This window comes from Marinobacter sp. V34, from assembly GCF_055524115.1.
In genome coordinates this window covers 1-103,369 of record NZ_JBUPZY010000013.1, presented here as the reverse complement: position 1 = coordinate 103,369, position 103,369 = coordinate 1, and the positions used below count along the sequence as shown (strand labels likewise).

105 protein-coding genes, 5 tRNA genes, 1 pseudogene and 1 riboswitch are annotated in these 103,369 nt (G+C 55.7%); of the genes and pseudogenes, 20 read left to right on the top strand and 91 right to left on the bottom strand.

Features of this window, described 5'->3' with window-relative positions:
- From AC0B60_RS18535 to thiC, 5 genes and pseudogenes are all read right to left on the bottom strand, one after another.
- Nucleotides 1–120, bottom strand: a pseudogene (locus tag AC0B60_RS18535) (contractile injection system protein, VgrG/Pvc8 family); the annotation flags it as partial.
- A gap of 108 nt (nt 121–228) precedes the next feature.
- Nucleotides 229–1,035: a 3',5'-cyclic-AMP phosphodiesterase gene (gene cpdA, locus AC0B60_RS18530; RefSeq protein WP_465087347.1), complete on the bottom strand. Its 807-nt coding sequence runs from the start codon at nt 1,033–1,035 to the stop codon at nt 229–231.
- Nucleotides 1,036–1,230: 195 nt separating this feature from the next.
- On the bottom strand, nt 1,231–1,716 hold the full coding sequence (locus AC0B60_RS18525; RefSeq protein ID WP_007154643.1) for a DUF1249 domain-containing protein: 486 nt from the start codon (nt 1,714–1,716) through the stop codon (nt 1,231–1,233).
- 1 nt (nt 1,717) lies between these two features.
- Nucleotides 1,718–2,335, bottom strand: a complete 618-nt coding sequence (locus tag AC0B60_RS18520; RefSeq protein ID WP_465087346.1) for an NUDIX domain-containing protein — start codon at nt 2,333–2,335, stop codon at nt 1,718–1,720.
- A gap of 122 nt (nt 2,336–2,457) precedes the next feature.
- The gene (gene thiC / locus AC0B60_RS18515; protein WP_465087345.1) at nt 2,458–4,335 is read right to left on the bottom strand and encodes a phosphomethylpyrimidine synthase ThiC; all 1,878 of its coding nucleotides are present in this window, start codon (nt 4,333–4,335) and stop codon (nt 2,458–2,460) included.
- 74 nt (nt 4,336–4,409) lie between these two features.
- Nucleotides 4,410–4,524: riboswitch (TPP riboswitch) on the bottom strand.
- 158 nt (nt 4,525–4,682) lie between these two features.
- Here thiC and AC0B60_RS18510 point away from each other — a divergent pair.
- Nucleotides 4,683–6,062 (top strand): TolC family outer membrane protein, encoded by a 1,380-nt coding sequence (locus tag AC0B60_RS18510; RefSeq protein WP_465087344.1) that lies wholly within the window; start codon nt 4,683–4,685, stop codon nt 6,060–6,062.
- Between the two features lie 78 nt (nt 6,063–6,140).
- On the opposite strand, the gene waaA is transcribed toward AC0B60_RS18510, so the two are convergent.
- Nucleotides 6,141–7,409, bottom strand: coding sequence for a lipid IV(A) 3-deoxy-D-manno-octulosonic acid transferase (gene waaA / locus AC0B60_RS18505; RefSeq protein WP_465087343.1), 1,269 nt, complete (start codon nt 7,407–7,409; stop codon nt 6,141–6,143).
- 172 nt (nt 7,410–7,581) lie between these two features.
- Between waaA and lpxL the strand changes: the two genes are divergently transcribed.
- Genes lpxL through AC0B60_RS18485 form a run of 4 tightly spaced genes read left to right on the top strand, consistent with a single transcriptional unit; the run spans nt 7,582 to nt 11,647 of the window.
- Complete coding sequence (lpxL, locus tag AC0B60_RS18500; RefSeq protein WP_465087342.1) at nt 7,582–8,532, top strand: LpxL/LpxP family Kdo(2)-lipid IV(A) lauroyl/palmitoleoyl acyltransferase; 951 nt, start codon at nt 7,582–7,584, stop codon at nt 8,530–8,532.
- Complete coding sequence (locus AC0B60_RS18495) at nt 8,533–9,480, top strand: mitochondrial fission ELM1 family protein (RefSeq protein ID WP_465087341.1); 948 nt, start codon at nt 8,533–8,535, stop codon at nt 9,478–9,480. It abuts the gene before it with no gap.
- Nucleotides 9,477–10,589 carry a glycosyltransferase family 4 protein gene (locus AC0B60_RS18490; RefSeq protein ID WP_465087340.1) on the top strand — a complete coding sequence of 371 codons (1,113 nt, stop codon included), beginning with the start codon at nt 9,477–9,479 and terminating at the stop codon, nt 10,587–10,589. Before AC0B60_RS18495 ends, AC0B60_RS18490 begins: the two co-directional genes overlap by 4 nt.
- A complete protein-coding gene (locus AC0B60_RS18485; protein ID WP_465087339.1) occupies nt 10,589–11,647 on the top strand; it encodes a glycosyltransferase in 1,059 nt (352 codons plus the stop codon). Before AC0B60_RS18490 ends, AC0B60_RS18485 begins: the two co-directional genes overlap by 1 nt.
- Here the strand turns inward: AC0B60_RS18485 and AC0B60_RS18480 are convergent.
- Nucleotides 11,571–12,281 (bottom strand): SGNH/GDSL hydrolase family protein, encoded by a 711-nt coding sequence (locus tag AC0B60_RS18480; protein ID WP_465087338.1) that lies wholly within the window; start codon nt 12,279–12,281, stop codon nt 11,571–11,573. The two genes, AC0B60_RS18485 and AC0B60_RS18480, sit on opposite strands and share 77 nt — an antisense overlap.
- Before the next feature lie 60 nt (nt 12,282–12,341).
- On the opposite strand from AC0B60_RS18480, the gene AC0B60_RS18475 reads away from it, so the two are divergent.
- From AC0B60_RS18475 to AC0B60_RS18440, 8 genes are all read left to right on the top strand, one after another.
- Nucleotides 12,342–13,010, top strand: a complete 669-nt coding sequence (locus AC0B60_RS18475; protein WP_465087337.1) for a YrbL family protein — start codon at nt 12,342–12,344, stop codon at nt 13,008–13,010.
- A 91-nt stretch (nt 13,011–13,101) separates the two neighbouring features.
- On the top strand, nt 13,102–14,010 hold the full coding sequence (locus AC0B60_RS18470; protein ID WP_465087336.1) for a lysophospholipid acyltransferase family protein: 909 nt from the start codon (nt 13,102–13,104) through the stop codon (nt 14,008–14,010).
- A 109-nt stretch (nt 14,011–14,119) separates the two neighbouring features.
- Nucleotides 14,120–14,959: a glycosyltransferase family 2 protein gene (locus AC0B60_RS18465; RefSeq protein ID WP_465087335.1), complete on the top strand. Its 840-nt coding sequence runs from the start codon at nt 14,120–14,122 to the stop codon at nt 14,957–14,959.
- Between the two features lie 36 nt (nt 14,960–14,995).
- Nucleotides 14,996–15,814, top strand: a complete 819-nt coding sequence (locus AC0B60_RS18460; RefSeq protein ID WP_465087334.1) for a glycosyltransferase family A protein — start codon at nt 14,996–14,998, stop codon at nt 15,812–15,814.
- A 16-nt stretch (nt 15,815–15,830) separates the two neighbouring features.
- The gene (locus tag AC0B60_RS18455) at nt 15,831–16,643 is read left to right on the top strand and encodes a protein kinase family protein (protein ID WP_465087333.1); all 813 of its coding nucleotides are present in this window, start codon (nt 15,831–15,833) and stop codon (nt 16,641–16,643) included.
- Between the two features lie 13 nt (nt 16,644–16,656).
- On the top strand, nt 16,657–17,550 hold the full coding sequence (locus AC0B60_RS18450) for a glycosyltransferase family 2 protein (protein ID WP_465087332.1): 894 nt from the start codon (nt 16,657–16,659) through the stop codon (nt 17,548–17,550).
- Between the two features lie 333 nt (nt 17,551–17,883).
- Nucleotides 17,884–18,564, top strand: a complete 681-nt coding sequence (locus tag AC0B60_RS18445; protein WP_465087331.1) for a sulfotransferase family 2 domain-containing protein — start codon at nt 17,884–17,886, stop codon at nt 18,562–18,564.
- Between the two features lie 31 nt (nt 18,565–18,595).
- Nucleotides 18,596–19,384: a glycosyltransferase family 25 protein gene (locus AC0B60_RS18440; protein WP_465087330.1), complete on the top strand. Its 789-nt coding sequence runs from the start codon at nt 18,596–18,598 to the stop codon at nt 19,382–19,384.
- 13 nt (nt 19,385–19,397) lie between these two features.
- Here AC0B60_RS18440 and AC0B60_RS18435 read toward each other — a convergent pair whose 3' ends face one another.
- From AC0B60_RS18435 to AC0B60_RS18425, 3 genes are read right to left on the bottom strand one after another with little or no spacing between them, the layout of a single operon-like run.
- Nucleotides 19,398–20,762: an O-antigen ligase family protein gene (locus AC0B60_RS18435; RefSeq protein WP_465087329.1), complete on the bottom strand. Its 1,365-nt coding sequence runs from the start codon at nt 20,760–20,762 to the stop codon at nt 19,398–19,400.
- A 57-nt stretch (nt 20,763–20,819) separates the two neighbouring features.
- Nucleotides 20,820–21,503 (bottom strand): hypothetical protein, encoded by a 684-nt coding sequence (locus AC0B60_RS18430; protein WP_465087328.1) that lies wholly within the window; start codon nt 21,501–21,503, stop codon nt 20,820–20,822.
- Nucleotides 21,503–22,225 (bottom strand): 3-deoxy-D-manno-octulosonic acid kinase, encoded by a 723-nt coding sequence (locus tag AC0B60_RS18425; RefSeq protein ID WP_465087327.1) that lies wholly within the window; start codon nt 22,223–22,225, stop codon nt 21,503–21,505. Before AC0B60_RS18425 ends, AC0B60_RS18430 begins: the two co-directional genes overlap by 1 nt.
- A gap of 188 nt (nt 22,226–22,413) precedes the next feature.
- Here AC0B60_RS18425 and AC0B60_RS18420 point away from each other — a divergent pair, with 188 nt between their 5' ends.
- On the top strand, nt 22,414–23,442 hold the full coding sequence (locus tag AC0B60_RS18420; protein ID WP_465087348.1) for a glycosyltransferase family 9 protein: 1,029 nt from the start codon (nt 22,414–22,416) through the stop codon (nt 23,440–23,442).
- An 82-nt stretch (nt 23,443–23,524) separates the two neighbouring features.
- Here the strand turns inward: AC0B60_RS18420 and AC0B60_RS18415 are convergent, their stop codons facing one another.
- The 3 genes from AC0B60_RS18415 to glnE form a co-directional block, all read right to left on the bottom strand.
- Nucleotides 23,525–23,929 carry a DUF6165 family protein gene (locus AC0B60_RS18415; protein WP_465087326.1) on the bottom strand — a complete coding sequence of 135 codons (405 nt, stop codon included), beginning with the start codon at nt 23,927–23,929 and terminating at the stop codon, nt 23,525–23,527.
- 37 nt (nt 23,930–23,966) lie between these two features.
- Nucleotides 23,967–24,893, bottom strand: a complete 927-nt coding sequence (locus tag AC0B60_RS18410) for a branched-chain amino acid transaminase (RefSeq protein WP_465087325.1) — start codon at nt 24,891–24,893, stop codon at nt 23,967–23,969.
- A gap of 87 nt (nt 24,894–24,980) precedes the next feature.
- Nucleotides 24,981–27,887 (bottom strand): bifunctional [glutamate--ammonia ligase]-adenylyl-L-tyrosine phosphorylase/[glutamate--ammonia-ligase] adenylyltransferase, encoded by a 2,907-nt coding sequence (gene glnE / locus AC0B60_RS18405; RefSeq protein ID WP_465087324.1) that lies wholly within the window; start codon nt 27,885–27,887, stop codon nt 24,981–24,983.
- 81 nt (nt 27,888–27,968) lie between these two features.
- Between glnE and AC0B60_RS18400 the strand changes: the two genes are divergently transcribed.
- The gene (locus AC0B60_RS18400; protein ID WP_465087323.1) at nt 27,969–29,138 is read left to right on the top strand and encodes an ion channel; all 1,170 of its coding nucleotides are present in this window, start codon (nt 27,969–27,971) and stop codon (nt 29,136–29,138) included.
- Nucleotide 29,139: 1 nt separating this feature from the next.
- Here AC0B60_RS18400 and AC0B60_RS18395 read toward each other — a convergent pair whose 3' ends face one another.
- From AC0B60_RS18395 to typA, 5 genes are all read right to left on the bottom strand, one after another.
- Nucleotides 29,140–29,997 carry a CYTH domain-containing protein gene (locus AC0B60_RS18395; protein ID WP_465087322.1) on the bottom strand — a complete coding sequence of 286 codons (858 nt, stop codon included), beginning with the start codon at nt 29,995–29,997 and terminating at the stop codon, nt 29,140–29,142.
- Between the two features lie 103 nt (nt 29,998–30,100).
- Nucleotides 30,101–31,129 carry a porin gene (locus tag AC0B60_RS18390; RefSeq protein WP_465087321.1) on the bottom strand — a complete coding sequence of 343 codons (1,029 nt, stop codon included), beginning with the start codon at nt 31,127–31,129 and terminating at the stop codon, nt 30,101–30,103.
- Nucleotides 31,130–31,627: 498 nt separating this feature from the next.
- Nucleotides 31,628–32,092, bottom strand: coding sequence for a D-aminoacyl-tRNA deacylase (gene dtd / locus AC0B60_RS18385; protein ID WP_465087320.1), 465 nt, complete (start codon nt 32,090–32,092; stop codon nt 31,628–31,630).
- Between the two features lie 81 nt (nt 32,093–32,173).
- Nucleotides 32,174–33,136 carry a prolyl aminopeptidase gene (pip, locus tag AC0B60_RS18380; RefSeq protein ID WP_465087319.1) on the bottom strand — a complete coding sequence of 321 codons (963 nt, stop codon included), beginning with the start codon at nt 33,134–33,136 and terminating at the stop codon, nt 32,174–32,176.
- A 97-nt stretch (nt 33,137–33,233) separates the two neighbouring features.
- Nucleotides 33,234–35,045 carry a translational GTPase TypA gene (gene typA / locus AC0B60_RS18375; protein ID WP_465087318.1) on the bottom strand — a complete coding sequence of 604 codons (1,812 nt, stop codon included), beginning with the start codon at nt 35,043–35,045 and terminating at the stop codon, nt 33,234–33,236.
- A gap of 558 nt (nt 35,046–35,603) precedes the next feature.
- Here typA and glnA point away from each other — a divergent pair.
- From glnA to ntrC, 4 genes are all read left to right on the top strand, one after another.
- The gene (gene glnA / locus AC0B60_RS18370; RefSeq protein WP_336146212.1) at nt 35,604–37,007 is read left to right on the top strand and encodes a glutamate--ammonia ligase; all 1,404 of its coding nucleotides are present in this window, start codon (nt 35,604–35,606) and stop codon (nt 37,005–37,007) included.
- A 174-nt stretch (nt 37,008–37,181) separates the two neighbouring features.
- A complete protein-coding gene (locus tag AC0B60_RS18365; protein ID WP_465087317.1) occupies nt 37,182–37,712 on the top strand; it encodes a DUF4124 domain-containing protein in 531 nt (176 codons plus the stop codon).
- A gap of 329 nt (nt 37,713–38,041) precedes the next feature.
- The gene (glnL, locus tag AC0B60_RS18360) at nt 38,042–39,124 is read left to right on the top strand and encodes a nitrogen regulation protein NR(II) (protein ID WP_465087316.1); all 1,083 of its coding nucleotides are present in this window, start codon (nt 38,042–38,044) and stop codon (nt 39,122–39,124) included.
- The gene (gene ntrC / locus AC0B60_RS18355) at nt 39,121–40,548 is read left to right on the top strand and encodes a nitrogen regulation protein NR(I) (RefSeq protein WP_292046403.1); all 1,428 of its coding nucleotides are present in this window, start codon (nt 39,121–39,123) and stop codon (nt 40,546–40,548) included. Before glnL ends, ntrC begins: the two co-directional genes overlap by 4 nt.
- A 12-nt stretch (nt 40,549–40,560) precedes the next feature.
- On the opposite strand, the gene AC0B60_RS18350 is transcribed toward ntrC, so the two are convergent.
- The 19 genes from AC0B60_RS18350 to AC0B60_RS18260 all read right to left on the bottom strand — a co-directional run bounded on the left by AC0B60_RS18350 (nt 40,561) and on the right by AC0B60_RS18260 (nt 60,059).
- Nucleotides 40,561–44,847 carry a DUF6701 domain-containing protein gene (locus AC0B60_RS18350; RefSeq protein ID WP_465087315.1) on the bottom strand — a complete coding sequence of 1,429 codons (4,287 nt, stop codon included), beginning with the start codon at nt 44,845–44,847 and terminating at the stop codon, nt 40,561–40,563.
- A complete protein-coding gene (locus tag AC0B60_RS18345) occupies nt 44,844–45,257 on the bottom strand; it encodes a pilus assembly PilX family protein (RefSeq protein ID WP_465087314.1) in 414 nt (137 codons plus the stop codon). The genes AC0B60_RS18350 and AC0B60_RS18345 overlap by 4 nt, the downstream gene beginning before the upstream one ends.
- Nucleotides 45,247–46,029, bottom strand: a complete 783-nt coding sequence (locus AC0B60_RS18340; protein WP_465087313.1) for a PulJ/GspJ family protein — start codon at nt 46,027–46,029, stop codon at nt 45,247–45,249. Before AC0B60_RS18340 ends, AC0B60_RS18345 begins: the two co-directional genes overlap by 11 nt.
- A complete protein-coding gene (locus AC0B60_RS18335) occupies nt 46,029–46,538 on the bottom strand; it encodes a type IV pilus modification PilV family protein (RefSeq protein ID WP_465087312.1) in 510 nt (169 codons plus the stop codon). The genes AC0B60_RS18340 and AC0B60_RS18335 overlap by 1 nt, the downstream gene beginning before the upstream one ends.
- Complete coding sequence (locus AC0B60_RS18330) at nt 46,535–47,014, bottom strand: type IV pilin protein (RefSeq protein ID WP_465087311.1); 480 nt, start codon at nt 47,012–47,014, stop codon at nt 46,535–46,537. The genes AC0B60_RS18335 and AC0B60_RS18330 overlap by 4 nt, the downstream gene beginning before the upstream one ends.
- A 61-nt stretch (nt 47,015–47,075) precedes the next feature.
- On the bottom strand, nt 47,076–47,579 hold the full coding sequence (locus AC0B60_RS18325; RefSeq protein ID WP_075195662.1) for a type II secretion system protein: 504 nt from the start codon (nt 47,577–47,579) through the stop codon (nt 47,076–47,078).
- A gap of 32 nt (nt 47,580–47,611) precedes the next feature.
- Nucleotides 47,612–48,130, bottom strand: a complete 519-nt coding sequence (locus AC0B60_RS18320; protein WP_465087310.1) for a prepilin-type N-terminal cleavage/methylation domain-containing protein — start codon at nt 48,128–48,130, stop codon at nt 47,612–47,614.
- A gap of 25 nt (nt 48,131–48,155) precedes the next feature.
- On the bottom strand, nt 48,156–48,737 hold the full coding sequence (locus tag AC0B60_RS18315; RefSeq protein WP_465087309.1) for a hypothetical protein: 582 nt from the start codon (nt 48,735–48,737) through the stop codon (nt 48,156–48,158).
- Nucleotides 48,738–49,967 carry a type II secretion system F family protein gene (locus tag AC0B60_RS18310; RefSeq protein ID WP_465087308.1) on the bottom strand — a complete coding sequence of 410 codons (1,230 nt, stop codon included), beginning with the start codon at nt 49,965–49,967 and terminating at the stop codon, nt 48,738–48,740. It abuts the gene before it with no gap.
- Entirely contained in the window at nt 49,967–51,763 is a 1,797-nt protein-coding gene (locus AC0B60_RS18305; RefSeq protein ID WP_465087307.1) for a GspE/PulE family protein, read from the bottom strand. Before AC0B60_RS18305 ends, AC0B60_RS18310 begins: the two co-directional genes overlap by 1 nt.
- Nucleotides 51,764–51,766: 3 nt before the next feature.
- Nucleotides 51,767–52,846, bottom strand: a complete 1,080-nt coding sequence (locus AC0B60_RS18300; RefSeq protein WP_465087306.1) for a tetratricopeptide repeat protein — start codon at nt 52,844–52,846, stop codon at nt 51,767–51,769.
- On the bottom strand, nt 52,843–53,682 hold the full coding sequence (locus tag AC0B60_RS18295) for an ExeA family protein (protein ID WP_465087305.1): 840 nt from the start codon (nt 53,680–53,682) through the stop codon (nt 52,843–52,845). The genes AC0B60_RS18300 and AC0B60_RS18295 overlap by 4 nt, the downstream gene beginning before the upstream one ends.
- A 1-nt stretch (nt 53,683) precedes the next feature.
- Nucleotides 53,684–55,420 (bottom strand): pilus (MSHA type) biogenesis protein MshL, encoded by a 1,737-nt coding sequence (gene mshL, locus AC0B60_RS18290; protein WP_465087304.1) that lies wholly within the window; start codon nt 55,418–55,420, stop codon nt 53,684–53,686.
- Complete coding sequence (locus tag AC0B60_RS18285) at nt 55,417–55,728, bottom strand: hypothetical protein (protein ID WP_465087303.1); 312 nt, start codon at nt 55,726–55,728, stop codon at nt 55,417–55,419. Before AC0B60_RS18285 ends, mshL begins: the two co-directional genes overlap by 4 nt.
- Nucleotide 55,729: 1 nt before the next feature.
- The gene (gene gspM / locus AC0B60_RS18280) at nt 55,730–56,428 is read right to left on the bottom strand and encodes a type II secretion system protein GspM (RefSeq protein WP_465087302.1); all 699 of its coding nucleotides are present in this window, start codon (nt 56,426–56,428) and stop codon (nt 55,730–55,732) included.
- Entirely contained in the window at nt 56,425–57,033 is a 609-nt protein-coding gene (locus tag AC0B60_RS18275; RefSeq protein WP_465087301.1) for a PilN domain-containing protein, read from the bottom strand. The genes gspM and AC0B60_RS18275 overlap by 4 nt, the downstream gene beginning before the upstream one ends.
- The gene (locus AC0B60_RS18270; protein ID WP_465087300.1) at nt 57,030–57,938 is read right to left on the bottom strand and encodes a biogenesis protein MshI; all 909 of its coding nucleotides are present in this window, start codon (nt 57,936–57,938) and stop codon (nt 57,030–57,032) included. The genes AC0B60_RS18275 and AC0B60_RS18270 overlap by 4 nt, the downstream gene beginning before the upstream one ends.
- 161 nt (nt 57,939–58,099) lie before the next feature.
- A complete protein-coding gene (gene ssb / locus AC0B60_RS18265) occupies nt 58,100–58,630 on the bottom strand; it encodes a single-stranded DNA-binding protein (RefSeq protein WP_465087299.1) in 531 nt (176 codons plus the stop codon).
- Nucleotides 58,631–58,688: 58 nt separating this feature from the next.
- Entirely contained in the window at nt 58,689–60,059 is a 1,371-nt protein-coding gene (locus AC0B60_RS18260) for an MFS transporter (protein WP_465087298.1), read from the bottom strand.
- A gap of 195 nt (nt 60,060–60,254) precedes the next feature.
- Here AC0B60_RS18260 and uvrA point away from each other — a divergent pair, with 195 nt between their 5' ends.
- Complete coding sequence (gene uvrA / locus AC0B60_RS18255; protein ID WP_465087297.1) at nt 60,255–63,086, top strand: excinuclease ABC subunit UvrA; 2,832 nt, start codon at nt 60,255–60,257, stop codon at nt 63,084–63,086.
- A gap of 74 nt (nt 63,087–63,160) precedes the next feature.
- On the opposite strand, the gene rplQ is transcribed toward uvrA, so the two are convergent.
- From rplQ to AC0B60_RS17985, 54 genes are all read right to left on the bottom strand, one after another.
- On the bottom strand, nt 63,161–63,559 hold the full coding sequence (rplQ, locus tag AC0B60_RS18250) for a 50S ribosomal protein L17 (protein ID WP_007153989.1): 399 nt from the start codon (nt 63,557–63,559) through the stop codon (nt 63,161–63,163).
- A gap of 33 nt (nt 63,560–63,592) precedes the next feature.
- The gene (locus AC0B60_RS18245) at nt 63,593–64,597 is read right to left on the bottom strand and encodes a DNA-directed RNA polymerase subunit alpha (RefSeq protein ID WP_036203352.1); all 1,005 of its coding nucleotides are present in this window, start codon (nt 64,595–64,597) and stop codon (nt 63,593–63,595) included.
- Between the two features lie 35 nt (nt 64,598–64,632).
- Entirely contained in the window at nt 64,633–65,253 is a 621-nt protein-coding gene (gene rpsD, locus AC0B60_RS18240; protein ID WP_007153991.1) for a 30S ribosomal protein S4, read from the bottom strand.
- A gap of 18 nt (nt 65,254–65,271) precedes the next feature.
- Nucleotides 65,272–65,661, bottom strand: coding sequence for a 30S ribosomal protein S11 (gene rpsK / locus AC0B60_RS18235; protein ID WP_007153992.1), 390 nt, complete (start codon nt 65,659–65,661; stop codon nt 65,272–65,274).
- Nucleotides 65,662–65,674: 13 nt separating this feature from the next.
- The gene (gene rpsM, locus AC0B60_RS18230; protein ID WP_007153993.1) at nt 65,675–66,031 is read right to left on the bottom strand and encodes a 30S ribosomal protein S13; all 357 of its coding nucleotides are present in this window, start codon (nt 66,029–66,031) and stop codon (nt 65,675–65,677) included.
- 141 nt (nt 66,032–66,172) lie between these two features.
- Nucleotides 66,173–66,286: a 50S ribosomal protein L36 gene (gene rpmJ / locus AC0B60_RS18225; protein WP_008174902.1), complete on the bottom strand. Its 114-nt coding sequence runs from the start codon at nt 66,284–66,286 to the stop codon at nt 66,173–66,175.
- A gap of 30 nt (nt 66,287–66,316) precedes the next feature.
- On the bottom strand, nt 66,317–67,639 hold the full coding sequence (gene secY, locus AC0B60_RS18220) for a preprotein translocase subunit SecY (protein ID WP_007153995.1): 1,323 nt from the start codon (nt 67,637–67,639) through the stop codon (nt 66,317–66,319).
- Between the two features lie 17 nt (nt 67,640–67,656).
- Nucleotides 67,657–68,091 (bottom strand): 50S ribosomal protein L15, encoded by a 435-nt coding sequence (gene rplO, locus AC0B60_RS18215; RefSeq protein ID WP_007153996.1) that lies wholly within the window; start codon nt 68,089–68,091, stop codon nt 67,657–67,659.
- 1 nt (nt 68,092) lies between these two features.
- The gene (rpmD, locus tag AC0B60_RS18210; RefSeq protein WP_283210527.1) at nt 68,093–68,281 is read right to left on the bottom strand and encodes a 50S ribosomal protein L30; all 189 of its coding nucleotides are present in this window, start codon (nt 68,279–68,281) and stop codon (nt 68,093–68,095) included.
- Nucleotides 68,282–68,285: 4 nt separating this feature from the next.
- Nucleotides 68,286–68,786: a 30S ribosomal protein S5 gene (rpsE, locus tag AC0B60_RS18205; protein WP_007153998.1), complete on the bottom strand. Its 501-nt coding sequence runs from the start codon at nt 68,784–68,786 to the stop codon at nt 68,286–68,288.
- A 12-nt stretch (nt 68,787–68,798) separates the two neighbouring features.
- On the bottom strand, nt 68,799–69,146 hold the full coding sequence (gene rplR, locus AC0B60_RS18200) for a 50S ribosomal protein L18 (protein ID WP_007153999.1): 348 nt from the start codon (nt 69,144–69,146) through the stop codon (nt 68,799–68,801).
- A gap of 9 nt (nt 69,147–69,155) precedes the next feature.
- Nucleotides 69,156–69,689, bottom strand: a complete 534-nt coding sequence (rplF, locus tag AC0B60_RS18195; protein ID WP_465087296.1) for a 50S ribosomal protein L6 — start codon at nt 69,687–69,689, stop codon at nt 69,156–69,158.
- 9 nt (nt 69,690–69,698) lie between these two features.
- Nucleotides 69,699–70,091, bottom strand: coding sequence for a 30S ribosomal protein S8 (rpsH, locus tag AC0B60_RS18190; RefSeq protein ID WP_465087295.1), 393 nt, complete (start codon nt 70,089–70,091; stop codon nt 69,699–69,701).
- Nucleotides 70,092–70,180: 89 nt separating this feature from the next.
- On the bottom strand, nt 70,181–70,486 hold the full coding sequence (gene rpsN / locus AC0B60_RS18185; protein WP_007154002.1) for a 30S ribosomal protein S14: 306 nt from the start codon (nt 70,484–70,486) through the stop codon (nt 70,181–70,183).
- 12 nt (nt 70,487–70,498) lie between these two features.
- Nucleotides 70,499–71,038, bottom strand: coding sequence for a 50S ribosomal protein L5 (gene rplE, locus AC0B60_RS18180; protein WP_036203346.1), 540 nt, complete (start codon nt 71,036–71,038; stop codon nt 70,499–70,501).
- Nucleotides 71,039–71,053: 15 nt separating this feature from the next.
- Nucleotides 71,054–71,374 carry a 50S ribosomal protein L24 gene (gene rplX, locus AC0B60_RS18175; RefSeq protein ID WP_007154004.1) on the bottom strand — a complete coding sequence of 107 codons (321 nt, stop codon included), beginning with the start codon at nt 71,372–71,374 and terminating at the stop codon, nt 71,054–71,056.
- Nucleotides 71,375–71,390: 16 nt separating this feature from the next.
- On the bottom strand, nt 71,391–71,759 hold the full coding sequence (gene rplN, locus AC0B60_RS18170) for a 50S ribosomal protein L14 (protein ID WP_007154005.1): 369 nt from the start codon (nt 71,757–71,759) through the stop codon (nt 71,391–71,393).
- Nucleotides 71,760–71,817: 58 nt separating this feature from the next.
- On the bottom strand, nt 71,818–72,084 hold the full coding sequence (rpsQ, locus tag AC0B60_RS18165; RefSeq protein WP_007154006.1) for a 30S ribosomal protein S17: 267 nt from the start codon (nt 72,082–72,084) through the stop codon (nt 71,818–71,820).
- Nucleotide 72,085: 1 nt separating this feature from the next.
- The gene (rpmC, locus tag AC0B60_RS18160; protein WP_007154007.1) at nt 72,086–72,277 is read right to left on the bottom strand and encodes a 50S ribosomal protein L29; all 192 of its coding nucleotides are present in this window, start codon (nt 72,275–72,277) and stop codon (nt 72,086–72,088) included.
- Entirely contained in the window at nt 72,277–72,690 is a 414-nt protein-coding gene (gene rplP / locus AC0B60_RS18155) for a 50S ribosomal protein L16 (RefSeq protein WP_007154008.1), read from the bottom strand. Before rplP ends, rpmC begins: the two co-directional genes overlap by 1 nt.
- A gap of 12 nt (nt 72,691–72,702) precedes the next feature.
- Complete coding sequence (gene rpsC, locus AC0B60_RS18150; protein WP_007154009.1) at nt 72,703–73,386, bottom strand: 30S ribosomal protein S3; 684 nt, start codon at nt 73,384–73,386, stop codon at nt 72,703–72,705.
- Nucleotides 73,387–73,397: 11 nt separating this feature from the next.
- Nucleotides 73,398–73,730 carry a 50S ribosomal protein L22 gene (rplV, locus tag AC0B60_RS18145; protein ID WP_007154010.1) on the bottom strand — a complete coding sequence of 111 codons (333 nt, stop codon included), beginning with the start codon at nt 73,728–73,730 and terminating at the stop codon, nt 73,398–73,400.
- Between the two features lie 16 nt (nt 73,731–73,746).
- A complete protein-coding gene (gene rpsS, locus AC0B60_RS18140) occupies nt 73,747–74,022 on the bottom strand; it encodes a 30S ribosomal protein S19 (RefSeq protein WP_007154011.1) in 276 nt (91 codons plus the stop codon).
- Between the two features lie 23 nt (nt 74,023–74,045).
- Nucleotides 74,046–74,873: a 50S ribosomal protein L2 gene (rplB, locus tag AC0B60_RS18135; protein ID WP_007154012.1), complete on the bottom strand. Its 828-nt coding sequence runs from the start codon at nt 74,871–74,873 to the stop codon at nt 74,046–74,048.
- Nucleotides 74,874–74,890: 17 nt separating this feature from the next.
- A complete protein-coding gene (rplW, locus tag AC0B60_RS18130) occupies nt 74,891–75,184 on the bottom strand; it encodes a 50S ribosomal protein L23 (protein ID WP_465087294.1) in 294 nt (97 codons plus the stop codon).
- The gene (gene rplD, locus AC0B60_RS18125) at nt 75,181–75,786 is read right to left on the bottom strand and encodes a 50S ribosomal protein L4 (RefSeq protein ID WP_007154015.1); all 606 of its coding nucleotides are present in this window, start codon (nt 75,784–75,786) and stop codon (nt 75,181–75,183) included. The genes rplW and rplD overlap by 4 nt, the downstream gene beginning before the upstream one ends.
- Nucleotides 75,787–75,797: 11 nt before the next feature.
- On the bottom strand, nt 75,798–76,436 hold the full coding sequence (gene rplC / locus AC0B60_RS18120; RefSeq protein ID WP_465087293.1) for a 50S ribosomal protein L3: 639 nt from the start codon (nt 76,434–76,436) through the stop codon (nt 75,798–75,800).
- Between the two features lie 73 nt (nt 76,437–76,509).
- Nucleotides 76,510–76,821 (bottom strand): 30S ribosomal protein S10, encoded by a 312-nt coding sequence (gene rpsJ, locus AC0B60_RS18115; protein ID WP_004580743.1) that lies wholly within the window; start codon nt 76,819–76,821, stop codon nt 76,510–76,512.
- Nucleotides 76,822–77,010: 189 nt separating this feature from the next.
- Nucleotides 77,011–78,207: an elongation factor Tu gene (tuf, locus tag AC0B60_RS18110; RefSeq protein WP_085681648.1), complete on the bottom strand. Its 1,197-nt coding sequence runs from the start codon at nt 78,205–78,207 to the stop codon at nt 77,011–77,013.
- 35 nt (nt 78,208–78,242) lie between these two features.
- Nucleotides 78,243–80,348 carry an elongation factor G gene (fusA, locus tag AC0B60_RS18105; protein WP_465087292.1) on the bottom strand — a complete coding sequence of 702 codons (2,106 nt, stop codon included), beginning with the start codon at nt 80,346–80,348 and terminating at the stop codon, nt 78,243–78,245.
- A gap of 18 nt (nt 80,349–80,366) precedes the next feature.
- Nucleotides 80,367–80,837, bottom strand: a complete 471-nt coding sequence (gene rpsG, locus AC0B60_RS18100) for a 30S ribosomal protein S7 (protein ID WP_007154020.1) — start codon at nt 80,835–80,837, stop codon at nt 80,367–80,369.
- A gap of 113 nt (nt 80,838–80,950) precedes the next feature.
- Complete coding sequence (gene rpsL, locus AC0B60_RS18095; protein ID WP_007154021.1) at nt 80,951–81,325, bottom strand: 30S ribosomal protein S12; 375 nt, start codon at nt 81,323–81,325, stop codon at nt 80,951–80,953.
- Between the two features lie 168 nt (nt 81,326–81,493).
- Nucleotides 81,494–85,708, bottom strand: a complete 4,215-nt coding sequence (rpoC, locus tag AC0B60_RS18090) for a DNA-directed RNA polymerase subunit beta' (RefSeq protein WP_465087291.1) — start codon at nt 85,706–85,708, stop codon at nt 81,494–81,496.
- A gap of 77 nt (nt 85,709–85,785) precedes the next feature.
- Nucleotides 85,786–89,862, bottom strand: coding sequence for a DNA-directed RNA polymerase subunit beta (rpoB, locus tag AC0B60_RS18085; protein WP_465087290.1), 4,077 nt, complete (start codon nt 89,860–89,862; stop codon nt 85,786–85,788).
- A gap of 242 nt (nt 89,863–90,104) precedes the next feature.
- Complete coding sequence (gene rplL / locus AC0B60_RS18080) at nt 90,105–90,482, bottom strand: 50S ribosomal protein L7/L12 (RefSeq protein ID WP_286221774.1); 378 nt, start codon at nt 90,480–90,482, stop codon at nt 90,105–90,107.
- Nucleotides 90,483–90,521: 39 nt separating this feature from the next.
- Nucleotides 90,522–91,052 carry a 50S ribosomal protein L10 gene (rplJ, locus tag AC0B60_RS18075; protein WP_007154025.1) on the bottom strand — a complete coding sequence of 177 codons (531 nt, stop codon included), beginning with the start codon at nt 91,050–91,052 and terminating at the stop codon, nt 90,522–90,524.
- Nucleotides 91,053–91,275: 223 nt separating this feature from the next.
- Nucleotides 91,276–91,974 (bottom strand): 50S ribosomal protein L1, encoded by a 699-nt coding sequence (gene rplA / locus AC0B60_RS18070; RefSeq protein WP_465087289.1) that lies wholly within the window; start codon nt 91,972–91,974, stop codon nt 91,276–91,278.
- 1 nt (nt 91,975) lies between these two features.
- Nucleotides 91,976–92,407 (bottom strand): 50S ribosomal protein L11, encoded by a 432-nt coding sequence (gene rplK / locus AC0B60_RS18065; protein ID WP_007154027.1) that lies wholly within the window; start codon nt 92,405–92,407, stop codon nt 91,976–91,978.
- Nucleotides 92,408–92,526: 119 nt separating this feature from the next.
- Nucleotides 92,527–93,060, bottom strand: coding sequence for a transcription termination/antitermination protein NusG (gene nusG, locus AC0B60_RS18060; RefSeq protein WP_465087288.1), 534 nt, complete (start codon nt 93,058–93,060; stop codon nt 92,527–92,529).
- Nucleotides 93,061–93,072: 12 nt separating this feature from the next.
- A complete protein-coding gene (gene secE / locus AC0B60_RS18055) occupies nt 93,073–93,441 on the bottom strand; it encodes a preprotein translocase subunit SecE (RefSeq protein WP_007154029.1) in 369 nt (122 codons plus the stop codon).
- 33 nt (nt 93,442–93,474) lie between these two features.
- A tRNA-Trp gene (locus tag AC0B60_RS18050) sits at nt 93,475–93,550 on the bottom strand.
- Between the two features lie 52 nt (nt 93,551–93,602).
- A complete protein-coding gene (tuf, locus tag AC0B60_RS18045) occupies nt 93,603–94,799 on the bottom strand; it encodes an elongation factor Tu (RefSeq protein ID WP_085681648.1) in 1,197 nt (398 codons plus the stop codon).
- Nucleotides 94,800–94,849: 50 nt separating this feature from the next.
- Nucleotides 94,850–94,925: transfer RNA gene (locus tag AC0B60_RS18040), tRNA-Thr, on the bottom strand.
- Between the two features lie 17 nt (nt 94,926–94,942).
- Nucleotides 94,943–95,017 (bottom strand) — tRNA-Gly (locus tag AC0B60_RS18035).
- Between the two features lie 10 nt (nt 95,018–95,027).
- Nucleotides 95,028–95,111 (bottom strand) — tRNA-Tyr (locus AC0B60_RS18030).
- A 40-nt stretch (nt 95,112–95,151) separates the two neighbouring features.
- Nucleotides 95,152–95,227 (bottom strand) — tRNA-Thr (locus AC0B60_RS18025).
- 31 nt (nt 95,228–95,258) lie between these two features.
- The gene (locus AC0B60_RS18020; RefSeq protein WP_465087287.1) at nt 95,259–95,993 is read right to left on the bottom strand and encodes a hypothetical protein; all 735 of its coding nucleotides are present in this window, start codon (nt 95,991–95,993) and stop codon (nt 95,259–95,261) included.
- Entirely contained in the window at nt 95,990–96,724 is a 735-nt protein-coding gene (locus AC0B60_RS18015; RefSeq protein WP_465087286.1) for a type III pantothenate kinase, read from the bottom strand. Before AC0B60_RS18015 ends, AC0B60_RS18020 begins: the two co-directional genes overlap by 4 nt.
- The gene (locus AC0B60_RS18010; RefSeq protein WP_465087285.1) at nt 96,721–97,689 is read right to left on the bottom strand and encodes a biotin--[acetyl-CoA-carboxylase] ligase; all 969 of its coding nucleotides are present in this window, start codon (nt 97,687–97,689) and stop codon (nt 96,721–96,723) included. The genes AC0B60_RS18015 and AC0B60_RS18010 overlap by 4 nt, the downstream gene beginning before the upstream one ends.
- Before the next feature lie 109 nt (nt 97,690–97,798).
- The gene (locus tag AC0B60_RS18005) at nt 97,799–100,198 is read right to left on the bottom strand and encodes a DUF6160 family protein (RefSeq protein WP_465087284.1); all 2,400 of its coding nucleotides are present in this window, start codon (nt 100,196–100,198) and stop codon (nt 97,799–97,801) included.
- A gap of 9 nt (nt 100,199–100,207) precedes the next feature.
- Nucleotides 100,208–100,756: a hypothetical protein gene (locus AC0B60_RS18000; RefSeq protein WP_465087283.1), complete on the bottom strand. Its 549-nt coding sequence runs from the start codon at nt 100,754–100,756 to the stop codon at nt 100,208–100,210.
- Nucleotides 100,753–101,844 carry a hypothetical protein gene (locus tag AC0B60_RS17995; protein ID WP_465087282.1) on the bottom strand — a complete coding sequence of 364 codons (1,092 nt, stop codon included), beginning with the start codon at nt 101,842–101,844 and terminating at the stop codon, nt 100,753–100,755. Before AC0B60_RS17995 ends, AC0B60_RS18000 begins: the two co-directional genes overlap by 4 nt.
- Nucleotides 101,844–103,043 carry a DUF6160 family protein gene (locus tag AC0B60_RS17990; protein WP_465087281.1) on the bottom strand — a complete coding sequence of 400 codons (1,200 nt, stop codon included), beginning with the start codon at nt 103,041–103,043 and terminating at the stop codon, nt 101,844–101,846. Before AC0B60_RS17990 ends, AC0B60_RS17995 begins: the two co-directional genes overlap by 1 nt.
- Nucleotides 103,044–103,175: 132 nt before the next feature.
- On the bottom strand, nt 103,176–103,369 hold a 194-nt coding region (locus AC0B60_RS17985; protein ID WP_465087280.1), incomplete at its 5' end, for a hypothetical protein.

Genomic DNA, 103,369 nt, shown 5'->3' with positions numbered 1-103,369 from the left:
CAGCTTGCAGTAGCAGAGCCTGGAAAGGTACTCGGTCAGTTCAAAGCGGGCGACCACGAACAGGTCTTTGGGGAGTTGGCCAAGGGTGGCCGTGAACTGCAGTCCGGTTGCCTGGGGCATGTCTTCGGTCCCTGAAGAAGTAAATGTCTCTTGCTCGTCCTGAGCGAAGACTGAATTATATACGCAATAAGGCAGTCATTAACAGGCCGCCTGCCGATCTGTAACCAGCTAATATCCGGTGCTGTTGCTATCCAGCTCGAACACAAAATCCGTCGCGCGGGCGACTTCGGTGGTAAATTCGCCCGACGGCAGCAATTCAAACCATCGATACCCCGGGGCCTTATCCTCCACCGAAAATTCCACGGAGCCGGCTGTAAACTGTATGCAGGTCGACGGCGTCGCCAGCAGGCGGGCCCCCTTACGGGTCTGATCCAATTCCTGGTGGATGTGCCCCCAGAGGACGATTTTCACCTGTGGGAAACGATCCATCACTTCCCAGAACGCGTCACGATTGCAAAGACCGATCGGTGACATCCAGCGGGTATCGATTTCAACCGGATGGTGGTGAAGAGCGACCAATGCTGGCAGGTCGGGATGCTCACTCAGCGTCCTCTCCAGGAACGCCAGCTCTGACTCCGCCAGTTCGCCAAATACTTTTCCGGGAACCGAGGTATCCAGCAACACAAACTGCCACCCACCCTGGATAATATGGCGCTGATTGGCCTGCCGCTCGGCGGCGATACGGGATAGCAGTGGCGAGTCGTCATGATTGCCAGCCATCCAGGACGAGTCACACCGGAAGACCTTCAATTTGTCGCCAAACAGGCGGTAGGCTTCTTCGCTGGCATCCTGAGCGATATCACCCGTGGCGAGGATAAGATCCGGCTGACCATGTTCCTGGAGTACCTGAGCGATAACCGCGTCGAGGCTGTCTCTAGTATTGACGCCCAACAGCTCACCCGCCGGATCAGCCATCAGGTGCGGGTCAGTCAGTTGTAGCACCCGGAGGGCACGCTGGTTGTCGTTCTCTGTCATGGCACTCGTGGTTCTTGCGTTTGCGCAACACACACCGGTGAAGCAGACCTACTGGCAGGTTATTGAGTTTTTCCGCCGGCATCCAGAATATTCATCACATTCTGTTCAGGCTTTCCCAGACAATTGCCTGTTTTGACAACTCTCGCACAGTCTACGCGCACTTTATGCCATTGGGTGCAGGGCAAACATACAACCTTAGTCCACGCCCTCTCCGGCGGACCAAGCGGCATGTTCCATCGGCAGGTGGCCAAAACGCAGACAGTAATCCAGCCAGTCGGCCAGGAAGCTGTTAACCTGAACTTTCTCGTCCGGGTGGTGCATGAAGCGGTTCGGGTAATCGTTCACCGGCGCAATCTGTCGGTCGCGGTAACAGCTGATGACCTCTGCCATGGTGGCATCGTGGTAGACCCGAACCGTCAACTGAGGGTTATTCAGCCAGCGACCGGAGTTGTGCACCTGTTCAAGCAGCAGGGTTTCCGTAAATTTCGTGGTTTGCAGCACTTCAATGCGAACACGGCCCAGGTACTGGTCCTCACGATGAAGCTCGAATTCACAAACGGGGCGCCCCTTGGCCTCAAGCCTCCGCAGGCGGTGAAGTCGCATGTAATTGCCATCACACAGCGCGCCGAAACGTCTTAGATCCGGTACGTAGCGCCGGGGTTTCATGACCCACTCTGTCATATCAGCTCCAACCTTCCCGCAATCGCGGGCGATTCAACTGCAACCACTGCAGCGCGATGATCGCGGCAGCGTTATTGATACGTCCATCATAAATCATTGCGATGGCTTCGTCGGCGCTAAATACGTGAGCACGGATATCCTCGTGTTCATGTTCCATGCCGTAGAGACCACCAGCGGACTCGGTGCTGATGCGACCACAGTACAAGTGGATTAGTTCCGTGCTTCCACCAGGAGACACGAGGTAGTCGCAGATCTTGTCCAACGGCTTGAACGTCAGGCCGGCCTCTTCCTGGCCTTCTCGCTGGGCAACGTCTTCAGGTGCCTCACCTTCCTCGTTCATGCCTGCTACGAGCTCCAGTAACCAGGGCGACTGCTTTCGGCCAAGAGCGCCGAGGCGGAATTGTTCGAGAAGAACGACTTCGTCGCGATCGGGATCGTAGGGTAGTACGCAGGTGGCGTCGCCACGGATGAAGAGTTCGCGGGTAAAGGTGGGCATTTGCCCGCCGTCAAAGCGCGGGTGCGTCAGCCAGAGCTTGTCCATGCGGAAGAAGCCATGGAATACGGTTTCGCGTTTTTCGATTTTTACGTCGCGGTCTTTAAACTGGAACGGTTCGGTCATTTGAGATCTGTTTTTGAGAACGATTCTGAACGATAGCCGGAATATCGGGGCTACTGCAAGCTTGGGCCGGGGTGGTGGCCCCGGCTCAAACTCCAGTCAATCCAGGCTAAAGCTCAACTAGACTAAACCTTGTCATAAAGCTTGGACCCAGACTCCACAAACTCCCGAGACTTCTCCTTCATTCCGGCATCCACCGCCGACACCTCGTCGAGGCCATTTTCCTTGGCATACTCCCGAACTTCCTGGGAAATCTGCATGGAACAGAACTTCGGGCCGCACATGGAGCAGAAGTGTGCCACCTTGGCCGAGTCCTTGGGCAAGGTTTCGTCGTGGAAGGCGCGAGCGGTGTCCGGATCCAGGCCGAGGTTGAACTGATCTTCCCAGCGGAACTCGAAGCGGGCTTTGGACAGCGCGTTGTCGCGGATCTGGGCACCGGGGTGGCCTTTTGCCAGATCAGCGGCATGGGCTGCGATTTTGTAGGTGATGATGCCGGTTTTCACGTCATCCTTGTTGGGCAGGCCCAGGTGCTCCTTTGGGGTGACGTAGCAAAGCATGGCGCAACCGTACCAACCGATCATCGCCGCACCGATGCCCGACGTGATGTGATCATAGCCAGGGGCAATGTCGGTGGTCAGAGGCCCGAGGGTGTAGAATGGTGCCTCGTCACAGCATTCCAACTGCTTGTCCATGTTTTCCTTGATCAGCTGCATTGGCACGTGGCCCGGACCTTCAATCATGCACTGGACGTCGTGCTTCCAGGCAATTTTGGTGAGTTCTCCCAGGGTTTCCAGTTCGCCAAACTGGGCTTCGTCGTTGGCATCTGCAATGGAGCCGGGGCGCAGGCCGTCACCGAGACTGAAGGCCACATCGTAGGCTTTCATGATTTCGCAGATGTCTTCGAAGTGCTCGTACAGGAAGCTTTCCTGGTGGTGAGCCAGACACCACTTGGCCATGATGGAGCCGCCGCGAGACACAATGCCGGTAGTACGCTTCGCCGTCATAGGTACGTGGTGCAGGCGCACGCCAGCGTGGATGGTGAAGTAATCCACGCCCTGCTCTGCCTGTTCAACCAATGTGTCGCGGAAGATTTCCCAGGTCAGGTCTTCGGCCGCACCGCCGACTTTTTCCAATGCTTGGTAGATCGGCACGGTGCCGATGGGAACCGGCGAGTTGCGGATGATCCATTCGCGGGTTTCATGGATATTCTTGCCGGTGGACAGATCCATGATGGTGTCAGAGCCCCAACGGGTGCCCCAGGTGAGCTTTTCGACTTCTTCCTCAATGGAAGAACTGACCGCCGAGTTGCCGATGTTGCCGTTGATTTTCACCAGGAAGTTGCGGCCGATGATCATCGGTTCTGTTTCCGGGTGGTTGATGTTGTTGGGAATGATCGCCCGGCCGCATGCAACTTCGTCCCGTACAAACTCAGGGGTGATTTCCTGGGGCAGAGACGCTCCAAATGATTCGCCTGGATGCTGATCTTTCAGGAGCCCCTGATCCCGGGCCTCCTGCAGTTTCATATTCTCGCGAATGGCGATGAATTCCATTTCCGGCGTGATGATCCCCTGTCGGGCATAGTGCATCTGACTGACGTTCTTGCCGGGCTTGGCCTTCAGCGGCTTACGCTCGTCCATAAAACGCAGTGGGTCCAGCAGTGGGTCTTTCATACGGCGACGCGTGAATTCAGAGGTGTAACTGGATAGCTGCTCAACGTCTCCACGCTCCTCGATCCAGGCGGAGCGTATGGGTTTGAGCCCTTTACGCAGGTCAATGGTTGCTTCCGGGTCGCTATATGGGCCGGAAGTGTCATAAACGGCCACCGGCGCATTTTTTTCGCCGCCCATGTCCGTCGGCGTGTCGCCCACCGTAATTTCCCTCATGGGCACCTGAATATCAGGTCGGCTACCCTGTACGTAGATCTTTCGGGACTGGGGCAGCGGCTTGGTGGCTGCAGAATCGACTTTTGCTGAATCGCTGAGATAGGAAGGTATTGTTGTCATAGTGCGTCCCCGGGTTGATTAGGTATACGGGTCGCGCATGACGGGCAGTGATCACAGAGCGGTTCTGTGTCGTTGCAGCATATTGTCTCAAATCCCTACGCCGGTATTATCCGGATCAGGTTGCGGGTTCTGCCTGGCAATCTCAGCCGGCGGTCAGATGTTCTGACGCCAGCACCCCGTCAAGACGCGAAATCAATGTAATTGACACTTACAATCAGTGCCGACTGCAAGTGTAGAGCTCAGGCCGATTATTGTCCATAATGGCGAGCCTGAAACGCTCAATGGTTATCTGAACATATGTGGCCAGGTATTCCAACACGCCGGGTGATTCACTAACAGGAGACATCATGAAGAAACGACTGCTTTCTGGGCTGATTGGACTGCTCGCAGCCCAGCCTGCACTATCCATGGATCTGGTTGAGACGTACGAGAAAGCACTCTCCTATGATTCCGGCATTGCAACCGCCCGCGCCACTTTTGAAGCTCAGCAGGCAGCAAGCGACGTCAGTCGTAGTAACCTGCTGCCTCAAATCGGTGCCTTTGGTGAAGCCAGCCACACCGATGTGGACGGCCCCAGCCAGGACGCTGCCTACAAAACCTACGCCTACGGCGTCGAGCTGACCCAACCATTGTTCCGCGCCGACACCTGGTTTAATTACGACGCCAGCAAGTTCCAGACCGAAGCCGCTCAGGCCGAATACAACCTGGCGCAGCAACAACTGATACTTGATGTCGCGACCGCCTATTTCAATGTTCTCAGGGCAGCAGACACCCTAACCACGGCCCTCGCTACCGAGGCGGCCATTCAGCGCCAGTACGAGCAAGCACAGGAGCGCTTCGATGTCGGGCTGATTGCCATTACCGAAGTGTACGAAGCCCGTGCCAGCTATGACGACAGCAAGAGCCAGCGTATCGCTGCGGAGAGCGACCTGGATATCGCCCGCGAACAACTGGCCCGACTGACCGGCGAATACACCGAAGAACTGAATAACCTCCGCCGAAATTTTCCCCTCGGCCGCCCGGACCCCATGGACCCTTCAGCTTGGGAAAACACCGCCCTGGGCCAGAACTGGCAGATCCAGTCAGCCCTTTATGACCTGAACACCAGCGAGGCGAACCTGAAAAGTGCGAAAGCCGGTCACCTACCTACACTGGATTTGAATGCGTCCTACGGCAACACGGAGATCGACGGGCTGGAGCAGCCAACCCTGACACAAGGCCAGCGCGACGGCACAACCACCGAGGGCCGTATCGCCCTTACCCTCAACGTTCCCCTGTATATGGGCGGCGGAACCCAGGCCGGTGTGCGACAGCAGCGCTCCCAAGTGACTGTGGCAGAGCAGTCGCTGGAAACTGTGCGACGGGATGTCCGGGTAAACACGCGCAGCCTGTTCCGTACCGTGAATACCAACATTGAGTCTGCCTCTGCGCTGGAACAAACCATCATTTCCCGCCGCAGCGCACTGGACGCCACCCGCGCCGGTTACGAAGTGGGTACACGGAACATCGTGGAAGTATTGGATGCGGAACGGAACTATTACGTGGCGCTGCGTGACTTTGCCAATGCCCGTTACGACTACGTGATTAACACCCTGAACCTGAAACAGGCGGCCGGCACTCTCAGCCCTCAGGATCTCGTGGACTTGAACAATTGGTTGAGCGCATCAGCGCCTGGGATTGAAGCCATGGCCAACGAGCAGGAAACTATAGACAATCCTTCCCAGTAGTTTAACTCAAACCAAACCGGGCTGGGGCAAGCTGCGATTGCAGTGTCCCAGCCCCATCTATAACGTCACAATCACACTTTAGACCCGCTCAACAATCCCATCGACCACTTTCTCGAGCGCACCACGGTTGGCATTCACAACCGCCAGCGCATTGTGACCCGCCTTTTGCGCAGAAGATTTGTCCGAAAAGAGATTAACGACGCACTGGGCAAGAGACTCCGCCGAATCCGTAATATACAGCCCTGCCCCTGCATTAAGGCGGTCATATATGGTTTCAAAATTGAATATGTGCGGGCCGGAAAGCACGGGTATACCCCAAGCGGCTGGCTCCAGCGGGTTGTGTCCGCCACGCTCAATCAGCGAGCCGCCCACAAAGGCCACATCGGAGGCGCCGTAAAGCATTAGCAATTCACCCATGGTGTCACCGAGATACACCTTGCTCCCTACCTTTCCGCCCCCGACACTTCCTGACTGGGACCGACGGACAAGAGAGAGCCCCATGGAGTCAGTGAGTCTGGCCACATCATCAAAACGCTCTGGATGCCGCGGCACGATCATCAACAATGCACTCGGGAAATGCTGGAGGATTTTCTGGTGGGCTTCCAGTATCTGGCGATCCTCACCTTCATGGGTACTGGCCGCAATCCATACCGGGCGGTCAGCGCCCAACGCCTGCCTTAAGCCCGAAGACTCCGTACGGACGTCGTCTGAGACCTCAACATCAAACTTGATGCTGCCGGTCACCGACACCGATTTCGGCGTGGCCCCAATGCGCAGGAACCGACCAGCGTCTTCCTCCGCCTGCGCGGCTATCCAGCTGATACTGCGGAGCAGTGGACGAACCAGTGAGGCCACCCGCTCATATCCCCGCGCGGAGCGGCTGGAGAGGCGCGCATTAATCAAAAAAATGGGCACTTGGCGTTGGCGGCTAAGAGCAATCATATTAGGCCAAAGCTCGGTTTCCATAATCACAAGAGCCCGGGGCCTTACCCGGTCAACGAAACGGCGCACCGCACCCGGCGTATCATAAGGCGAGAACGCATAGCGCACCCGGTCACCGAACAAAGCCCTGGCACGGGCCGAACCGGTGGGAGTCATCGCAGTCATCAATATGGGAATATCAGGGTTACGCCTCAGCAAGGATTTCACCAGGGGTGCGGCAGCAATGGTCTCACCCACCGAAACGGCATGAACCCATATGACCGGCTCGTCGAAGTCCTCCACGTACCCCAGACGCTCCTGCCAACGTACGAATGCTTCAGGATTGGTACGCCCGATCCACCACAATCGCAGCAGCACAAACGGCAGCGCAATGCGGAAAAAAAGGGAGTAAAGAGAATGAAGCATGGTAACTCCGGCCGGGTCGATGCGGCGGTCATTCTACATAAAGCGGTGGCCGGCGTCTGCGACCCGGAATTCATGATTTTCCGCAACTTGCGGATATTGCGGCTTTAGCCAGGGATAATGGCCCTGCTAAACTGCGGTTCTTGCCGTTAAAAATCATCAGGGACGGACACGAGTGAAGACATCTAAACAGAGAACTCGCGACACCCGCTACGCCAGCTACCTTCATCCGCGCTGGTGGCCGACCTGGATAGGGGTAGCCACCATGTGGCTGGGGGCCCAATTGCCACTGAGGTTCCAATGGTGGCTGGGCAAACGGATTGGTGACCTCGCCTATCGCTTTGCCCACCGTCGCAAGCAAATCACCGACGTGAACATTCGACTTTGCTTTCCAGAATTATCCGAAACGGAAAAGCAGGCATTGGTGAAGGCGTCTTTTCGCGCCAACGGCATCGGTGTAATGGAGATCGGGCTGGCCTGGTTCCGCAACCCCACCAGCTTCATGTCCATTACGCAGGTGCACGGCCTCGAACACGTCGATGCAGCCCTTGCCAGAGGCAAGGGTATCCTGTTGCTGGGCGGCCATTACAGCACCCTGGACCTGGGGGGCGCCCTGGTCACCGAATACATTGAAGCCGACGTAATGCAGCGCGACCATAATAACCCATTGATGAACGCGGTGATGACCCGCGCCAGGGAAGGTCGTTACGGTATGGCACTGGACAGCCGGAACCTGCGAGGCCTGCTCAAACAACTCAAGAGCAATCGTATCGTCTGGTACGCCACGGATCAGGACTACGGCCGCAAAGGCATCGTTTTTGCCCCCTTTTTCGGGGTGCGTGCGGGGTCCATTACCGCCACCTCACGCATTGCGGATCGTAGCGACTGTGCAGTGGTGCCGTTTAGCCATTTCCGGCGGGAACACTCGCCAGGGTACGATATTTATTTCCACCCTCCGCTGGAGAACTTTCCTTCCGGAGACGACATGGCGGACGCAACACTGGTGAACAAAGCCATCGAGAACGAAATCCGCAAACACCCGGACCAGTACCTGTGGATGCATCGCCGCTTCAAGACCCGCCCCTCCAGGCAAGATCCGGACCTGTATGGCAAGGACGCAAACTGAATGCACTCCCGCACCGGCTCACACGCCCCGGTTGTCTGGCTACTGACCGACAAAAAGCCCGGCCACCGCAACCAGTTGAAAGGGCTGGGCAACCGGCTTCGGGTGCTGGCCGGCGCCAGCGTGAATGAGATTGATGCAACCGAATTTCCGCTGCCCCTGTGGAGGGCACTGGTTGGGGTTGCCCCGGCTATGGAAAAAGACCTTGGTACGCCAAGCCTGATTATCGCAGCCGGTAGCGGCACCCACCGCCTGTTGCTATCCCTGCGCCGGCTCCGGAAAGTAAAGACGGTGGTTTTAATGAGACCGGGCTTCCCCCTCAACTGGGTCGACGCGGCCATTATCCCGAAACACGATGGGGTCGCTTCCGCGAAACGCGTCCTCACAACCGAAGGCGTGGTCAACGCGATCACACCGTTGGCGCGAATAACCGATAAGCCCGAAGGCCTTATTCTCATCGGTGGCCCTTCCAACCATTTTGACTGGGACGACGACGTGGTTCTGGGGCAAGTATCCCAACTGATGGGCCACTATCCGGAGTGGCGCTGGACGATCAGTGGCTCGCGTCGCACGCCCAACAGCCTGTTATTGCAGCTGGACGAGCTGACAGGCCCGAAAGTCACGGTTGACGACCCAGAGCGGACCCACGCCAGCTGGCTCCCCCACCAACTCGCCGCCTCCCGGGCGGTGTGGGTCACACCAGACAGCGCATCCATGGCCTGCGAGGCCGCCACCTCAGGCGTTCCCACTGGCCTGTTCGAACTGACGCCCAAAACCAACAGCCGCGTTGCCAGGGGCATGGCCAGCTTGGTGGATAACGGGTACGTTGCACGCTGGAGCGACCATGCCTCGGTGATGGCAGGCACCCTGCGCGGTGCAAAGGTGTTATGGGAGGCCGACAGGGCTGCACGGTGGCTGATCGACCATTTTCTCAGAGGAGGCAAGCGTTGAGGATTCTGCAGGCGTTACCGGCGTTATACAGCGGCGGTGTTGAACGAGGCACCGTGGAATTCGCCGCCGACCTGGTGAAACGTGGGCACGAGTCCTATGTGGTTTCGAAAGGCGGGCCCATGGCGGAGCAGCTCCGTGGGCAAGGTTCGGAACACATATTCATGCCAATACACCGGAAGAACCCGGCGTCGTTCGGGCAAATCCTCCCCATGCGAAAACTGCTGCTGGAGCTGAAACCGGACATCGTGCATGTTCGCTCCCGCATGCCAGCCTGGATCATTTTCCTGGCACAAAAAACCATCCCGAAAAATCAGCGGCCGGTCGTTGTCTCGACGTTTCATGGCATGTATTCCGTCACTCCCTACAGCGCCATCATGACCCGGGCTGACCACATCATTGCCGTGTCTGGATGTGTTAGAGACTATGTTCTGAACAACTATCCTGTGCCGGAAGAAAAACTGACGGTCATCCAGCGCGGTGTGGACGTAGAGGCATTCCGTCAGCGGGAGCTCAGCCCACAATGGCTTGACCGCTGGTTCAGGCAGTACCCTCAGTTAGCCGGTAAGAAAATCATCATGATGCCCGGGCGCATTTCACGCTGGAAAGGCCAGCTGGATTTCCTGGCCATGATGTCGCGACTGGTGCAGGAACGGCCAGACTGCCACGGCGTCATCGCGGGCGGCGCCGAACCCGGCAAGGAGAAATTTCTGGAAGAACTGGAAAAAGAACGCGCCCGCCTGAACCTGGTCGACAAGGTGAGCTTCCTCGGCCAACGCAATGACATGACTACCTTGTACCTGCTGGCGAATGTGGTATGCCATATGTCCACCAAGCCCGAGCCATTCGGGCGCACAGTCACGGAAGCGCTCGCCTCTGGCACGCCGGTCGCCGCTTTCGACCGCGGCGGAGCCGCTGAAACGCTGCGAGCCTGCTTTTCCGAAGGGCTGGTGCCCCCCGACAACATCGAAGCATTCGCCGCGACAACGCTGAACCTCATCGCGAATCCCACACCAACCATTGAGATTCCCTGGCGGTTCCGGCTGGAGGCACAGACCGAATCCTCGCTTCAGGTCTATGACAGCCTTCTCGCACACAAACAGGCACCGTAATGAATGCTCAAGGCCGGCTAACTGTTGCACTGGTCATCGCCACTCCCGGCACAGGCTGGGGCGGCATGGAAACGCACACGGCTGACTTGGCCAGCGCTCTATCGGAAAAGGGCCACACAGTACACGTTCTGGCACACGACGCTTACAGGGAGCGTTTTGTGGAACCCGTTCATTTTCATCCACTGCCCTTCCAGCTCGGGCGCCGCAATCTCTGGTTAAAGTACCGCCTACGCCGTTTACTTCGCTCTATCCAACCCGACATCCTTCACGCTCAGGGCAATAAGGCCGCGAGCCTGATCAGCACCACCCTTCAAATGGCAGGCGCAACGTTGGGCACGCTTCATGGCACCAAACGCTCCCACGGCGCGTTCGCGCGACTGGACGGTGTGATTGGTGTCAGCCGCAACATGACCAACTCGATAGTTCACCCCAATACACGGCTGATCCACAATGGATTGCAACCTGCGGATACCTACAGCGATGGCAACGCAAGCGCCACCATCGTCCCGATTCCCGAGGAACGCCCACTCTTGCTGGCAGCTGGCCGCCTGGAACCCGTCAAGCAATTCGACCGGCTTATCCACGCCTGGGCAGCCGCTGACTGCGGTGGCAGGCTGGTCATCCTTGGAGAAGGCAGCCAGCGCCCTCAACTCAACGCATTGATTCGGGAGTTGGAAGTCACAGATCGCGTTCTGCTTCCGGGGCATGAATCCGGAGTGATGCCCTGGCTTCAGGCCGCGACTGCCTGCAGCATCACCTCTAGTCGGGAGGGTTTCCCCTATATCATGGTAGAAGCCCTGATGGCCGGATGCCCGGTCCTGTCGACGCCGGTTAGCGGTGTAGGGGAATTCCTGCCAGAACAGAGCATTGCGGCGTCTGACAGCGTTGAGGATATCACCACACTGATTCGCACTAATCTGAGCAACCCTGAGGCGCTAAGGGACTCCCAAAGCTGCAGTTTTCGTCAGGCCCAAGAGCAACTCAGCCTTGAGGCGATGGTGTCGAAAACAGAGACTTTCTATCGGGACCTGTTGACCCGTGTTTCGACAGCGCGCTGATCACCGTATCCGCCAGCAGTCGATGCCCGGTTTCGGTCAGGTGTGTTCCATCCGCCATCAGAGACTGGGTTTTTTGCCGCCATAGCAGACCGTAGGCATCGGCCATGACCGTATTGGGCACACGCTTGGCCAACCCGCTTAGCCCCTCATTGTAGCGTTCAATGCGGGGATTTCTGGGCTCATCGAGGTTCGGTGGCGTAGCCACCAACACAAACACGGTGTCAGGCGCCGAGCTCACCACCCGTTCAATATTGCGAAGATACTCGTCCAGCGGCACTTGCTCCACCGCGCCCAAACGGTCCTGCAAATGGAAACGCCGGGCCCATTTCTTCAGCTTCTTGACCAGCTTTCGGGCAAACTTCCTGCTGGGACTGTCCGGGTAATAAAGCACATAGGGGGCACCGCGAAAGGTGAGCCAGGAATCAACGAGTCCGTACTGAATAAACACCAGTTTATAATTCCTGGGCGGGAAGGCCTCAGCATACTGAAGCAGCTCACGTGTAGTGCTCATGGTGTGGCCGCAATTGGTAAGCGAAAGCCCCAATTGCTGAGCGACGATCTGCGACCAGACCGGTTCGTGGTAGTCTTTCAGGCCTTCGGTATTACAATCACCGTAGGCAATACAACCGTTCATAGCGTAGCTTCCCGAGGCTTCCGTTGCACAAAGCAATAAAACGAGATCCGGATACGATCCATGATTGACCTGTCAGGCATTGAACCATTCGCCTCTGGCTACAACCGACACTGCTACCGACATCCGGATGATCCGGCATTGTGTCTCAAAGTACTGCGGCCTGAAAACATCGAAGCACGCTTCCAGAGACAAGCCTGGCCAAAGAAGGTACTCGGCAGAACGAGGATTGATGACAACCGCCAGGAACTCAGGGCTCATCAACAGCAAGCCATCCGGAGGCTGATCGCAGACGGCGACAGCGAATTGGTCTGGGCCCATCTGCCGCATTTTCTCGGTGCAGTGGACACCTCACTCGGCCTGGCAAATATGAGCGAGCTTCTCGTAGGAAACGACGGCGTACCGGGCGAAACGTTCGAGCACTACCTGAAAGACCATGGATTTGATCGACCAATGCGGGATGCCGCAGACCGCTTCTGCAACTGGTTACTCGACACCGGCATCCTCACCAGGAACCTGCTGCCTCACAACCTTGTGATTGCCGACAGGAACGGGCAACCGGAGCTGTTCCTGGTGGACGGGCTCGGCGCTCCCACCATACCCGACAAGCTGGCCAGATTCCCCGCATGGCGACAGCGGTACATTGGCCGTCGTATTCGGCGCTTTTACCTGAGAATTGGCTGGGAAACCGGCGACCGAAGCACAAGCTGGGAAGCCTCACAAAAGCTGTAATCGCCAACGGGAACATTCATCAACCTTGCCGCCCAAGCCGGATGGTGGTAGCTTCCGCTCATCCTGTTTCCTGTTGATAGTCCTCCGGATTATGGCGCTTTCCAAAGCAACGTTTCTGATTACTGCTCTCCGGCTTGCCGGCAAACTGCCTCTGCGTGGCGCCCAGCTTGTCGGCCGATTCCTCGGGATGCTCAGTTGGATGTCCAAATCCCAGTACCGCAAAGTCACTGACATCAACCTGAAAATCTGCCTGCCAGAGCTAACCGATGAACAGCATGACCGCATGGTACGTTCCAGCCTGCGGCACACTGGCCAGACAATGATGGAAATCCCCCTGATGTGGGAGTGGCCTGTAGAACGCTGCCTGGACCTGATTCGCGAAATTGAAGGCGAGGAACTATTGGCTGAGGCCAAAAAAGATGGCCGTGGGCTTTTGTTGCTGGCCCCACACCTTGGCAACTGGGAACTCACTGGCCTTTATTTTTCCTCGCGATACCGCATGGCCGCCCTTTACAGCCCACCCCATATCCAGGAGTTCGAGGATTACATGATCCAGGTTCGCGGGCGCATGGGCTCAGAGCTGGTTCGTGGTGACCGTCGTGGGCTGGCAAGGCTGATTACGCTGCTTAGGGAAGGAGAAGTCGCCGGCATCCTCCCGGACCAGAGCCCAAGGGGCAAAGGCAATGCCTACGCGCCCTTCTTCGGCATGGAGGTGCGCACCATGACTCTGGTCTCGAAGCTGCTACAGAAATCCGGTGCCAAGCCCCTGGTCACCTACTCCGAGCGCCTGAAAGACGGCGAAGGCTTCAGGCTGGTGATTCGCGAATGCGAGCCAGGCATCGCCGACCCGGACCCGGTAACCGCCACAACCGCCCTGAACAAATCCATTGAGGATGTGGTGCGCGAAGTGCCGGAACAGTACCAGTGGGAGTACAAGCGCTTTCGCCACCGCCCAACCGGCCTACCTCACCCTTACCGACCTGGGCGAGTGTGTAAGTAAATCCCCCGTACACAGCCGGTGCCCGCCGGAGCCTAAAACTGTATAATCCGCGTACCGAAGCAGTTTCCACGACTGCCTGTTTTCCCTGAATAAAGGCCAGGCCGGATCCATGTCACCAGAACGCATTGGTGTTGTCATCACCACCTACAATTCCCCGCTATGGCTGAGCAAGGTTCTGACGGGTTATGAAAACCAGAGCCAGCCGGACTTTCGGGTGATCATTGCTGATGACGGGTCAACCGACGAGACCCGCACCCTGATCGACCAATTCCGCGAGCGCGGCATTCTGCGGATCGACCATGTTTGGCACGAGGACGAAGGCTTCCGAAAATGCCAGATCCTTAACAAGGCCATTCGGGAAACCGACTGCGACTACCTGATCTTCACGGACGGCGATTGCATCCCGGAACCGGACTTCATCGCCACCCATCAACGGCTGGCCGAGCCCGGCGTTTTCCTATCCGGTGGCTATATCAAGCTCACCATGCCGGTCTCAGAAGCGATTTCCGACGACGATATCCGCAGCGGCATCATCTTTGATCCACAGTGGCTCGTCAGCAAGGGCCAACCGAAGAACCACAAGCTCTGGAAGCTGTCCAACTCGTCCCTGAAGAAGACACTCCTGAATGCCGTCACGCCCGCTGCAGCCAGCTGGAACGGTATGAACAGCTCCACCTGGACCAAAGACCTGATTGCGGTCAATGGCTTCAACGAAGACATGCAATACGGTGGCCTGGACCGGGAACTCGGAGAGCGCCTCTGGAACTTCGGCCACAAGTCCCGGCAGATTCGCTACAGCACCGTGTGCCTGCATCTGGATCATGCCCGCGGCTACTCGAAGCCAGAAATCTGGGCGAAGAACCGCGCTATTCGCAAAGACGTGAAACAGAATGGAACCTTCTGGGCAGTAAAGGGCATCGATAAGGGCGAGAACACCCAGTCGTCCTAACGTGTTGAACTCTCAGTACTGCTTAAGGAGCGGACCATGAAAGTCAAAGAGTATCCACCGTCGCTAGCGCGCATGATATATCTGAACTCCCTGAAGGCCACTGGACTACACGATCCCTCCAGAGGGAGCGAGCTTCCCGTCATTATTTCACTCACTTCCATTGAGTCACGACTCAAGTGTGTGCATCTGGCCGTTCGCAGTGTTCTGAGACAATCACAACCGCCGAAGAAGATCATTCTCTGGCTCGGGCACGAATGCGAAAACAAGATTCCGGGAAAGCTGCATCGTCTGCAAGGACCGCGCTTTGAAATAAGATTCAGGCCCGATGTTGGTCCACACACTAAACTGATTTACTGCCTCAAAGAGCATCCGTCAGAAATAATAGTGACGTGTGACGACGACCTCATGTACCCACAGGGATGGCTGCAATCCCTCTATCATGCTCACACAAAAAATCCAGATGAGATCATAGGCCACCAGTGCAGAAGAATTCGCTACTCGGAAACCAGATCTCCGGCGCCGTACCGTCAATGGACCTATGAGGCCCCTGACAGCTCTGACCCATACACTATGCCACTAGGTTACGGTGGGGTGCTCTATCCGCCGGGATCATTGTCAGAGATGTCTACGTCGAGTGACTTGTTCTTGAAGCTGTCCCCCAAAGCAGATGATCTTTGGTTCAAAGCAATGAGCCTCCTGGCGGGAACGTCATCTCGAAATACGATGAAGGCGGAACGCAAACCCTACCCGATTCCGTTCTCTCAAGGCGTTGCCCTTAAGAAGTCAAATGTTCGAGAAGACGCAAACCGAGATCAGTGGATGGAGCTCGCGGAACACTTTGACCTGCACCCTTAACGCCGGCTAAAAACTGATGAAATATTTGCGCCATCCAGACTATCAAGCACTCGCCCTCTCGAACCGGACAACCCTGTTCGCAAAAGACACGGTTAGTGCAGCTCCAGCGTCGGAAAAATCCTGGCAACAGGAAATTTGTCGAATGCTCGACTCTGAAGAGCCAAAACTGACTAGCTCAATGGCCAGCTATACCCCCCCGCTGCTGCTAAAAACCAATACGCTTAAATATTTCAGCCAAAAACTTCGAGCACGCTTTGGCATTCAGCGCCACGGGCGCTTCGAATGGGCGACCGCGGAACTCGACACTGCCCTTCGTATGCAGGGCAAGCCCTATATACCAGAGATTTACGCCTACGGTTGGCGGGTTGATGGCTTTGGTCTTCCTGAGCAGACATTTTCGGTGACGGAGAACCTGTCTAGCGCCATCACGCTGGAAGATTACGCCCTGCAACAACCGCAACGCGCCGCAGACGCAATGAAACTGGCATTCGATACACTCCTGGATGCACTGAAAGATGGCTTGTTGCATCTTGACCCCTGGGCCGGCAATTTTTTACTTTGTCCGGACCTCACGCAGTGCTGGCTTATTGATCTTGAATTTTCGAAAATCGACTCCCCGGTCCCGCTGGAGAAACAGTTAGGGTTTTCATTTGGTTTTTTCTACCGCAGCAAGTTCGAGAAGCACTGGTCACGCGAAAGGTATTTGTCGTTCGTTGAAAGCTGGTTTAGGGCGTCTGCTCCTGAACTCAGTTTCGGGGCTTTTCAAGAGCATTTTGGTTTTTATCTAGATAACCACGTGAAGCGCAAGAAACGTTTTTCAGCTTTCTGAGTATATTTTCACTATGCCATCATCAATCGACGTCATCATTACCACGAAAAACCGCCCCATCTATGTTGCGGAGGCTATTGAATCTGTCGTCAATCAGACAAAGCCGGCAAATTCGATCATTATCGTCGATGACGGAAGCAACACTCCTATTGCAGACCAGCTCGACCCAAGGCTTTCGGAGTTATGCACCGTAATTCGAAATGAACATAGCGCCGGTGTATCTGCCGCTCGTAATCAAGGGGTTAATGCCACTACTGCGGACTGGATAGTATTTCTCGATGACGACGACTGGATTGACCGGGAGTTTATCGAATCAATTGATGCCACCATTAACGATCAACGCCTTGCAAAAATCTTCTGGCCTTCCCGCTTGATAGTCAACGAGACATCAGGCGAAACCAAGCCCCGGAAAACACCGGCAGTAGCTCCGGGCACGGACACACTCAGCGTAGAGTTAATGGCCAGCCTGATGGAAACCGGCTGCTCTGGCACAACCGTTCACAAATCTGCCTTCGGCAAGGTAGAAGGTTTCGACGAGTCACTGATTGTTTCCGAAGATCGCGATCTGACGTTCCGGCTGCTAGCAGCTGGTTTTCTTGCGCTTCCTGCTCAGCAGGCAGTGATCAACATACGGGTGCATGACGCCCCCCGTCTCAGCAGTAGCGAAAAATCTGAACTACAGGCCAAGTCAGACCTCAAGGCAATTGAAAAGAATCTGGACTTCTTGACCAAGCACCCCGTTCTTGCGGAAAAGTTCATGGGGAGGGCTGCTAAGCGCTTATGGGACCGTAGTCACCAAAGCGAAGCACTATACGTCATTAAACTGTTGGCGCGAATCTGCCCTTACTCCATTCGCGTGCGTCAAAGGCAATTGAAGTGGTTGCTCGCTTCAGCCTTTTCCAAGTAACTGAGGAGCGTGCCAGATACCGTATATTTGCCGGAGGGCTTGGCACCCCTGCGGCAATTTGTAGTAGTGACCTGCACCCAACTTTCTAATCCATCGTGATCTTAGTAATGTTCATCACCAGAATGGCCGAAACCCGAGATACAGAGAACAAGATGATCACCGGGAGATGTCCATAATTATGACCCAAGCCACAAATCCACGGCTCAACAGTTGGACGCGCTTGCTGAGACGTCGCATGACTTGCGCTGGGTTGTTGATTTTGAGTCAGCTTGTTGTTTTGAAGCTCAACGGCTGGGATCATAACGCGAAGTTACCAAAGCAACGAGAGCGCCCATGCCACGACAACAGAGCAAATTCTCACTCCGGGTCAAGCACCTACTGAAACTGAAATATCACAAAGAACTACAGGGCTCATATCGTCTTGAAAAATTCAATGAATACAACATGATATTCATACATATACCGAAGGCGGCGGGGACCGCCATCAATCAGGGCCTTTTTGGGCGACTGGCCGGATTGGGGCATGCGCCTTGCCAGAAATACCTGCAGATATATGGAAGTGCCAAGTTCAACTCAATGTTCAAGTTCACCTTCACACGCAATCCCTACGATCGTTTCGTTTCGGCCTACGAATATCTACGAACCGGGGGGAACAACTCCCACGACCTCCTTTTCAAGAGAGAGGTCATTGATAAATACAAGAACTTTGATGACTTCGTGTTAAACGGATTCTCTAGTAATGAAAAAATACAGAAGCATATTCATTTCAAAAGGCAAACCGATTTTCTCTATATTGACAACAAACTTGTAGTTGATTTTGTTGGCCGCCACGAAAACATCCAGAAGGACTACCAGTACATTGCAAGTATGATCCACGACGCTAAAGATCTGGAAACCAAGAATACGAGTGCTCGAGAAAAAGACTTCGAAGGGTACTTCCTGAACGGCTCGGTCAAAGACGTCATTTATAATTTCTACGAGCCCGACTTCAGGTTATTGAAGTACGATTTTTAATACATTTATGATATTAACCCGAGATAACTGAATGAACCCTGGAACATACCCAATCTACCTCGTTTCTTTGGATCAGGATTCAGAGAAGAGAAGAACACTCGAAGATCGCTTTCCTCGTCATTTCCCAACAATGATAAGGATTAATGCTGTTGACGGCAGAAGGCTCAGCGCAAAAGAGTTTTTCGAACATATTGCCACGCCGATGGCACAAGGCCATCGACTGATGCTACCTGGCGAGGTTGGGTGCAGCTTAAGCCATGTGCACGCTCTGGAGTCCTTCCTTAGCTCAGGGGCTGACGTTGCCCTGATTCTGGAGGACGATGTTATTGGCAATGATGGCGACATTGACGCCATCATGGAATTGGGCGCAGCACTTCCATCCGAATCATTGCTCATATGCGGAGGACAGCAAGGGATGCCCGCACGAAAATACATTTTCGGAAAATCAGCGAGCACCAACGGTTTATTTCGTCTTGCGCCCTACTCTAACAGCCATATTTTTCGCACCTGTTGTTACGTGGTAACGCCGGTAAGCGCAAAACAGATTCTCGACATTCAGAAACGATCTTTAAGATTGGCTGATGCGTGGGGAACATTCTTTCGTGGATCTGAAACGAACATATATTATGCAGATCAACTCGCACACCCCAAAGAACTATCTGGCAGTCACCTTGAGCAAGAACGCTCCCAGCTGGAGTACAAATCAACTATTGGTGCCCGAAAGATTGTTGCTCTCGTAAAACGCCGCATTTCCCATATAGCTCGTAAACTGGGAGCTTTGATATGCCTGTTGAAAGGCTACAGGCGGGTTGTCAAGTGACACCCGCTTTCCTTTAGCATTCCACGGATGAGGCTCGTGTATTCTCAGATCTTTTTGCCAGGAGATCTTTATAGATAAAGGAAACAGGAATCCCTAACAAGAGGGTCATTATGTGCAGACCGTATACGTCATCGAAGAAAAGACCATAGAAGTTAGCTGCGAGCATAAATAGGGCGATGGAAGTAAAGGTGAAGTTCCTTAGTTCTGTCGACATATTCCCTCGTCTGCAAGCCTGTTGGGATCGATACAATACCCAGACAAACAGAGAAAGAATGATAATAAGCCCTCCGACGCCATAGCGAACAGTCAACTCAAGATAGGAGTTGTGTAACTGACGATAGTACTTAAACTTTTCATTAGTCTTCGACTCCTGCTCCAGCACATACCGCCCAGCTCGGTAGCCCCAGCCAGAAAACGGTCGCTCAGCTATCCATTTTGCACCGACTATCCAGAACTGTGCTCGCAACCCCCAACTGCTATTGGGAAAAGAATCAAAGTCACCCTCGAAGATTGTTCGGACCGTCGATAGCTCTCCACCATACTTTTCATAATTCTTACCCGCCAGCTCAGTCTGAGCGCCCGCCAATAAAAGCAGAAGAAACGACAACAGAGCTATCCCGGTATAGCGCTTGTTTCGCAGAAGCACCTTTCGCTTCTTCAACACACTATGTAAACCGAAGACGAGGAGAACCAATAGCAGGCACGCCAACACCCCGCGCGTTTGCGTCATAAGAAGCGTGCCGATACATAAAAGCAATAGAGTCACCCAAACCAATGCGCCTAGCGATACAATGGAGTGAACTCCAAAAAACCTTTTCCTAAAAGCAAGCAGCCCAAGCACGACGAGAGAAAGATACAATGCTGTCCTGATCGGGTTAAGCCCCAGACCTTCCCGCCCCCCCCGCAAACCATGAAAGAAATCATCCAGGCCGTCCCCTAAAACCCAAGGGATCATAAATATCAATACGGCCATCAGGAAGACTAATGTCCTGAGATTACTGGTACGCCCCCCAAGAGCAATAGCCACGATCAGAAAGGCAAACTTATCCAGGTAGTCTTCAATCGAAGGGCCACTTCGAGCAATCTCAGGATGGTCAATCAACAAAGAAATCCACGTAAAAGTCATTTGTACTACAACTAACAGCATCAACCAAACCGGGTAGGATGACCTGGCAACAGCAGAATAACGAAATAGAACAAACGCACCGAACAGATAGAACGGAATCTTGACTGAGTCAAACCACTCGACCGAAAGCAATGGGGTTGCTAGGAAAGCCGCTGCGAAAATTAGCACAAGCCACCGATAAAATATGGGGGATTCTATTAATGGATTATCACCAGCTTTACTTAGCTGCATGACTCCTTCTGGTGGCTTCATTCATGCTCCTAAAATCGGGAATTCGACATTGTCTGTTTGAACGTGATCGGTATCTCTTCAGTCAAACTGGCGGGGCTGAATATTCCGACTGGCCCTCTTAGCATCCAGCACGGCCCGACAGTCCTTAACGCGCGCCCAAAAAGCGCTGTCATCCCACCCAGAAGTTTTCCCAACAAAGGCGACGTCCAAATAAGCAGTCAGTAGGCTCTCCACTAACTCCTCATCCGGCAAACGGGCCGCAACATTGGCAAGGTTCGATACGGCAACGCCGAGCGGAAGCATCCGTGGGTAAATTCGAATGTCATCCTCGTCAACCATGAAAATCGTTCCACTCTCTTCCATCAAGAAATTGGTCAGGTTACCGTCCGGCTGTTCAATACCCCGTTTATGAACACCGGCTATGGTCTTGCCCAAGAGGCGAATAATATCGATCTGTCTTGAGCGGGAGGATTCCTCCATCAGCACCGCTCTGAGCGGTCGAAAACCCTCCAGAAACTCGGTGCCATAACCAAAGCATCTTTCCGATGTAATCCAGCCGGCGAACACTATAGGCGGCACGGGCCCACCCACTCGCCGGATTTTCTTACCACGACGCAGCGCCCGGATCCAATGAATCAGCCCAAACAATGGTTTGCGGTAGCACTTAATCGCAGCCGGCTGCCCGTCCACCAATCCCCGATAGGTAATCCGGGTTCTGCGGATATTGGAATGGAGCTCTTCTTCGAGTTTAACGATGGTCATTAAAGTGATTCAGGCCTAGTATGGGGAGTATAAACTTGCGATTGGCGATGGTAGGCCTGCAGCAGGCGCTTCCAGGAACGCTCTTGCTGCGAATAGGATAAAGCAAGGCATCGTTTGCGCACGGAACGCTGAAGCCGTTCCAGATTTCGCCGCTTCCATGCTGAATCTGTTTTATTCTGGCTCTCAGGTACCAGTTTGCATCGGTCAAAATCGATCAGATAGAGCTGATTCCCCGCCACGAGTATGTTGTCGCAGTTCAGATCAACATGGTTGAGCCCGTTGTCGTGAAAGCTGCGAATGAGCTGCCCCAGTTGCATCCACAGCGTTTCATCGCTCAAACGATCGCTGCCAGGAAACGTGACGGAATTCGGAATTCGCTTTACCAGTATAGCGGCCCGATACCAGAAAAACCGGTACTTCCAGGCAATGGCGGCAACAGGTTCAGGAACTGGCAGTCCCAGCGAGCGTAGCCGCCGCAGTAATCGGAACTCCGCCAAAGACCGGGTCTGCTCAAAGCCGGTAAACAAATACGTCTTTTCCGCGAACTTGGCCATCATGCCGCCGCGTCTGTAATGACGAAGCACCATGCCAGGCGGCTCCATATCAATAAACCAGGCTCCGCCACGTCCACCAGAGGTGACCGGAGTCGCCCGTCCCTCCCAGAATTCAGGGAGCAGCCAGGAAGCTGCAACACCTTCATACTCCGGTGAGACCAGCAGCAATGACGTTCCGGAATCTGAGTGAGTGCCCGTTGCCAATGTCAAAAGATCGTTTCCCTCAGCCCTGCAAACCCATGGTGTGCAGGTAAAGACGTTAAAAGCCCAGTAGGCTAGAATGGCGCTCAGTTTACCAACGAGCCCCGCCCGGCTCCACATCCGGCAGTGAAAGATTGGAAACGGACCGTAACTTGATTAACTCCATCTGTATATTACGCCTCTCCGCCATTGGCGACGTCACCCATGTCATTCCCGTGGTATTAAGCCTTCAGGAACAGTTACCAGGCATTAAAATCACCTGGGTGATCGGCAAGATTGAAGCCAAACTGATTGGTGACCTGCCCGGCGTGGAGTTTGTTGTCTTCGACAAGAAAGCCGGCCGAAAAGGATATGCTGATTTACGCAACACACTGAAAGACAGAAAGTTTGATGCCTTGCTTCATATGCAGGTGGCATTCAGGGCCAATCTGGCGGCGGCGATTATTCCGGCAAAGGTGAAAGTAGGGTACGACAACGCCCGTAGCAAGGACCTTCACAGCCTGTTTATAAACCGCAAGATTGCTCCTGCAACACAACAGCACGTGCGGGACTGCCTGGCAAGCTTTCTGGTGCCACTTGGCCTGGAACCCGCCGCACCTAATTGGGTCATTCCGTTGGCTTCCGAAGACCATGAGTTCGCAGGGCAACACCTCGCGACGGACCGTAGGAACCTCGTGATCAGCCCCTGTGCCAGCCACACCCTCCGCAATTGGCCCGCGGAGCGTTATGCGCGCCTGGCGGATCACGCCATCCACACTCACGGCATGAAGGTAATCCTGGTGGGTAGCCCTGCGCCTTTTGAGGCGGAATTTTGCACGGAAATTGAAAACGCTATGAAGGAACAGGCGCACAATATCTGTGGCAAGGATACGCTGAAACAGCTTACGGCGTTGTTGGGCAGTGCCGACCTGGTGGTCGCACCGGATACAGGACCAGCCCACATTGCAAGCTCAATGAACACGGATGTATTGGGCATTTTTGCAGCCAGCAACCCCTATCGTTCTGGCCCCTACAATTCGCTGCAATGGTGCGTGAATCGATATCCGGAAGCGTTGGCACGGTTTACCGGCAAAACAGTTGAGCAGGCTCGCTGGGGTGCCAAAGCGGAATTCGAAGGGGCGATGGAAATGGTAACGGTAGAGGACGTGACTGGGATGCTGGATCAGTGGGTTGCTCAGCGCTGATCCTGCCATACCCTTACCGCCCCGCCCTCTCTCCCGGGAGGGGAAAGAGGGCGCTTGGACTCCAGCATCAGAGTATGCCGGCTTACTTGCGGGCTGTGTAATCCTGGTAGGACTTTTCTTCCACGAAACGGGAGCCAAGGGCCAGGTTCACGTCCTTCTTGATGGCGGCGCGCTTGTCGTTGGTGACATAGACGGCACGAGCCAGTTCGATGAACTTGGAACCAAAATCCTGAGCGGCTTCCTGATCACGAATGTCGTCTTCGATTTCCCAGAGCGCCTCGTTCACTTCTTTTAGCTGCTCGCGCAGATCCGCTATAGCCGCCTGATCCTGAACCGCCTCGTTCCAGGTGGCACTCAGTTCGTCCAGCTCGAGCCGAACATTCTTAACCTTTTCCGCGTCTGCAATGCGTTCGGACTTGATCTCCAGAATAGTGATCTTGTCCAGCACTTCGCCGAAGGAGACCGGCACTTTGATAACGTCTGCCATTTGCTCTTCCTGCAGGTGTTGTTAGTGGAACACGGCGTTAACCGTTAACCGCCGTCAGCCAGTGTGAATGCGCGGCACTCTTGCCCTTCACTGCGTCGAAATACATACCTTGCAGCTTCTCAGTCAGCGGGCCGCGCTTGCCAGCGCCAATCATACGGCCGTCCAGTTCACGGATCGGCAGTACTTCGGCGGCGGTACCGGTGAAGAAGGCCTCATCCGCGATATAGACCTCATCCCGGGTGATACGACGCTCTTTCACCGGAATATTCAGCTCTTTCGCGAAATCCAGGATGGTCTGACGGGTGATACCTTCCAGGCAGGACGTCAGCTCCGGCGTATGGAGCACGCCGTCACGCATAATGAAGATGTTTTCGCCGGAACCCTCAGCCACGTAGCCTTCGTTATCCAGCAACAGGGCTTCTTCACAGCCACTGGCAATGGCTTCGTTCAGGGCCAGCATGGAGTTAATGTAGTTACCGTTGGCCTTGGCCTTACACATCGTGATGTTGACGTGATGCCGCGTGTAGGAGGAGGTCCGGACCTTGATACCCAGCTCCTTCGCTTCCGGTGACATGTAGGATGGCCAGCTCCAGGCGGCGACCATGACATGAACCTTGAGGTTGTCGGCGCGTAGCCCCATGCCTTCGGAGCCGAGAAACACCATCGGGCGCAGGTAGGCTTCGTCCAGGTTGTTTTCCCGCACTGCAGCGGTCTGCGCCGCATTCAACTCGTCCTTGCTGAACGGCATGGTCATGTTCAGGATATGGGCCGAGCGGAAAAGACGATTTGTGTGATCTTCCAGCCGAAAAATCGCAGCGCCCCTTTCGGTGCTGTAAGCGCGGACACCCTCGAAACAGCCCAGGCCGTAGTGCAGAGTGTGGGTCAGCACGTGAGTTTTGGCTTCCCGCCAGGGAACCATTTCACCATCCAGCCAGATCAGGCCATCGCGATCAGCCATCGACATTGTTTCTGCTCCTAAAGCGCTCTATTCGGGAAACCGGCATTCTAGCAGGAAAACTCGGGCTTACGAAGAGGCGCCATCCCCCTTCCATCAACCCAACATAACTCGATTCCACATACTTTGGATGTAATCACGTTCTTCGGGAAACGCGTCACCCGCCACCTGGCTGTTCAGGTTCTGCAGTGCCCGCCGGTGTATGGTGGAGCGCAGGGTGATAAACGTTTCCCTGAGTTTCTCAGTATCTTCCACCGGCAATATCCCCGCTCGGCCCAACTCCTCCATCTGGCGAATATTATCGGACCACTGCGTCAGTTCCGGATGCTCGGAACACCACGCCAGCATCAGATACTGCACCATAAACTCGATATCGATAATGCCGCCATAATCGTGTTTGATATGGAAAACCTCAGGCACCTTGCCTTCGACTTTCGGGGTGCCCAGAGCGGTGCGCATTTTCTCGCGCATGCTGACCACTTCTTCCCTCAGTTCGGCACGATCCCTTTGCTGACAAAGGATGTCAGCGCGCAGCTTTTCGAAAGCTTCCAACGTTTCCCGGCAGCCTGCCACACCACGGGCACGGGCCAGCGCTTGATGCTCCCAGGTCCAGGCATCGTTACGCTGGTACTTATCGAAGGCAGACAGGGTACTGACCAGCAACCCCGAACTCCCCGAGGGTCGCAGGCGCATATCCACTTCGTAGAGTTGCCCGGACGGCGTCTGGGTGTTGAGAATGTGCACAATGCGCTGTCCGAGCCGAGTGTAGAAAACGGCGTTATCGATGGGCTTGTCACCATCTGTTGACTGCTCCGGATCGGCATCGTGGATAAAGACCAGATCGAGGTCCGAGGTGTAGCCAAGTTCGATACCGCCCAGCTTGCCATAGCCGACAACCGCGAAATCGGTGTCACAGGCTGAGCCATCCTCACGCCGGGGGTAGCCATGGCGGCTAACCAGATTAGCGAACGCCACGTCTACCACATGGTCCAGCACCACTTCGGCAATCCACGTCAGATAGTCACTGACCTTCATTAAAGGCAGGGTTTCCCGCAGTTCCGAGGCAGCCACCCGCAATATGTGGGCTTTCTTGAAGTGCCGCAGAGTCTCCATCTGTTCCTCGAGATCTTCGTAGGGTATCCGCAGCATTTGCTGGCGCAGGTCATCCTGGAGCTCGGTTTTGGCTGGAGGGCTGTACAGGCTCTCTGCATTCAATAGCTCGTCGAGCAGCAAGGGCGTTTCCGCCAGCTGGCTTGCAATCCAGGGACTCTCACTGCATAGGCGGACCAGCTGGGTCCTGGCACCGGGGTTCTCCAATAGCAGCACCATGTAAGCGGTTCTGCGCAGGATCGCCTCAACCAACTGAAGAACCCGTACCAGCGTCTGGGAGGGCCCCTCCACGTGAGTAAGCGCTTCCAACAATACCGGTATGAATTTGTTCAATCGCTGCCGCCCTTGGGTCTGCAGCGTCTGCAACGTGCGGTTCCCACGCAGATCGCTGAGGGCAGAATAGCTGCCTTCGGCGTCCTCGAAACCATGTTCACCGAGCCAGGCGGTCGCCACCGCCTCGTCCATTTCACCCAACCAAAGCTCCTGCCAGCCTTCATCAAGCGTCGCCGTTTCGTGTTCTTCGTCCTCGATGGCAATGATATCCGCGAAATGCGTGGCTACCCGTTTGCGATGCTTTTCCAGTTCTGTGAGGCAGGCTGCCCAGTCATCAAACCCCATGATCAGCGCTACACGGGCTTGTGACAGATCGTCGTCCGGCAGCAGCTGGGTCTGCTTGTCTTCCATGCCCTGAAGGGCATGTTCAAGATTGCGAAGGAAGACATAGGCCTCCTTCAGCTCCTTCACCACCGGTGACGGCAGCAGCTCCAGCTCTTCCAGCTCCTTCAGGATTACCAGCAATTCCCGCTGCTGTAATTCCCGGTCACGGCCGCCCCGGATCAACTGGAAGGCCTGCACCACGAATTCAATCTCGCGGATGCCGCCATTGCCAAGTTTGATGTTATTTTCCAGGCCCTTGCGGCGCACTTCCCGGCTGATCATGGATTTCATTGCCCGCAAGGATTCGAAGGCACTGAAATCAATATACTTGCGATAGACAAAGGGCTTCAGGCTGTCCATCAGCACCTGCCCCGCCTGCTGGTCACCGGCCACAACCCGGGCCTTTACCATGGCATAGCGTTCCCAGTCCCGCCCCTGGTCCTGGTAATAGGTTTCCAATGCAGCAAAACTCAATGCCAGCGCACCACTCTGGCCATAGGGGCGCAGGCGCATGTCCACGCGGAACACAAAGCCATCGGCGGTGATCTGATCCAGCGCCTGGATCAACCTTTGGCCCAGACGGATGAAAAACTGTTGGTTATCAATGGATCGGCGTCCGCCACGGGTTTCGCCCTTCCCCGGGAACGCGAAGATGAGGTCAATATCAGAAGAAACGTTGAGCTCGTGCCCACCCAGTTTCCCCATACCCAGAACAATCAGGGGTTGCGGGCCCTCCTCACCCGTCGCCGGATTTATTCCCCACGGCGTTCCTGATTGCTCACAGGTGTCTTCGTACAACCAGTCCAGGGCTCCCTGGATACAGATATCGGCGAAATCACTGGTGGCCGCCATGGTTTCGGCAAGGTCTGCCCAGCGCATCAAATCCCGCCAGATAATCCGGAACTGTATTTCCGTCCGGAATCGTCGCAACGCCGTATGGAGCCCTCCTTCATCAACCACCTCTGACAGGAACTCCTGCCAGCGCTGGCGCAGGTAATCCGGCGTTGTGGGCTCAGCCAGGGGACGGGACTGGCATAGCGCCGCGACCTGCTCCGGATGGCGCTCAAGAGTGCGCCTGACAAACAGGCTGCGCGCGACGGCCTGGGCCACATCCTCATCGGAAACACTGCCCTGAGCGCCCAAAAAACTGGGCACTCCCTCAGGAAACACCGAAGACCAGGCACCGCCAACCTCTTCTGCCAGACTCTTCGGTAAGGAGCGCCAAGGCTCGGACATAATGCAAACCCCTGTGTCTCTGTTATATTTCCCGTACTGTATAACGAACGCTCCCCCGACTGAACCGTTGTAAGGACACCGATGCAGAGGAATCGCCGGCCGCTAAACCCGGAACATCAGCTTTCTCACTTGCCCATGTCCGGCATTATCCGGTCACGCATCAAGCGGCTTTTTACCATTCTTGGCGGACTGCTGGTCACCCAGGTGGTGATCATCTGGGCGGCCGAGGACCTCACGCTGTTCGAGTCTGCGTGGATGACCATGACAACGCTGGTTACCGTGGGCTACGGTGATTTTGCGCCGGAAACCGCCATCGGACGGCTCAGCACCGTTTTGCTGATGTTCATTGCCGCCATCACGCTGCTGACGCTTATTGTCAGTGATTATATCGAATACCGGTTCTACCGCCGGGAACGCATCTTAACCGGACGCTGGATATACGCCATGAAAGACCACATCGTTATCATCAACACACCGCAGACAGGCGGAGAACAGTACTTTTCTCGCTTTGCCTCCCAGATGCGGGCCGTACCCGGCTATGAAACCGTCCCCATCATTATACTGACCAGCCAGTTTCCGAACGGGCTTCCGCCCGAACTGGCGGACAACGGACTGGTTCACTTTCATGGCTCCGGTAGCGACCCGGAAGCTCTCAAGGCGGTGCACGCCGGTGCTGCCCGACACATTATCGTGTTGGCCGCCGACGAATCCGACCCGACCTCCGACAGCCTGACTTTTGATATTGCCCACAGGCTGAGTGAGTCCAACCTTGGCCAGAAAGTCACGGCGGAGTGCGTACGGGATGAGAATCGCGATCGCTTTACATCTGTTGGTGTCCGTACCGTTATTCGGCCGGTTCGAACCTACCCAGAAATCATGGTGCGCTCGGTCATCGCACCGGGGTCAGAGAAAGTCCTTGAGGATTTGTTTAACTATCAACACGACCACCCCCACCGGTACGAAATTGAACTGGACGACCTGAACTGGGCCGACATCGTCAGTGCACTCATTCGGCACGGCATCGGCACCGCTCTCGCCTATATTGACAACAACAACGAAGTCGTTTGCCACCCGCCGACCGATAAGGAAATTGAAGGTAAGGGCCTGATCGTTCTGGTGAAATCCAGTGAGACGCCGGACGTGGAAGTGGTGAAAGAAGCCCTGTCCCATTACCGCGACTTTATTAATAAGTGGCACAACCTGCAGAAACAGGCTTCCCAAGAGGATAGTAGCGCGGCCGATCTGCCGTAAGCTATGCAGCCGCGATGGCCAGTTGTAGCTGGCCGAGCTCCTTACTGGTTACCATATATCCAATGGTATCCCCCTCTGCCAGCGCACGGAACACGTGCTGGTAGAGATCCTCGACGCCGCGCTCACCCGCCATCCGACCTATCGCTCCAAAATCGTCTCCATCCGCGGGAACGGGCTGACCTGTAAGCCATGACACGCTCAGAAGAAACAGGAATTCATTCACCGACAGCTCGGTACTCAGCGCTGCTTGCGGAACCGGGTGATAGAGCTCCGCCAGGTGATACCCTTGCTCCGCCTTGCTCACAAGATTCAGAAACACCGGTACTTCATCCGCCAGACGTCGCGCCCACGCGAGCAACAGAGAGGCGTCTCCGGCCTTGAGCTCAAATTCAATTTCACTGAGCGGGCGGGACTGCTCACCTGCCACAATCTCTCCGGAATCAATAGCCACTTCGATCAGACTATCCCCTTGCTCGATCATGACCACGCGGCGCTGAAAGTTGGTCTCAAATACCGGCTGCAGTTTGGCAAGGTTCACGCTCTGTCCCACCGGGGTGTCCGCGATTAGCCCCATATTGAGGGTGGTACCTATCAGCGGCCATTCCCACTCCTGACGACGATGAGCTCCGTCGACAAATTCACCACGGGTTTTCAGGGTCTGAATGTGTTTGTCACCCACTTTACGGATTCGCAGGGCAATCTTCTGGCTGTTGAGATCCCCATCGGGCGTGTCGTAGTAGGTGTTCCCCAATTGCAGAGTCTCGGACTCGCTAGTGCTGGGTTGACTCAACAGCCAGTCAACGGCTCGATCCAGATCAGGCTGCGCCACGCTGAGTTTGATTTCCAGTTCCTGAGCCATCCGCCCTCCTGCTGTGGGAAATTTGTTATCAGCATACATAAAAAAACCGACAGCCCGAAGGCTGCCGGTTTTCGACTACTTGATAGATTAGCTGGTTAGCTGATCAGAAGTAGTAAACAGCACCAACAGAAGCAATGGAACGCTCGTCGGTAACAGCTTGGTTGCCCATGCTGTCTTCGTACTCATACACTTCGTCACCACCACCCAGGTAGCCTTCGAAATAAACATACATGTGGTCAGACAGGTTGTGCAGCGCCTGCAGGGTCACAGTAGAGCGCTCAGTGTCGTCTGCATCGTCCGCTACGTTCATTTCGTAGGACAGCGCGAATTGGTTGGCACCCATGGTGTAGTAACCGATCACACCGTAGGTGTCAGACGCGTCTTTGGTGGTGTGGTATTCACCAGTAACACGCAGGGCACCAGCGTTGTAGCTGCCACGCAGACCATAGGTGTTCTCGTTGCTTGGAGAACCACCGTCGTTGGAATCCATAGCGACAGCCAGTTCCAGCGCGTCCATTTCATAGACGGCTGCCAGCTGATATGGATAAGACTTGTCACCGCCCTTATCGCCCAGTGAAGCGTCGTCGCCATCACCGTTGATCTGAACAGCACCCCACAGGCTCAGGCCACCGAAGGACGGAGACATGTACTGAACCAGGTCGCCTTCGCCAGTAGTGTAGTCTGCACCGATGTTCAGGATAGCAACTTCATAAAACTGTGCGATTTCGTCAACCGCGCGCTCGTAGGTGGAGTCGTCTGAACCAACCCAAACCTGGCCAAAGCTGTCGCCTTTAACACCGATGTAGGCTTCGTCCAGATCTTCGAGACCGGATTCCCGATCTTTGTCGTCTGCAGCCAGGCCTTCCAGCTCAAGCTTGAAGAAACCAGTGATGCCCGGAGCGATTTCATGGTCGTGTTTGACGCCCAGAGTGGAGCCATTGTCGAAGTGGCTCAGCTCAGAGCGACCGCCATCAAAGTTGTCATGAGCGATAGCGTACTGGATGTTACCGTAAATAGTCGGCATGGAGTCCATGCGTGCCGCCAGCTCGGAAGCAGAAGCAGTAGTCTGTGCCAGCGCGCTGCCGGAGAAAGTTGCGGCTGCAATAGCAGATGCGATGAGCGTTTTTTTCATTTTGCGTCTTCCTTTTGAGTTAACTCAGGTTTTAGCGTCGGGTTAGTTTCCCGCTCTTTAGACTTCACCAGTCGGGCTGGTTGAGCCCTATTCTGTTTATTAACCATGTCAGTTTTGTGACAAGGCCATAACAATTCGTTTTTCTTCTTGTCAGCAAAGAGCCCATCAGGCTCTTTACAGCTCAGTCACTTACACTGCTTTATTAAAGCACTGAGTGATGAACCTGTTTTAATACAATGATGTCGCATTTGCAAATTTTTAACCGGGCCTTTTTAGCTCAATTAAGCTTAAAAGGGAAACTATTTATGCCATGAACGGCCACCTGCTTTCGCGGAACTTCCTTTTCAAATCCGGGGCCAAAAACCATTAATTTATTTAAAATCATAAAATTAATGGCCAAAAAACGCTTCATGGACGAATCGAAAGCCCAACCTCCTGGCCAGCACCGCACCAGAAAAGACCAACGACCGCTGCAATGCGTCGTCATAGGGCGACCGATCAACTCCGCCCAGACACTCCTCCGACCTCCAGAAGAAACGTGACTGGTCCATCGTTTACCAAGGCCACCTTCATGTCCGCGCCGAACTGCCCCTGACCAATCCGGTCAGCGCCCAGTTGCGCCTCACACGATGCCACGAACTCATGAAACAGTGCTTCTGCAGATTCCGGGCCCGCAGCCACCGAAAATCCAGGACGGGACCCGGACCGGGTATCAGCAGCAAGCGTAAACTGGGGAACAACGAGGAGGGAGCCGCCCATATCGAGCAGGCTGCGATTCATCCGTCCCTGGTCGTCGGGAAATACCCGGTAGGCGAGTAGTTTTCGACACAGTTCCCGCACCGTGCTGGAGTCGTCTGACTTCTCCACACCGAGCAACAACAACAGCCCCGAACCAATCTCGGAGATGACCTCATTATCGACGGTGACACTGGCGTGGGTAACCCGCTGTAACAGCCCTTTCATTAAGCTCCCTGCGCAAGGACTCAAAGTTCGGAACGAAGTTTATCCACGCACCAGGCTCGCCGCAACCTTCTTCATGTGACTTTACGTATCCCTACCTTCAAGCTTTGCGGCGACCTCATCAACACCACGCATCAGGGCATCGATAATGGCAGGCTCGGATGCCGAATGCCCGGCGTCCCGTATGATCCTGAGGTCGGCTTCCGGCCAGGCCCGACTTAATGCAAGGGCGTTGTCCAGCGGGCACACCATGTCGTAGCGGCCATGGACAATAATGCCCGGAATGTCCTTGAGTACTGCCGCGTCACGAACTATCTGATTATCTTCAAGAAACGCATTATTCATGAAGTAATGGCATTCGATTCGTGCCAGAGCAATGGCCACATGGGGGTGCCCGAAATGCTCAACCACACGCGGGTTCGGATGCAGGGTCGCACACCGACCTTCCCAGATTGACCACGCCTTGGCGGCCTGTATCTGTTCCAACTCATTACTGCTCGTCAGACGACGATAATAAGCCTTGACGAGATCACCACGCTCCTCCTCCGGAACAGGCGCCAGGAAATCCTGCCAGTAATCAGGAAACACGCGGCTCGCGCCGTCCTGGTAGAACCAGTGGATATCCCTGGGCCGGCACAGGAAAATCCCCCTCAACACCAGACCAAGAACCCTGCCTGGATAGGATTGGGCATACACCAGGCTCAGCGTAGAGCCCCAGCTTCCACCAAACAGGATCCACCGGTCCACCCCAAGAAAGGTCCTCACCGTTTCCATATCACCCACCAGATTTTGCGTGGTATTTCCATCAAACTCCGCCAGCGGCCTCGAACGGCCAGCGCCACGCTGATCCATCAGAATGATCCGGTAGCGTTCAGCATCAAAAAAACGGCGATGGTAGTCCTCGCACCCGCCGCCGGGCCCGCCATGGACGACCAGAACAGGGATACCATTCGGATTGCCGCTTTCTTCAATATAGAGTTCATGGGGTGGATCAACCGCAATGCGGTGCTGGGCATTGGGCTTGATGTCAGGGAACAGGGTGAGCATGAGGCGCTCCGGAAAAAGGATTTAACCGGAGTTTAGCTGAAGTGAATAAAAAAGGGGTGGGCCACTTGGACCCACCCCTGATATCGAGCGCTGAAGATTACTTCTTATGGGCGCGCTTACGCTCATTCTCGGTAAGAAGCTTCTTGCGCAGACGGATCGACTTGGGCGTCACTTCCACCAATTCATCCTCATCGATGAACTCCAGAGCCTGCTCAAGGGTATGCTTGATCGGCGGCACCAAACCAATGACTTCATCCTTGCCGGACGCGCGCATGTTGTCCAGCTTCTTGCCTTTGGTGGGGTTGATCACCAGGTCGTTATCACGGCTATGAATGCCACACAATTGGCCTTCATAGACTTCCTGACCCGGATCCAGGAACAGCTTGCCTCGACTCTGCAGTGTTTCCAGCGAGTAAGTCAGCGCCGCACCCGTAGCCATTGACACCAGCACCCCGTTTTGGCGGCTGGTGACATCACCGCTTTTGATCGGACCGTAATGGCTGAAGGTTGACGTCAGGATGCCCGAGCCGGATGTCATGGTCAGGAAAGCGTTACGGAAACCGATCAGCCCCCGCGCCGGAATCGTATACTCAAGACGCATACGGCCCTTTCCGTCCGGCACCATGTTGGTCATCTCGCCCTTGCGAAGCCCCATCTGATCCATAAGCGCACCCTGGTGCTGCTCTTCGATGTCGATGATGACGTTCTCATACGGCTCCTGCTTAACACCGTCGATCTCACGGATGACCACTTCCGGACGACCCACGGCGAGTTCAAAGTTCTCCCGGCGCATATTCTCTATCAGCACCGACAGATGCAGCTCACCACGACCAGAGACCTTAAATTTGTCTGCGGACTCGCCCTCTTCCACGCGCAAGGCAACGTTGTGCAGCAGTTCCTTTTCCAGTCGCTCCTTGATGTTGCGACTGGTGACGAATTTGCCTTCCTTGCCGCAGAACGGCGAATCATTGACCTGGAAAGTCATGGAAACCGTTGGCTCGTCGACCGTCAGCGGTGGCAGAGCCTCAACAGCGGACTGATCGCACAAGGTGTCAGAGATAAACAGCTCATCCATGCCGCTCACACAGATAATATCACCTGCCTGCGCCTCATCGACTTCAACACGCTGCAAGCCGGAGTGGCCCATGATCTTGAGTATACGGCCCTGGCGCTTCTTGCCATTGGCACCGATAGCGGTAACCGGGGAATTGGTTTTGACCTTGCCACGCATAATGCGGCCAATTCCGATCACACCCAGGAAACTGTTGTAGTCGAGCTGGGAAATCTGCATCTGGAACGGACCGTCACGATCGACATTGGGGGCAGGCACGTGGTCAACGATGGCCTGAAAAACCGCGTCCATGTTGTCGTCCAGTTTCTCGTGATCCATTCCGGCGATGCCGTTCAGGGCACTGGCATAAACAATCGGAAAGTCCAGCTGCTCATCGCTGGCGCCCAGGTTGTCGAACAGATCGAACACCTGATCCACCACCCAGTCCGGGCGAGCTCCGGGGCGGTCAATCTTGTTGACCACTACGATCGGATGCAAGCCGGCATCGAACGCTTTCTGGGTCACGAATCGGGTTTGCGGCATCGGGCCATCAATAGAGTCAACCACCAACAATACGCAATCAACCATGCTCATGACACGCTCGACTTCGCCCCCGAAATCGGCGTGCCCCGGAGTATCCACGATGTTGATGTCGTAGTCGTGCCACTTCAGCGCCGTATTCTTGGCCAGAATGGTAATGCCACGTTCTTTTTCCTGGTCATTGGAATCCATGACGCGCTCGTTTTCGAGCTCTTTGCGATCCAGCGTGCCGGACTGACGAAGAAGTTGGTCAACCAGCGTGGTCTTGCCGTGGTCAACGTGGGCGATGATGGCGATATTACGAAGTTTATCAATCACAACTATAATCCTGCAGCATGCACTGAATGACCTGAGAGGTCTTCAGCAGGCGCATAGCCCCTTACATGCCGTCTCAAATCCGTAAAATGAATTTCATTTGCCAGGCCGGGCAGCCAGGGTGCACCCTGACGAAACTCAGCGTTTTCACTGAATCTCCGGGGCGAAAATGAAGTGGCGCGCAGTATATAGCAAACTCACTTGCGTTTATATGACGAAAAACGCTTATCGGAGTAACGACGCGAACGCATCAATTTGGTGCATTATTTCGGTTCGCGCACCGTTTTAATGCACCACAAGAGGGCGACAGGGCCAGCCCAAATGCTCTTGTCGCTCCAAAACAGCCCGAATGCCTTGGTATTGTGCACTTGTGGCGCACGCATCAAAAACTGGCAAGGCTATTGCTAAACCTTAAGCAGCCGATTTTGCAGGTAACTCACAACAGCTTTTGTTAAGCTGCCGTACCTGAAAGAAAGATCGGGAGTCAGCACTGCTGAACGATCCGGCAACAACGCACACAGAAATCGCCCGCACTGCGGGATAACTGACGGAGCTTGCACAATGTCCAAGACGATTGATCTGATCAAGGAACACGAAGTCAAATGGGTCGACATGCGATTCACTGACAGCCGCGGTAAAGAGCAGCACGTGACCCTGCCCGCAACCGAGGTAAACGAAGATTTCTTCGCCGACGGTAAAATGTTCGACGGGTCTTCTATCTCTGGCTGGAAGGGCATCAACGAATCCGACATGATTTTGATGCCAGTCGACGAAACGTCTGTCCTTGATCCTTTCACTGAAGAAACGACGGTTAACATTACCTGTGACATCGTGGAGCCATCCACTATGCAGGGGTACGAGCGTGACCCACGCTCTGTTGCCAAGCGTGCCGAAGAATACCTGAAGTCAACCGGCATTGCCGATGGCGCCCTGTTTGGCCCAGAGCCCGAGTTCTTCGTATTCGACTCCGCCAAGTGGAAGGTCGACATGCAGGGCTCAATGTACGAACTGTACTCCGAAGAAGCAGCTTGGGTTTCCGGCGAAGACTTCGATCGCAATAACATCGGTCACCGTCCAGGCGTAAAAGGTGGCTACTTCCCCGTACCGCCGGTCGATAGCCTCCACGATCTGCGTGGTGCGATGTGTGCGGCCATGGAGTCCATGGGCCTGGAAATTGAAGTACACCACCACGAAGTGGGCACTGCAGGCCAGTGTGAAATTGGTGTTGGCGCCAACACCCTGACCCGCAAGGCTGATGAAGTTCAGATTCTCAAGTACTGCGTACACAACGTCGCGCACGCCTATGGCAAAACGGCGACCTTCATGCCCAAGCCTGTGGTCGGCGACAATGGTTCCGGCATGCACGTACACATGTCGCTGAACAAAGACGGCAAGAACCTGTTCGCTGGCGACGGCTATGCAGGCCTGAGCGAGATGGCCCTGTACTACATTGGCGGTGTCATCAAGCACTCCAAGGCCATCAACGCCTTCACCAACGCTTCCACCAACAGTTACAAGCGTCTGGTCCCGGGCTTCGAAGCACCGGTTATGCTGGCCTACTCCGCCCGTAACCGTTCTGCGTCCATCCGTATTCCTTACGTGAACAGCCCGAAGGGTCGTCGAATCGAAGTGCGCTTCCCCGACGCATCCGCCAACCCGTACCTGGCATTCGCAGCACTGATGATGGCCGGCCTCGACGGCATCCAGAACAAGATCCACCCGGGCGACGCCATGGACAAGGATCTGTACGACCTGCCGAAGGAAGAAGCCCTGAACATTCCGACCGTTGCCGAGACCTTCCAGGAAGCTCTGGATAGCCTCGAGGCAGACCACGAGTTCCTGACCCGTGGCGGCGTGTTTACCGAGGACATGATCGGCGGTTACATTGACCTGAAGCGTGGCGAAGTTGAAAAACTCAACATGACCACACATCCGGTCGAGTTCGAGTTGTACTACTCCTGCTAAGCTGTTAGTAAGCACAAGCAGACAGAAAAGCCCCGCCTTGCGCGGGGCTTTTTAGTGTACGACCGCACATTTCGACCAGCCTTAACGGAATGTAACCAAGCTGCGGGGTAATGGCGTTGAAATACTCAGGACTGGCGCTGATAATCGGATAAAACAATCAAACAGGTTGTCTCTATGAACGCAAGGCTCGCATTATTCTCAGGCATTGTCGCTCTCGCGGCGCTTCCAGTTTCCGCCGAGGTCTATCGTCAGGTGGATGCTCAGGGGAACGTTACTTATACCGACGAGCCCTCGGAAGGCACGCCTGCTGAGGAGATTAAGGTTAAGCCTGTCACCACGGTCACACTACCCAAACTCGAAGCGGTCCGGGAGCCAGAGCGGTTGCGGGAAAAAGTGCAGCAGGAAGGGTCCGTCTACGATAGTGTCCGTTTCCTTGCGCCGGGCAATGACCAGGCCTTCCATAGCGGCAGCGGCGACGTGGAATTCAGCGTGACCAGCTCGCCCGGCCTTCGGGACAGCCACAAGTACGAAGTGACTCTTGACGGCCAACCGGTGGGCCAGAGCGCTTCCAGAACGGTGATGGTGCGCAATGTGTTTCGCGGCACACACGATGCAGGCGTCAATATCGTCGACAGCAATGGTGTTACCGTCAAGAGCGGCGAAACCATCACCTTCACCATCCATCGACCCAGCGTCAACAACTGATGCACCCTTCCGGGGCCCCGACCGTTTCAGGCCGGGGTGCCAGACCAACGCAGACCTGTCGCGGTTAGCAAACCATCACACCATCCTTTAATGCCCCATTTTAGTGCGCCCGCACCATAAAAAAGCCATACTCTGACCACTCGCGGGGCGAATAGTCAGAGGCAGGCTTTACGCAATTATACTTCTGCACTACACCACAGCGTGCTCACAGGCCTGCAACCGCGCATGCCCGCTAAATGCGCACTTTCATCGCCACTAACAGCCAATGTGGTTCGCTTTTTGCAAAACTGCCTTAGCATACCGCAAGGCCCATCAAAAGGGACGAACGAATGGCAATGCCGGCCGGATACAAAAGCATACTGGACAGCCTGACCACAGCCGTACTGGTGCTGCGTGACGGATTACGAGTCCAATACCTGAACCCAGCCGCTGAAAGCCTGTTCGAAACCAGCGTAACCAGAAGCAAGGACGCCCCGATCAACGATATTCTGATCGACTCAGAAGATGCTCTGAAAACTCTGTATGCGGCAGCCGAGAATGGCCAGTCCTACACCCGACGCGAAGCGGAATTCATACTGACAAGCGGGTTGCGGCTAACGGTTGATTATTCGGTGTCTCCCATAAGCCTTGAGCCAACAGAACTGTTGATCGAGATCCAGCCCAGGGACCGCTTGCTACGGATCAGCCGGGAAGAGGACATTATCTCCCAGCAGGAAACCACTCGTATCCTGGTTCGGGGAATGGCCCACGAAATCAAGAATCCTTTGGGGGGCATTCGCGGGGCAGCCCAGTTGCTCGACCGGGAACTGAACAGCGAAGACCAGAAAGAGTACACCCAGGTAATCATTGCCGAGGCTGACCGCCTGCGAACCCTGGTGGACCGCATGCTCGGCCCAAACAAAGCCCCCAAGCTGGCGCCCACCAACATTCATGAGGTTCTGGAGCGCGTCAAGACTCTTCTGGAGGCGGAGAGCCGTGGCCGGCTGAACTTTCGGAGGGATTACGATCCCAGCCTGCCGGAATTCCAGGGCGACAAGGAACAGCTGATCCAGGCTTTCCTCAACATTGCGCGCAACGCCATGGAAGCCGCGTTCGAGAACCAGGCGGAGATGACCGGCGGCGAACAGCCGACCATCACCTTCCGCACACGCGCGTTGCGACAGTTCACCATCGGCCACAAACGCCATCGCCTGGTGTGCCGCGTGGATGTGATCGATAACGGCCCGGGCATACCACCGGATCTTCTGCAAAATATTTTCTACCCGATGATCAGCGGACGGGCGAGCGGTACAGGTCTCGGCCTGTCCATCACCCAAAGCATCATCGGGCAACATCATGGGCTTGTTGAATGTGAAAGCGAGCCCGGAAAAACCGACTTCATCATCTTCCTGCCCCTGGAGGAAAACCAATGAGCCAACCGGCAAACGTCTGGATAATTGACGATGACCGCAGTATACGCTGGGTGCTCGAGCGCGCCCTGAACCAGGCCGGTATGCAACCCCGCGTGTTTGAAAGTGGTGAAAGCATCATGATGAGGCTGGAACACGAACAGCCCGACGCCATCATCAGCGACATCCGCATGCCCGGCGTCGATGGCATCACCCTGCTCTCTCAGATCGTGGACGCACACCCGGACCTGCCGGTGATCATCATGACCGCCCACTCCGACCTGGAAAGCGCGGTGACCAGCTACCAGACTGGCGCCTTCGAATACCTTCCTAAACCGTTTGATGTGGACGACGCCGTTGCGCTGGCAAAGCGGGCTGTGGCTCACAGCCACGAGCGCCGGGCCACCTCGGAACCGCAAGCGGAAAGCGCCCAGCGGAATGCCGAAATCATTGGTGAAGCACCCGCGATGCAGGAAGTGTTCAGGGCCATCGGCCGACTGTCCCACTCCAACATAACCGTACTGATCAATGGCGAAAGTGGCACCGGCAAGGAGCTGGTTGCCCAGGCCCTGCACAATCACAGCCCCCGGGCGAGCCACCCCTTTATTGCACTGAACATGGCTGCGATTCCAAAGGACCTGATTGAGTCCGAACTATTTGGCCATGAGAAAGGCGCCTTCACCGGCGCGGCCGCCGCAAGACAGGGCCGCTTTGAACAGTCCAACGGCGGCACCCTGTTCCTGGACGAGATCGGTGATATGCCCGCCGACACCCAGACACGACTATTGCGGGTACTGGCCGATGGTGAATTCTATCGTGTGGGCGGCACCACCCCCATCAAGGTGGACGTCCGCATCATCGCCGCCACGCATCAGGATCTGGAAAAGCTCGTACAGGCGGGCACCTTCAGGGAAGATCTATTCCATCGCCTGAACGTCATCCGAGTACACCTGCCAAAACTTGCGGAACGCCGGGAGGATATCCCCCGGCTGATGGAACATTTCCTCAAGAGTGCAGCCCGGGAACTGGCAGTGGAAACCAAAATACTGCGCCCGGAAGCCGAAGAATACCTCACCACCCTGCCCTGGCCCGGCAACGTCCGCCAGCTTGAGAATACGTGCCGCTGGCTGACAGTGATGGCCAGTGGACGCGAAGTTCACATCGATGACCTACCGCCCGAGTTGGTGCAACAGGCCGAGGCGCCAGCCACCGGCCAGACCTGGCAGGAAGGCCTGCGCAACTGGTCGGAGCAGGAACTCAAACGCGGCCACAAAGGCATTCTGGATACCGCCGTGCCGGAATTTGAGCGCATCATGATCGAGACCGCATTGAAGCACACCGGCGGGCGCCGGCGTGATGCGTCCATCCTGCTGGGCTGGGGTCGGAACACTTTGACCCGCAAGATCAATGAACTGGGAATGGATCACCCGGAGGGGGAAGAGGACTGAGTCCCCTTCCCGCTATTTTTCCTGCCAGTAGATAACGCGGTCGTGGCCACGGTAGACGCCGAAGGTAGCCAGGGCTGAGGGATTTTCAAGCGAGCCATCGCCGTTAAAGTCATCCTGCAACCAGATAGGCACCACAAAGGTAGCGAGCACATCGCCACTGTTTGGCTCTCCTGGGGCAGTGAGTACGAGCTCGCTGCCGGGTTTCGGCCGACCCGCAGCAAGCGTATCTGAAACCCCCTCTACCGAAGTACTGCCCCCCGAGAGGCCAGACTGATCAAGAGACACATCCGCCGAGGTGTTATAAGTCCAGCAGCTATCCGCCTGATTGCGAACAAAACCGTCCATTGCCGAACTGAAATACTGTACCTCGAACGGCACTACAATATCTGATGTTTCAGGGCCGTAGGCATTGGTCAGTTCAAGGCGACCGTATCGGATGTCAAAACCAAAAACAGGTGTCACTGCCAGAGGCAACTGCGGAGATGTAACGCCATCGGCGTCTTCAAGTGACGTGAGCTTGATCTCGTAACTCGGCGTAAACGGTCGCACTATGGAGTCGACCGTTTTCTCATACGTGATACTGTCCGTGGACGCGAATCGATACTGCAAACGCCCGCGATCCACTATGTCCAGCCCCCCGGCGTCAAGCGCTGTCTGGACCGGGTATAGATCGCCTGCAGCATTCACGGTAACAAGGTCAGTGTTGTCCGCTGTGCGGCCGATATCCCCTGCGGCCAAACGCTGGAAGCTGCCTAGCGTGTAGTTGGTGGTAACCAGTCCATCCACGTTCACAGCATCAATCTGAAAAGTGGGTGCCAGCCCCGTTCGCCAGCCCAGGCTTTTGCCACTGTAGGCAAATGGCGTGGAAACTGAACAGTAGGGGCTTACCTCTCCGTCAAATTTACTGACGTCGAATCGGGCAGGAATAAAACGGCCCACATGCTCTACCGCGTTACCATCCACATCCGCTGTTCCCATGTAGCTGCCACTGGCAAGTGACGGTGTCAGCTTGATGATACCTACTTCCGGCCAGCTAAACTCTCCACAGGCCGTTCCTCCGGCACCGGCGCTTCCGTTACAGTCCTCGCCAAACGTTCCGAATAATCCGACCAGAGGGGGAATTGCACCGCCCACAGGCGCAACAAGTTCTGCCAGTAGGCTAACGGCCTCATTAGGCGACTCCTTACCGAAATTGGGAGTAACATTGCCACTGGCATTCACCGCTGCGACATTGATCTCAAAGTCCGCTCCTGCCGCGACAAAATCGTTGTCCGCAGCCACGGCTGTCGCAGCAGGGTTACCCGGAATCGTGAGATTGAAGTGATCCGGCCTGGCAACAAAGTCGCTATTGCCAATCATCACCAGTCCAGCGTCATCGCCACTGCCTTCGTACCTGGCATTCAAGCCGATGCGACCGACGTCGGCGTACCGTATCTCAACCGTCGCCTCACCATTGGCATCAAATGTCAGAGACCGGGTGGCTCCGGAACTGCCAGGCAACGCGCTGCCATCCGCAAACAGCGGCAGAGTGCCGGTAGACGGGTTGGTGTAGCCAGACCAGAGAGATACTGATTTGGTCTCATTGTCAAAGCCCGGAACGCATTGCTCGGAAGAATCGTCCTTTCGCACAGCGGCAATAGTAGCCGTCTGTTCTGTATCCGAAATGTGGTTCGGCACTGAAATATCGAAACCCGCATCATAGAACGTCAGGTCACATTTTGAAGCACTCACATTGCCAGGTGAACCATCGCTGCAAAGGGTTCTGGCAAAGGGTTTGGTAGACGGACTCGAGTTGGGCACACCCAGGGTGACCGTGGATAGGGTTGTCACTCTGAGCGTGCGCGTCGCCGTACCTCCCGTCATGGTAAAGGTGCTGCCGCCCAGCCATCCCGATGAAGGAGAAAGAGTCACATCGACGGAGTCATTGAAGGTTTGGCTGCAATCCGCGTTGTCACAAGCCCTGATGGTCACTGTTTCCGGACGGCAGGTCAGCGAACTACCGCTGTGCTCAATCTCAAAATGGTCAACCTGTTTCTGTACCGCACCAACCTTGTCAGCACACACCTGAAGGTTGTCGAGCTCGTGGATGTTGGTAGACCCGCCAGTGGAACCGGTGAGCGAAAGGTAAAGGTTCTCGGGGATCGCTGGCTGGTTCGTCAGTGTCTCCTGCACCAGGAGCTCGAAGCGGTTACCGGTTCCACTACCGTTTCGCTCCACCGTCAGAACCGGCGTCTGATTGTTCCGCGAATCGATAGTAATCCGATACCTGAAAGGATTGTTATCGTTGTTGGCATCAATGCCGGGCGATAGGCCTCCGGAATCTACAATGTACTCATAATCTGGCAGCGCACCGCGCACTGCTACTGAGTCCAGAGTTCGGCCATTATTGCCACCGACCCTACCCTCACTGTCATTCGAGAAGTTCCCGTATTCGTCCAGACCAATGCCTAGCCAACCACCGGCAAAACCACCCGTGCCATCGGGCTCCTGCGCATACCCCAATGAACCGCCATAACCGCCGGCCTGAGGTGTAACGGAAGCATCCGAGAACACAACCGCCAGCCCGTCAGCACCGGATCCGCCATAGGCGTAGTAATCAAATTCAATCTGTATAAAGTTATCGGCACCCGGAAAAACACGTTGATAAGTAGCGGCCGTTGCCTGATTGCCCGAAGCCTGAGTCATTCGCAAGCGGCCATTCACGATCTGCGGCGAGAAGTTCCCCCGTGATCGGGTGGTAACCCAGTCCGGTCCCAGGGCGGACCGGCCGAAATCATCGGGCTCGCAGATGAAGGAGGTTGTCCGAAGCACGACATCGTCAACGTGCCAGAAATCAAAGTTTCCGTTGTTGCCGCTGCTCTGCCTGAAACGAAAGCGAAACCCGGCGTGGAAGGCGTCAGACGGCAGATCGAACTCTGTTGTGCCACTTTCTCCGGGTGTGCCATTGCCCGGTAGGATCTCGATATCCTGCCACTGCCCACTATCATTCAGATACTGGGCCAGAAAGTTTTCACCGCCTTCTGGATTTTCACTGAAGGAATCCGCACCACGCCGCCACCAGTACTCGAGGCTTCCCGACGTTGAATCGGACAGATCGAACGCCCGTGAAATCACATTTACGCCGCCGCCAAACGTGAACAGGGACTGGCTACCGCTGTTGCTGGTCTGGCTGCCAATGCCCGCATTGCCGCCCCCGAAAGAATCGATGCTCCAACCATCACTGGCCAGCGTGCCTACGTCAAAATCGTCGCAAAAAAGCGCACTGATTCCCGTACAGAAAGTATCTGGCCTGGTCAGCCGGCCAGAACCATCGGCAGAAAACGCGAACACACCCACTGCTTCTTCCAAGCCGGTGCGTTCCGCATCATTGACCTGATCCTCGTCCACGTGGACATCAATACTGTTGCCGGCAATCTCTGCGCCACAATAGCGCACCCAGCTACCGTTGGTGCCAGCAACAGTGATATTACTAGCCACCACATCTGGAACCGATGAAAAGTTGAAACCGAAACCCAGCCTCTGACATGCGTCTGAATGCCTATCCACCACCTGACCGACAGCCCCGGCCACATAATCGTTGCCATTATTGGTTCCCGAACCCGACTCAATAGCCACCCAACCAATGGTTTCAGCACCATGACTACTGGTTACCTCTGCCCCCTCCAGCGCAAGGCTCATATCGGTCGCGGAGGGCACCGATCCGGTATTGTTACCACTGGCAAACGAGGTTGAGGTAATCCAGTCCGGGTCGCCAAAGCTATTGACCGAATGCAGCACCGCTGGTGGACTACTGAAAGCCTGCTGAAAAACCACCGTATCAGCCGCATTCGTGCTCCCTTGGCTAGAGCGTACCGTGGATGTGTTCAATCGTCCGGCTTCAATCAATGTTCCGTCGGGGAACTCCCAGGCCCCTTCTTCCACAACCCAGTAACGAATCGTCTCGCTGTTCCAACCACCACCCGGAGGGCAAGCAACCCCACCTGCGGAGCGACCCGCGCTCTCACAGGGGCTTTGGAAGCCAACCTCAAAACTGGTCGCCGTAACGTTGCGAACCCTGGCGCTTAACGAATTGTCGTTGTTGTGTGACACCGGACCAACGATAACCACCGGGCTGGTGTAGGTCTCCCTTAGGCTGACGGTTTCCCAGTTACTTCGATCAATGGAATCGTTGACAACCACTGAGCCGGTCTCGAAAAAAGCATCCTCGGCACTCAGAACCGGCGCCACCAGACCGGCAACCAGTAACAGCACAGTTTTGGCAGTTTGAGCTTTGAATTTTTTGATCCAGTGGCTGCTCATCGCACACGTACCTCAATCTCTCGCGTGGCCTGCTCGGAGCCAGCGCCACATTGTCCGGTGCTGACCAGGGTATAAACATTTTCTTCAGCGGCGTCGCCTTCGATATCCGCCTGCACAACAGAGCAACTGAGGCTGGCGCTACAGCCATTGAGACCACTCCCTGAAAAACTCAGAGCCCCTGGCACTGCCCCGCAGCCACTGCCATAGAGCGCCTCGGTGACTGCTGCCTGAGCTCCGCTTTCCGCCGCGTAGAACGCGCGCTGGGACAAGATCTGCTGACTAACAGCCGCACCGGTACTTTCCTGCTGCTGCGCCATGCTGGCCACAATCAGAGCCAAAACGGTGATGATAAAGAGGGCGATTGGCAACCCCGCACCACGCTGTCGATTCCAGTATCGGTCAAGGTACATTACGGATCTGGACCTCCTGGCTGACGGTTGTGGTTTCGCTGCCATCGGCGCTTACAAGATCAAACGTAAACTGAACCACTGCTGCCCGCTGCAAGGTGGCAGGCTGGAACCGGAAATTGACGGTTCCGGTTAGGCTGGCCGCCAGCACTTCCGGGGTAACTGTGGGAGGATCTGGCTGAGTGGACGTCGGCGCATACCCGCTATAGCGATACAGAAAGCGGCCGCTCTGACAGATACTCACCGGCTCGCCCACAAGGAACAGACGCTGCGCTGGCGAGGTTGTATCAAATCGATGATTGGTTGACAGACTAATGGTTGCCGGCGAGCCTGAGGAAGCCGTGTTGTTGATTCCTGAAACCGCAGAGGACACGGGGCCGGGATTAGCGCCCGTATAGATATCCCCTGTCGAGGTTCCGTAACCATAAATGACCACCCGCCTGTTATTAACAGTAGGAGACTGGGCAAACTCAGCAATCTCGATCTGGCTCACTTCAGTGACGGGTAGGTCGAGATAGTTGGTTCCCGCTTCCATAGGCAACCACTCAATGCAGGAGCCGGTACTTCGAACCGACAACGGAAAGGCCTCCCGCAAGTCTCGGGTCAGCTGTTCGCTGATCACCACGGACTGAAGCGCTCGCAACTGACGTGCGCTGGTATCCAGTGCGCCCTGGGTAGACAGGCCGACAAACCGCACCGATACCGTGGCCACGATACTCAGCAGCACAATCACCATGATCAGCTCAATCAATGTGTACCCAGACTGGCGAGGCATCAGTAGTTCGCCCTATATACTGAGAAATCGTAGCCCTGACCGCTCGGATCTGTAATCGTCAAATCGATGCGCTTGGCTTCGTCAGCCGCAAGCCCGATTTCATCGCCCGCACACTTGATGGCAACTGTCACCTTAAAACCGGCGTAATCCGCGGCCAGGCCGGTACCTTCAGCATTCTCCGGGGACGCATTGATAATCTCGTTATAGTCATCAACGTCGTCGTAGTTGGCGCGAATGTCTTCTTCAGTGTTTATGGTGCAACCCGGCTCTCTGGGAAACCCACCTACGGGTGTGTTTTCGTCATACCGTCGGCTGAGAATTTCGTCCATGTAAATCTGTGCGAGCGCGACGGCCCGGGTCTGATTCAATGGGTCCGCACTACGCCCGGAGATAAGCGCAAACGCACCCACTACTCCGGCAATAGCGACACTGATAATGACAATGGTGATCACCAGCTCGACCAGCGTGGCACCGCTATGAATGCGTCCGTACTTGCCTGGCATGGTCATGGACAGGTCCCGTCATAAACTGCACCCAGAGAACTGAGGCAGAGATTGAACGTGCTATCACCAGTAATACGGAAATCAATATTGGTTCTGGCCGTCGGGGAGGCCACACGGCCAAAGCCATCAAAGCCCACCGTCAGTCCACCTGCCGGAACATTCGTGTAAGGGGCACCCGCCACACTATAGGCCAGTGTCGAGCCACTGCGCGATAGATTGAATTGGGATGAGGCAGCTGAAAATCTGAGTTCGTCGCTGGTTTGGCGAATGGTCAGCGTGTCAGCGCTGTTCCCCGCCAATGCTGCCTGCTGGGCAAGCAGCGTGGCGGACGACAGTTGCTGGGTAATAAGAAGGGGAGAAAAGGCCGAGCGACTGGCGAACAGGCCAACACCCAGAGCGGAGAGAACCCCGATCAGGATGATGACCATGACCAGCTCGACAAGGGTGAACCCCGATGACATCGGGGCGATTCTTTTTCTCATGCCCCACTCCTGGATTTACCGTAGCCCCCAAAGCAGATCCGAGCTACGGTTCTAACGATTGTTAGCAGCCATCCACATCAGCTACAACACTCGGTGCCGCAGTGATAGGGCCTGTGTTGTCCGTATCAGCCGTTGCCGCAGTGTAAACAACTTCACAGGTACCACCGGTGTATCCAACAATCGTGAACGTAGCCGCTGTACCACCTGTATCACCAGCGCCTGCGATTGCGAAATCATTCGTGGTATCCACGTCTGCAGCGGCGACAATACCGTCGGCATCGGCAGTCGGATACCCATTCACCATAGTCACGGTTGCGCCATCAAGATTGACATCTGCTCCGAGACCATCGCCGTTTGCAACTTGGCGAGCGTGAGCAATTGAAGATGCTGACTTAAGTGCTCCGGTCAAGCCCTGGATTGATGCTGAACGCGCATCCCCACCAAAATCCGCAAACCTTGGCAACGCAAACGCCGCCAAAATACCCAAAATCACAATCACCATTACCAGTTCGATAAGGGTAAAGCCTTTCTCTTTTCTTGCGGCCATCTGGTTCATCATATTCATGGTTTTCTCCTGCTTTTGCTGCTTCAAATGGATTAATTGATAACCCGAATCACTTCGCCAGTGTCGGCGTCGTATTGAATGTTGTCCGTGCCACCATTGAGTTCGTACTCGTAGGTACACACGGACCCGCTTGCGGTTGCTGTGTAATCAGTTGTGTCCCCGGACGTTGCCACGGTCGGCGCGTTTGACTGCATCAGGGCCAGCCAGAGGTCCTGACACTCTGTGGCACTCATGGCGGCCGGGTCGGTGTTGCCACCTACGCCCGTTGGCCAACCGTCAGCACTCACGTCGACGTTTTCCTCGCCAAAGCCGGGCAGATTAGTTTGTGCGCCAGCGGCGCCACGGGCGGTCCACTGGGCACGAACCAGTGCAACAGCAGCGGCGTAGGCGCCCGAGGTGCCCTGGATGCTTGCCCGGTGGGCTTCGTCCGACAGTTCAGCAAACCTCGGCAACGCAAAGGCTGCAAGAATGGCGAGGATGGAGATCACCACCACCAGTTCAATCAGGGTAAACCCCTTTGTCTGGCGCGCTTTTATTGTCATTGCCCTCATAGCGTGGCCTCCCTGAGGCTTGTTATCAATGTTCGGCACGATCGTTTTGCGTCTCCACCGGCTGCAACCTCAGCCCGGACTGGAGATCCTGTCCATCAAGGCGTCCATTGCCGTTCCTGTCCGTGAACTCTACCGCCACAACCCAGGTCATGGGCGTGTCTCGGCTTCCCTGCCTGTCTCCAAGGGTTATCGGCTGGCGTGGTTGAAATATAACCCGTCCCTGCTCGCCTGCCGTGTCTTTTTTGTAGCCTTTATCGCCGGTTTGTAACGGCTTGAAACACCACCGGCCAGGCTCCGGCGGCCCGTCATGGCAGATGCCATCATACCGAGTCGGTTCCGATCCAAACCATTCAAAGGGGTTTCTGCCCGCCCAGGCTCTGAAGTCAGCCCCTTCCTGCAGGCGAATCTCCGCCCCTTTTACTACCAGTACACTTCTGATCTGGTTGAGCATCAGCCGTGTACCTTGCTGTTCCGCCCTGCCGGCTTCGCGTTCCACGACTCCCAGTAATACCCACCAGAGGGTAAAAAGGATGCACAGGGCGACCAGCAATTTCAGGCGATGTGAGTTGGTCAGCACCGACATTGCCGAATACTTCTGGCCGGTCATTCACCCACGCCCCATGGCAGCCGCCCCCAGGTCCCATATGGGCAGGAACACGCCCAGTGCAAGAATGAGAACCAGAATGCCCATGGCCACAATCAGTATCGGCTCGATGGATTCCGCCAGCCGCTTAAGGCCGTAGTCCACGTCTTCGTCGTAAAAATCCGCTACGTTCACCAGCATATCGTCCACCGAACCGGTTTCCTCACCAACCGCAATCATCTGCAGAATCAGTGGCGTGAACATATCGCTCTGCCGGGCCGTTCGCAGTAGGCTTTCACCGCGCTCAATACCTATCCGCATATCCTTGATGTGTTTGGATATCCAGGCGTTATCCGTGGCGTCTGCGACCACGGTCAGCGCATGGGTCACAGGAATGCCCGCTGACAGCATACTGGCGAAGTTACGGGCAAACCGGCTTAGGGTAATCAACTCCAGCAGCGGTCCGATAATAGGCATTTTCAGTTTGTAGCGGTCCCAGGTCAGGCGTCCCTGGTCGGTGTTTTTCCACTGTCGAACCAATAGCGCCGTTGCGGCAATACCAAACAGTACGATGTACCAGTAGCCCAACAGAAAGTTAGAGGTGCCGACGAGTACCTGAGTCAGGAATGGCAGGTCGGCGCCCAGTTTGTTGAAGACCGCCGAGAACTTCGGAATCACCAGGAAGTTCACCACCATCAGCGCGCCGAACAGGGCAATCACCACGAAAGTGGGATAACGCATCGCCTGCTTGAGGCGCCTTTTGGTGTCGCGCTCCAGCTCGAGGATCTCAGACAGCCGCTTGAAGGCATCGTCCAGTTGCCCGGTGTTCTCCCCCACGTGGATCATGGCGATGAACAGATCCGGAAACACCTTGGGATGTGCCTGCATGGCGGTAGCCATCGTGGAGCCGGCCTCGAGGCGATCCGTTACGTCGTCCAGCACTTCGCTGAGCGCGGGTGAGCGCGTGGTGTCCGCCAGGCCGCGCATGGTTCGTATCAATGGGATGCCCGCCTTGGTCAGCGCATGCATCTGGCGGCAGAACACAATCAGTTCGTCCAGGGTGATTTTCTTGCGGAACAGCGGCAAGTTATTCAGCCGGTCGCCGATGGAATCGTTTTGTGCCTGCTCACGGATCGCCAGCGGTGTGATGCCCCGCCGCATGAGTTCGGACGCTGCCGCCTCGGGGCTCGGCGCTGCCAGCGCTCCCTGTTGTACGGTTCCCCTGCTGTCCTTACCCCGGTACGTAAACTGCATCAGGTACTTCCCTCATTGGGAGCAGGGTTGTCGGCATCGCTATTACCAGAGGCTTGAGAGAGCACCGGCACCTCTTCCAGAGACACGTCGCCCTCAGACGTCGCCGCCACCCGAGCAACCTCTTCCAGAGTGGTAACGCCCTGGAGTGCAAAATCCATGGCACACAGGCCAAGCGGCCGGTAAAGGTGGCTCCTGCGGGCCTCCCGGGTGAAACCGGCGATATCCTGGCGGCGAAGTGCGTCCAGCATCCCCTCGTTCATTTCCAGCATTTCGTAGACGCCCAGGCGTCCCCGGTAGCCACTATTACTGCACTGGTAACAACCACGGCCATGTACGAACCCGGCCTCCAGGTCGAGCGGATCAAGATCGAACTGATTCAGCCAGACCTTTTCCTGACTGGTGGGCTCGTAGGCCTCGCGACAGTTTTCACAGACCTTGCGCACCAGCCGCTGGGCAACAACGCCAAGCAGGGAACTGGCCACCAGGAAAGGTTCCACGCCCATGTCGATCAGTCGCATGGCGCTGCTGATGGAGTCGTTGGTGTGCAGGGTGGACAGCACCAGGTGGCCGGTCATCGCGGCACGTAGGCCAATTTCGGCGGTTTCATGGTCGCGCATCTCGCCCACTAGGATCACGTCCGGATCCTGGCGCAGCGCGGCGCGCAGTACACTGGCGAATTCCAGGCCGATTTTCGGGTTTACCTGCACCTGGGTAATACGCGGCAGCCGGTATTCCACCGGGTCTTCTGCCGTGATGATTTTGACTTCCGGGCGATTCAGTTCAGTAAGCGCGCCATAAAGGGTTGTGGTCTTACCGCTACCGGTCGGGCCGGTGACCAGGATCATGCCATGGGGCTTCTTGATCATCCGGCGGAAGTTTTCCAATAGCGTTTCCGGCATGCCGGTGACGTCCAGGTTCAGCATGCCCTGGCTCTGGTCCAGCAAACGCATGACCACCGACTCACCGTACTGAACCGGCATGGTAGAAACCCGCACATCGATGCTGCGGCCTTTCACGCGAATATTGAAGCGGCCATCCTGGGGGATGCGCTTCTCGGAGATGTTCAGGCCGGCCATTAGTTTAAGGCGCAGCACCAGCGCGGAATTGACCCGCTTTTCCTTCATCACCTGTTCCTGCAGCACGCCGTCCACTCGCTGACGAATACGTACCACGGTTTCGTCAGGTTCAATGTGAATGTCGGAGCTGCGAGCTTGCACAGCATCCTCAAACAGCGTCTGCAGAAGCTTCACCACCGGCGCTTCCGCGCTTTCTGATTCGGCGCTGAGGTCCGCCAGGTCAAAGGCGTCGTCGCCCAGCTCGTCTTCCAGCTCTTCCGCCAGCGAGGCAATTTCGTCGGTACGGCGGTACACCAGATCGAGCGTGTTCAGCAGTTCGCTTTCCCGAACAACGGCCTGCTTGATCGGCTGTTTCAGCACCCGTACCAATTCGTCGTAGGCGAAGATGTCGAGCGGGTCGGCCATGCCTACCAGCAGTTCACCACTCTGTTCCGCCAATACGATACTGCGGAAACGTCGGGCCATGGCTTCCGGCAGTTTCTTCACCAGTTCGTTGTTGAACTGGAAGTGGCGCAGTTGAACGAATGGCACATCCAACTGGCGCGACAGGATGTTGAGGAGATTGTCCTCTTCCACATAGCCCAGGTCGATCAGGGTACGGCCCAGCTTGCGCCCGGTGCTTTTCTGTTCGCGCAAGGCGGTCATCAACTGTTGCTCAGTGATAACTTCGTTCTGGACCAGCAGGTCGCCTATGCGGATTTTTTTCTTTGCTTCAGCCATGGATCATCCTGCCCGCAATGCCTGCAGACGTTGTTGTACATAGTCGGCCAATGACCGGGGCAGCCCCGGAAGTTTGGCTGCCTGCCTGTAGGCCCTCGCCGCTCCAGCGAGCTCCCCCTGCGTCTCCAGAGAAATCGCCAGTCCCACCCACCAGGGAGCCTGACTGTCATCCCAGGCAATCAGTGCCGCCCAGTGCCGGGCTGCTTCTGCACTGTCACCCTGTTGTTGCAGCAACGTTGCGAGCGTAACGCGGTATTCGGCATGCCCCTCCACGGGCGGAATGCTTGACGTCAGAGTGTTGAGGGCCGCACCCAAATCATTGTCGGCGTGCAGAGCCCGTGCTCTCAGCAAACGCAACGCCGGGTTTTGCGCGGTGACCTCGGCGGGCAGCCAGCCAAGGGCCTGATCCTGTTTGCCATCAACCAGCAGTGCCCTGGCAACAACATAGCGGCTGCGGGGAGCCCCCTGCTCCCGGGTCAGGGCCACAAGACGGCGCTCTGCGTCGGTAACACGGCCCTGCGCCACCAGCCGCTCCAGTTCCCTTGCGGTACTGCGATCAATCGCAGCCGGTGTTTCCGGCACCTGTTTCACATCTGCCGTGGCGGCCGGCTCGGGTTGCGGCTCCTTGGTCTCTGGTTGTGAGGGCTCAATCTCTTCCCTTTTTGACACCGAGGCGGGGGGTGATTGGGCCGGCTCTTGTTCCGCAGTGTCGGGTTCCGCAGTGTCTGGTTCTGGGGTGTCGGGTGCTGTGGTTTCCGGCGACAACGGCTCTGGCGCCGGGTTCTGTGCCGCAAGTGTTTGCGGGATGGCTTCCTGTATTTGAACCGGTTCTGGCTCAACCATCGCTGGTGACGGCACGGGCTTTGCGGCGTCTGCTGGCTCTGCGGGGGCAGAAGAAGAGTCAACCGAGAACAACCAGTAGCCGCCAAGGCCAGCGACTACGATCGCCAAAACCACCAACACAATTAAAAACACGGGCCTGCGATGGCTGGCCGGCGACTGACCGCCGGCATAGACCCCGGGTGCCGCAGGCCGGTCCTGGCGCTGCTCGGCTGCCCGCAGTGCATCATTAAGCAAACTCATAGCCACCTCACCAGAAGGTTAGGGACACGGGCGCTGTCGGTGTCCCTGACCGCCTGCATTACGTGCCAACGGCTCACTTGCCGGTCGCCTCGACCCCACGCGGACAACAGGGACTTATGGGCGATAATGTTGACCAACCGCGGAATGCCGCCGGATGAGCGGGAAATCAAACGCAATGCTGAGGGCGCAAACAGATCACCGCCGTTGTACCCCGCCTGGGACAGGCGGTGCCTGAGGTATTGTGCTACCGACACTTTATCCAACGGTGCCAGACGGTACTGAAAAGTAATTCGTTGCCGTAGCTGCCTCATGCTGTCCTGCTGGAGTATCTGGTCCAGTTCCGGTTGTCCGAACAACACCACTTGCAGAAGCCGGGTACTTTCGGTTTCCAGATTGGTCAACAGACGCAGTGCCTCGATAGTGTCCTCGGGCATGGCCTGAGCTTCGTCGATCACCAGCACCACCTGCCGTTGTTCCATAGCGAGCGCAATCAGGCGTTCGTTCAGAGCTTTTAGTATCTGGTGGGTGTTGGCGCAACGCGCAACATCTACACCCAGCTCCTCGGCCACCGCCTCGTACAGGGTATCTGGAGTCAGGTGCGGGTTGGGAATGTAAGCCGTATGGGCGCCCTGCTCCAGCTCATTGAGTAACAACCGGCACAGCAGGGTTTTACCGGTACCAACCTCGCCGGTGATTTTTATAAAACCTTCCCGCTCACGCAAGGCCACCAACAGCAGCTCCAGCGCATCGCTGTGGCTGCGCGCCCGGAGGAAATACCGGGTGTTGGGCGTCAATGCAAACGGTGCTTCCTGCAGTCCGAAATGAGCTTCGTACATGCTAGCGCCTGGCTTTCTCCGGTTGGGGCTTAACAGACTCGGACGACTCCAGCAGTTCCCGCAGAACCTGCATCCGGTCGCGACTGGCCGATACATCCGCATTCATCTGTTGGCTGCCGGCAACCACGGGACGCAACAGGATGACCAGCTCGCTCTTGCGAGACTGGAACCGGCGCTGTTTAAACAATTCTCCCAACAGGGGAATTTCACTGAAGAAGGGCACTGCTGAGTTGTTGTCCTCACTGGTGTTCTGGATCAGCCCGCCAATCACCACAATCTGTCCGCTTTCAGCGCGGATCACGCTGTCGGTCTCACGAACCGTGCTGAGTGCCAGCGGCAGGGTGACGTCCCGGTCCCCCACCGTAATCACCTTCTTCTGGTCGTTCACCTCACTCACGGAGGGATGCACGTGCAGGGTAATGGCGCCGTCTTCTGAAATCTGTGGGGTAACATCCAGCGATATCCCGGAGAAAAACGGGGTCAGTTCCACTGAGGTGGAGGTCCGGTCAGTGGCTGTCACCGCCGAGTTGTTGTCATCGAAGTCGATGTCCGTTACGAAAAACTCGTCAGTGCCCACCTTGATCACCGCCTTTTGATTGTTCACGGTGGAAATTCGGGGGCTGGAGAGAATTTGCACGTTGCCCTGCTCGCCAAGCAATTCGATCAACCCAGTAAAGTCGCCCGCCCGGACGCTCGCCGAGAACAATCCTCCAATATCTGAGGTAGTAATCACCTGCCCTGCCAAGGCCTGTGCGGTGAAGTCCTCCGGCAAGCCATCCGATGCAGTCACGCTTGACGCACTCTGGATATCCGCCCAGTTAATGCCTTGCTGATAGCCTTCGTTCAGTCCAATCTCCAGAATCTTGGCTTCCAGTACCACCTGCCGCTGCATGATCAACTGAGTTCGGCGAAGGTACTCCTCCACCTGCGCCAAGGACTTTCCATCGGAGCGCACCATCACCAATCCGGCGCCAGGGTTAATGATCACCTGATTACCATTCTCCGACCCTACGATCATTTGCAGCGCGCGCTGAATATCGGTCCAGAAGTCGGACTCGGTCTCTGTGGAGATGCGAGTGCCGACGAGGTTCGCGGTGTCGGCGTTGTCGGAATCACTCTGTGACGTGCCCGCACCGGTTGAATTGTCACGTGAACTGCTGACCTGTCCTGAACTGACACGGGTTTCAGAGCCGCCACTGCGCTTGAAGTGCAGGTAGTCGATCGGGAACATCCGAGTCTGGACGCTTTCAGCCTTTACCTGAAACAGTCGCCCGTTGCGCTGAATATCCAAGCCATAGAGGTCACTGGCGATATCCATAACTTCGGGAACAGTCACGTCCCGGAGCCTCAGATCAACAACCGCGTCAACACCGGGGTGAACCACCACGTTATACCGGCTACCCTCCACCAGCGCTTCGAAGAACGGGCCGGCGGCAAGGCCACGGGCATCGACATCGAACCGTTCCTCGTCATCCGTGTCAGCAGACAGCGACGGCATCAGGGCCGCACTGACTTCTTCCGGAACACCTGCCCGTGCGGCCTGTTCCCGCTCGGCACGCTGCAACGCGGATTTAGCTTCGGCCTCCGCCAGTGCGTCATCAATCGACTGGGCAGCGTCCGTCGAGGTGGCCTGACTGGTGCGCATCAGCGGGTTATTGCTGCAGGCAGCCAGTGACGTTGCCAGCAGCACGGTCAAAAACGTTCGATTCAGTGTCATAGCAACTCGTTTGTCTGTCATTGCGAACTCCGCACTTGCGGAAGGGGTTCAAGGCGTAGAACGCGCACTCTTCCCTGATCAACCAGCTCAACCCGGTCGGGGTATATCCGCCGAATGCGAACCCCGTCAAACGCCTGCCCTTCCCTGCGGGCCTCTCCATCGATAACCGCCAACCTGCGATTATTGCCAATAAATATCGACGCCAGCGAAAACTCCCTCGCCGACTCTGACTGCGGTGCACTGGCTGAAAAGCCGCTCGGCCGGGTTGGATCCTCAAGGGCAAACGCATACCCGGTGGCCAACATCAACATGATCAGCAACACCCTCATTTCAGACTCCCAACCATGCACGGTCCAGGCTCAATGTCCTAACCCGAACCCGGATCTCGTTGTCCGGATACTCACTGACATCATAGTCAAGCAGCACCCAACCGAGGCGGGCGTCCATGGCTTCAAGGGTCTCGAGGTAAGACAGCACGTCCATATAGCCTCCACGAATGGCAATTTCCGCATCGTGTGCGAACAGCAGCGGCTCACGGGTTTCATTGTCGTCATTGCTGTTAGTGTCTTCTGGCGTGCCAGGACCGTCCTCAAATACGGGCACAGGCGGCATCAATTCAACACCCAGCAGCTCAAGTTCTTCCTGGGCCGCCAGGATGTCCCGCAATAATCCCACCATGGCCCTCGGCGCGATCAGCCGTCCGGTGGTTTCGGCCAGTTCCTCATCGAGTTGGTCAAGACGCTGCTGGCGCGCCGCGAGCCTGTCCCGAATTTGTTGGGACGGGTCGGAGGACAAGCGCGCAGTCAACACCTGTTGTTGCTCAAGCAACGACGCCTGAGTGTTGGCCAAAGAATCCAGGCGGGACTGGAGCTGGTCGTTGCGGCCCATCACAGGCGCTACACACAATTCCCAGCCAACAAAAAGAACCAGGACCACGGCGGTTACAGTAATCATTGCCCGCTCGCGAACAGGACGGTCATCGAACCAGGCTATGCCTCTATCAAACTGCTGACGAAAAGCCTGATTCATTCAGCACCCTCCCAGTTCCTGTCCGTGGCAACCTGAAACTCAATCCAGCGCCCGTCTTCCTCTCGGTCAAGCCGAAAGCTGCCGAAGGTCTTGCCCACGAAGGCGGGCTCCCCGCTAAGCTTTTCGAGGTATATCGGCACAAGCCGTCCAGACTGCGACCTGCCTGCCAAAGCAACATTCCCCTGATGACCGTCCAGACGGATGTGCGTCAGCCAGAGTCCTTGCGGCACCTGTCGAGCTAATGCCGACAACTGCGTTGAAAATCCCGCTGCTTCGCTGGCCACCAGGTCCTCCACACGACTCAGCAATCGCTGCCTTCGTGCCAACGTCGCGGTTACACGCTCAAGGGCGGCTTCAACCTCAGGGTCGGGTTGACGGGCTTCCGCCTCAGTGGTCAATTGTTCCACCGCACGCTGTAGCTGATCATTCTGTGCCTGCCGCGAATCGAGCTGCGTCTGCAAGTGCGACGCCTGATATCGAACAACCCCGGCGGAAACCACAATCACGACCAGCGCCAGGGCCAGAATGGACAGAGCCATCCGGGCCTGCAGCTTTTCCTTTCGGGGGCGGAGTTCGTCGGTGTAGAGGTTGACCTGCTGGATCATTTTGCCCCCTTTCCGGCTGGGAACAGGCTTGCGCCCCAGGCAACCAGACAGCGGCTGTCCAGGGGTTCATCAAGACCATAAGGTTCCCAATCCAGCGTTTCGACCGTGGCCGCCACGTAGGACGCAAGCATGGAGGGCAATGGCATCAGGTTATCACGCGCCACCAGACGAATGACGGCAGGAGGCACCTGTCCCAACTGGCTTTCGTAGTAATCAAGGGAGCGTTGCATCTCAAGGGCCAACGACTGCACGGCGTTCTCTTGCCGCGTTGCATCCCGAAGGTCATCCGAAGTCACGTCCAGCCGTCGCGACAGGTACAGGGTTTCCCCTTTACAGACAATCATCTGCCCGAACCGCTCGCGCATGTGCACTACAGCCGCACCCCGGTGATCGGGATCAATGCGGGGCGCCAGGTTACGCAGAGCCAACTCGGCGATATCAATGGACATCAATATCAGATCGCATTCCTCGACCAGTGCAACCAGCTCACTAACGAGAGACTTCCTGGCAGCAACCACGTTAACCAGGTCCCCGCGACCACGGGAAGCATCTTCCGGAAACGGAAATACATCGCAGATCGCATCGGACGGATTGAAATCGAGTATGTCCTTGAGTTTCCACTTCAGGGCATCACCAAGCTCCGAGTCTTCAACGCCCTCAGGGCGCTCCAACTGGAACACCTGGTATTGGTCCATCGGTAAAACCAGAGTGGTATCGACACCCGCCCAGGCGCGCTCACCGACCAATGCACGGAGAACGGATTCCCGCTTTGCCGGCAAGCAATCGGCAAAAGCCGCGTCACCTCCGGATTCCGCCCACGCAATGCCGTCAGGACGAATTTCCAGATAGAGGTGTTGCCGCTTATCGGAACGCTTCAGAAAGCTTTTAATAAAGCTCAGGGCCACTCGAAAGCCTCGATGCCTAAAAAAATGGACGATTCTTATAGTGACTTTGATAGTAGTTGAAAAAGTAGACGTAATTCCATGTTTTATTGTTCTATTTCACTGCTTTTTGCAACTCGTTAACAGAAAAGCCCCCGCTTGGCGGGGGCTTTTTGTAACTAACTCTAGAAGGGTATGTCGTCGTCGAAGTCATCAACCGGTTCCGGCATGCTCCCCTGGGAGGGCTGGCTGTAACCACCTCCACCGGATTGCTGCTGCCCAGACGGGCCTGCAGCTGCTGGTGCTGCATTGCCCGCTTGCTGCGGACGGCCAGCGGGAGCGCCTTGGCTCATGCCGCCGCCCTCACCACCACGGCTATCGAGCATCTGCATCTGGCCGTTGATGTCCACCACCACCTCGGTGGTGTAGCGATCCTGACCGTCCTGCCCCTGCCACTTGCGCGTCTGCAACTTACCCTCAATATAGACCTTTGAGCCCTTACGCAGGTATTGGCCAGCCACCTCGGCAATCTTGCCGAACATCACAATCCGGTGCCATTCGGTTTTCGGCACCAACTGGCCTGTTTGCCTATCCTTGTAGCTTTCATCGGTTGCAAGGTTGAGGTTCACCACCGCATTGCCGTTCGGGGTATAGCGGGTTTCCGGGTCCTGCCCCAGATTCCCAATCAGAATAACCTTGTTTACGCCTCGTGCCATGATCTGCTCCTGACTCTGTTTTCAGGGACGGCCTGCCTTCCCTGCAGACCTCCGAATTTCAAGATTGGCTGCCCTGCCGGACAAATGAGAAGCCCGCAAGCGACAGTTCATCAAATGTTTGACGATCCACCTTCAGGTAGGCGGTTTCCGCCTCTTCCAGGATGACAACGTCCTGCACCCCGGGGATGCCTCTCAGCGTGTCATCAATCTCATCAAACTGACTGTAAACCACAGGCTGCAACTGTACCACGAAACTGGTGGTATGGCCCGGGGTCGACATCGTCAACGCCACCGCGAGCCATATCAGCAGCGCGCCCACCATAAACCACAGCACGCCCTGAAGACCCAACTGCTCGAGCAGAATACCACCAACCGCTCCACCCAGAAACGCCCCGAAAAACTGCGATGTGGAATAGACCCCCATAGCGGTGCCTTTTGCCGCTGCCGGCGATTCTTTGCTGACCAGAGACGGCAAACTGGCTTCCAGCAGATTAAACGCCATAAAGAAGAAGAACAGCACACCCCAGGCCATCGCAAGCCCGCCATCAAGCGCACCAACACAAGCCGTTGATAGAGCAAGCAGAGCTATGGCGCCACAAAACACGGGTTTCATTCGGCGCCTCTTCTCCCCGACGATGATGAACGGCACCATAGCAAAAAACGAGGTCACCATAACCGTCAGGTAAAACCACCAGTGGGACGAAGCGGGAAGCCCCAGCCGATCCTGAAGCAGGGTCGGGAACACCAGAAACATGGCAGTTAACACAAGGTGCAATGCAAAAATCCCGAAATCCAGCCTCAGCAGCCGGCCGTCGGACAGAACGGTCCGCAACATCGCCCTGGCCGGATGGGTGTCCGCACTGGATTTGTGTTCATGGGGCGTTGGCACCACGCGATTGACGATTACGATCGCCACCAGCGCCAGCACAGCCGTGGCATAGAAAATCCCGGACAAACCAGAGGCGGATCCCAGCAAGGGCCCTAAAACCAGCGATACGGAAAACGACAGGCCGATGGAGATGCCGACCGTTGCCATAGCCTTTGTTCGCTCCTCCTCACGGGTCAGGTCGCTCAGAAGCGCCATTAAAACACTGGCAATGGCGCCCGCGCCCTGAAGAATCCGGCCAGCGATTACAACGTATATGGAGTCGGTGGAAGCAGCCAGCAAACTGCCTGCAGCGAAAAGCACCAGCCCGATGTAGATCATCCGTTTGCGGCCAACGCGATCAGACAGCATGCCAAACGGAATCTGCAGTAGCGCCTGGCTCAGACCATAGGCACCTATGGCCAGGCCAATCAGCGCAGGTGTCGCGCCGTCAAGATCGCTGCCAAGAAGAACGAACACTGGCATCACCATGAAGAGCCCAAGCATCCGCATGGCATACACGGATGCCAGTGCTGCAACGGAGCGTCTTTCCAGTGAATTCATGAGATGCCTGACCTGATACGGTGTTCGGAAACGAGGGTTCAGAAGGGAAGCCTGCCCTTCGGGAAATCGCTGCGCATTGTAACAGAAGCCATGCAGGCAGGGCATCGTGCATTTAAGTGCTTAAAAGTCCCGGGCACTTGGCCGGCCGGGGGCCAAACACGGTATAATTTCCGTTTTTTCCGACAGCGAGGTGTTATGGACCATATCCAGATCAAAGGGGCACGAACCCACAATCTGAAGAACATTGACCTGGATATGCCGAGGGACAAGCTGATCGTTATCACCGGGCTGTCCGGCTCCGGTAAATCTTCCCTGGCATTCGACACGCTTTACGCCGAGGGACAACGCCGGTACGTGGAATCACTGTCCACCTACGCCCGGCAGTTCCTGTCGATGATGGAAAAGCCAGACGTGGATCATATTGAGGGTCTGTCACCAGCTATTTCAATCGAGCAAAAGAGCACCTCCCACAACCCCCGCTCCACCGTCGGCACCATCACCGAAATCTACGACTACCTCCGCCTGCTGTTTGCCCGCGCCGGCGAGCCGCGCTGCCCGGACCACGACCAGCCACTGGAAGCTCAAACCGTTAGCCAGATGGTTGATCAGGTGCTGGCCATGCCCGATGACAGCAAGTTGATGATCCTGGCGCCGGTCATCCGTGACCGAAAGGGTGAGCACCTGCAAGTCATTGATACCATGCGCAGCCAGGGCTTTATCCGCTTGCGGGTAGATGGCCGCGTTTACGATATCGACGATGTCCCAACGCTGGACAAGAAACGCAAGCACCAGATTGACGTGGTGGTCGATCGCTTCAAAGTCAAACCGGGGCTTGAGCAACGGCTTGCCGAGAGCTTTGAAACGGCTCTGGGACTGGCTGACGGCATCGCACTCGTTACCCCTATGGACAATGAAGGAGTAGAACACACCTTTTCCGCCCGCTATGCCTGCACCCAATGTGGCTATGCCATCAGCGAGCTGGAACCGCGACTGTTTTCCTTCAACAACCCGGCCGGCGCCTGCCCAACCTGCGACGGCCTGGGCGTCAAACAGTTCTTCGATGCCGAGAAGATCGTCCAGCACCCAGAGGCCACCCTCGCCGAGGGCGCCATCAAGGGTTGGGACCGCAGGGCCGTATACTACTTCCAGATGTTGACCAGCGTGGCCGAACACTACGGCATCGATATGGACACCCCCTGGGAAGACCTCCCGGAGGAATTTCGTCAGGCGGCACTCTACGGATCGGGGACCGAAGACATCCCTTTCCGTTATGTGAACTCGCGCGGTCACATCATGGAGAAGGCTCACCCCTTTGAGGGCATCCTGCCGAACCTGGAGCGCCGCTATCGGGAAACCGAATCACAGAGCATGCGAGAAGAACTGGCCCGCAACCTCAGCACACAACCCTGCAAGGAGTGCCGCGGCTCACGGCTGCGGCGCAGTGCCCGGCATGTGTTTGTTGAAAAAAACAACATCTCGGACGTCACCCACATGCCCGTTGGCGACGCCCATGACTATTTCGGACAACTCACCCTACCCGGTCGCAAGGGCGAAATCGCCGAAAAAATCCTCAAGGAAGTTCGTCAACGACTGCAATTCCTGGTTAATGTTGGTCTGGAATATCTGACCCTTGAACGCAGCGCCGATACACTCTCCGGCGGCGAGGCCCAGCGCATAAGACTGGCGAGCCAGATCGGCGCCGGCCTTGTAGGCGTCATGTACATTCTCGATGAACCCTCCATCGGCCTGCACCAACGCGACAATGATCGCTTGCTGGCCACGCTGTTCCATCTTCGGGATCTGGGCAATACCGTAATCGTTGTTGAGCATGACGAAGACGCCATCCGGGCTGCGGACCACGTAATCGATATAGGGCCCGGCGCCGGCGTGCACGGTGGACATATCATTGCCCAGGGCACCCCTGAAGACATCATCGCCTCCAAGGACTCTCTCACCGGACAGTATCTGTGCGGCGAAAAAGAAATCGCGATCCCCGAACAACGCCACACCCGAAAAGGTAAGCCACTGGTCCTGGCTGGCGCGACTGGAAATAACCTGCAAGGCGTCACATTAACTTTACCGCTGGGTGTTATGACCTGTGTCACCGGCGTTTCGGGCTCCGGCAAGTCCACGCTGATCAACAGCACCCTGTACCCGGTGTGCGCTGCAAGGCTCAATAAAGCCACCAGCCTGACCCACGCACCCTATGAATCACTGAAAGGTCTGGACCAGCTCGATAAAGTAATCGACATCGACCAGAGCCCTATCGGCCGAACACCCCGCTCCAACCCCGCAACCTACACCGGACTGTTCACCCCGATACGAGAGCTGTTTGCCGGCACCCAGGAAGCCCGCTCCCGCGGATACAAACCGGGCCGCTTCAGCTTCAACGTGAAAGGCGGTCGTTGTGAGGCCTGTCAGGGCGACGGTGTGATCAAGGTGGAGATGCACTTCCTGCCGGACGTCTATGTTCCCTGCGATGTCTGCAAGGGCAAGCGCTACAACCGCGAAACCCTGGAGGTCCGCTACAAGGGCAAGAGCATTCACGAAGTGCTTGAGATGACCGTTGAGGAGGCCCGTGAATTCTTCGACCCGGTTCCTTTTCTGGCGCGCAAGCTGCAGACGCTGATCGACGTTGGGTTATCATACATTCGACTCGGCCAGAGTGCAGTCACCCTCTCCGGAGGCGAAGCCCAGCGCGTCAAACTGGCCAAGGAACTGTCCAAGCGCGACACCGGCAAGACACTCTATATTCTTGATGAGCCCACTACCGGCCTGCACTTCTACGACATCCAGCAACTGCTGACCGTACTGCAGCGGCTACGGGATCACGGCAACACCATCGTGGTGATCGAACACAATCTGGATGTGATAAAAACGGCGGATTGGATCATTGATCTCGGGCCCGAAGGCGGCTCAGGCGGTGGCCAGATCATTGCGGAAGGGACACCAGAACACGTTGCCGAGGTAGCCGGGTCGCACACCGGGCGGTACCTGAAAGGAGTCCTGGCCAGGGATGTGAAGTGACCGCTACAGGTGATGGGGCATAAAAAAACCGGAGGTATAAGCCTCCGGTTTTTCTATTGGGCTTGGCGAAAACCTTAATCTTCGCTTTCGTCCACTTCTTCTGCTTCGATGTCCAGCGGACGACCTACCAGCTCTACAAATGCCATGGGGGCATTGTCACCGGCACGGAAGCCACACTTCAGGATACGAAGGTAACCACCCGGACGCTCGTTGTAACGGGGACCAAGCTCATTGAACAGCTTGGCAACCGCCGCATCGTCACGCAGGCGAGAAAACGCCAGACGACGATTCGCGACCGAATCATTCTTTGACAGCGTGATCAAAGGCTCCGCTACCCGGCGAAGTTCTTTCGCTTTCGGGAGCGTAGTTTTGATCAGCTCGTGTTCAACCAGTGACGCAGTCATGTTACGGAACATGGCCTTGCGATGCGCACTGGTCCTGCTGAACTTACGACCACTCTTACGATGACGCATTGCTCTGATTCCTTACCTTAAACTAATCGGCGATTAACCGCCCAGGACCCGGTCGTCGCCACGGAGGCTAGCCGGCGGCCAGTTATCAAGACGCATACCCAGTGACAGACCGCGGGACGCGAGCACGTCCTTGATCTCAGTAAGCGACTTTTTACCAAGGTTAGGCGTCTTCAGCAGCTCAACTTCAGTGCGCTGGATCAGATCGCCGATGTAGTAAATATTCTCAGCCTTCAAGCAGTTAGCTGAACGCACCGTCAATTCCAGATCATCAACCGGACGCAGGAGGATCGGATCGATTTCTTCCTCTTCCTCAACGCGCTCAGGCTCTTTCTCGTGATCGAAATCAACAAACACGGCCAGTTGTTGCTGGAGGATGGTCGCTGCCCGGCGAATCGCTTCTTCCGGGTCGATCGTACCATTGGTCTCCAGATCAATAACCAGCTTGTCCAGGTCAGTGCGTTGCTCTACCCGTGCACTTTCCACGGCGTAGGCGACACGACGAACCGGACTGAAGGTTGCGTCCAGCTGCAGGCGTCCAATGGCGCGAGTCTCGTCCTCGTCCAGACCCCGCTGATCAGCAGGCTCATAGCCGCGACCACGGGCAACCTTCAGACGCATGTTCACTTCACCATTGGCACTCAGGTGACAGATCACATGTTCCGGGTTGGTGATCTCGACATCGTGATCCAGCTTGATATCACCGGCAGTGACAACGCCCGGGCCTTTCTTGCTGAGGGTTACCTCAGCATCGTCCCGGCCGCCCATTTTCACGGCCACGCCTTTAAGATTCAGAAGAATCTCAATGACGTCTTCCTGAACACCTTCGATCGCGCTGTACTCGTGCAACACGCCGTCGATCTGCGCCTCGGTAATGGCACAGCCCGGCATTGAGGACAAGAGTATCCGGCGCAGTGCGCTACCAAGCGTGTGACCGAAGCCCCTTTCCAAAGGCTCCAGCGTCACTTTGGCGCGCATGGCGCTTGATTCTTTCACGTCAATGGTACGAGGTGTCAATAACTCATGTACTGAACGCTGCATAGACGCCCCTAATTGCTCTCGTTGCTAACTGGGCTTTACTTGGAGTAAAGCTCGACGATGAGGTTCTCGTTGATGTCGGCCGGCAATTCAGTGCGCTCGGGCACTGACCTGTAAACGCCGGACATCTTGCTGGCGTCGACCTCTACCCAGCTCACCGGTGCGCGGCTGGAAGACAGGTCCAGCGCGCCTTTAACGCGAAGCTGGTTTTTTGCCTTCTCACGCACGCTCACAACATCACCCGGACGGACCTGATAAGACGGGATGTTCACCAGCTTATCGTTGACCAGGATCGCTTTGTGAGAAACGAGCTGACGGGACTCAGCACGGGTAGAACCAAAACCCATGCGATAGACAACGTTATCAAGACGGCCTTCCAGCAGCTGCAACAGGTTCTCACCGGTTGCACCCTTGATGCGGGCGGCCTCTTTGTAATAGTTGCGGAATTGCTTCTCCAGTACGCCGTAGATACGACGAACTTTCTGTTTTTCACGAAGCTGTACGCCATATTCGGACAGACGACCGCGACGCGCGCCGTGCATACCCGGCGGAGTCTCGATGTTGCACTTTGAATCGAGCGCGCGAACACCGCTCTTCAGAAAAAGATCTGTCCCTTCACGACGAGACAGCTTGCACTTCGGGCCTATGTAACGAGCCATAATTCACTGTCTCCTGTGTTAGACGCGGCGCTTTTTGGGCGGACGACAACCGTTATGAGGAATCGGCGTCACATCAGTGATGTTAGTGATCTTGTAGCCGCACGCGTTCAGCGCACGAACCGCAGATTCACGTCCGGGCCCCGGACCTTTAACCTCTACGTCCAGGTTTTTAAGGCCGTATTCAGCAGCCGCATTACCGGCTCTTTCAGCTGCTACCTGCGCAGCAAAAGGTGTACTCTTGCGTGACCCACGGAAACCAGAACCACCAGAGGTGGCCCAGGACAATACGTTGCCCTGACGGTCAGAAATGGTCACGATAGTGTTGTTGAAGGACGCGTGAATGTGCGCGACGCCATCAACAACCGTCTTTTTCACCTTTTTACGGGTACGTGTACCTGGCTTTGCCATGTTTGCCTACCTGTTACTTACGAATAGGTTTGCGAGGACCTTTACGGGTGCGGGCGTTGGTCTTTGTGCGCTGGCCACGGACAGGAAGTCCATGACGATGACGCAGACCACGGTGGCAACCGAGATCCTTCAAACGCTTAATGTTCATCTGAACTTCACGACGCAGATCGCCTTCAACGGCCAGCTTGCCTACTTCTGTACGAAGTGATTCAAGCTGCTCGTCGGACAGGTCTTTGACCTTGACGTCCGGCTTAACACCGGTTGCATCGCAAAGCTTCTGGGCTGCTGTCTTACCGACTCCAAAAATGTAAGTCAGAGAGATAACAGCATGTTTGTGATCGGGTATATTGACACCGGCTATACGTGCCATCCAAATTACTCCGCGTTCAAAGCTTTGCTGTGTGAATTTTCCGCCACTATAAAAGGGCGCGAAATAATAGCGCCTGACCCCACCTGAGGTCAAGCGCCATTAATCGTACCCTTTACAATGTCAGTGCTGAATCCGTAAGGATTAACCCTGACGCTGCTTGTGGCGAGGCTCCGAGCAAATGACTCGTACTGAGCCATTGCGACGAATTACTTTGCAGTTACGGCAAATTTTCTTTACCGAAGCGCGTACTTTCATTGTCGACTCCAGTTTTCAAGGGGAACGGGATTAACCGTTCCGACCATAGCCCTTGAGATTGGACTTCTTCATCAACGAATCATATTGATGAGACATCAGGTGCGACTGAACCTGAGCCATGAAATCCATCACCACGACTACAACAATCAGCAGAGACGTGCCGCCCAGGTAGAACGGTACATTCCCGGCAACCATCAGAAACTGAGGGAACAGGGACACTGCTGCAATGTACATTGCACCGAACAGGGTCAGGCGGGTCAGCACACCATCAATATACTTGGCAGTCTGATCGCCCGGACGAATGCCCGGAATAAACGCGCCTGAGCGCTTGAGATTATCCGCAACTTCTTTCGGGTTGTACATCAACGCTGTATAGAAGAAGCAGAAGAATACCACTGCTGCCGCAAACAGAATGATGTACAGAGGCTGACTGGGCGCCAGCGCCTGAGAAATATCACTCAGCCATTCCATACCCTCGCCCTGACCGAACCACTGACCCAATGACGCAGGGAACAGCAGAATGGAGGAGGCAAAGATAGGCGGAATAACGCCAGCCATATTAACCTTGAGCGGCAAATGACTGGATTGCTGGGCGAATACCCGCCGACCTTGCTGGCGCTTGGCGTAATTGATGGTCAGCCGACGCTGGCCACGCTCCATAAACACCACAAAGCCTATGACAGCGACCGCCAGGATACCAATACCCAGAACCACCAACAGGCTCATCTCGCCATTGCGGGCCTGTTCCAAGGTCTGCCCTATGGCGCCTGGAAGGCCAGCAACGATACCGGCAAAAATCAGCAGGGAAATCCCGTTACCGACGCCGCGCTCGGTGATCTGCTCACCCAGCCACATCATGAACACGGCACCACTAACGAAGGATACCACGGCCACGAAGTGGAAGCTGAAGCTGTCGTTGAAGGTCACACCCTGAGATGCCAGCCCGACAGAAATACCAAAGCCCTGAACCAGGGCCAGGATAACCGTACCATAGCGCGTGTACTGGCTTATCTTGCGACGGCCAGCTTCACCCTCTTTCTTCAGCTGCTCCAGCGTCGGACTGACCGCTGTCATCAACTGCATAATAATAGAGGCTGAAATATACGGCATGATACCAAGCGCGAAGATACTCATTCGCTCAAGCGCACCACCGGAAAACATGTTGAACATGCTCAGGATTGTGCCCTGGTTCTGTTCAAACAGTGCCGCCAGACGGTCGGGGTTGATACCCGGCACCGGAATGTGGGCACCAATTCGGTACACCAGCAATGCCAGGAAGACAAACCAGAGCCGCGATCGCAGCTCTGCCAGCCCTTTACCCGCGCCCGCAGGCAATGATGCGTTCTTGGCCATTTAGTCCTCGACTCGCCTTAGTCTTCGACTTTACCGCCCGCGGCAGTGATCGCCTCGCGTGCGCCTTTGGTCACCTTCAGACCCTTGACAGTCACTGCGCGGCTCAGTTCGCCGGACAGAATAACCTTCGCTTCACGAATCTCTTCGCGAACGATGTCAGCCTTCTTCAGGGCCTCGAGATCGGCTACGTCACCGTCTACTTTCGCCAGTTCGTTCAGACGAATTTCAGCCACATAGCGCTGTTGGCGCGACGTGAAACCAAATTTCGGCAGACGACGGGCCAACGGCTGCTGACCACCCTCAAAACCAGGTGCGACACTGCCGCCGGAACGGGCTTTCAGACCCTTGTGACCCCGACCACCGGTCTTGCCAAGGCCGCTACCGATACCGCGACCCACGCGCTTGGCGGCAGGACGTGAACCAGGCTCCGGACTAAGTTCGTTCAGACGCATCTTAGTTCTCCTCTACCTGCACCAGGTAGTTAACCCGGTTGATCATTCCGCGGACGGAAGGGGTATCTTCCACTTCCACGGTATGACCGATTTTACGGAGACCCAAGCCCTTGACGCACAGTTTGTGCTTGGGCTGACAGCCGATGGGGCTGCGGGTCAGTGTTACTTTGATCGTTTTTGCGTTCGCCATGACTTCAACCCAGAATCTCTTCCACGGATTTACCGCGCTTGGCTGCAATATCTTCAGGCGCTTGAGTTGCCTGGAGACCCTTGATGGTGGAACGTACCACGTTCACCGGGTTGGTGGACCCGTAACACTTGGACAGTACGTTCTGCACACCCGCTACTTCCAGTACGGCACGCATCGCGCCACCGGCGATGATACCGGTACCTTCGGATGCAGGCTGCATGTAGACCTTGGAACCACCATGCTGCGCTTTAACCGCATACTGCAGGGTATTTCCGTCAAGCGGGATATCGACCATGTTCTTGCGTGCAGCTTCCATCGCTTTCTGGATCGCAACCGGCACTTCACGCGCCTTGCCACGACCGAAACCAACGCGTCCTTTGCCATCACCCACTACAGTCAGTGCAGTGAAGGCAAAAATACGACCGCCTTTAACAACCTTGGCGACGCGATTGACCTGAACCAGCTTCTCCTGGAGCTCAGGCGCCTTCTGTTCGTTAACGCTCATCTTCTCCACCTCTTAGAATTGCAAGCCAGCTTCACGAGCTGCGTCGGCCAGAGCCTGGACGCGACCATGATAACGGTAACCGGAGCGGTCAAAAGCGACCTGCTCTACACCTGCTGCCTTGGCGCGCTCAGCAATCAGCTGACCGACCTTTTTGGCAGCGTCCACGTTACCGGTTGCACCCTGGCGCAGGTCCTTATCCAACGTGGAGGCAGCCGCCAGCACCTTGCTGCCGTCTGCAGTCGTAACCTGGGCATACATGTGCCGGGGTGTACGATGTACACACAGGCGGTTGGTGCCCAGCTTACGGATCTTCATGCGCACTTTGCGTGCGCGACGCAATCTTTCGTTATTCGCGCTCATAGTCCCGCCTTATTTCTTCTTGGCTTCTTTGCGTCTGACCTGCTCATCCGCATAACGAACACCCTTGCCTTTATAAGGCTCTGGCGGACGGAATGCGCGGACTTCAGCAGCGACCTGGCCAACCTGTTGCTTGTCGATTCCGCGAATCACAACTTCCGTATTGGACGGAGTTTCAGCGGTAATCCCCTCGGGCAGCTCATATTCAACCGGGTGTGAAAAACCCAGTGTCAGATTGAGCTTCTTACCTTGCGCCTGGGCACGGTAGCCTACGCCCGTCAGCGCGAGCTTGCGCTCGAAGCCTGCAGACACACCGGTCACCATATTGTTGACCAGTGCGCGGGTAGTACCAGCAAGAGCGCGGGACTGTTTGGCTCCATCACGGGGTGCGAAGCGCAGAACGTTTTCTTCCTGCGTGATCTCTACCACATGGTGGATGGTGAATTGAAGCGATCCTTTGGACCCCTTCACGTTAATTTCCTGTCCGTTCAGCTTAACCTCAACACCGGAAGGCAGCACGACAGGATTATTGGCAACCCTGGACATGTGTATCTCCTAAAATACGGTGCAGATGACTTCGCCACCCACGCCGGCAGCACGTGCAGCGCGGTCTGTCATTACGCCCCTGGACGTAGAGACAATCGCGACTCCCAGACCACCGGATACTTTCGGTAGCTCCCCAGCGCCCTTGTACTGGCGCAGACTCGGACGGCTGACCCGCTTGATTTCCTCAATAACCGGCTTGCCACCGAAGTACTTGAGGTTAATGGTCAGCTCGGGTTTCGCGTCAGCTGAGACGGAAAAATCGGCTACGTAACCTTCGTCCTTAAGGACCTGGGCTACGGAGATCTTCATCTTTGAAGATGGCATGGCCACATCGGCCTTCTGTGCCATCTGTGCATTACGGATACGGGTAAACATATCCGCAAGCGTATCTTGCATACTCATTGGTATGAGACTCCTGATCTTTTTAGTTGTGCAGCGGCGCGCCGCACCGCTTACCAACGGGCACCTGACCTGTGGTCAGAGTACCTGCCTTACCAGCTTGCTTTAGTCAGGCCCGGGACATCACCGCGCATGCCAGCTTCACGCAACTTGATACGTGACAGCTTAAACTTGCGCAGAACGCCGTGGGGACGACCTGTAACCTGGCAACGATTACGAAGACGCGAAGGAGATGCATCACGAGGAAGCTGTTGCAGCTTCATCTGCGCATCCCAACGGTCATCATCGCTGGTATTCGGGTTCTTGATAATCGCCTTGAGCTCTGCGCGCTTCGCTGCGTACTTCGCAACGGTTTTTTCGCGCTTGAACTCGCGGTTTTTCATGGAAACCTTAGCCATTACACTCGTTCCTTATTTCTTGAACGGAAAGCCGAAGGCTTTCAACAGTTCGCGACCTTCATCGTCGGTACCGGCAGTGGTGGTGATGGTGATATCAAGTCCACGGATCTTGTCGACTCTGTCGTACTCGATCTCCGGGAAAATGATCTGCTCACGCACGCCCATGCTGTAGTTACCGCGACCATCGAAGGACTTGGGATTCAGACCGCGGAAGTCACGAATGCGGGGTACCGCAATGTGAACCAGACGATCAAAGAAATCCCACATACGCTCACCGCGCAGGGTAACTTTACAACCGATCGGCCAACCTTCACGGATTTTGAAGCCCGCTACGGATTTACGTGCCAAAGTGACAACGGCTTTTTGACCTGCCAGGCGCTCAAGATCCGCCACAGCGTTCTCAATCAGCTTCTTGTCACCGACCGCTTCGCCGACACCCATATTCAGGGTGATCTTTTCGATACGTGGCACCTGCATGATGTTCTTGTAGCTGAACTCTTTCTGCAGGGCGGGTACCACTTCCTTACTGTACTGCTCTTTCATGTTAAGCATCGTAACCACCACCGCTTACTGGTTATCGACGACTTCTTTCGTGGACTTAAAGATCCGCACTTTGGCGCCGTCTTCCTTGATCTGGAAGCCTACGCGATCGGCTTTGCCGGTCTGCGGATTAAAAATAGCCACGTTGGAAGCCTGGATAGGTGCTTCTTTTTCGACGATGCCACCTGGGGTGCCGAGCATCGGGTTTGGCTTGGTATGTTTCTTGATCATATTGATCCCAGAAACAACAACCCGGCCATCGTCCTGAACCTTCAGGACTTTACCACGTTTGCCTTGGTCTTTCCCCGTAGTGACGATTACTTCGTCATCTCGTTTGATCTTTTTCATAACCGGCCTCTGGTCCTTAAAGTACTTCGGGTGCCAGTGAAATAATTTTCATGAACTTCTCATTTCGCAGTTCACGGGTAACCGGTCCGAAGATACGGGTACCAATGGGTGCGTCCTGATTGTTCAGAAGTACTGCCGCGTTTCCGTCGAAACGAATAAGCGACCCGTCGGGACGACGCACACCTTTACGGGTACGTACAACGACAGCTTTCAGGACCTGGCCTTTTTTCACTTTACCGCGGGGGATGGCTTCCTTAACGGTTACCTTGATGATATCCCCAACGCTGGCATAACGCCGATGTGAACCGCCCAGGACCTTGATGCACATAACCTGACGTGCACCACTGTTGTCCGCGACTTCAAGCATTGTTTGAGTCTGAATCATGGTTATTCTCCAGCAGAAACCACTTTGCCGTTACGACAAGACTCACCGTCCGGGCGAGTTACACCTTCGATGCGCGTTCGGTGACTTCCACCAGAGCCCAGCTTTTGGTCTTGGAGACCGGGCGGGTTTCCTGGATTGTAACGGTGTCACCGATGTTGCACTGATTGCTCTCGTCGTGAGCATGAATTTTGGATGAACGCTTCATGTACTTACCGTACAGAGGATGCTTAACCTGGCGCTCAACCAGAACCACAATGGATTTCTCCATTTTGTTGCTCACGACCTTGCCGCTCAGGGTTCTGGCAGTTTGGGTAGCTTCAGTCATGTTACTGTCCTGCCTTTTCATTCATAACTGTTTTCACGCGAGCAATGTCACGCTTCACCTTCGGAAGAAGATGAGACTGATTCAGCTGACCTGTCGCCTTACGCATGCGCAGGTTGAACTGCTCCTTCAGGAGGTCGATCAGCTCTTTGTTCAGCTCCTCGACTGACTTGTCACGCAGCTCTGTTGCTTTCATCACATCACCGTCCTCGTTACAAAGGTGGTCTGTACGGGTAGCTTGGCCGCAGCAAGAGTGAATGCGTCACGAGCGATTTCCTCGGAGACACCTTCCATCTCATACAGCATCCGGCCTGGCTGAATTTCAGCCACCCAGTACTCGACAGAACCCTTACCTTTACCCATTCGTACTTCGAGCGGCTTGCTGGAGATCGGCTTGTCCGGAAAAATCCGGATCCAGATCTTACCGCCCCGCTTGATGCGGCGAGTCATGGTACGACGCGCTGCCTCAATCTGGCGCGCAGTTATACGTCCACGGCTTGTCGCCTTCAATCCGTATTCACCGAAGCTCACCTTGTTAGCACGGTGCGCAAGACCGGTGTTACGGCCTTTCATTACCTTGCGAAATTTGGTGCGTTTTGGTTGCAGCATTTGAGTGCCCCTTTACTTAGAACCTTTCTTCCCAGAGGCTTTCTTGTCGGCACGGACCTGCTCCATACCACCAAGAATCTCACCTTTGAAGATCCATACCTTGACGCCGATAATGCCGTAAGTGGTTTTCGCTTCGTAGGTCGAGTAATCAATATCTGCACGCAGTGTGTGCAGCGGTACACGACCTTCGCGATACCACTCGGAACGGGCAATTTCAGCACCCCCGAGACGACCGCCTACCTGGATCTTGATGCCTTTCGCACCCTGGCGCATGGCGTTCTGAACCGCACGCTTCATGGCGCGACGGAACATCACACGACGCTCCAGCTGACCGGCAACGTTCTGCGCGACCAGGCGGGCATCCAGGTCCGGCTTGCGGACTTCTTCGATGTTGATGTGCACGGGCACACCCATCATGTCGCTGACTTCGCGACGCAGACGGTCAACATCTTCACCCTTCTTACCGATAACAATACCGGGACGGGCTGTATGGATCGTGATACGGGCGTTCTGAGCAGGGCGCTCGATCACAATCTTGCTGACAGACGCCTTTACCAGACGCTTGTCAAGGAATTCGCGAACCTGAATATCGTTCAACAGGTTGTTCGCGTATTCCGCCTTTTCGGCGTACCACACTGAGTTGTGCTCTTTGATCACACCCAGGCGCATGCCGGTTGGATTTACTTTATGACCCATCTGAGCATCTCCTACTTGTCGGCGACCTTGACGGTGATATGACAGGTGCGCTTGAAAATCCGGTCAGCGCGCCCCTTGGCTCGAGCTTTGATTCGCTTGAGCGTCGGACCCTCATCCACCATAACGGTGGAAACCCGCAAATCATCTACGTCCAGACCTTCGTTATGCTCAGCGTTGGCGATGGCAGACTCAAGGGCTTTCTTGAGAATGACCGCCGCCTTCTTCGGGCTGAAAGTCAGAATGTTCAGGGCGTCCTCAACAGCCTTGCCGCGTACTTGGTCAGCGACAAGACGCGCTTTCTGAGCTGAGAGGCGAGCGCCCTTGTACTTGGCTGCTACTTCCATTTCTATTACCTCACAATCAGCGTTTAGCTTTCTTGTCGGCCGCATGACCACGATAAGTACGCGTTGCCGCGAACTCACCCAGCTTATGCCCAACCATATCTTCGGTGACATAAACCGGCACGTGCTGCTTGCCGTTGTGGACTGCAATGGTCAGGCCTACCATCTCCGGAAACACTGTCGACCGGCGGGACCAGGTTTTGATCGGCCGCTTGTCGTTCGCTTCCAGAGCTGCCTCGACCTTCTTCAACAGATGCAGGTCTATAAAAGGACCTTTCTTCAAAGAACGTGGCACAGCATTTACCTCTATGTAGTCGTTTACTTGGCTGAACGACGACGTACTATCATCTTGTCAGTACGCTTGTTCTTACGAGTCTTATGCCCTTTGGTCGGAACACCCCACGGAGTAACCGGGTGACGCCCGCCAGAGGTACGCCCTTCACCACCACCATGTGGGTGGTCAACTGGGTTCATAGCAACACCACGTACTGTTGGACGTTTACCGCGCCAACGTGATGCACCCGCTTTACCAAGCTGCTTGAGACTGTGTTCGCTGTTGGACACTTCACCCAACGTTGCGCGACAGTCAACAAGCACCTTACGCATTTCACCTGAGCGCAGGCGGATGGTGGCATAAGCCCCCTCCCGAGCAACCAGCTGTACGGATGCGCCCGCAGAGCGAGCCAGCTGAGCACCTTTGCCAGGCTTGATTTCGACGCAGTGAATCACGGAACCGACCGGAATATTCCGGAGTGGCAGCGTGCTTCCTACTTTAATCGGCGCGTCGATGCCGGAGCGCACAGGATCACCAATCTGCATACCTTTGGGAGCGATAATGTAGCGGCGCTCGCCATCAGCGTACTTGATCAGCGCAATGTGCGCAGAGCGGTTAGGATCGTATTCCAGGCGCTCGATAGTCGCCGGAATACCATCTTTGGTCCGCTTAAAGTCAATGACACGGTAGTGCTTTTTATGTCCACCACCAATGTGACGGGTAGTGATGCGACCAAAATGGTTACGACCACCCGATTTACTCAGTGTTTCTACCAACGGCTCGTAAGGGCGCCCCTTGTGAAGATCAGGGTTAAAGAGCTTAACAACGTGACGGCGGCCGGCAGATGTTGGCTTGGTTTTGACGATCGGCATTTTACGACCCCTTTACCTTATTCCACATCCAGAAAATCAATGTCCTGACCGTCCGCAAGCTTTACGTAAGCCTTACGAATGTCAGCACGCTTGCCGAAGCCGCGAACGGTACGCTTGAGCTTACCCTTACGGTTCAGAACCTGAACACCTTCGACGGTGACGTTGAACAGCTGCTCAACGGCTTTCTTGATCTCGGGCTTGGTTGCGTCAGAGGCTACACGGAACACCACCTGACCGCTTTCCGCTACCAGAGAGGCTTTCTCTGATACGTGAGGCCCAAGAAGAACCTTGTAAATACGTTCCTGATTCATCCCAGCATCTCCTCGATTTTCTTCAGAGCGGGAACAGTCACAACCACTTTGTCGAAGGCGACAAGGCTAACCGGGTCAAGACCGGCAACATCGCGCACATCAACATGCGGAATGTTGCGAGAGGCCAAGTGCAGGTTCTGCTCGACGTTGTCAGACAGAATCAGCGCGTTACTGACACCGATATCGCTCAGCTTGGCAGTGAAGGCCTTGGTTTTGGGTGTTTCGACATTCATGTCGTCAACCACAACCAGGCGCTCCTGACGGACCAGCTCGGAAAAAATGGAGCGCATCGCTGCGCGGTACATTTTGCGGTTTACCTTCTGCTCAAAACTCTGAGGCTTGGCAGCGAAGGTAACACCACCGGACCGCCACAGCGGACTGCGGATGGTACCGGCACGGGCACGACCCGTACCCTTCTGACGCCAGGGCTTCTTACCACCTCCAGCGACTTCCGAACGTGTTTTCTGAGCACGGGTACCCTGACGTGCACCGGACATATACGCGGTGACAACCTGGTGAACCAGTGACTCATTAAAATCTTTGGCGAATGCAGCGTCGGAAACCGAGATCCCCTTGCCGCTACCTGTAATAGTCAATTCCATCGCACCGCTCCTCAGGCTTTAACTGCAGGCTTGATGACAACATTTCCACCGGTCGCGCCCGGAACGGCACCACGAATCAGCAGAAGGTTGCGTTCGGCGTCGACACGGACGACTTGCAGGTTCTGCACGGTCACCTGCGCATTGCCCATCTGGCCCGCCATCTTTTTGCCCTTGAATACCTTGCCCGGAGTCTGGTTCTGACCAATGGAACCCGGAGCACGATGAGAAAGGGAGTTACCGTGTGTAGCGTCCTGCATGGAGAAGTTCCAGCGCTTTACGCCGCCCTGGAAACCTTTACCCTTGGACTGACCAACAGCATCAACGACCTGGCCATCTTCAAAGATGGAAGCGGTAATTTCTCCGCCTGCAGCCAGCTCTTCGCCTTCGCCATCAGCGAGACGGAATTCCCACAAACCACGACCTGCCTCAACTCCGGCTTTGGCGTAATGGCCCGCTTCGCTTTTAGTCACACGAGAGGAACGACGCTTTCCAACGGTTACCTGAACCGCACGATAGCCATCGCTTTCTAGAGTTTTCAGCTGGGTAATGCGGTTGGGCTCAACCTCAATTACCGTTACGGACAATGCTTGCCCGTCTTCCGTAAAAATACGGGTCATACCGGCCTTGCGACCGACAATTCCAATTGCCATGTTTCACCTCTTAAGTGTACGGGGCTCTCACCCTCTATGGCCTTATGACAGTTACACAGACTAACGCTTGGCGTTAGCCGAGGCTGATCTGAACGTCTACACCTGCTGCCAGATCCAGCTTCATCAAAGCATCTACTGTCTTTTCCGTCGGCTCGACGATATCCAGCAAACGCTTGTGTGTACGAATCTCGTACTGATCGCGCGCGTCTTTGTTGACGTGCGGTGAAATCAGAACGGTGTACTTTTCCTTCCGCGTCGGCAGAGGGATTGGCCCACGCACTTGAGCGCCGGTCCGCTTCGCGGTATCGACAATCTCCTGCGTTGACTGGTCGATTAGGCGATAATCAAACGCCTTCAACCGGATTCGAATTTTTTGGCTTTGCATGATGCACCAAACTCCACTCGTAGCAGCTACTAGTTAGCCGACCTTCAAAAAAAGGAGCCGCATTGTATGCATAATACCCAGCAGTGTCAACTGCGATCAGCAGCGACTCAACTGGGTCGGATTGTGCGGCTGAAACGGAAAAAGGGGCTGACTTACAGCCCCCCCTTTCCCTCAGATCACCCGAGTGATTTACTCGATGATCTTTGAGACTACGCCGGCACCAACGGTACGGCCACCTTCGCGAATCGCGAAGCGCAGACCATCTTCCATGGCGATCGGAGCAATCAGGGTAACACTCATCTTCACGTTGTCACCCGGCATTACCATTTCCACACCTTCCGGCAGCTCACAGGAACCTGTGACGTCGGTGGTACGGAAGTAAAACTGCGGACGATAACCCTTAAAGAACGGGGTATGACGACCACCTTCTTCTTTGCTCAGCACGTACACTTCGCACTCAAACTTGGTGTGCGGAGTGATGGAGCCCGGAACCGCCAGTACCTGACCACGCTCAACGTCGTCACGCTTGGTACCACGCAGAAGAACACCAACGTTCTCACCAGCACGGCCTTCGTCCAGCAGCTTACGGAACATCTCAACACCGGTACAAACCGTCTTCACGGTATCTTTGATACCAATGATTTCGACTTCGTCACCAACCTTGATGATGCCACGCTCAACACGACCGGTTACTACCGTACCGCGACCAGAGATGGAGAACACGTCCTCGATCGGCATCAGGAACGGCTGATCAATCGCACGCTCAGGATCCGGAATGTATTCGTCCAGGGCTTCTACCAGCTTCTTAACAGCGGTAGTACCCATCTCGTTGTCGTCCTTACCTTCCAGCGCCATCAGCGCGGAACCGGTAACGATCGGAGTGTCGTCGCCTGGGAAGTCGTACTGGCTCAGCAGTTCGCGAACTTCCATCTCGACCAGCTCAAGCAGCTCTTCGTCATCAACCATGTCCGCTTTGTTCAGGAACACAACGATGAAAGGAACACCTACCTGACGGGACAGCAGGATGTGCTCGCGAGTCTGCGGCATGGGGCCGTCAGCTGCGGAACAAACCAGGATAGCGCCATCCATCTGAGCCGCACCCGTGATCATGTTCTTCACATAGTCAGCGTGGCCCGGGCAGTCAACGTGCGCATAGTGACGCGCCGGTGAATCGTACTCAACGTGAGACGTCGCGATGGTAATACCACGCGCCTTCTCTTCCGGTGCGTTATCGATCTGGTCGAATGCGCTTGCACTACCAGTACCCCACACTTCGTGACACACACGAGTCAGCGCGGCTGTCAGCGTGGTCTTGCCATGGTCTACGTGACCAATGGTGCCCACGTTTACGTGCGGCTTATTACGCTCAAATTTTGCTTTAGACACGGTTACACCTCTTCCTGTTTCTTAAGTCCTGGGGATCAACCCTTTTTAATGATCGCTTCGGCAATGTTCGAAGGAGCTTCCATATAGCGGGAGAACTCCATCGCATAAGACGCCCGACCCTGCGTTGCAGAACGCAGATCGGTGGCGTAACCGAACATCTCCGACAACGGAACCTCGGCACGGATTGTCTTGCCCGAAGGGCCGTCTTCCATACCCTGAACCAGACCACGACGGCGGTTCAGATCACCAACGACGTCACCCATATACTCTTCCGGGGTAACGCACTCGACCCTCATGAGAGGCTCAAGAAGGGCCGGACTGGCCTCCAACGCGCCTTTCTTCATCGCCATGGAACCGGCGACCTTGAACGCCATCTCGTTGGAGTCAACGTCATGGTAGGAACCATCGTACAGCGTGGCCTTGATCCGCAGCAGAGGATAACCGGCCAGGCAGCCGTTCTTCATCTGCTCTTCAATGCCCTGCTGAACAGCGGGAATGTATTCCTTGGGAACCACACCACCAACGATTTCGTTTACAAAGATGAAGTTCTCGCCATCCTCCTCATCGAGAGGCAGCGGCTCAAGCTTGAGCTTGACATGACCATACTGACCACGACCGCCGGACTGACGCACGAACTTACCTTCCACATCCACGTTCTTACGGATGCACTCACGATAAGCCACCTGCGGCTTACCAATGTTCGCTTCCACCTTGAACTCGCGACGCATCCGGTCAACGATGATGTCCAGGTGAAGCTCACCCATACCGGAGATGATGGTCTGGCCAGACTCTTCATCGGTACGAACCTGGAAAGACGGATCTTCCTGAGCAAGCTTGCCCAGAGCGACACCCATTTTCTCTTGGTCAGCCTTCGACTTCGGCTCAACGGCTACCGAAATTACCGGTTCAGGGAACTCCATGCGCTCCAGGATGATCTTATGGTTCTCGTCACACAGGGTATCACCGGTAGTGACACTCTTCAGGCCGATTGCCGCAGCAATATCACCCGCGAGAACCTCTTTGATTTCCTGACGCTCTTTGGAGTGCATCTGAACCATACGGCCGACGCGCTCTTTCTTGCTCTTTACGGAGTTGTATACCGCATTACCGGACTCCAGCTTACCGGAGTAAACCCGGAAGAAGGTCAGAGTACCAACGAACGGGTCGGTAGCAATCTTGAACGCGAGCGCAGAGAACGGAGCGTCGTCGTCAGCCTGACGAGTCTCTTCGGTTCCGTCTTCGTCAACTTCACCACGGATCGCCTTGACTTCGTCCGGCGCAGGCAGGAATTCGATAACCGAATCCAGTACCGCCTGAACACCCTTGTTCTTAAAGGCAGAACCGCATGTTGCGACAACGATCTCGTTGGCGAGCGTACGGATACGCAAACCTTTCTTGATGTCTTCGATGCTCAGCTCACCCTCTTCGAGGTAGCGCTCCATCAACTCTTCGTTAGCTTCCGCAGCCGCTTCCATCATTTCTTCGCGGTACTTCGCAACCTCGTCAGCCATCTCGGCCGGAACGTCGCGCTGGTCATAAGTAGCGCCAGCATCGTCTTCGTTCCAGTAAATAGCCTTGTTACGAATCAGGTCAACCAGGCCGGCGAACTCGTCTTCAGCACCGATCGGCAACTGAATGGGCACAGCAGTCGCACCCAGACGGTTCTTGATCTGCTCAACGACGCGCAGGAAGTTGGCGCCGGCACGGTCCATCTTGTTGACGAACACCATGCGGGGCACTTCGTATTTATTAGCCTGACGCCAAACAGTCTCGGACTGCGGCTCAACACCAGAGGAGCCGCAGAACACCACAACCGCACCATCGAGCACACGCAGGGAACGCTCCACTTCGATGGTGAAGTCAACGTGCCCCGGGGTGTCGATGATGTTTACGCGGTGCTCGGGATACTGCTTGTCCATACCCTGCCAGAAACAGGTAGTCGCAGCAGACGTGATGGTAATACCACGCTCCTGCTCCTGCTCCATCCAGTCCATGGTTGCTGCACCATCATGAACCTCACCGATTTTGTGGGAAATGCCTGTATAGAACAGAACCCGCTCGGTGGTTGTGGTCTTGCCCGCATCAACGTGCGCACAAATACCAATGTTTCTGTATCTCTTGATCGGAGTCTTGCGTGCCACTGTATGAACCTCGGCTGATTAGAAACGGAAGTGAGAGAACGCCTTGTTGGCTTCTGCCATGCGATGAACGTCTTCGCGCTTCTTAACAGCGGAGCCCTTGCTATCAGCGGCATCCAGGATTTCACCTGCCAGACGCTGCGCCATGGACTTTTCACCACGCTTCCGTGAGTATTCTACGAGCCAGCGCATAGCCAGCGCGTTCTGACGTGAAGGCCGTACTTCGACAGGCACCTGGTAGGTAGCACCACCCACGCGACGGGATTTAACTTCAACCATCGGCTGGATGTTTTCCAGGGCCTTCTCGAACATGTCGATCGGCTCTTCCTTGGATTTGTCGGCAACGATATCGAGCGCGCCATAAACAATGCGCTCAGCGACAGCTTTCTTGCCACTCTCCATCACATGGTTGATGAACTTGGCCAGCCGTGCACTGCCGAACTTAGGATCCGGGATAATTTCCCGTTTTGCTGCAACTCTTCTTCTAGGCATCGATAAGCCCTTATCTATTAAAAGGTCTTCAGGAACCCCTGAGATAGCATCAGCTACTCAGCCTTACTCTTACCGTTCTACGTAGCAACGATAAAAGACACCCGCGTGGGACATCAGGACTTGGGTCGTTTTGCACCGTACTTGGAGCGGCCCTGCTTACGGTTCTGCACACCCTGGGTGTCCAGCGTTCCGCGAACAGTGTGATAGCGCACACCCGGAAGGTCTTTTACTCGACCGCCACGGATCAGCACAACACTGTGCTCCTGAAGGTTGTGACCTTCACCACCAATGTATGAGGAAACCTCGTAGCCGTTAGTCAGACGAACACGGCATACTTTACGCAGCGCTGAGTTCGGCTTCTTCGGCGTGGTTGTGTATACACGGGTGCATACACCACGACGCTGAGGGCACGCCTGCAGAGCAGGAACGTCACTCTTGGCCGCTTTGCGTTTACGAGGCTTACGCACCAACTGATTAATCGTTGCCATGTAAGCAAACTCCAACAAACCATATCAATGAAACTTACCCCCGACAGGCGGGGGTAAAATTTGAGGGTCGCAAGTTTAAGCCTGCGCCCCTGAACAGTCAAGATGACTGATCTCTTTTTAACCACCCACCGGGTAAGTAACTACCGGTGGGTGGCGTTACCGGCCAACTCAGCTTTCGCGGTTGAGCTCGGCACTCAGAGCTTCTTCGACATCCGCCGCCGTTACGCCCTGCTCTTCCAGGTCACGCTTACGGCGACGCTCGGCGTGGTACGCCAGACCGGTACCCGCCGGGATCAGGCGACCAACGACGACGTTCTCCTTCAGGCCACGGAGGTAATCCCGCTTGCCAGTCACGGCGCCTTCGGTCAGCACCCGCGTGGTTTCCTGGAACGATGCCGCGGAAATGAACGACTCTGTTGCCAGAGATGCCTTGGTGATACCCAGCAGCAAGCGTTCGCAACGCGCAGTTTCCTTGTCCCCTGCTTCTGCTTTTTCGTTCTCTTCCATGAACTGGGTAATTTCCACCTGATCGCCAGCCAGCAGGCTGGTATCGCCGGCATCGGTGATCTCTACCTTACGCAGCATTTGTCGAACGATAACCTCAATATGCTTATCGTTGATGACAACACCCTGCAGACGGTAAACATCCTGGATTTCGTTGGTAATGTACTTCGCCAACGCAACCACACCCAGAAGACGAAGGATGTCGTGCGGGTTGGACGGGCCATCGGAGATAACCTCACCCTTCTCGACGGTTTCACCCTCGAACACGTTCATCTGGCGATGCTTGGGAATCAGAACCTCATACGGGTCAGCATCCTTCGGCGTGATCACCAGACGCTTCTTACCCTTGGTCTCCTTACCGAAGGACACCACACCACTGACTTCGGCCAGGATGGACGACTCTTTCGGGCGACGGGCCTCGAACAGATCGGCAACCCGCGGCAGACCACCGGTGATGTCCCGGGTCTTCGAGCTTTCCTGCGGAATACGGGCAACCACGTCACCCAGCTCGATTTTGGCGCCGTTGGCCATGGTCACCAGCGCGTTGGCCGGCAGGAAGAAGATCGCAGTACCACCACCCGGCAACTCGACATCGTCACCTTTGTCGTCGATCAACTGAATCGCAGGACGGATGTCCTTACCTGCAGCCGGACGCTCTTTCGGGTCGATAACCTCCATCGTGGAAAGACCCGTCAGTTCATCGGTCTGGGTACGGACGGTAATGCCCTGATCCATGTTGACGAACTTGGCGGTACCTTCCGCTTCGGCGATGATTGGGTGTGTGTGCGGATCCCACTTGGCAACCGCAACGCCCGCTTCCACGGCATCACCGTGCTTGACAGACAGCACCGCGCCGTAAGGCAGCTTGTACCACTCACGTTCACGGCCCTGCTCGTCGGCAATGGCCAACGCGGAGGAGCGGGACACAACAACCAGGGTGCCGTCGCTCTTCTCGATCGATTTCAGGTTGTGCAGGCGAACAGTGCCGCCGTGCTTGACCTGGATATTGTCGACTGCGGACGCCCGGCTTGCCGCACCACCAATGTGGAAGGTACGCATGGTCAACTGGGTACCCGGCTCACCGATGGATTGCGCCGCGATAACACCGACCGCTTCGCCAACGTTGACTTCGTGGCCACGCGCCAGATCACGACCGTAACACTTGGAGCAGATGCCGTGACGGGTCTCACAGGTGATCGCTGAGCGAACCCAGACCTCATCCACACCGGCGCCCTCAAGTGCCTCAACCGCTTTCTCGTCCAGCAGGACGCCGGCCTCGACGACAGCATTGTCCTTGTCCGTCGGAGTAAAGGCTGCACGGGCCGTAACACGACCAAGCACACGATCACCCAACGGTACAACAACGTCGCCACCCTCGATGTGCGGCGTCATCAGCAGGCCTTCCTCGGTACCACAGTCTGTTTCGGTAACGACCAGATCCTGGGAAACGTCCACCAGGCGGCGAGTCAGGTAACCTGAGTTCGCGGTCTTCAGCGCCGTATCCGCCAGACCCTTACGGGCACCGTGGGTGGATATGAAGTACTGGAGTACGTTCAGACCCTCACGGAAGTTCGCGGTGATCGGCGTCTCAATGATGGAGCCGTCCGGCTTCGCCATCAGGCCACGCATACCAGCCAGCTGACGAATCTGAGCGGCGGAACCCCGGGCACCGGAATCGGCCATCATGTAAACCGAGTTGAACGACTCCTGCATCAGGTCTTCGCCGTCCTCACCTTTGACCGGTTTGCCGTCTGGCCCGATAACCTGCTCTTTCGAGAGCCGATCCATCATCGCCTTCGACACTTTGTCGTTGGCACGGGACCAGATATCGATAACCTTGTTGTACTTCTCACCCTGGGTCAGCAGACCGGATGCGTACTGGGTCTCGATGTCCTTCACTTCCTCGGAAGCTGCATCCACCAGCTCGTATTTCTCGGGAGGAATCTCGAAATCGTTGAAGCCGATCGAGATACCGGAAACCGTGGCATAGTGGTAGCCCATGTACATGAGCTGGTCGGCAAAGATAACAGTATCCTTGAGGCCGGCATCACGGTAACAGGTGTTGATCAGGTTCGAGATCGATTTCTTGACCATCGGCTTGTTGACCAGTTCATAAGACAGGCCGTCAGGCACAATATCGAACAACAGCGCGCGACCAACAGTAGTGTCAACGATCTTGTACTCTTCGGTACGCTCGCCGTCTTCCTGGATCGTGACTTCCTTGACCCGGACCTTGACGATCGCCTGGAGGTCAACCTTGCCAGCACCATAGGCACGGTGCGCCTCTTTAACATCGGCAAACACCATGCCTTCACCGACCGCGCTCTTGCGCTCGCGGGTCATGTAGTAAAGACCCAATACAACGTCCTGGGACGGCACGATGATTGGCTCGCCGTTGGCCGGCGACAGCACGTTGTTGGTGGACATCATCAACGCACGAGCTTCGAGCTGGGCTTCCAGGGTCAGCGGCACATGGACCGCCATCTGGTCACCGTCGAAGTCGGCGTTGTAGGCCGCACACACCAGCGGATGCAACTGAATAGCTTTACCTTCGATCAGTACCGGCTCGAACGCCTGGATACCCAGACGGTGCAGAGTCGGTGCCCGGTTCAGCATGATCGGATGCTCACGGATGACCTCGTCCAGGATATCCCAGACCACGCCTTCCTCACGCTCGACCATCTTCTTGGCGGCCTTGATGGTGGTCGCCAAGCCACGGTGCTCAAGCTTCGAGAAGATGAACGGCTTGAACAGCTCCAACGCCATCTTCTTCGGCAGACCACACTGGTGCAGACGCAGGTACGGACCAACCACGATCACGGAACGACCGGAGTAGTCCACACGCTTACCGAGCAGGTTCTGACGGAAGCGACCCTGCTTACCCTTGATCATGTCTGCCAGAGACTTCAGCGGGCGCTTGTTGGTGCCAGTGATGGCACGACCACGACGACCATTGTCCAGCAACGCATCCACAGCTTCCTGCAGCATCCGCTTCTCGTTGCGCACGATGATGTCGGGCGCATTCAGCTCCAGCAGGCGCTTGAGACGGTTATTCCGGTTGATCACCCGGCGATACAGGTCGTTCAGGTCGGACGTGGCAAAACGGCCACCATCCAGCGGCACCAGCGGACGAAGATCCGGCGGCAGAACCGGCAGAACGGTCATGACCATGTCGCCCGGCTTGTTGCCGGAATACAGAAAGGCCTCAAGAATCTTCAGACGCTTGCTGAACTTCTTGATCTTGGTTTCGGAGTTGGTCTGGGGAATTTCTTCCCGCAGAGTCTCAACTTCGGCCTGCAGATCAATACCTTCCAGCAGTTCTTGGACGGCTTCAGCACCCATGCGGGCATCGAATTCGTCACCGAACTCTTCGAGGGCTTCGTAATACTGCTCGTCGTTCAGCAATTGACCGCGCTCGAGGGTGGTCATACCCGGCTCGATCACAATGAACGACTCAAAATACAGAACCCGCTCGATATCGCGCAGGGTCATGTCCAGCATCAGGCCGATGCGGGACGGCAGTGATTTCAGGAACCAGATGTGGGCGACCGGGCTGGCGAGCTCGATGTGCCCCATACGCTCACGGCGCACACTGGCCAGTGCCACTTCAACACCGCACTTCTCGCAGATGACACCACGGTGCTTGAGCCGCTTGTACTTACCGCACAGGCACTCGTAATCCTTGATCGGGCCGAAGATCTTGGCACAGAAAAGACCGTCACGCTCAGGCTTGAACGTACGGTAGTTGATGGTCTCAGGCTTTTTGACCTCACCAAAAGACCATGAACGGATCATGTCAGGCGACGCCAGGCCAATACGGATGGCGTCAAATTCCTGCTTCTGGTTCTGGTTTTTGAGAAGATTCAGCAAATCTTTCATCAGTAACAGCTCCGGATGGCGTTATTCTCGGGCGGGCACCGACCGGTACCCGCTCACGCTGCCAAAAACAATTCGGCTCAGTCGGATTCCAGCTCGATGTCGATACCCAGCGAGCGGATTTCCTTGACCAGAACATTGAAGGACTCGGGCATGCCCGGCTCCATACGATGATCGCCATCGACAATGTTCTTGTACATCTTGGTCCGACCATTCACATCATCAGACTTCACGGTAAGCATTTCCTGCAGCGTATACGCCGCACCGTAGGCCTCGAGAGCCCACACTTCCATCTCACCGAAGCGCTGACCACCGAACTGCGCCTTACCACCCAGCGGCTGCTGGGTAACCAGGCTGTACGAACCGGTGGAACGAGCGTGCATCTTGTCGTCGATCAAGTGGTTCAGCTTGAGGATGTACATGTAGCCAACCGTCACAGGGCGGTCAAATTCATCGCCCGTGCGGCCGTCGTACAGCACAGTCTGGCCAGTCGTACTAAGACCTGCCAGCTCAAGCATACGCTTGACCTCGGCTTCCTTGGCACCGTCGAAGACCGGCGTCGCCATGGGAACACCCGTGCGCAGATTGTTGGCCAGGGCCAGGATCTCTTTGTCACTCAGCGAATCCAGGTCCACCTTGGTGACCTCGTCCGAGTGGTTGTAGATCTCATCCAGCAGGTTGCGGAGCTCAGCGATCTTACGCTGCTCCTCCAGCATCCGGCTGATGCGCTCGCCCAGACCCTTGGCAGCGGCACCCAGGTGCGTTTCGAGAACCTGACCGACGTTCATCCGCGACGGAACACCCAACGGGTTCAGCACGATATCAACGGTATTGCCATACTCGTCGTACGGCATGTCCTCAATCGGCATCACTGCCGAGATAACACCTTTGTTACCGTGACGGCCGGCCATCTTGTCGCCCGGCTGAATCCGACGCTTGATCGCGAGGTAAACCTTGACGATCTTGAGAACACCTGGAGCAAGGTCATCACCCTGCTGAAGCTTGCCCTTCTTATCGTCAAAGCGCGCTTCATGCTCCTTCTTGCGATCTTCAAGGCCCTGCTCTGATTTCTCAAGCAGCTCGTTCAGCGCCTCGTCCTTCATTCGCAGCTTGAACCAGTCATCACGCGGCAATTCTGCCAGGTACGACTCGTCCAGCTTGGCGCCTTTCTTCAGGCCCGGACCGCTGATGACTTCCTGCCCCTTGAGGGCATTGGTCAGACGCTCAAAGGTGGCACCCTCTACAATGCGGTACTCGTCCTTCAGGTCCTTGCGATACTCGTCCAACTGCTCTTTTTCGATGGACTGGGCACGCGTGTCCTTTTCGATGCCGTCACGGGTAAAGACCTGAACGTCGATAACCGTACCACGGGTGCCGGTAGGCACACGTGAGGACGTGTCCTTCACGTCCGAAGCCTTCTCACCGAAGATGGCCCTTAGCAGCTTCTCCTCTGGGGTCAGCTGGGTTTCACCCTTCGGTGTTACCTTGCCAACCAGGATGTCGCCAGGACCGACTTCCGCACCGATATATACGATGCCGGACTCATCCAGCTTGGACAGCGCACTTTCACCAACGTTCGGAATATCCGCGGTGATTTCTTCGCTACCCAACTTGGTATCCCGAGCCACACAAGTCAGTTCCTGAATGTGGATGGTGGTCAGGCGATCTTCCTGAACCACTTTCTCGGAAATGAGGATGGAGTCCTCAAAGTTGTAACCGTTCCAGGGCATGAACGCGATACGCATGTTCTGCCCCAGGGCCAGTTCACCCAGATCCACGGAGGGACCGTCAGCCAGCACGTCACCACGGGCAATTTCGTCGCCCTGGTTAACGATGGAGCGCTGGTTGATACAGGTGTTCTGGTTCGAACGGGTGTACTTGGTGAGGTTGTAGATATCCACACCAGCATCACCAGCTTCGGTCTCGCCGTCGTTTACACGCACCACAATGCGGGCCGCGTCCACGCTTTCGATCACACCACCGCGACGAGCGGTTACGCAAACGCCGGAGTCCTGCGCCACAGTACGTTCAACGCCAGTACCCACCAAAGGCACCTGCGAACGCAACGTCGGAACTGCCTGGCGCTGCATGTTGGAGCCCATCAATGCACGGTTGGCGTCATCGTGCTCCAGGAACGGAATCAGCGACGCGGCGACCGAAACCACCTGACGCGGTGAAACGTCCATGAAATTGACGTTTTCCGGCGGTGTCACGGTGAACTCGTTCTGATGACGAACCGTTACCAGCTCATCTGACAGACGCTTGCTCTCATCCATTGCCGCACTGGCCTGGGCGATGATGTAGTTGCTCTCTTCAATCGCGGAGAGATAGACCACTTCGTCAGTTACCAGTCCGTCCACAACTTTCCGGTACGGGCTCTCGAGGAAACCGTAGGAGTTGGAACGGGCATAGGTTGCCAACGAGTTGATCAGGCCGATGTTCGGGCCTTCCGGCGTCTCGATGGGGCAGACACGACCGTAGTGAGTCGGGTGTACGTCACGGACTTCGAAGCCGGCACGCTCGCGGGTCAGACCACCAGGGCCGAGAGCCGAAATACGACGCTTGTGAGTCACTTCCGACAGCGGGTTGTTCTGATCCATGAACTGGGACAGCTGGCTGGATCCGAAGAATTCCTTCACCGCAGCCGCAACCGGCTTCGCGTTGATCAGGTCCTGAGGCATCAGGCCTTCGCTTTCCGCCAGGCTTAGGCGCTCACGAACTGCACGCTCAACACGCACCAGGCCAACGCGGAACTGGTTCTCCGCCATCTCGCCCACACAACGAACCCGACGGTTGCCCAGGTTATCAATGTCATCAACGTTGCCCTGACCGTTACGAATATCGATCAGTGTTTTGAGGACATCGATGATGTCGTCGTGGGTCAACGTGCCTTCGCCGGTGCTTTCTTCGCGACGCAGGCGACGATTCAGCTTCATGCGGCCAACGGAGGACAGGTCATACCGCTCTTCAGAGAAGAACAGGTTATTGAACAGGTTCTCGGCCGACTCCTTGGTGGGCGGCTCTCCCGGGCGCATCATGCGGTAGATCTCAACCAGCGCCTCCAGAGGCGTACGGGTAGGATCAATGCGCAGCGTGTCCGACATGAACGGGCCACAATCAAGATCGTTGGTGTACAGAGTTTCAATCTCTGTAACGCCAGCGTCGAGAATCTTGGTAACGACCTCTTCAGTCAGCTCGGTATTGCACTCAACCAATACTTCTCCGGACTTGGTGTCCACCATGTCTTTCGAGAGTACACGGCCGTGGAGGTATTCCGTTGGCACTTCCAGCTCGGTCAAGCCCGCTTTTTCAAGCTGCTTGATATGACGAGCGGTGATCCGGCGTCCCTCTTCAACGATGACAGAGCCCTTTTTGTCCTTGATGTCGAACGTGGCAATGTCACCGCGCAGGCGGCTTGGAACAAGTTCCAGCTTGCACACTTCAGGACCAATGCTGAACTTACTGGTATCAAAGAACATCTCCAGCATCTGCTCTGAGTTGTAACCCAGGGCACGCAGGAGGATAGACGCGGGCAACTTACGGCGACGGTCAATACGGACAAAGACCGAGTCCTTGGCATCGAACTCGAAGTCCAGCCAGGAACCACGGTAAGGAATCACTCGCGCCGAATACAACAGCTTACCTGACGAGTGGGTCTTGCCTTTGTCATGATCGAAGAACACACCGGGTGAACGGTGGAGCTGGGAAACGATAACACGCTCGGTACCATTGATAACGAAGGTACCGTTCTCGGTCATCAGGGGCATTTCGCCCATGTAGACTTCCTGCTCTTTAATATCCTTGATCGCCTTATTGGACGATTCCTTATCGTAAATGATAAGTCTTACTTTCACCCGCAGCGGTGCTGCGTAGGTGACGCCCCTAAGCTGGCATTCCTTGACGTCAAATACCGGCTCGCCGATGCGGTAACTCACGTATTCGAGTGCGGCGTTGCCAGAATAACTGACAATCGGGAATACGGATTTGAATGCTGCGTGGAGACCGGTTTCCCGACGATTTTCGGGCGCGGCTTCACTTTGGAGGAAGTCCCGGAACGAATCCAGCTGTATAGACAGCAAATAGGGAACATCCATCACGGACGGCAATTTACTAAAATCTTTGCGAATCCGCTTTTTCTCAGTATAGGAGTAAGTCATCTGCATTCCCCAGCTTTAGACCTGATACCTGGTATCAAGAAGCAACCATTTTCATGCTTCGGGGCCGAATTGCTCGGCTTACTGCGCCGTCTTGAACAAGACTCTTGCTGTAGGTTATAGATTCTGACAGCACCACTGAATTGGCGTTCAGAGTCTATAGCATATACAACAGAAAAAGGCCGGTGGCACACGGCCACCAGCCTGTCCATGCTTAACGCACGGTTTCGATCAAAAGCCAACTCTTACTTGAGCTCAACAGAAGCGCCTGCTTCCTCAAGCTTCTTCTTGGCTTCTTCAGCGTCGTCTTTGCTCGCTGCTTCCTTGATAACGGAAGGAGCGCTGTCGACCATCTCTTTTGCTTCTTTCAGACCCAGGCCAGTCAGTTCACGAACGGCCTTGATGACGTTAACTTTCTTCTCACCAGGACCGGTAAGAACAACGTCAAATTCAGTCTGCTCTTCAACAGCAGCGGCTTCGCCACCGGCGGCAGCCGGAGCAGCAGCTACAGCAGCAGCGGCGGATACGCCGAATTTTTCTTCCATTGCTTCAACCAGCGCAACAACGTCCATTACGCTCATTTCGGCAATTGCGTTCAAAATGTCTTCGTTAGACAGAGCCATGACTTTCTCCCAAAAATATAAAAATGGTGTTCAACAGAATCAAGCAGCTTCTTGCTTCTGGTCTCGAACTGCCGCAACAGCACGGGTCACTTTCGTTGGAACTTCGTTCAGTGTCCGCGCAAGCTTGGTGATCGGTGCCTGTGTTACAGCGGCCAGCATCGTCAACGCCTCGTGGCGTGTCGGCAGCTTGGCAAGGCGATCAATTTGGTCTGCGCCCATCAGCTCACCGCCGACAGCCAGGCCCTTGATCTCGAATGCCTCTTTCTCTTTGGCAAAATCCTTCAGCAGGCGTGCAGCCGCGCCCGGATCTTCCATTGAGAACGCCAGAATTGTCGGGCCGACCAACGCCGCATCAATACACTCGAACTCAGTACCGCGGATTGCGATCTTCGCCAGGTTGTTACGAACAACCTTCAGATGAACGCTTTCAGCGCGGGCCTTCGCTCGCAGCGCCGTCATATCACCGGAGGTGATACCACGGTAGTCAGCCAGAACAACAGACAGAGCACCACCGGCAGTCTCGTTGACTTCAGCGACGATCGCTTTCTTGTCTTCGAGTCTAATTGCCACTGGATTTCTCCTCGATTTCGCCGGGCATATCCCGGCAAACCCACATATACCCCTCGCGGGGCTCCCAACGGTGTTTGGGTTCAGAGAGAACGTCTTCACACCGTCTGCGCAGGCGTTGCTTTAACCCTTCCAGCACATCTTTTTAAAAGAATGCCTCAGGGGCCTGCGGTCTTTGACAGCCTTGGCTTCCGCCCAGACTACAAAGTAACTACCGAATAGAGCCTCAGATGCTCAGAGCACTCTGATCGATAGTCAGGCCAGGCCCCATCGTCGACGACAGGGTTACCTTCTTGAGGTAAACACCTTTCGACGAGGACGGCTTGGCCTTTTTCAGATCTGCGATCAGAGCTTCAAGGTTTTCCTTGATGTTCTGCGCAGAGAATTCAACATTACCCATTGGCGCATGGATGATACCGTTCTTGTCAGTACGGTAACGTACCTGACCCGCCTTCGCGTTTTTAACGGCCGTCTCAACGTCCGGAGTAACCGTGCCGACTTTCGGGTTCGGCATCAGGCCGCGGGGACCAAGAATCTGACCCAGCTGACCAACAACACGCATGGCATCCGGAGTGGCGATAACCACGTCGAAATCCATGTTGCCTTTTTTGACTTCTTCCGCCAGATCATCCATACCGACAATATCGGCACCGGCAGCGGTTGCCTTCTCGGCATTGGCGCCCTGGGTGAATACCGCCACACGAACGGTCTTACCAGTACCGTGAGGCAGAACCGTGCTGCTACGCACAACCTGATCTGATTTACGCGCATCGACGCCCAGATTGACGGCAACATCCAAGGATTCCTTGAACTTGACGTTACCGCCAAGTTCAACCAACAACGCTACCGCTTCGTCAACGGAATAAGCGCGGGCAGATTCAACTTTTTCACGAATCAGCTTCTGACGTTTGCTAAGCTTTGCCATGTTACAGGCCCTCCACGTTCAGGCCCATGCTACGGGCAGTTCCGGCAATGGTACGAACCGCAGCATCCATGTCGGCTGCAGTCAGATCTGGCTCCTTGGTCTTGGCAATTTCTTCCAGCTGGTCACGGGTTACCGTGCCAACCTTGTCCGTATTGGGACGACCAGAGCCACTCTTAATGCCGGCCGCCTTCTTCAGCAGCACCGGTGCGGGCGGAGTCTTGGTGATAAAGGTAAAGCTGCGATCACTGTAAACGGTGATAACAGTAGGAATCGGCAGACCTGGTTCCATATCCTGGGTCTGTGCGTTAAACGCCTTACAGAACTCCATGATATTCACGCCACGCTGACCCAGCGCGGGACCAACGGGGGGACTCGGGTTGGCCTTGCCGGCAGCAACCTGAAGCTTGATGTACGCTTCAATTTTCTTAGCCATGATATTTCTCCTGTGGGTTCGAACGCCTCTCGGCTCCCCTGTATTTACAACTGCCAGTAGCAGACACAAAAAGCCCGCGTCGCCATAGCGCGCGAGCTCTCAGCATGTAAGGCTGTCGATCAGTCTTTTTCGACTTGCCCAAACTCCAGCTCTACCGGAGTTGAACGACCGAAAATCAACACGGCAACCTTGACCCGACTCTTGTCGTAGTCAACTTCTTCCACCACGCCATTAAAGTCAGCGAACGGACCTTCTGTGACGCGTACAATCTCGCCCGGCTCAAACAGAGTCTTCGGCTTGGGCTTATCCGCACCGCTCTCAACACGGCGAAGAATGGCCTCTGCCTCACGCTCTGTAATCGGGGCCGGCTTGTCCTTGGTACCACCAATGAAGCCAAGAACTCTGGGCGTATTCTTGACCAGGTGCCAGGTGCCGTCATCCATTTCCATCTGCACCAGAACGTACCCGGGATAGAACTTGCGCTCACTCTTGCGCTTCTTCCCGTCACGCATCTCAACAACTTCTTCAGTCGGCACGAGAATTTCGCCGAACTTGTCTTCCAAGTCATTAAGAGCAACACGCTCCCTGAGAGTGCGCATCACGTGCTTTTCGAAGCCAGAATACGCATGAACGACGTACCAGCGCTTAGCCATTGCCCACTCCTGTTACCCGATAACTCCGGAGACCAGCCAACTGATCAACGAATCCATACCCCACAGCATCAACGCCACAACCAACACAAACACAACGACAATAGCTGTGGTCTGGATCAGCTCCGGCCTGGTGGGCCACACGACCTTCCGGATTTCAACCCTGGCTTCCTTGAGCAAAGTCGCAAAACGCCGACCACGCTCGGTTTGGAGCGCCACAAAAGCAGCGACCAGAGCAAGAGCTACGAGAGCCAGCACCCGATACAGCAGTGACTCGGCATTAAAATACTGATTGCCAACGACGCCCGCTGCAATCAGAACAAACACAACCAGCCACTTTACTGCATCGAAGCTACTGGTCGAACGATCGGCTTTTGACTCCATAGGAATCAGCTTATGTATCCGGATGTTAAAAAATGGCAGGCCAGGAGGGAATCGAACCCCCAACCTGCGGTTTTGGAGACCGCTGCTCTGCCAATTGAGCTACTGGCCTGCACCGAAACAACTCAGCGCACTTACTTCGAGCTCTTACTCAAACAGAGCAATTACTCGATGATCTTTGAGACTACGCCGGCACCAACGGTACGGCCACCTTCGCGAATCGCGAAGCGCAGACCATCTTCCATGGCGATCGGAGCAATCAGGGTAACACTCATCTTCACGTTGTCACCCGGCATTACCATTTCCACACCTTCCGGCAGCTCACAGGAACCTGTGACGTCGGTGGTACGGAAGTAAAACTGCGGACGATAACCCTTAAAGAACGGGGTATGACGACCACCTTCTTCTTTGCTCAGCACGTACACTTCGCACTCAAACTTGGTGTGCGGAGTGATGGAGCCCGGAACCGCCAGTACCTGACCACGCTCAACGTCGTCACGCTTGGTACCACGCAGAAGAACACCAACGTTCTCACCAGCACGGCCTTCGTCCAGCAGCTTACGGAACATCTCAACACCGGTACAAACCGTCTTCACGGTATCTTTGATACCAATGATTTCGACTTCGTCACCAACCTTGATGATGCCACGCTCAACACGACCGGTTACTACCGTACCGCGACCAGAGATGGAGAACACGTCCTCGATCGGCATCAGGAACGGCTGATCAATCGCACGCTCAGGATCCGGAATGTATTCGTCCAGGGCTTCTACCAGCTTCTTAACAGCGGTAGTACCCATCTCGTTGTCGTCCTTACCTTCCAGCGCCATCAGCGCGGAACCGGTAACGATCGGAGTGTCGTCGCCTGGGAAGTCGTACTGGCTCAGCAGTTCGCGAACTTCCATCTCGACCAGCTCAAGCAGCTCTTCGTCATCAACCATGTCCGCTTTGTTCAGGAACACAACGATGAAAGGAACACCTACCTGACGGGACAGCAGGATGTGCTCGCGAGTCTGCGGCATGGGGCCGTCAGCTGCGGAACAAACCAGGATAGCGCCATCCATCTGAGCCGCACCCGTGATCATGTTCTTCACATAGTCAGCGTGGCCCGGGCAGTCAACGTGCGCATAGTGACGCGCCGGTGAATCGTACTCAACGTGAGACGTCGCGATGGTAATACCACGCGCCTTCTCTTCCGGTGCGTTATCGATCTGGTCGAATGCGCTTGCACTACCAGTACCCCACACTTCGTGACACACACGAGTCAGCGCGGCTGTCAGCGTGGTCTTGCCATGGTCTACGTGACCAATGGTGCCCACGTTTACGTGCGGCTTATTACGCTCAAATTTTGCTTTAGACATTCGACCTATCTCCCTAATCAACTGGACCGTAACGTTGACCGGACAAATAATGGAGCTCATGACCGGAATTGAACCGGTGACCTCATCCTTACCAAGGATGTGCTCTACCGACTGAGCTACATGAGCGCTTTCACACTACAAATTGGAGCGGGCAGCGGGAATCGAACCCGCGTCATCAGCTTGGAAGGCTGAGGTAATAGCCACTATACGATGCCCGCGAGCAATAAGTGGTGGAGGGGGCAGGATTCGAACCTGCGAAGCTTTCGCGTCAGATTTACAGTCTGATCCCTTTGGCCACTCGGGAACCCCTCCGAGTCAGGCCTGCCAACGGCAAGCCTGCCTAAACTTAAAGTGGAGCTGGCGGACGGAATCGAACCCCCGACCTGCTGATTACAAGTCAGCTGCTCTACCAACTGAGCTACGCCAGCTCACATTCGCCTCTTCAGCGAGGGCGGTATACTACGGATTTTCAGAACGCGTTGCAACACCTTCACAACGCCTGATTTCGACCATATCGAAATTCTCTCTGTAATCCGTTTCAGCCACCCCAACCGCACCGGAACCCGGTACCAGTTGGTCTTCAAAAACGAGCGCGTAGCTTAGCTGATTTCGGGGGAAGTTGGCCAGTATTGCATTGAGATTCTGGCGTTTTTTTTCAGTCAGGACGTTTTCGGCGGCCTGCCGTGATTCAAACAGCCCGAGGGATATGGCATTTTTGTTTTCGCCCCGGGTTACCAGATAGGAATCGATCCCCCTCCGCTGAAGATCACGAAACAGATCCAGCGCCCGATCTTCCGGTTGAGGGGGAATAATCACCCAATGCAACGGCGCCAGCTCCCGCTCATCCTCAACGACGTCGTAGTCGGTTCCGGGCCGGCCCAGAGAACGATAAGCCTCTCTCGCGCCCTGCTCAGAGTCAAACCACCCCAACCTGACACAGAAACCTAGAGGGACCGCCTCTTTCTCTGACTGGGCCTCACGATCAACAGGAGGCGTGACGGCTTCGATCTCAGCGAGGGCCACATGATCCCTGGCAGCTTCGAGGTCAGCCTTTGGCGAGGATGGCTTCAGATCAGCCACCCGGGGCAGGGCCTGGCGCTCAGACACAACGACAACGAATTTTGGTCCGACCCTGTCCCCGTAAAACCAAAGCGCCAAATTGATCAGAATCAGGGCAACAGCAAACCACCTCATTCGCGCTCACTCTCCCCATCAACAGCCGCAAGCCCCTTGAGCACCAATGAAGGTTCGTGGAGGGCCGCAAGACCGGCATCGAGCAGGCCTTCGGCGTCGCCTCCCGTCACCAGGACGCGGCCAAGACCAAGACGACGGCAATCCGCCTCGATCCGTGCAGCCATCGCCGCCCAGAGCCAGACTAGTCCGTGCTGGACGCATTCGGTTGTCGACGACCCAGGCTCCGCAGCCTGCACATCGCTGATCTCAAAACCGATTCGCGCAGCGTCCTGCCTCAAAGATCTGAGCATCATCTGCTTGCCTGGGAGGATATAACCGCCCAAATGCCCTCCCGAATCGGCAACATAATCAATCGTAATGGCACTGCCAGCATCAACAACGGCAAAACCACCAGAGTTGGCCTGCCACGCAGCATACATGGCATGCCAGCGGTCGGCGCCCATTCTGTCTGTCTCGATGTAGGCATTCACCAAGCCACCCCGATGGGGTTCAGCCCAATAAAAAACAATCGGAGCACGACAGAACGCCTCCAACTGCATCTGCAAATGTCGGCGTCTTTCTTCCGAAATCACAGTGGATACCGCAACGCGCTTGATGTCCGCGGGCTGACAAGGGATGTCGCAGAATGGGTCGTCGGCGCCCAGAATGGCAGAACCGCTACCTACCAAATGACCATCGCGGACCAGCAGCCACTTCAGCCGGGTATTCCCAGCATCGATCAATAGCTTCATGGGCGTACCCGTAGACTTATCTCGCCAGCACGAACCTTGACCAGATCTTTGCCATCGTCGATCAGGTAGTTACCGGCATCATCAATTCCATGACCGATGCCCGCGAGGCTACCCTGGCTGGCAATCAGTGCCTTGCCAGAAAAAATATCACGGCTTTGCCACCGCGAACGGAACCCGACAAACCCCTCTCTGGCAAACTCATCGACTGATTCGAGGACGGAATTGACAATCGAAGCAGCAAGTTCGCTACGATCCCATCGGTGTTCAGGCACAGCCATGTCAAGACTGCTCCAGGATTGATCCACATCTGCGGCCTCTTTCATATGCACGTTCAAGCCAATCCCCGCAACAACCTGCACCACCCCCTCTTCAAGTTCGCCCTGGAGCTCAACCAATATGCCAGCCAGCTTGCTACCACCAAGAAAAATATCGTTGGGCCACTTAAGCCCCACATCGGAAACGCCTTGCTGCTCCAAGGCTTCAGCGACCGCCACACCCAGAACCAGGCTTAACCCATCCAGCATGGCGAAGCTGCCACGAAACGTCAGCCCCAGGCTTAGGTACAGGTTCTGGCCTCGTGGACTTTGCCACTGTCGACCGCGCCTGCCGCGACCGGCAGTCTGGCAGTCGGCAATACACACTGGAATACCACCGGCACCGGAATCAGCACGGCGTCGCACGATTTCAGCATTAGTGGAATCCACTTCATCCAGTACGACCAGTTCGACCCTGGAGCCACTATGTCCTGTAAGGCCCTGCGTTATCCTTTCCGCCTCAAGCAAGTCCATATCACTTAGCAGGCGATAGCCCTTGCCACGAATGGTTTCTATCCGGACACCTTCCTCTGCAGCACGGCGGACCTGCTTCCAGATTGCCGTGCGGCTGATACCAAGACTGTTGGCAAGGGACTCACCGGAATGAACCTGGCCATCTGCCAGGAGGCCAAGAAGTGCTCTGGATTTCATCAAAGAACGCCCGCGTATTTGAATGGGATCAGGGCGGGATTAAACAACACGTCGAAGCAAAAGACAAAGAACGACGCTGTGGCATCTCCAAAGATTGCCCCCGCCAGCCTCAGGGTATAGGAGTTGCGGTAAGATTGGCTTCAATGTCGAAGTTCTGCATTTTCACACCATACACAGCCGTTTGTGGACCACCAGTGGGATGCACCAGGTCGATATTGCTGATAGAGAGCTCCTTGAACTGGCTTCTCGCCCGGACGGCAAACCCCAACGGCCGATTATCCAGGTCAGCGGCAGTGGGTGACGACACATAGCGATACCCTGCCCCTGAGGCCGGGTCCATAATTTTTTCGTCGCCCCTTGCGCCAACCACTCCAAAGGCATCGGCACCATCCGTCTTCTTGACCACCTTGGTCTGATAAACGTCTACCGACAGGTCGGTGCGTATACCGAAGGTATTATCCTCAGCACCGTCACCGTCGAAGTCGCCACCATCGCTGGTATGAATATCATCAAGTATGAGCCTGGCACCCGTGTTGTTGATCGGATTACCGCTGGAGTCCGCCTGACGACTGGTTTCCCAGGTGAGTGCGTTCTTGCGCGCCTCACTCACTTCCTTTGCGAATATCTGTTTGAGCTGGATCGTGATCCCTTCATTACCACGAGTCTCCCAGGTTCCGCCCGATGCGGCACAGGCTGATTCGTTAGCCCCCGAACCTCCAGCGCAGACATTGCCCGCTCCCCCGGGGACAAGGGTCATACTGCTACCGGTTTCATACTTTTGAACCACAAATCGGCCGAAACTTGCCCCCGCATCCTTATCGCCGACACGCAGGTTGCCAACATCCATCAGAGTCCAGGCTTCCCCCTTGACGAGGGCCAGCCCGTCTTCGGTCACATCCAGGGTCATATCCCGAACATGAGCGTCATAGCTGAGATCGCTGATCCATAAGCCCTTTTGAGAGATTTCCCCCGCACCTTCATCGTAAGGCGCAGCGATGATCGCAGCCTGGCCATTCCGTATATGGATATCTGAGTTGATCGTCAGCCCCTCGCCACGGGCTCCGCCTGCTCCAAGCGTTACCTGACCATCCATTTCAAATTCGTAGGCCGGGTAAAAGCCAAGCGCCAGAAGCAACTCCGTGCCGCCCTGGAGCGGGGCGTCCTCGCTGCCTACTCGTAAACCGTTGATTCTGTAGCCAGCCGACACGTCCTCAAAGCCAATCCTGAGCCCGTCATAGAAACGCGTGCCGTGAAGCTCGCCATCCCGAGTGACGTTAACCGTGATATCTCCCTGCCCCCAGGACTGCAAGCCACTGAAGATAACGCGGTTGCCATCCTCGGTATAACTCAGGTCGGCCAACTGTAAACTCCACTCAGTGGACAACCTGAGCCCCTGGGAGCCGGCACCTGGGTGCCCCCCACCTTGCAGGTAAACCGCGTTGGTGTATCTGCGCCCATTGTAGGCGTGGTCCTGTAGTATGAAGCTGACATTGACCTCGCCAATGCTTTTTCCGCCTGCCCCCATCTCAATACGACCAATATTAAATTCCCCGTCCAGCGACCCCAGCGTGAGCCCCAGGGCGTCGCGTCCGTATCGGTCCGCTGTCACGTCCACCCGGAGGTCACCTAACCGGTAATGGCCTGTGATGTCGCGGAAGGCGAGCACGTTGTCGTCGTCATGATAAATAAAGGACGCGCTGTTAATGGTGGTTTCGTTATCCAACCGAAACCCCTCACCTTCACGACCACCGGCTGTAATGCCGGTTTTCGAAGAGAGGTCGAAAGAACCGCTGAGCCCGCCGTAGCTGGGCAGGGCCTGGCCAGTGAAGGCATCGTAGGTATTGCCATGATTGGCGGGGTTATTACTGTATCGGATTGCCCCCACATCGTAGGAACCGGATACGCGAGGGGCGTTCAGCTCCAGAGTATTGCCAACAACATCCAGGGTGACACCGAGAGCCTCTACACTGAGGGTGATATCATCCAGGAAGACTTCATTTCCATTGGTTCGATACCCCAAGCGGCCGCCGGTCATGGTGTAGGCGGTGTCAAATGTATAACCCGATGAGCCAAACGCACCTCCCGGACTGATGCGCAAATTTCCCTGCAGGCTATGATCAAAGAAAATGCCACCCATCCCAATCCCCGGGGCACCAGCCAGCCGTATATCGCCGAATTCGATCCGCCGGTCCTCAACCAGGTAGTCCAGATTCAGAGACGCCTCATCGGTCATGTCGACCCTTATGACATGGGCGGCTGATTCACCTGGCTGGCTTGCTGAGCCAACCCGAAAATCCTCAAGGTAGATACCGCGATCATCATCGAAATACGTTAGCCGGTCCGCGGCCATACCCAGCTCCATTTCCAGAGTGATACCGCTTTGGCCGCTGATATCGGCCATGTCTTCGTCGCCAAGGAGCTGCATATCCGCCATCGCGGGTGCCGACAACGCCAATACCAACCCCCTCACAAACTGCATGACCACGATGTGTTTTCTGCTCCCAGCCATACCCGCTCCCTATGGATTTCCCGTGGGGAAAACCAATAGATTTCCCTCCATGATGACGTCACCCTGCATTTCCACCGCAAAGATGTCTGTTTGCTGGAATCCCGGGTCTGTTGGTCTGGGTGTGTTGCTCCCGGCGATTTTGAAACGCACATCGTTATAGCGAACGATATCCGGTAGACCAATCTCTACAACGTCACCGTTGAACGCTTCGCCGTCACCACCAAATCCGGAATCGATCGAACGAACACGGAGGGTCAGCCCTTCGAAGGCAAAGTTGCCCCGGATATCATCCAATACCATCCAGCCGCCACCCTCCTTCAAACGATAGGCCAGCCTGGCTCCACATTTCTTGTCGGCGTCGTCACAGCGTCCGAAATAGCCGTTCTCGATTGGCCCACCCATTTCATTAATGCTGATATCCCCTGATAGATATATGCCGCCCTGACCGGATACCTCAGAGAGCGCCTCATCGTTCAGACGATCAAGCTCACCCACCGCGTGCTTGGAGCTGGATAATGCAAGAGCCAACAACAGGGCATGGGCGTAACGTCTATTCATGGCGCCAGATCCTTGGTTCGGATATCAAGGTGCTGAATCAGCATGCCCTCGACCCGCGCCGACCCGAAATCCCGGTCACCCACGGAGAAATTTCCGATATGCAGGTTACTGCGATAATCGGGATTGGTGTAATAGTCCTCATAGAAATCCCAGGTTTGCGCGTCGCTGCTACCTCGCAGCCCATCAGCGCCAATCGATCCCGGAGCTGGCGACTCAATAGCCGCGACTTCCACCACAAAATTGCCGGTGCCATCAACGTCGAAAAATACCGGCTGCAACTGGTTGCCAATCGCCAGCTCCAGCGCAAAGTTGGTCATGGTGATTCTTGAACCGCAGGACTGGCCATCCTGAGAACAGGCATTGATCGACAATTCCGGTGTTTGGAAGTTGAGCTTGAACTGCCCCACCATCTGTCGACGATCGTCATCGCCCCAAAGGCGAAGGTAGCTGCCATCAATGACTGCGCTTTTCGCATGAATGTTGATATTGGCCGAACGGTCCTCTCCCACAGCCACATTCATCTGCAGCCCGATATCAGGGCGCTCACCTACGAAATCCGCCGTCGCCGGCCGACTGGAGCAAACACCACTACCCGCAATAGCACCCGAGCTCATACAGTCGTACCCTTGGGGAGCGTCCACCAAAGCTGGCGCTGCGAACTCGAGAACGGCCTTGTCCCGGATGCCGATACTATTGCCGACAACCACGTCAATCCGATAGGGATTCACCAGCCGACCAATATTTACCGGGCTTAGGTTCTGCCCGTAGTTGCTGCCGGTTCCGGAGATGTACAAGTGATTCACCACGATCTCGACATCGCGGCCGTCCGTACTCTTAAGGCCGCCAATTTTGAAAATCCGGGCCTGGTTCCCATTGGCATCGGGCGCATCCGTGCCATGGGAAAACGTGAAGTCCTCCAACACGACTCCAATGCCGGCGCCATCGATCTCCGACAGTTCCTGCTCTGACAGGTCCTGAAGTTCCGCGTTTGCTGTGCACGCTCCGAGTAACAGCCCCAGGACAGCGCAAGCTCGCGCGGGGCAGAACGACCAGACAGTGGGGGTTAGAAGGCGCCTTCTGAACAACATCAAAACAACCCCCGGCCCCGATCAATGTATTCCGTTCGGTAACGGTCGGTGCCGTAAAGGGCCTCGTTAAGATTGACCTCGGTTGCGCCGTTCGGAATATTGAAGAAGGCCCCGGAAGTCGCCCGAATGAAATCTTCAGGCGTCGGGTTGGTGTTCTTGACGTCTTCGAGCCAGTCAAGGTCTTTGGTCTGGAACGAAATAAACGCTCCGTCGGCCGGTCCTGTAATCCTCCGCTGATTACCGACTTCCTCAACCGTGCCAATTGGAAAACTGTTGTAAATATCGAGATCAAAGCAGGAATCGATACCCAGGACCAAGCAGTCCTGGGCGTAGACATAGATATCTCCGCTGCCACAACTGAAGAAAGAGCAGCCTGGCACCTCGATACGGGAACTGGATCCCCAGCCAATCAGATTCTGTACTGACCAACGAGTGAACCCGCCCGCATCCTGAAGTACAAAGCGCTCTCCATTGGGAATGCCAATGTGCTCCGCTCGAATTGGATCAAGCTCACCGATATCAGGATGACCTTCTTCGCCGTACACCAGTTGAGCCTTGGTCTGGAGCGGACTACCCCCTTCAAGCAACGGAGTAAGCAAAACGATGACCTGATCGAAGAAGTTGCCGCTGGAACTGGCCTGACTCAGGCCTTCACCGCGATCGATGATGTCTACATTGACGTTGCCGGTGAGAGTTTCGATCTTGCCAGAGAGGATGCCCATGGACTCGCCGAAGCCCAGCCGAAAACCAACGATTTCCTGGGCGTTCTCGTCGAACGCAAACTCCAGATAGGGGTTCTCGATACTAAACGGGACGATTTCGCCTTCTCCGTAGGCCGAGCCATCCGGCTTAAGTTGGCGGGGCGCCTTGGAATTGCGCTCGAAGTACGCTTGGTTATTGATATATCCAAGCGCAAAATCCTCTATATAAACGTCGGACGTTCCGGCTTTTTCCCCGTCACGCTCATAGCGACCCAATTCAAGTACGTCAACGTTGGTCTGGATATCGATGTCCATGCCAAGGTTGACACGCGTGTATGAGGTATTGTCGGTCTCATCGGGGTGGTATTGGCGATCAACCGAAATGAATGCTTGGCCAGTCACTTCCGACATATCGCTGTCGGAAATTGGCTGCAGGTCCGCAAACGCAGGAGGGGGCACTGACAGCACCGCTAACAAATGCCAAACGACACGATTCATAGACAGATCTCACCATTAACCGCATTCTGAAAAGCGGTTTATTGTTATTTTCGATGAGTGTCTCTGAACACTGATGCTGCTTTCGCTGGCGATTTTTATTTTGGCCAGTTCTTGTACTGATCCTAGCCTCGTTTACACATTGTCACTGTGAGCGAAGTCATAGATTTGGAAGATGAGTCTACGCTGAAGGCACTTTTTTACAGGCAATAAAAAACCCCCGTCGGCGAAGCCGCGGGGGTTTTTGGTATTAAGAGCCTGACGATGACCTACTCTCACATGGGCAGAAGCCACACTACCATCGGCGCTGGTCTGTTTCACGGCTGAGT

Coding starts and splice junctions, on each gene's coding strand:
- AC0B60_RS18455 (WP_465087333.1), top strand. CDS start 15,831: ATGAAATATTTGCGCCATCCAGACTATCAAGCACTCGCCCTCTCGAAC.
- AC0B60_RS18315 (WP_465087309.1), bottom strand. CDS start 48,737: ATGACCGGCCAGAAGTATTCGGCAATGTCGGTGCTGACCAACTCACAT.
- AC0B60_RS18345 (WP_465087314.1), bottom strand. CDS start 45,257: ATGTACCTTGACCGATACTGGAATCGACAGCGTGGTGCGGGGTTGCCA.
- rpsG (WP_007154020.1), bottom strand. CDS start 80,837: ATGCCTAGAAGAAGAGTTGCAGCAAAACGGGAAATTATCCCGGATCCT.
- rpsM (WP_007153993.1), bottom strand. CDS start 66,031: ATGGCACGTATAGCCGGTGTCAATATACCCGATCACAAACATGCTGTT.
- AC0B60_RS18300 (WP_465087306.1), bottom strand. CDS start 52,846: ATGAGTTTGCTTAATGATGCACTGCGGGCAGCCGAGCAGCGCCAGGAC.
- AC0B60_RS18430 (WP_465087328.1), bottom strand. CDS start 21,503: ATGACCATCGTTAAACTCGAAGAAGAGCTCCATTCCAATATCCGCAGA.
- AC0B60_RS18460 (WP_465087334.1), top strand. CDS start 14,996: ATGAAAGTCAAAGAGTATCCACCGTCGCTAGCGCGCATGATATATCTG.
- AC0B60_RS18470 (WP_465087336.1), top strand. CDS start 13,102: ATGGCGCTTTCCAAAGCAACGTTTCTGATTACTGCTCTCCGGCTTGCC.
- AC0B60_RS18245 (WP_036203352.1), bottom strand. CDS start 64,597: ATGCAGCGTTCAGTACATGAGTTATTGACACCTCGTACCATTGACGTG.
- rplW (WP_465087294.1), bottom strand. CDS start 75,184: ATGAATCAGGAACGTATTTACAAGGTTCTTCTTGGGCCTCACGTATCA.
- rplF (WP_465087296.1), bottom strand. CDS start 69,689: ATGTCCAGGGTTGCCAATAATCCTGTCGTGCTGCCTTCCGGTGTTGAG.
- rplX (WP_007154004.1), bottom strand. CDS start 71,374: ATGAAAAAGATCAAACGAGATGACGAAGTAATCGTCACTACGGGGAAA.
- AC0B60_RS18330 (WP_465087311.1), bottom strand. CDS start 47,014: ATGAGAAAAAGAATCGCCCCGATGTCATCGGGGTTCACCCTTGTCGAG.
- AC0B60_RS18435 (WP_465087329.1), bottom strand. CDS start 20,762: ATGAAGCCACCAGAAGGAGTCATGCAGCTAAGTAAAGCTGGTGATAAT.
- rplL (WP_286221774.1), bottom strand. CDS start 90,482: ATGGCTCTGTCTAACGAAGACATTTTGAACGCAATTGCCGAAATGAGC.
- rpsQ (WP_007154006.1), bottom strand. CDS start 72,084: ATGACTGAAGCTACCCAAACTGCCAGAACCCTGAGCGGCAAGGTCGTG.
- ntrC (WP_292046403.1), top strand. CDS start 39,121: ATGAGCCAACCGGCAAACGTCTGGATAATTGACGATGACCGCAGTATA.
- AC0B60_RS18275 (WP_465087301.1), bottom strand. CDS start 57,033: ATGATCCAGCAGGTCAACCTCTACACCGACGAACTCCGCCCCCGAAAG.
- AC0B60_RS18305 (WP_465087307.1), bottom strand. CDS start 51,763: ATGGCTGAAGCAAAGAAAAAAATCCGCATAGGCGACCTGCTGGTCCAG.
- pip (WP_465087319.1), bottom strand. CDS start 33,136: ATGCTCACCCTGTTCCCTGACATCAAGCCCAATGCCCAGCACCGCATT.
- AC0B60_RS18465 (WP_465087335.1), top strand. CDS start 14,120: ATGTCACCAGAACGCATTGGTGTTGTCATCACCACCTACAATTCCCCG.
- AC0B60_RS18400 (WP_465087323.1), top strand. CDS start 27,969: ATGCAGAGGAATCGCCGGCCGCTAAACCCGGAACATCAGCTTTCTCAC.
- AC0B60_RS17990 (WP_465087281.1), bottom strand. CDS start 103,043: ATGAATCGTGTCGTTTGGCATTTGTTAGCGGTGCTGTCAGTGCCCCCT.
- rpoC (WP_465087291.1), bottom strand. CDS start 85,708: ATGAAAGATTTGCTGAATCTTCTCAAAAACCAGAACCAGAAGCAGGAA.
- rplO (WP_007153996.1), bottom strand. CDS start 68,091: ATGCGTCTGAACGAACTTAGTCCGGAGCCTGGTTCACGTCCTGCCGCC.
- AC0B60_RS18020 (WP_465087287.1), bottom strand. CDS start 95,993: ATGAGGTGGTTTGCTGTTGCCCTGATTCTGATCAATTTGGCGCTTTGG.
- AC0B60_RS18365 (WP_465087317.1), top strand. CDS start 37,182: ATGAACGCAAGGCTCGCATTATTCTCAGGCATTGTCGCTCTCGCGGCG.
- rpsN (WP_007154002.1), bottom strand. CDS start 70,486: ATGGCTAAGGTTTCCATGAAAAACCGCGAGTTCAAGCGCGAAAAAACC.
- AC0B60_RS18510 (WP_465087344.1), top strand. CDS start 4,683: ATGAAGAAACGACTGCTTTCTGGGCTGATTGGACTGCTCGCAGCCCAG.
- AC0B60_RS18295 (WP_465087305.1), bottom strand. CDS start 53,682: ATGTACGAAGCTCATTTCGGACTGCAGGAAGCACCGTTTGCATTGACG.
- rpmJ (WP_008174902.1), bottom strand. CDS start 66,286: ATGAAAGTACGCGCTTCGGTAAAGAAAATTTGCCGTAACTGCAAAGTA.
- rpsK (WP_007153992.1), bottom strand. CDS start 65,661: ATGGCAAAGCCAGGTACACGTACCCGTAAAAAGGTGAAAAAGACGGTT.
- AC0B60_RS18310 (WP_465087308.1), bottom strand. CDS start 49,967: ATGCAGTTTACGTACCGGGGTAAGGACAGCAGGGGAACCGTACAACAG.
- AC0B60_RS18320 (WP_465087310.1), bottom strand. CDS start 48,130: ATGAGGGCAATGACAATAAAAGCGCGCCAGACAAAGGGGTTTACCCTG.
- rpsE (WP_007153998.1), bottom strand. CDS start 68,786: ATGAGCGTTAACGAACAGAAGGCGCCTGAGCTCCAGGAGAAGCTGGTT.
- AC0B60_RS18285 (WP_465087303.1), bottom strand. CDS start 55,728: ATGAGGGTGTTGCTGATCATGTTGATGTTGGCCACCGGGTATGCGTTT.
- AC0B60_RS18260 (WP_465087298.1), bottom strand. CDS start 60,059: ATGAATTCACTGGAAAGACGCTCCGTTGCAGCACTGGCATCCGTGTAT.
- AC0B60_RS18485 (WP_465087339.1), top strand. CDS start 10,589: ATGAATGCTCAAGGCCGGCTAACTGTTGCACTGGTCATCGCCACTCCC.
- AC0B60_RS18475 (WP_465087337.1), top strand. CDS start 12,342: ATGATTGACCTGTCAGGCATTGAACCATTCGCCTCTGGCTACAACCGA.
- rplR (WP_007153999.1), bottom strand. CDS start 69,146: ATGAGCGCGAATAACGAAAGATTGCGTCGCGCACGCAAAGTGCGCATG.
- rpsJ (WP_004580743.1), bottom strand. CDS start 76,821: ATGCAAAGCCAAAAAATTCGAATCCGGTTGAAGGCGTTTGATTATCGC.
- nusG (WP_465087288.1), bottom strand. CDS start 93,060: ATGGCTAAGCGCTGGTACGTCGTTCATGCGTATTCTGGCTTCGAAAAG.
- rplP (WP_007154008.1), bottom strand. CDS start 72,690: ATGCTGCAACCAAAACGCACCAAATTTCGCAAGGTAATGAAAGGCCGT.
- gspM (WP_465087302.1), bottom strand. CDS start 56,428: ATGAATCAGGCTTTTCGTCAGCAGTTTGATAGAGGCATAGCCTGGTTC.
- AC0B60_RS18495 (WP_465087341.1), top strand. CDS start 8,533: ATGCACTCCCGCACCGGCTCACACGCCCCGGTTGTCTGGCTACTGACC.
- AC0B60_RS18440 (WP_465087330.1), top strand. CDS start 18,596: ATGAACCCTGGAACATACCCAATCTACCTCGTTTCTTTGGATCAGGAT.
- rpsH (WP_465087295.1), bottom strand. CDS start 70,091: ATGAGTATGCAAGATACGCTTGCGGATATGTTTACCCGTATCCGTAAT.
- rpmD (WP_283210527.1), bottom strand. CDS start 68,281: ATGGCGAACGCAAAAACGATCAAAGTAACACTGACCCGCAGCCCCATC.
- rplQ (WP_007153989.1), bottom strand. CDS start 63,559: ATGCGTCATCGTAAGAGTGGTCGTAAGTTCAGCAGGACCAGTGCGCAT.
- AC0B60_RS18000 (WP_465087283.1), bottom strand. CDS start 100,756: ATGAATAGACGTTACGCCCATGCCCTGTTGTTGGCTCTTGCATTATCC.
- secE (WP_007154029.1), bottom strand. CDS start 93,441: ATGGAGTCAAAAGCCGATCGTTCGACCAGTAGCTTCGATGCAGTAAAG.
- AC0B60_RS18520 (WP_465087346.1), bottom strand. CDS start 2,335: ATGACCGAACCGTTCCAGTTTAAAGACCGCGACGTAAAAATCGAAAAA.
- rplC (WP_465087293.1), bottom strand. CDS start 76,436: ATGGCAATTGGAATTGTCGGTCGCAAGGCCGGTATGACCCGTATTTTT.
- AC0B60_RS18015 (WP_465087286.1), bottom strand. CDS start 96,724: ATGAAGCTATTGATCGATGCTGGGAATACCCGGCTGAAGTGGCTGCTG.
- glnE (WP_465087324.1), bottom strand. CDS start 27,887: ATGTCCGAGCCTTGGCGCTCCTTACCGAAGAGTCTGGCAGAAGAGGTT.
- AC0B60_RS18335 (WP_465087312.1), bottom strand. CDS start 46,538: ATGACCATGCCAGGCAAGTACGGACGCATTCATAGCGGTGCCACGCTG.
- AC0B60_RS18010 (WP_465087285.1), bottom strand. CDS start 97,689: ATGAAATCCAGAGCACTTCTTGGCCTCCTGGCAGATGGCCAGGTTCAT.
- rplK (WP_007154027.1), bottom strand. CDS start 92,407: ATGGCTAAGAAAATTGAAGCGTACATCAAGCTTCAGGTTGCTGCCGGC.
- glnL (WP_465087316.1), top strand. CDS start 38,042: ATGGCAATGCCGGCCGGATACAAAAGCATACTGGACAGCCTGACCACA.
- rplA (WP_465087289.1), bottom strand. CDS start 91,974: ATGGCAAAGCTTAGCAAACGTCAGAAGCTGATTCGTGAAAAAGTTGAA.
- rplN (WP_007154005.1), bottom strand. CDS start 71,759: ATGATTCAGACTCAAACAATGCTTGAAGTCGCGGACAACAGTGGTGCA.
- AC0B60_RS18480 (WP_465087338.1), bottom strand. CDS start 12,281: ATGAACGGTTGTATTGCCTACGGTGATTGTAATACCGAAGGCCTGAAA.
- dtd (WP_465087320.1), bottom strand. CDS start 32,092: ATGAAAGGGCTGTTACAGCGGGTTACCCACGCCAGTGTCACCGTCGAT.
- AC0B60_RS17995 (WP_465087282.1), bottom strand. CDS start 101,844: ATGTTGTTCAGAAGGCGCCTTCTAACCCCCACTGTCTGGTCGTTCTGC.
- AC0B60_RS18390 (WP_465087321.1), bottom strand. CDS start 31,129: ATGAAAAAAACGCTCATCGCATCTGCTATTGCAGCCGCAACTTTCTCC.
- rplB (WP_007154012.1), bottom strand. CDS start 74,873: ATGCCGATCGTCAAAACCAAGCCAACATCTGCCGGCCGCCGTCACGTT.
- cpdA (WP_465087347.1), bottom strand. CDS start 1,035: ATGACAGAGAACGACAACCAGCGTGCCCTCCGGGTGCTACAACTGACT.
- AC0B60_RS18325 (WP_075195662.1), bottom strand. CDS start 47,579: ATGAATATGATGAACCAGATGGCCGCAAGAAAAGAGAAAGGCTTTACC.
- rpsL (WP_007154021.1), bottom strand. CDS start 81,325: ATGGCAACGATTAATCAGTTGGTGCGTAAGCCTCGTAAACGCAAAGCG.
- AC0B60_RS18395 (WP_465087322.1), bottom strand. CDS start 29,997: ATGGCTCAGGAACTGGAAATCAAACTCAGCGTGGCGCAGCCTGATCTG.
- AC0B60_RS18450 (WP_465087332.1), top strand. CDS start 16,657: ATGCCATCATCAATCGACGTCATCATTACCACGAAAAACCGCCCCATC.
- AC0B60_RS18340 (WP_465087313.1), bottom strand. CDS start 46,029: ATGCCTCGCCAGTCTGGGTACACATTGATTGAGCTGATCATGGTGATT.
- tuf (WP_085681648.1), bottom strand. CDS start 94,799: ATGTCTAAAGCAAAATTTGAGCGTAATAAGCCGCACGTAAACGTGGGC.
- AC0B60_RS18350 (WP_465087315.1), bottom strand. CDS start 44,847: ATGAGCAGCCACTGGATCAAAAAATTCAAAGCTCAAACTGCCAAAACT.
- rpsD (WP_007153991.1), bottom strand. CDS start 65,253: ATGGCTCGTTACATAGGCCCGAAGTGCAAGCTGTCTCGTCGTGAAGGG.
- mshL (WP_465087304.1), bottom strand. CDS start 55,420: ATGACAGACAAACGAGTTGCTATGACACTGAATCGAACGTTTTTGACC.
- rplE (WP_036203346.1), bottom strand. CDS start 71,038: ATGCTTAACATGAAAGAGCAGTACAGTAAGGAAGTGGTACCCGCCCTG.
- AC0B60_RS18005 (WP_465087284.1), bottom strand. CDS start 100,198: ATGGCTGGGAGCAGAAAACACATCGTGGTCATGCAGTTTGTGAGGGGG.
- glnA (WP_336146212.1), top strand. CDS start 35,604: ATGTCCAAGACGATTGATCTGATCAAGGAACACGAAGTCAAATGGGTC.
- waaA (WP_465087343.1), bottom strand. CDS start 7,409: ATGCTTCATTCTCTTTACTCCCTTTTTTTCCGCATTGCGCTGCCGTTT.
- ssb (WP_465087299.1), bottom strand. CDS start 58,630: ATGGCACGAGGCGTAAACAAGGTTATTCTGATTGGGAATCTGGGGCAG.
- rpoB (WP_465087290.1), bottom strand. CDS start 89,862: ATGACTTACTCCTATACTGAGAAAAAGCGGATTCGCAAAGATTTTAGT.
- rpsC (WP_007154009.1), bottom strand. CDS start 73,386: ATGGGTCATAAAGTAAATCCAACCGGCATGCGCCTGGGTGTGATCAAA.
- uvrA (WP_465087297.1), top strand. CDS start 60,255: ATGGACCATATCCAGATCAAAGGGGCACGAACCCACAATCTGAAGAAC.
- thiC (WP_465087345.1), bottom strand. CDS start 4,335: ATGACAACAATACCTTCCTATCTCAGCGATTCAGCAAAAGTCGATTCT.
- AC0B60_RS18410 (WP_465087325.1), bottom strand. CDS start 24,893: ATGTCGATGGCTGATCGCGATGGCCTGATCTGGCTGGATGGTGAAATG.
- AC0B60_RS18415 (WP_465087326.1), bottom strand. CDS start 23,929: ATGGCAGACGTTATCAAAGTGCCGGTCTCCTTCGGCGAAGTGCTGGAC.
- rpmC (WP_007154007.1), bottom strand. CDS start 72,277: ATGAAAGCAACAGAGCTGCGTGACAAGTCAGTCGAGGAGCTGAACAAA.
- secY (WP_007153995.1), bottom strand. CDS start 67,639: ATGGCCAAGAACGCATCATTGCCTGCGGGCGCGGGTAAAGGGCTGGCA.
- AC0B60_RS18525 (WP_007154643.1), bottom strand. CDS start 1,716: ATGACAGAGTGGGTCATGAAACCCCGGCGCTACGTACCGGATCTAAGA.
- rplD (WP_007154015.1), bottom strand. CDS start 75,786: ATGGAATTGACTATTACAGGTAGCGGCAAGGGGATCTCGGTTTCCGAC.
- AC0B60_RS18445 (WP_465087331.1), top strand. CDS start 17,884: ATGCCACGACAACAGAGCAAATTCTCACTCCGGGTCAAGCACCTACTG.
- rplV (WP_007154010.1), bottom strand. CDS start 73,730: ATGGAAGTAGCAGCCAAGTACAAGGGCGCTCGCCTCTCAGCTCAGAAA.